The organism is Actinomadura geliboluensis (genome assembly GCF_043197915.1).
Taxonomy (GTDB): Bacteria; Actinomycetota; Actinomycetes; order Streptosporangiales; family Streptosporangiaceae; genus Spirillospora; species Spirillospora geliboluensis.
Window position 1 is genome coordinate 278332 of sequence record NZ_JBICUA010000011.1, and the last position, 111636, is coordinate 389967.

At 74.4% G+C, this 111636-nt stretch carries 108 protein-coding genes, 2 pseudogenes and 1 riboswitch (2 of these 111 cut by a window edge); of the genes and pseudogenes, 46 read left to right on the top strand and 64 right to left on the bottom strand.

Annotated elements, in window-relative coordinates:
- Positions 1-9, top strand: the 3' end of a protein-coding gene (locus ACGFI1_RS32695; protein ID WP_386865425.1) for a sulfotransferase family protein. It extends 948 nt beyond the left edge of the window; 9 of the gene's 957 nt are visible here — the last part of the coding sequence; its start codon lies off the left edge, out of view; its stop codon occupies positions 7-9.
- Positions 10-55: 46 nt separating this feature from the next.
- Here ACGFI1_RS32695 and ACGFI1_RS32700 read toward each other — a convergent pair whose 3' ends face one another.
- Positions 56-1981, bottom strand: coding sequence for an ABC transporter ATP-binding protein (locus ACGFI1_RS32700; RefSeq protein WP_392735275.1), 1926 nt, complete (start codon positions 1979-1981; stop codon positions 56-58).
- Between the two features lie 237 nt (positions 1982-2218).
- On the opposite strand from ACGFI1_RS32700, the gene ACGFI1_RS32705 reads away from it, so the two are divergent.
- Positions 2219-4135, top strand: a complete 1917-nt coding sequence (locus ACGFI1_RS32705; RefSeq protein ID WP_392790981.1) for a Xaa-Pro dipeptidyl-peptidase — start codon at positions 2219-2221, stop codon at positions 4133-4135.
- A 45-nt stretch (positions 4136-4180) separates the two neighbouring features.
- Here ACGFI1_RS32705 and ACGFI1_RS32710 read toward each other — a convergent pair whose 3' ends face one another.
- The 3 genes from ACGFI1_RS32710 to ACGFI1_RS32720 all read right to left on the bottom strand — a co-directional run bounded on the left by ACGFI1_RS32710 (position 4181) and on the right by ACGFI1_RS32720 (position 7092).
- Positions 4181-4990 carry an enoyl-CoA hydratase/isomerase family protein gene (locus tag ACGFI1_RS32710; RefSeq protein ID WP_392790983.1) on the bottom strand — a complete coding sequence of 270 codons (810 nt, stop codon included), beginning with the start codon at positions 4988-4990 and terminating at the stop codon, positions 4181-4183.
- 174 nt (positions 4991-5164) lie between these two features.
- A complete protein-coding gene (locus ACGFI1_RS32715) occupies positions 5165-5377 on the bottom strand; it encodes a helix-turn-helix domain-containing protein (protein ID WP_021596738.1) in 213 nt (70 codons plus the stop codon).
- Positions 5378-5493: 116 nt separating this feature from the next.
- A complete protein-coding gene (locus ACGFI1_RS32720) occupies positions 5494-7092 on the bottom strand; it encodes an ABC-F family ATP-binding cassette domain-containing protein (protein ID WP_387069960.1) in 1599 nt (532 codons plus the stop codon).
- 324 nt (positions 7093-7416) lie between these two features.
- Between ACGFI1_RS32720 and ACGFI1_RS32725 the strand changes: the two genes are divergently transcribed.
- Positions 7417-8211, top strand: a complete 795-nt coding sequence (locus ACGFI1_RS32725) for a VOC family protein (RefSeq protein ID WP_138638552.1) — start codon at positions 7417-7419, stop codon at positions 8209-8211.
- 47 nt (positions 8212-8258) lie between these two features.
- Here ACGFI1_RS32725 and ACGFI1_RS32730 read toward each other — a convergent pair whose 3' ends face one another.
- Genes ACGFI1_RS32730 through ACGFI1_RS32740 form a run of 3 tightly spaced genes read right to left on the bottom strand, consistent with a single transcriptional unit; the run spans position 8259 to position 10315 of the window.
- Positions 8259-9020: an AIM24 family protein gene (locus ACGFI1_RS32730; RefSeq protein WP_138638553.1), complete on the bottom strand. Its 762-nt coding sequence runs from the start codon at positions 9018-9020 to the stop codon at positions 8259-8261.
- 3 nt (positions 9021-9023) lie between these two features.
- On the bottom strand, positions 9024-9677 hold the full coding sequence (locus tag ACGFI1_RS32735; protein WP_301174976.1) for an AIM24 family protein: 654 nt from the start codon (positions 9675-9677) through the stop codon (positions 9024-9026).
- Complete coding sequence (locus ACGFI1_RS32740; RefSeq protein ID WP_240808050.1) at positions 9677-10315, bottom strand: AIM24 family protein; 639 nt, start codon at positions 10313-10315, stop codon at positions 9677-9679. The genes ACGFI1_RS32735 and ACGFI1_RS32740 overlap by 1 nt, the downstream gene beginning before the upstream one ends.
- Before the next feature lie 68 nt (positions 10316-10383).
- Between ACGFI1_RS32740 and ACGFI1_RS32745 the strand changes: the two genes are divergently transcribed.
- On the top strand, positions 10384-10779 hold the full coding sequence (locus tag ACGFI1_RS32745) for an ABC transporter permease (RefSeq protein ID WP_138638556.1): 396 nt from the start codon (positions 10384-10386) through the stop codon (positions 10777-10779).
- Positions 10780-10851: 72 nt separating this feature from the next.
- Positions 10852-11979 carry an EAL domain-containing protein gene (locus tag ACGFI1_RS32750; RefSeq protein WP_392790986.1) on the top strand — a complete coding sequence of 376 codons (1128 nt, stop codon included), beginning with the start codon at positions 10852-10854 and terminating at the stop codon, positions 11977-11979.
- Positions 11980-12007: 28 nt separating this feature from the next.
- Here the strand turns inward: ACGFI1_RS32750 and ACGFI1_RS32755 are convergent, their stop codons facing one another.
- From ACGFI1_RS32755 to ACGFI1_RS32825, 15 genes are all read right to left on the bottom strand, one after another.
- The gene (locus ACGFI1_RS32755) at positions 12008-12685 is read right to left on the bottom strand and encodes a response regulator (RefSeq protein ID WP_392790989.1); all 678 of its coding nucleotides are present in this window, start codon (positions 12683-12685) and stop codon (positions 12008-12010) included.
- Positions 12682-13890 (bottom strand): sensor histidine kinase, encoded by a 1209-nt coding sequence (locus ACGFI1_RS32760; RefSeq protein WP_392790992.1) that lies wholly within the window; start codon positions 13888-13890, stop codon positions 12682-12684. Before ACGFI1_RS32760 ends, ACGFI1_RS32755 begins: the two co-directional genes overlap by 4 nt.
- A gap of 743 nt (positions 13891-14633) precedes the next feature.
- Positions 14634-14969, bottom strand: coding sequence for a metal-sulfur cluster assembly factor (locus ACGFI1_RS32765; RefSeq protein ID WP_386865407.1), 336 nt, complete (start codon positions 14967-14969; stop codon positions 14634-14636).
- The gene (gene sufU / locus ACGFI1_RS32770; RefSeq protein ID WP_067638932.1) at positions 14966-15424 is read right to left on the bottom strand and encodes a Fe-S cluster assembly sulfur transfer protein SufU; all 459 of its coding nucleotides are present in this window, start codon (positions 15422-15424) and stop codon (positions 14966-14968) included. The genes ACGFI1_RS32765 and sufU overlap by 4 nt, the downstream gene beginning before the upstream one ends.
- 43 nt (positions 15425-15467) lie before the next feature.
- Positions 15468-16730, bottom strand: coding sequence for a cysteine desulfurase (locus tag ACGFI1_RS32775; RefSeq protein ID WP_386865405.1), 1263 nt, complete (start codon positions 16728-16730; stop codon positions 15468-15470).
- Entirely contained in the window at positions 16727-17491 is a 765-nt protein-coding gene (sufC, locus tag ACGFI1_RS32780) for a Fe-S cluster assembly ATPase SufC (protein WP_386865403.1), read from the bottom strand. Before sufC ends, ACGFI1_RS32775 begins: the two co-directional genes overlap by 4 nt.
- A 26-nt stretch (positions 17492-17517) precedes the next feature.
- Positions 17518-17832 carry a non-heme iron oxygenase ferredoxin subunit gene (locus tag ACGFI1_RS32785; RefSeq protein ID WP_392790995.1) on the bottom strand — a complete coding sequence of 105 codons (315 nt, stop codon included), beginning with the start codon at positions 17830-17832 and terminating at the stop codon, positions 17518-17520.
- Positions 17829-18968 (bottom strand): Fe-S cluster assembly protein SufD, encoded by a 1140-nt coding sequence (sufD, locus tag ACGFI1_RS32790; RefSeq protein ID WP_392790998.1) that lies wholly within the window; start codon positions 18966-18968, stop codon positions 17829-17831. Before sufD ends, ACGFI1_RS32785 begins: the two co-directional genes overlap by 4 nt.
- Positions 18968-20428: a Fe-S cluster assembly protein SufB gene (gene sufB, locus ACGFI1_RS32795; RefSeq protein WP_449202377.1), complete on the bottom strand. Its 1461-nt coding sequence runs from the start codon at positions 20426-20428 to the stop codon at positions 18968-18970. Before sufB ends, sufD begins: the two co-directional genes overlap by 1 nt.
- Positions 20409-21110, bottom strand: a complete 702-nt coding sequence (locus tag ACGFI1_RS32800; RefSeq protein WP_138638569.1) for a helix-turn-helix transcriptional regulator — start codon at positions 21108-21110, stop codon at positions 20409-20411. Before ACGFI1_RS32800 ends, sufB begins: the two co-directional genes overlap by 20 nt.
- Positions 21111-21241: 131 nt before the next feature.
- Complete coding sequence (locus ACGFI1_RS32805) at positions 21242-22189, bottom strand: universal stress protein (RefSeq protein ID WP_138638565.1); 948 nt, start codon at positions 22187-22189, stop codon at positions 21242-21244.
- A complete protein-coding gene (locus ACGFI1_RS32810; RefSeq protein ID WP_392791000.1) occupies positions 22189-23655 on the bottom strand; it encodes an amino acid permease in 1467 nt (488 codons plus the stop codon). The genes ACGFI1_RS32805 and ACGFI1_RS32810 overlap by 1 nt, the downstream gene beginning before the upstream one ends.
- Before the next feature lie 67 nt (positions 23656-23722).
- A complete protein-coding gene (gene arcC, locus ACGFI1_RS32815) occupies positions 23723-24658 on the bottom strand; it encodes a carbamate kinase (RefSeq protein ID WP_392791002.1) in 936 nt (311 codons plus the stop codon).
- 10 nt (positions 24659-24668) lie between these two features.
- Positions 24669-25682: an ornithine carbamoyltransferase gene (argF, locus tag ACGFI1_RS32820; RefSeq protein ID WP_392791005.1), complete on the bottom strand. Its 1014-nt coding sequence runs from the start codon at positions 25680-25682 to the stop codon at positions 24669-24671.
- Positions 25683-25732: 50 nt separating this feature from the next.
- A complete protein-coding gene (locus ACGFI1_RS32825; protein WP_386865391.1) occupies positions 25733-26971 on the bottom strand; it encodes an arginine deiminase in 1239 nt (412 codons plus the stop codon).
- 198 nt (positions 26972-27169) lie between these two features.
- Here ACGFI1_RS32825 and ACGFI1_RS32830 point away from each other — a divergent pair, with 198 nt between their 5' ends.
- The 5 genes from ACGFI1_RS32830 to polX are packed head-to-tail and all read left to right on the top strand — an operon-like array spanning position 27170 to position 32522.
- Positions 27170-28120: an ABC transporter ATP-binding protein gene (locus tag ACGFI1_RS32830; RefSeq protein ID WP_138638028.1), complete on the top strand. Its 951-nt coding sequence runs from the start codon at positions 27170-27172 to the stop codon at positions 28118-28120.
- Positions 28117-28887 (top strand): ABC transporter permease, encoded by a 771-nt coding sequence (locus ACGFI1_RS32835; RefSeq protein WP_138638027.1) that lies wholly within the window; start codon positions 28117-28119, stop codon positions 28885-28887. Before ACGFI1_RS32830 ends, ACGFI1_RS32835 begins: the two co-directional genes overlap by 4 nt.
- Positions 28888-28890: 3 nt before the next feature.
- Entirely contained in the window at positions 28891-29838 is a 948-nt protein-coding gene (locus ACGFI1_RS32840) for an EamA family transporter (RefSeq protein ID WP_138638026.1), read from the top strand.
- 57 nt (positions 29839-29895) lie between these two features.
- Entirely contained in the window at positions 29896-30750 is an 855-nt protein-coding gene (gene prcB / locus ACGFI1_RS32845) for a proteasome subunit beta (protein WP_392791008.1), read from the top strand.
- Between the two features lie 50 nt (positions 30751-30800).
- The gene (gene polX, locus ACGFI1_RS32850; protein ID WP_392791010.1) at positions 30801-32522 is read left to right on the top strand and encodes a DNA polymerase/3'-5' exonuclease PolX; all 1722 of its coding nucleotides are present in this window, start codon (positions 30801-30803) and stop codon (positions 32520-32522) included.
- A 12-nt stretch (positions 32523-32534) separates the two neighbouring features.
- Here polX and ACGFI1_RS32855 read toward each other — a convergent pair whose 3' ends face one another.
- The 3 genes from ACGFI1_RS32855 to ACGFI1_RS32865 all read right to left on the bottom strand — a co-directional run bounded on the left by ACGFI1_RS32855 (position 32535) and on the right by ACGFI1_RS32865 (position 35830).
- Positions 32535-33536 carry a COX15/CtaA family protein gene (locus tag ACGFI1_RS32855; RefSeq protein WP_240807901.1) on the bottom strand — a complete coding sequence of 334 codons (1002 nt, stop codon included), beginning with the start codon at positions 33534-33536 and terminating at the stop codon, positions 32535-32537.
- A gap of 48 nt (positions 33537-33584) precedes the next feature.
- Positions 33585-34811: a PrsW family intramembrane metalloprotease gene (locus tag ACGFI1_RS32860; RefSeq protein ID WP_138638022.1), complete on the bottom strand. Its 1227-nt coding sequence runs from the start codon at positions 34809-34811 to the stop codon at positions 33585-33587.
- A gap of 74 nt (positions 34812-34885) precedes the next feature.
- On the bottom strand, positions 34886-35830 hold the full coding sequence (locus ACGFI1_RS32865; RefSeq protein WP_138638031.1) for a heme o synthase: 945 nt from the start codon (positions 35828-35830) through the stop codon (positions 34886-34888).
- A gap of 663 nt (positions 35831-36493) precedes the next feature.
- Between ACGFI1_RS32865 and tkt the strand changes: the two genes are divergently transcribed.
- From tkt to ACGFI1_RS32915, 10 genes are all read left to right on the top strand, one after another.
- Complete coding sequence (gene tkt, locus ACGFI1_RS32870; RefSeq protein WP_138638021.1) at positions 36494-38620, top strand: transketolase; 2127 nt, start codon at positions 36494-36496, stop codon at positions 38618-38620.
- A gap of 10 nt (positions 38621-38630) precedes the next feature.
- On the top strand, positions 38631-39746 hold the full coding sequence (gene tal / locus ACGFI1_RS32875; protein WP_364553169.1) for a transaldolase: 1116 nt from the start codon (positions 38631-38633) through the stop codon (positions 39744-39746).
- On the top strand, positions 39743-41398 hold the full coding sequence (locus ACGFI1_RS32880) for a glucose-6-phosphate isomerase (RefSeq protein WP_392791013.1): 1656 nt from the start codon (positions 39743-39745) through the stop codon (positions 41396-41398). Before tal ends, ACGFI1_RS32880 begins: the two co-directional genes overlap by 4 nt.
- A gap of 133 nt (positions 41399-41531) precedes the next feature.
- Positions 41532-43235 carry a phosphoheptose isomerase gene (locus tag ACGFI1_RS32885; RefSeq protein WP_392791016.1) on the top strand — a complete coding sequence of 568 codons (1704 nt, stop codon included), beginning with the start codon at positions 41532-41534 and terminating at the stop codon, positions 43233-43235.
- The gene (locus ACGFI1_RS32890) at positions 43232-44824 is read left to right on the top strand and encodes a glucose-6-phosphate isomerase (RefSeq protein ID WP_392791018.1); all 1593 of its coding nucleotides are present in this window, start codon (positions 43232-43234) and stop codon (positions 44822-44824) included. The genes ACGFI1_RS32885 and ACGFI1_RS32890 overlap by 4 nt, the downstream gene beginning before the upstream one ends.
- Before the next feature lie 110 nt (positions 44825-44934).
- Positions 44935-46461: a glucose-6-phosphate dehydrogenase gene (zwf, locus tag ACGFI1_RS32895; RefSeq protein WP_138641403.1), complete on the top strand. Its 1527-nt coding sequence runs from the start codon at positions 44935-44937 to the stop codon at positions 46459-46461.
- Positions 46461-47489: a glucose-6-phosphate dehydrogenase assembly protein OpcA gene (locus ACGFI1_RS32900; protein WP_138641402.1), complete on the top strand. Its 1029-nt coding sequence runs from the start codon at positions 46461-46463 to the stop codon at positions 47487-47489. Before zwf ends, ACGFI1_RS32900 begins: the two co-directional genes overlap by 1 nt.
- The gene (gene pgl / locus ACGFI1_RS32905) at positions 47486-48241 is read left to right on the top strand and encodes a 6-phosphogluconolactonase (RefSeq protein WP_392791020.1); all 756 of its coding nucleotides are present in this window, start codon (positions 47486-47488) and stop codon (positions 48239-48241) included. Before ACGFI1_RS32900 ends, pgl begins: the two co-directional genes overlap by 4 nt.
- A 141-nt stretch (positions 48242-48382) precedes the next feature.
- Positions 48383-49588, top strand: a complete 1206-nt coding sequence (locus ACGFI1_RS32910; protein WP_392791023.1) for a L,D-transpeptidase — start codon at positions 48383-48385, stop codon at positions 49586-49588.
- 87 nt (positions 49589-49675) lie between these two features.
- Positions 49676-50008 carry a cupin domain-containing protein gene (locus tag ACGFI1_RS32915; RefSeq protein ID WP_386865361.1) on the top strand — a complete coding sequence of 111 codons (333 nt, stop codon included), beginning with the start codon at positions 49676-49678 and terminating at the stop codon, positions 50006-50008.
- 48 nt (positions 50009-50056) lie between these two features.
- Here the strand turns inward: ACGFI1_RS32915 and ACGFI1_RS32920 are convergent, their stop codons facing one another.
- Positions 50057-50689 (bottom strand): helix-turn-helix transcriptional regulator, encoded by a 633-nt coding sequence (locus tag ACGFI1_RS32920; RefSeq protein WP_392791024.1) that lies wholly within the window; start codon positions 50687-50689, stop codon positions 50057-50059.
- Between the two features lies 1 nt (position 50690).
- Complete coding sequence (gene fdxA / locus ACGFI1_RS32925; protein WP_138641397.1) at positions 50691-51014, bottom strand: ferredoxin; 324 nt, start codon at positions 51012-51014, stop codon at positions 50691-50693.
- 150 nt (positions 51015-51164) lie between these two features.
- Between fdxA and ACGFI1_RS32930 the strand changes: the two genes are divergently transcribed.
- The 3 genes from ACGFI1_RS32930 to ACGFI1_RS32940 are packed head-to-tail and all read left to right on the top strand — an operon-like array spanning position 51165 to position 53483.
- On the top strand, positions 51165-52388 hold the full coding sequence (locus tag ACGFI1_RS32930; protein WP_392791026.1) for a sensor histidine kinase: 1224 nt from the start codon (positions 51165-51167) through the stop codon (positions 52386-52388).
- Positions 52369-52797, top strand: a complete 429-nt coding sequence (locus tag ACGFI1_RS32935) for a pyridoxamine 5'-phosphate oxidase family protein (protein ID WP_386865354.1) — start codon at positions 52369-52371, stop codon at positions 52795-52797. Before ACGFI1_RS32930 ends, ACGFI1_RS32935 begins: the two co-directional genes overlap by 20 nt.
- Positions 52798-52817: 20 nt before the next feature.
- Positions 52818-53483: a response regulator transcription factor gene (locus tag ACGFI1_RS32940; protein ID WP_392791028.1), complete on the top strand. Its 666-nt coding sequence runs from the start codon at positions 52818-52820 to the stop codon at positions 53481-53483.
- A 16-nt stretch (positions 53484-53499) separates the two neighbouring features.
- On the opposite strand, the gene ACGFI1_RS32945 is transcribed toward ACGFI1_RS32940, so the two are convergent.
- The gene (locus ACGFI1_RS32945) at positions 53500-55014 is read right to left on the bottom strand and encodes an MDR family MFS transporter (protein ID WP_392791030.1); all 1515 of its coding nucleotides are present in this window, start codon (positions 55012-55014) and stop codon (positions 53500-53502) included.
- A gap of 83 nt (positions 55015-55097) precedes the next feature.
- Between ACGFI1_RS32945 and ACGFI1_RS32950 the strand changes: the two genes are divergently transcribed.
- A complete protein-coding gene (locus ACGFI1_RS32950; protein WP_392791032.1) occupies positions 55098-55553 on the top strand; it encodes a MarR family winged helix-turn-helix transcriptional regulator in 456 nt (151 codons plus the stop codon).
- 36 nt (positions 55554-55589) lie between these two features.
- Here ACGFI1_RS32950 and ACGFI1_RS32955 read toward each other — a convergent pair whose 3' ends face one another.
- Positions 55590-56033, bottom strand: a complete 444-nt coding sequence (locus tag ACGFI1_RS32955) for a DUF2269 family protein (RefSeq protein WP_392791034.1) — start codon at positions 56031-56033, stop codon at positions 55590-55592.
- 86 nt (positions 56034-56119) lie between these two features.
- On the opposite strand from ACGFI1_RS32955, the gene ACGFI1_RS32960 reads away from it, so the two are divergent.
- From ACGFI1_RS32960 to ACGFI1_RS32990, 7 genes are all read left to right on the top strand, one after another.
- Positions 56120-56443 (top strand): PadR family transcriptional regulator, encoded by a 324-nt coding sequence (locus ACGFI1_RS32960; RefSeq protein ID WP_386865345.1) that lies wholly within the window; start codon positions 56120-56122, stop codon positions 56441-56443.
- On the top strand, positions 56440-57102 hold the full coding sequence (locus ACGFI1_RS32965) for a permease prefix domain 1-containing protein (RefSeq protein WP_392791037.1): 663 nt from the start codon (positions 56440-56442) through the stop codon (positions 57100-57102). Before ACGFI1_RS32960 ends, ACGFI1_RS32965 begins: the two co-directional genes overlap by 4 nt.
- Before the next feature lie 118 nt (positions 57103-57220).
- Complete coding sequence (locus ACGFI1_RS32970) at positions 57221-58357, top strand: sensor histidine kinase (protein ID WP_386865341.1); 1137 nt, start codon at positions 57221-57223, stop codon at positions 58355-58357.
- The gene (locus ACGFI1_RS32975; protein ID WP_386865339.1) at positions 58354-59028 is read left to right on the top strand and encodes a response regulator; all 675 of its coding nucleotides are present in this window, start codon (positions 58354-58356) and stop codon (positions 59026-59028) included. The genes ACGFI1_RS32970 and ACGFI1_RS32975 overlap by 4 nt, the downstream gene beginning before the upstream one ends.
- Positions 59029-59118: 90 nt before the next feature.
- Entirely contained in the window at positions 59119-59331 is a 213-nt protein-coding gene (locus ACGFI1_RS32980) for a hypothetical protein (protein WP_138639373.1), read from the top strand.
- Between the two features lies 1 nt (position 59332).
- Positions 59333-61462: an MMPL family transporter gene (locus ACGFI1_RS32985; RefSeq protein ID WP_392791040.1), complete on the top strand. Its 2130-nt coding sequence runs from the start codon at positions 59333-59335 to the stop codon at positions 61460-61462.
- Positions 61459-62424 (top strand): PEP-utilizing enzyme, encoded by a 966-nt coding sequence (locus tag ACGFI1_RS32990; protein WP_392791043.1) that lies wholly within the window; start codon positions 61459-61461, stop codon positions 62422-62424. The genes ACGFI1_RS32985 and ACGFI1_RS32990 overlap by 4 nt, the downstream gene beginning before the upstream one ends.
- On the opposite strand, the gene ACGFI1_RS32995 is transcribed toward ACGFI1_RS32990, so the two are convergent.
- From ACGFI1_RS32995 to ACGFI1_RS33035, 9 genes are read right to left on the bottom strand one after another with little or no spacing between them, the layout of a single operon-like run.
- Positions 62405-62668, bottom strand: a complete 264-nt coding sequence (locus ACGFI1_RS32995) for an acyl carrier protein (protein ID WP_138639370.1) — start codon at positions 62666-62668, stop codon at positions 62405-62407. The two genes, ACGFI1_RS32990 and ACGFI1_RS32995, sit on opposite strands and share 20 nt — an antisense overlap.
- Entirely contained in the window at positions 62643-64151 is a 1509-nt protein-coding gene (locus ACGFI1_RS33000) for a PEP-utilizing enzyme (RefSeq protein WP_392791046.1), read from the bottom strand. The genes ACGFI1_RS32995 and ACGFI1_RS33000 overlap by 26 nt, the downstream gene beginning before the upstream one ends.
- The gene (locus tag ACGFI1_RS33005) at positions 64148-65107 is read right to left on the bottom strand and encodes an NAD-dependent epimerase/dehydratase family protein (protein ID WP_392791049.1); all 960 of its coding nucleotides are present in this window, start codon (positions 65105-65107) and stop codon (positions 64148-64150) included. The genes ACGFI1_RS33000 and ACGFI1_RS33005 overlap by 4 nt, the downstream gene beginning before the upstream one ends.
- Positions 65104-66222, bottom strand: a complete 1119-nt coding sequence (locus ACGFI1_RS33010; RefSeq protein WP_392791051.1) for an SDR family oxidoreductase — start codon at positions 66220-66222, stop codon at positions 65104-65106. Before ACGFI1_RS33010 ends, ACGFI1_RS33005 begins: the two co-directional genes overlap by 4 nt.
- A complete protein-coding gene (locus ACGFI1_RS33015; protein ID WP_392791054.1) occupies positions 66219-69065 on the bottom strand; it encodes an AMP-binding protein in 2847 nt (948 codons plus the stop codon). The genes ACGFI1_RS33010 and ACGFI1_RS33015 overlap by 4 nt, the downstream gene beginning before the upstream one ends.
- A complete protein-coding gene (locus ACGFI1_RS33020; RefSeq protein ID WP_392791056.1) occupies positions 69062-69619 on the bottom strand; it encodes a hypothetical protein in 558 nt (185 codons plus the stop codon). The genes ACGFI1_RS33015 and ACGFI1_RS33020 overlap by 4 nt, the downstream gene beginning before the upstream one ends.
- Positions 69619-71634, bottom strand: coding sequence for a lycopene cyclase family protein (locus ACGFI1_RS33025; RefSeq protein WP_392791058.1), 2016 nt, complete (start codon positions 71632-71634; stop codon positions 69619-69621). Before ACGFI1_RS33025 ends, ACGFI1_RS33020 begins: the two co-directional genes overlap by 1 nt.
- 26 nt (positions 71635-71660) lie before the next feature.
- Positions 71661-72380 carry a hypothetical protein gene (locus ACGFI1_RS33030; RefSeq protein ID WP_392791061.1) on the bottom strand — a complete coding sequence of 240 codons (720 nt, stop codon included), beginning with the start codon at positions 72378-72380 and terminating at the stop codon, positions 71661-71663.
- Between the two features lie 22 nt (positions 72381-72402).
- Positions 72403-73896 (bottom strand): PKD domain-containing protein, encoded by a 1494-nt coding sequence (locus ACGFI1_RS33035; protein WP_171069209.1) that lies wholly within the window; start codon positions 73894-73896, stop codon positions 72403-72405.
- A gap of 287 nt (positions 73897-74183) precedes the next feature.
- Here ACGFI1_RS33035 and ACGFI1_RS33040 point away from each other — a divergent pair, with 287 nt between their 5' ends.
- From ACGFI1_RS33040 to ACGFI1_RS33050, 3 genes are read left to right on the top strand one after another with little or no spacing between them, the layout of a single operon-like run.
- Positions 74184-74822, top strand: a complete 639-nt coding sequence (locus tag ACGFI1_RS33040) for a hypothetical protein (protein WP_138638886.1) — start codon at positions 74184-74186, stop codon at positions 74820-74822.
- A gap of 32 nt (positions 74823-74854) precedes the next feature.
- Positions 74855-76468 (top strand): hypothetical protein, encoded by a 1614-nt coding sequence (locus ACGFI1_RS33045; protein ID WP_392791063.1) that lies wholly within the window; start codon positions 74855-74857, stop codon positions 76466-76468.
- Entirely contained in the window at positions 76465-77421 is a 957-nt protein-coding gene (locus ACGFI1_RS33050; RefSeq protein WP_392791065.1) for a polyprenyl synthetase family protein, read from the top strand. Before ACGFI1_RS33045 ends, ACGFI1_RS33050 begins: the two co-directional genes overlap by 4 nt.
- A 3-nt stretch (positions 77422-77424) precedes the next feature.
- Here the strand turns inward: ACGFI1_RS33050 and ACGFI1_RS33055 are convergent, their stop codons facing one another.
- The 3 genes from ACGFI1_RS33055 to ACGFI1_RS33065 all read right to left on the bottom strand — a co-directional run bounded on the left by ACGFI1_RS33055 (position 77425) and on the right by ACGFI1_RS33065 (position 78924).
- Positions 77425-77988 (bottom strand): DUF4303 domain-containing protein, encoded by a 564-nt coding sequence (locus ACGFI1_RS33055; RefSeq protein ID WP_386865311.1) that lies wholly within the window; start codon positions 77986-77988, stop codon positions 77425-77427.
- A 7-nt stretch (positions 77989-77995) separates the two neighbouring features.
- The gene (locus tag ACGFI1_RS33060; RefSeq protein WP_138638883.1) at positions 77996-78367 is read right to left on the bottom strand and encodes a VOC family protein; all 372 of its coding nucleotides are present in this window, start codon (positions 78365-78367) and stop codon (positions 77996-77998) included.
- Positions 78368-78456: 89 nt separating this feature from the next.
- Positions 78457-78924: a nitroreductase family deazaflavin-dependent oxidoreductase gene (locus ACGFI1_RS33065; protein WP_392791068.1), complete on the bottom strand. Its 468-nt coding sequence runs from the start codon at positions 78922-78924 to the stop codon at positions 78457-78459.
- A 198-nt stretch (positions 78925-79122) separates the two neighbouring features.
- Here ACGFI1_RS33065 and ACGFI1_RS33070 point away from each other — a divergent pair, with 198 nt between their 5' ends.
- Together ACGFI1_RS33070 and ACGFI1_RS33075 are read left to right on the top strand one after the other, a co-directional pair.
- Complete coding sequence (locus tag ACGFI1_RS33070; protein ID WP_392791070.1) at positions 79123-79713, top strand: hypothetical protein; 591 nt, start codon at positions 79123-79125, stop codon at positions 79711-79713.
- A 274-nt stretch (positions 79714-79987) separates the two neighbouring features.
- Positions 79988-80281: a hypothetical protein gene (locus tag ACGFI1_RS33075; protein WP_392735166.1), complete on the top strand. Its 294-nt coding sequence runs from the start codon at positions 79988-79990 to the stop codon at positions 80279-80281.
- 57 nt (positions 80282-80338) lie between these two features.
- On the opposite strand, the gene pdxR is transcribed toward ACGFI1_RS33075, so the two are convergent.
- On the bottom strand, positions 80339-81724 hold the full coding sequence (gene pdxR / locus ACGFI1_RS33080) for a MocR-like pyridoxine biosynthesis transcription factor PdxR (protein WP_392791072.1): 1386 nt from the start codon (positions 81722-81724) through the stop codon (positions 80339-80341).
- 47 nt (positions 81725-81771) lie between these two features.
- On the opposite strand from pdxR, the gene ACGFI1_RS33085 reads away from it, so the two are divergent.
- A complete protein-coding gene (locus tag ACGFI1_RS33085; protein ID WP_392791074.1) occupies positions 81772-82500 on the top strand; it encodes a metallophosphoesterase in 729 nt (242 codons plus the stop codon).
- On the opposite strand, the gene ACGFI1_RS33090 is transcribed toward ACGFI1_RS33085, so the two are convergent.
- The 10 genes from ACGFI1_RS33090 to ACGFI1_RS33135 are packed head-to-tail and all read right to left on the bottom strand — an operon-like array spanning position 82497 to position 92924.
- Positions 82497-83276, bottom strand: a complete 780-nt coding sequence (locus ACGFI1_RS33090; protein ID WP_138640425.1) for an IclR family transcriptional regulator — start codon at positions 83274-83276, stop codon at positions 82497-82499. The genes ACGFI1_RS33085 and ACGFI1_RS33090 overlap by 4 nt on opposite strands.
- A 16-nt stretch (positions 83277-83292) precedes the next feature.
- The gene (locus tag ACGFI1_RS33095) at positions 83293-84762 is read right to left on the bottom strand and encodes a dihydroorotase (protein WP_392791075.1); all 1470 of its coding nucleotides are present in this window, start codon (positions 84760-84762) and stop codon (positions 83293-83295) included.
- Between the two features lie 10 nt (positions 84763-84772).
- Entirely contained in the window at positions 84773-86167 is a 1395-nt protein-coding gene (locus ACGFI1_RS33100; protein WP_392791078.1) for an FAD-dependent oxidoreductase, read from the bottom strand.
- Positions 86164-86820 (bottom strand): hypothetical protein, encoded by a 657-nt coding sequence (locus ACGFI1_RS33105; RefSeq protein WP_392791080.1) that lies wholly within the window; start codon positions 86818-86820, stop codon positions 86164-86166. Before ACGFI1_RS33105 ends, ACGFI1_RS33100 begins: the two co-directional genes overlap by 4 nt.
- Entirely contained in the window at positions 86817-88163 is a 1347-nt protein-coding gene (locus tag ACGFI1_RS33110; protein WP_392791083.1) for an MmgE/PrpD family protein, read from the bottom strand. Before ACGFI1_RS33110 ends, ACGFI1_RS33105 begins: the two co-directional genes overlap by 4 nt.
- Positions 88163-88864 (bottom strand): ABC transporter ATP-binding protein, encoded by a 702-nt coding sequence (locus tag ACGFI1_RS33115; RefSeq protein ID WP_138640420.1) that lies wholly within the window; start codon positions 88862-88864, stop codon positions 88163-88165. The genes ACGFI1_RS33110 and ACGFI1_RS33115 overlap by 1 nt, the downstream gene beginning before the upstream one ends.
- Complete coding sequence (locus tag ACGFI1_RS33120) at positions 88851-89585, bottom strand: ABC transporter ATP-binding protein (RefSeq protein ID WP_205719570.1); 735 nt, start codon at positions 89583-89585, stop codon at positions 88851-88853. Before ACGFI1_RS33120 ends, ACGFI1_RS33115 begins: the two co-directional genes overlap by 14 nt.
- A complete protein-coding gene (locus ACGFI1_RS33125) occupies positions 89582-90658 on the bottom strand; it encodes a branched-chain amino acid ABC transporter permease (RefSeq protein WP_205719568.1) in 1077 nt (358 codons plus the stop codon). The genes ACGFI1_RS33120 and ACGFI1_RS33125 overlap by 4 nt, the downstream gene beginning before the upstream one ends.
- Positions 90655-91677, bottom strand: a complete 1023-nt coding sequence (locus tag ACGFI1_RS33130) for a branched-chain amino acid ABC transporter permease (RefSeq protein WP_392791086.1) — start codon at positions 91675-91677, stop codon at positions 90655-90657. Before ACGFI1_RS33130 ends, ACGFI1_RS33125 begins: the two co-directional genes overlap by 4 nt.
- Positions 91674-92924, bottom strand: coding sequence for an ABC transporter substrate-binding protein (locus tag ACGFI1_RS33135; protein WP_386865277.1), 1251 nt, complete (start codon positions 92922-92924; stop codon positions 91674-91676). Before ACGFI1_RS33135 ends, ACGFI1_RS33130 begins: the two co-directional genes overlap by 4 nt.
- 230 nt (positions 92925-93154) lie before the next feature.
- Here ACGFI1_RS33135 and ACGFI1_RS33140 point away from each other — a divergent pair, with 230 nt between their 5' ends.
- From ACGFI1_RS33140 to ACGFI1_RS33165, 6 genes are read left to right on the top strand one after another with little or no spacing between them, the layout of a single operon-like run.
- Positions 93155-94342, top strand: coding sequence for a CaiB/BaiF CoA transferase family protein (locus tag ACGFI1_RS33140; RefSeq protein WP_387069878.1), 1188 nt, complete (start codon positions 93155-93157; stop codon positions 94340-94342).
- Entirely contained in the window at positions 94339-95190 is an 852-nt protein-coding gene (locus ACGFI1_RS33145) for an HpcH/HpaI aldolase/citrate lyase family protein (RefSeq protein ID WP_392791092.1), read from the top strand. The genes ACGFI1_RS33140 and ACGFI1_RS33145 overlap by 4 nt, the downstream gene beginning before the upstream one ends.
- Positions 95187-96005, top strand: coding sequence for a cyclase family protein (locus ACGFI1_RS33150; protein WP_392791095.1), 819 nt, complete (start codon positions 95187-95189; stop codon positions 96003-96005). The genes ACGFI1_RS33145 and ACGFI1_RS33150 overlap by 4 nt, the downstream gene beginning before the upstream one ends.
- The gene (locus tag ACGFI1_RS33155) at positions 96002-97405 is read left to right on the top strand and encodes an MmgE/PrpD family protein (protein ID WP_392791097.1); all 1404 of its coding nucleotides are present in this window, start codon (positions 96002-96004) and stop codon (positions 97403-97405) included. Before ACGFI1_RS33150 ends, ACGFI1_RS33155 begins: the two co-directional genes overlap by 4 nt.
- 22 nt (positions 97406-97427) lie before the next feature.
- A complete protein-coding gene (locus ACGFI1_RS33160; protein WP_392791099.1) occupies positions 97428-98159 on the top strand; it encodes an aspartate/glutamate racemase family protein in 732 nt (243 codons plus the stop codon).
- Between the two features lie 39 nt (positions 98160-98198).
- Positions 98199-98963 carry an isocitrate lyase/PEP mutase family protein gene (locus ACGFI1_RS33165; RefSeq protein WP_138640877.1) on the top strand — a complete coding sequence of 255 codons (765 nt, stop codon included), beginning with the start codon at positions 98199-98201 and terminating at the stop codon, positions 98961-98963.
- A 10-nt stretch (positions 98964-98973) separates the two neighbouring features.
- On the opposite strand, the gene ACGFI1_RS33170 is transcribed toward ACGFI1_RS33165, so the two are convergent.
- From ACGFI1_RS33170 to ACGFI1_RS33180, 3 genes and pseudogenes are all read right to left on the bottom strand, one after another.
- Positions 98974-100200 (bottom strand): NAD(P)/FAD-dependent oxidoreductase, encoded by a 1227-nt coding sequence (locus ACGFI1_RS33170; protein ID WP_392791101.1) that lies wholly within the window; start codon positions 100198-100200, stop codon positions 98974-98976.
- A gap of 116 nt (positions 100201-100316) precedes the next feature.
- Positions 100317-100757, bottom strand: a pseudogene (locus ACGFI1_RS33175) (GNAT family N-acetyltransferase); the annotation flags it as partial.
- The gene (locus tag ACGFI1_RS33180; RefSeq protein ID WP_138639943.1) at positions 100754-101446 is read right to left on the bottom strand and encodes a carboxymuconolactone decarboxylase family protein; all 693 of its coding nucleotides are present in this window, start codon (positions 101444-101446) and stop codon (positions 100754-100756) included. The gene ACGFI1_RS33180 and the pseudogene ACGFI1_RS33175, both read right to left, overlap by 4 nt.
- A gap of 145 nt (positions 101447-101591) precedes the next feature.
- Here ACGFI1_RS33180 and ACGFI1_RS33185 point away from each other — a divergent pair, with 145 nt between their 5' ends.
- Entirely contained in the window at positions 101592-102383 is a 792-nt protein-coding gene (locus ACGFI1_RS33185; protein WP_392791103.1) for a class I SAM-dependent methyltransferase, read from the top strand.
- On the opposite strand, the gene ACGFI1_RS33190 is transcribed toward ACGFI1_RS33185, so the two are convergent.
- The 4 genes and pseudogenes from ACGFI1_RS33190 to ACGFI1_RS33205 form a co-directional block, all read right to left on the bottom strand.
- On the bottom strand, positions 102380-103651 hold the full coding sequence (locus ACGFI1_RS33190; protein ID WP_387069865.1) for a serine hydroxymethyltransferase: 1272 nt from the start codon (positions 103649-103651) through the stop codon (positions 102380-102382). The two genes, ACGFI1_RS33185 and ACGFI1_RS33190, sit on opposite strands and share 4 nt — an antisense overlap.
- 52 nt (positions 103652-103703) lie before the next feature.
- A riboswitch (ZMP/ZTP riboswitch) is annotated at positions 103704-103790 on the bottom strand.
- A 92-nt stretch (positions 103791-103882) separates the two neighbouring features.
- A pseudogene (locus ACGFI1_RS33195) lies at positions 103883-104683 on the bottom strand (DMT family transporter); the annotation flags it as partial.
- 110 nt (positions 104684-104793) lie between these two features.
- Positions 104794-105285: an Lrp/AsnC family transcriptional regulator gene (locus ACGFI1_RS33200; protein ID WP_386865258.1), complete on the bottom strand. Its 492-nt coding sequence runs from the start codon at positions 105283-105285 to the stop codon at positions 104794-104796.
- A gap of 77 nt (positions 105286-105362) precedes the next feature.
- Positions 105363-106091 carry a TetR/AcrR family transcriptional regulator C-terminal domain-containing protein gene (locus ACGFI1_RS33205; RefSeq protein ID WP_392791109.1) on the bottom strand — a complete coding sequence of 243 codons (729 nt, stop codon included), beginning with the start codon at positions 106089-106091 and terminating at the stop codon, positions 105363-105365.
- Between the two features lie 98 nt (positions 106092-106189).
- Here ACGFI1_RS33205 and ACGFI1_RS33210 point away from each other — a divergent pair, with 98 nt between their 5' ends.
- Positions 106190-106984: an alpha/beta fold hydrolase gene (locus ACGFI1_RS33210; RefSeq protein WP_392791112.1), complete on the top strand. Its 795-nt coding sequence runs from the start codon at positions 106190-106192 to the stop codon at positions 106982-106984.
- A gap of 80 nt (positions 106985-107064) precedes the next feature.
- Here the strand turns inward: ACGFI1_RS33210 and ACGFI1_RS33215 are convergent, their stop codons facing one another.
- The 5 genes from ACGFI1_RS33215 to gap form a co-directional block, all read right to left on the bottom strand.
- Complete coding sequence (locus ACGFI1_RS33215; RefSeq protein ID WP_386865252.1) at positions 107065-107436, bottom strand: RNA polymerase-binding protein RbpA; 372 nt, start codon at positions 107434-107436, stop codon at positions 107065-107067.
- Positions 107437-107518: 82 nt separating this feature from the next.
- The gene (gene secG / locus ACGFI1_RS33220; protein WP_089325828.1) at positions 107519-107761 is read right to left on the bottom strand and encodes a preprotein translocase subunit SecG; all 243 of its coding nucleotides are present in this window, start codon (positions 107759-107761) and stop codon (positions 107519-107521) included.
- Between the two features lie 138 nt (positions 107762-107899).
- Positions 107900-108712 carry a triose-phosphate isomerase gene (gene tpiA, locus ACGFI1_RS33225; RefSeq protein ID WP_392791115.1) on the bottom strand — a complete coding sequence of 271 codons (813 nt, stop codon included), beginning with the start codon at positions 108710-108712 and terminating at the stop codon, positions 107900-107902.
- A 3-nt stretch (positions 108713-108715) separates the two neighbouring features.
- The gene (locus ACGFI1_RS33230) at positions 108716-109903 is read right to left on the bottom strand and encodes a phosphoglycerate kinase (protein WP_392791117.1); all 1188 of its coding nucleotides are present in this window, start codon (positions 109901-109903) and stop codon (positions 108716-108718) included.
- Positions 109904-109991: 88 nt separating this feature from the next.
- On the bottom strand, positions 109992-110999 hold the full coding sequence (gap, locus tag ACGFI1_RS33235; RefSeq protein WP_386865247.1) for a type I glyceraldehyde-3-phosphate dehydrogenase: 1008 nt from the start codon (positions 110997-110999) through the stop codon (positions 109992-109994).
- Between the two features lie 224 nt (positions 111000-111223).
- Between gap and ACGFI1_RS33240 the strand changes: the two genes are divergently transcribed.
- Positions 111224-111636 carry the 5' portion of a hypothetical protein gene (locus tag ACGFI1_RS33240; RefSeq protein ID WP_392791119.1) on the top strand. It continues 313 nt past the right edge of the window, so only the first 413 of its 726 coding nucleotides appear in the window; the start codon lies at positions 111224-111226; its stop codon lies beyond the right edge, outside the window.

The following is a 111636-nucleotide window of genomic DNA, read 5'->3' on the forward strand; positions in this document are numbered from 1 at the left end:
CAGAGCTGACCACGCCGGGCCGCAGAGCTGACCACGCCGCCGCGCTTGCGCGCGGCTAGTCGGCGCCCAGCGGCTCGATCTGCAGCTCCACGTCCCGCTGATGGGCGAACTGCGTGCGGTACAGCTCGGCGTACAGGCCGCCCTCCAGCAGCAGCTCCTCGTGCCGGCCGCGCTCGGCGACCCGGCCGCCGTCGATCACCAGGATCTGGTCGGCCTCCCGGATCGTGGACAGCCGGTGCGCGATCACCAGCGAGGTGCGGCCCGCGAGCGCGGTGCGCAGCGCCCGCTGCACGGCCGCCTCGGACTCGGAGTCCAGGTGCGCGGTCGCCTCGTCCAGCACCACCACCGACGGCGCCTTGAGCAGCAGCCGGGCGATCGCGAGGCGCTGCTTCTCGCCGCCCGACAGCCGGTAGCCGCGGTCGCCGACGACGGTGTCCAGGCCGTCGGCCATCTCGGCGACGAGGCCGCCGACGTGCGCGGCCTCCAGCGCGGCGAGGATCTCCTCGTCGGTCGCGTCCGGGCGGGCGTAGCGCATGTTCTCCCGGATCGTGTCGTGGAACAGGTGCGCGTCCTGGCTGACCACGCCGATCTCGGCGCGCAGCGACTCCAGGGTCACGTCGCGGACGTCGGCGCCGCCGATCCGGACCGCGCCGCCGGACACGTCGTACAGCCGCGACACCAGGTGGGTGATCGTCGACTTGCCCGCGCCGGACGGCCCGACCAGCGCGACGAGCTGCCCGGGCTCGGCCCGGAAGTCGACGTCGTGCAGCACCTCGCGGCTGGGCGAGGTGTCGGTGCGGGCGATCGACTCCAGGGACGCCAGCGACACCTCGTCCGCCGCCGGGTAGGCGAACCGGACGTGGTCGAACTCGATCGACGGCGCCTTGGCCGGGCTCGTGGCGGGCGGGCGGCTCTCGCCGAGGGCGCGGGCGTCCTCGCGGTCGCGGATCAGCGGCTTGAGGTCCAGGACCTCGAAGACCCGGTCGAAGCTGACGAGCGCGGTCATGACGTCCACGTGGACGTTGGACAGCGCGGTCAGCGGCCCGTACATGCGGGTCAGCAGCGTCGCGAGCGCGACGAGCGTGCCGAGCTGCAGGGTGTCGCCCACGACGAGGTAGCCGCCGACGCCGTAGACCATGGCGGTGGCGAGCGCCGCGACGAGCGTCAGCGCGGTGAAGAAGACCCGCCCGTACATGGCGGCGACGACGCCGATGTCGCGGACGCGGGCGGCGCGGCCGGAGAAGTTCTCCTCCTCCTCGGCGGGCCGCCCGTACAGCTTGGCGAGCATGGCGCCGGCCACGTTGAAGCGCTCGGTCATCAGCGAGCCCATCTCGGCGTCCAGCACCATCTGCTCGCGGCTGACGCGCTGCAGCCGCTTGCCGACCCACTTGGCCGGCAGGACGAAGATCGGGAGCAGCAGCAGCGCGATCAGCGTGACCTGCCACGACAGGAACAGCATCGTCGCCAGCACCAGGATCAGGCTGATCACGTTGGACACCACCGACGACAGCGTGGTGGTGAGGGCGCGCTGCGCGCCGATCACGTCGTTGTTGAGGCGGCTGACGAGCGAGCCCGTCTGCGCGCGCATGAAGAACGCGACCGGCTGCCGCTGGACGTGCGCGAACACCTGGCTGCGCAGGTCGTAGATGAGCCCCTCGCCGATGCGCGCGGAGTACCAGCGCTGGGCGAGGCCGAGCACCGCCTCCACCAGCGCGAGGCCCGCGACGGCGACGGCGAGCCAGACCACGATGTCCTGGCGGCCCGGCACGATGCCGCTGTCGATGATCGACTTCAGCAGCAGCGGGTTCGCGACGACGATCACCGCGGCCAGCGAGTTCAGCGCGAGGAAGATCACCAGCTCGCGCACATAGGGCCGGGCGTACCCCGCGATCCGCCCGACGGTGCCGGGCTTGAGCTTCTGCCGGGTGACGGAGCTGTCCTTGCGGAACGAGGCCATCACCTGCCAGCCGTTGCCCGGCATTCCCGGCATTCCCACATCTGCCTCCGGCGCGTCCGTGCCATCGATGCCAGCGGCATCGACGTAATCAAGTAAGCATCTCAGTATCCGGCGGGGACAACGCCGCCCCGCCCGCCGCGCTTCCCGGCTCCGCTCACGGCGTAACGGCTCTGGACGACGCGGTAACGGCTCTGGACAACGCGTCCCGCCGGTGTAACTGTGATCATCACCCCCAGGCTCACACCCCCCGGGAGCCCACAGATGAAACGACGCCTCCACGGCGGCGCCGGCGCGCTCACCCTCGCCGCCGCGCTGGCCGCCGCGACCGCCCTCCCGGCGGCGGCGGACGTCCCCACGAGGGACGGCGCCGCCCCGCGCCTGACGGTGGCGGGCGGCGAGACGCAGCCGGTGTTCTCCCGCGCGGACGCCGTCACCCAGACCGTCACCATCGAGACCACGGCCGACAGCGACCGCGACGGCGTGCGCGACCGGGTGCAGATGCGGATCATGCGCCCGAAGGAGACCGCCACCGCCGGCCTGAAGGTCCCGACGATCCTGGAGGCCAGCCCGTACTGGGCCGGGATCAACAACGTCCCCAACCACCCGGTCGACATCGGCGACGCGCGGGCCCGCTCGCTGACGACCACCCAGCGCGACCTCGCCGACGTCTTCCCCGGCTACTACGACAACTACTTCCTGCCGCGCGGGTACGCCGTCGCCAACCTCGACAGCATCGGGACGGGCGGCTCGACCGGCTGCCCGACGTCCGGCGACCGCAGCGAGCAGGCGGGCGCCAAGGCCGCCGTGGACTGGCTGAACGGCCGCGCCCGCGGCTGGGCCCCGGACGGCACCCCGGTGAAGGCGACCTGGTCCACCGGCAACGTCGGCATGATCGGCCAGTCCTACAACGGGACGCTGCCGAACATGGCCGCCGCCACCGGCGTCGAGGGCCTGAAGGCCATCGTCCCGATCGCCGGGATCTCCAGCTGGTACGACTACTACCGCGCGGGCGGCGGCGTCGTCGCGCCCGGCGGCTACCAGGGCGAGGACCTCGACGTCCTGGCCGAGGCCGTGCTGACCCGCGAGAACCCCGAGGTCTGCGCGAAGGTCATCGAGGAGATCGAGGCGACGCAGGACCGCGAGACCGGCGACTACTCCAAGGTGTGGGCCGCCCGCGACTACGTGGGGCAGGCGCGGAAGGTGCGCGCCGCCGTCATGGTCGTGCACGGGCTCAACGACTGGAACGTCAAGGTCAAGAACTCCGTGCAGTGGTGGAACGCGCTCAAGGAGGCGGGCGTCCCGCGGAAGCTGTGGCTGCACCAGGGCAACCACTCGACGCCGTTCCGCTGGCGGGTCGAGGAGTGGCTGCGGCAGACCCACCACTGGTTCGACCGCTACCTGTACGGGATCCGCAACGGGATCGAGAACGAGCCGCGCGTCGACGTCGAGCAGGCGGACGGGACGTGGGAGACGGCCAAGGACTGGCCCGTCCCCGGCACCCGCACCGTCCCGGTCAGCCTGAACGCCGGGCCGTCCGGGCAGCCGGGCACCCTCGGCCTGCGGCCCCGGCCAGGGGCGCCCCAGTCGTTCACCGACGCCGGCCGGACCCGCACCGCCGAGCAGCTCCTCGCCGATGAGGACCTGGCCGACCCGAACCGGCTCGCCTACCTGACGGGGCCGCTGCCGAGCGCCGTCCGGGTCGACGGCATCCCCTCGGTGTCGCTGCGGGCCTCCCTGGACGGCCGGTCGCCGTACCTGACGGCGCTGCTGGTCGACTACGGCACCGACACCCGCCCGACGGGCTCCCGCGTCACCACCGCCGAGCAGGTGTGCTTCGGTGAGAGCGTGCCGGGCGACCCCGGCTGCACCTACCGGCAGCAGCTGGCCACCCAGACCGCCCCTTACAAGATCATCACGCGGGGGTGGCTGGACGCCCGGAACCGGCACGGTTTCAGCCGCAGCGAGCCCGTCGAGGCCGGGAAGCCCTACACGTTCCGGTGGGACCTCGAACCCACCGACTACACCGTGAAGGCCGGCCACCGGCTCGGCGTGATCCTGCTGTCCACCGACTACGACTACACGCTGCGCCACCCGGCCGGGACCGAGGTCTCCGTGCGGCCCGGCGTCAGCCGCGTGCTGCTGCCGCTGGCGCGCGGCGGCCGCGAGGCGCTGAAGTAGCCGCGCCGGGGCGGGCCGGGCGTCCCCCAGCCCGCCCCGCTGCGGTCACTTGCCGAACATCTCCCGCAGCCGGCCGATCTGCTCGCGGCGCTCGGCGGCGCACTGCTGCTCGAGCGTGTTCTCGGCGGCCTCCCACAGCAGCCGCTTCGTCGCCACGGCCGCGCCGGGGTTCACCGCGAGCAGCGCCTCGGTCAGGTCGCGGACGGCGCCGTCCAGGCCCTCGCGCGGAACGACGATCTCGGCGAGGCCGAGCCGGGCCGCCTCGTCGGCGAGCACGGTCCGCGCCGTCAGGCACAGCTCCAGCGCCCGCCCGATGCCGACGATCTCCACCAGCGGCTTGGTGCCGGTCAGGTCGGGGACGAGCCCGAGCGCGGGCTCCTTCATGCAGAACTTGGCGTCGTCGGCGGCGACGCGGATGTCGCAGGCCAGCGCGAGCTGGAACCCGCCGCCGATGGCGTGGCCGTGCACGGCCGCGACCGTGACGATCTCCGGGCGCCGCAGCCAGGTGTAGCCCTCCTGCAGCTCGGCGATGAAGCGGTCGGTCGCCGCGGCGTCCGAGCCGTCGCTGAAGCCCTCGCCGTCACCGGAGAACATGCCGAGGTCGATCCCGGCGGAGAAGCAGGCGCCCTCGCCCCGCAGCACGACGACGCGCACGTCCGCGGGCAGCGAGCGGCCGATCGCGGCGAGCCCCCGCCATGTGTCGAACGTCATGGCGTTGCACCGCTCGGGCCGGTTCAGGGTGACGGTCGCGACGGCGCCGTCCACCTCGAACCGGAGCCCCGCCTTGGCCAGGTCGGTCCCGGCCGGGACCGCCGTGGCCGTTTCCGGCCGCCCGGCCGCTGTCGCGTCCCCCACTGGTCTTCCTTTCGATGAGCGTGCCCCCGCCCGATCAGGCGGGGGCAATGGCGGGCCCGCCCCGCCGTCCACGGGGCGGGACCCGCTCGCCCGTTCCGCCGCCGCGACCGAACCCTACTCGGTCGGCCGCGGCGCCGGATCAGGCGGTGCGCTCATCCGGGGGCCGGTGTCCGGTCAGGACTTCTTGCCCCGGGTCGCGCCGCCGCGACCGCGCAGGTTGACGCCGGACTCGGTCAGAATCCGGTGGATGAAACCGTAGGAGCGGCCGGTGGCGGCTGCCAGGGCGCGGATGCTCTCACCGGAGTCGTACCTCTTCTTCAGGTCCGCCGCCAGCTTGTCGCGCTCGGCACCGGTCACGCGGGTGCCCTTCTTAAGGGTCTCGGCCACGAGTACCTCCCGTAGTGATGTGGTGACCGCTGCGTTATCCCCCGCCATGATCAGTCATTCCCGGCTGTTCGGCTACCCACTCGGCCAGAAAAGATCTGCGGAAGTCACCGCGCAGGTCACGCGAGCGCCACCAGATCGGCAAACTCGTCACTCCAGATGTCTTCCACACCATCCGGCAGCAAAATCACTCTTTCCGGCGCGAGCGCGTCGACCGCGCCCTCGTCGTGGGTCACCAGGACGATGGCCCCGGCGAACGTCCGCAGGGCGCCGAGGATCTCCTCGCGGCTCGCCGGGTCGAGGTTGTTGGTGGGCTCGTCCAGCAGCAGCACGTTCGCGCTCGACACCACCAGCATCGCCAGCGCCAGCCTGGTCTTCTCGCCGCCGGACAGGACCCCCGCGGGCTTGTCGACGTCGTCGCCGGAGAACAGGAACGAGCCGAGGATCTTGCGGACCTCCACCGGCGCCATCCCGGGTGCGGCCGACTGCATGTTCTCCAGGACGGACCGCTCGACGTCGAGGGTCTCGTGCTCCTGCGCGTAGTAGCCGATCCGCAGCCCGTGGCCGGGCACCACCGAGCCGGTGTCGGGCTTGTCCACGCCCGCCAGCAGGCGCAGCAGCGTGGTCTTGCCGGCGCCGTTCAGGCCGAGGACGACGACGCGGCTGCCCCGGTCGACGGCCAGGTCCACGTCGGTGAAAATCTCCAAAGATCCGTACGATTTCGACAAACCCTCCGCGGTGAGGGGGGTCTTGCCGCACGGCGCGGGCTCCGGGAAGCGGATCTTGGCGACCTTGTCGGCCTGCCGCTCGCCCTCCACGCCCGCCAGCAGCTGCCGGGCGCGCCGGTCCATCTGCTGGGCCGCCTTCGCCTTGGTGGCCTTGGCGCGCATCTTGTCGGCCTGCGACAGCAGCGCCGACGCCTGCCGGTGCGCGTTGGCCGACTCGCGCTTGCGGCGCCGCTCGTCGGTCTCCCGCTGGTCGAGGTACTTCTTCCAGCCGACGTTGTAGATGTCGATCACGCTGCGGTTGGCGTCCAGGTGGAACACCCGGTTGACCACGGCGTCCAGCAGCTCCACGTCGTGGCTGATCACCACCAGGCCGCCCTGGTGGCCCTTGAGGAAGTCGCGGAGCCAGACGATGGAGTCGGCGTCCAGGTGGTTGGTCGGCTCGTCCAGCAGCAGGGTGTCGGCGCCGGAGAACAGGATGCGGGCCAGCTCGACGCGGCGCCGCTGCCCGCCCGACAGCGTCCCGAGCGGCTGGGTCAGCACCCGGTCGGGCAGGCCGAGGCTGGAGGCGATCGACGCCGCCTCCGCCTCCGCGCTGTAGCCGCCGAGCACGTGCAGCCGCTCCTCCAGCCGCCCGTACCGGCGGACGGCCTTGTCCCGGTCGGCGCCCGTCGCGGTCGCCATGGCGTCCTCGGCGGCGCGCAGCTTGCGGATCACCTCGTCCAGCCCGCGGGCGGACAGGATCCGGTCGCGGGCCAGCTCGCCGAGGTCGACGCCGCGCGGGTCCTGCGGCAGGTAGCCGATCGTGCCGGAGGACGTCACGGCGCCCTGCGCGGGCAGCGCCTCCCCCGCCAGCACCTTGGTGAGGGTGGTCTTGCCGGCGCCGTTGCGGCCGACGAAGCCCACCCGGTCGCCGGGGTTGACCCGGAACGAGGCGGCCTCGATCAGCAGCCGGGACCCGGCGCGCAGCTCGATGTCTTTCGCGATGATCACAGTGACAGGGCTCCCCTGACGGACGGCTCGGTGGACAGGCGCACGAAACGGCGCGCCGCGCGGTCCATCGACCGTGGGCGCGCCGGGCGCACTGTCAGTTCGGGAGCGGAACCATCCAACCAGTGTACGGGACCCGCCGAGCGGAGCTCGTCCGTCGATCGGCGGCGGGCGGGGGCCGGCGGGCGGGGGCCGGTCCCGGCCACGGGTCATCCGTCGGGAAAGCCATGTGTGAACGCCGCGTGCGGGGCCAGGATGAGGGTGGCGGCGTGCGGCGGGAACGGCACCGGGGCCCCGCCGGTCCCGGCACGAAGGAGTGTGAGTCGGATGACCCAGGTCACCGGAAACGCGCCGGTGGGGACGCCGAACTGGCTCGACATCGGCATCCCCGACCTCGAGCGCGCGAAGACGTTCTACGGGACGCTCTTCGGCTGGCAGTTCCTGGACGCGGGCCCCGACGCGGGGCACTACAACCTGTGCCAGGTGCGCGGGGAGTCCGTCGCCGGGATGATGCGCAACCCCGACGACCAGCCCGACGAGTACTGGTGGTGCGTCTACTTCGCCGCGGACGACTGCGACGGCCTCGTCAAGCGGGCCACCGACGCCGGCGGCGAGGTCGTCGTCCCCGCCATGGACGTGATGGACCTCGGCCGCATGGCCATCCTCAAGGACCCGCAGGGCGCCCAGTTCGGCCTGTGGCAGGGCCGCGCCCACCACGGCTCCGCGATCGTCAACGAGCCGGGGTCGTTCGTGTGGAACGAGCTGGTCACGCCCGACTCCGGCGCCGCCTGCGCGTTCTACCGGACGCTTTTCGGCTACGAGCTGGAGCCGATGCCGGGCGACATGGACTACACCGTCCTGAAGCGCCCGGACGGCCGCTACATCGGCGGCATCGCCGGCGGGTCCGGCGTCGTGGTCGGCGGCGGCGCCGGCGAGGTCCCGTCCTGGATGACCTACTTCGCGGTCGGCGACGCCGACGAGGCGGTCCGCCGGGTCCGCGCGGGCGGCGGCACGGTCGACGCCGAGCCGGCCGACAGCCCGTACGGCCGCTCGGCGCCCGTCCGCGACCCGTTCGGGGTGCCCTTCCACGTGATGAAGCCGGCGCCCGAGCCCGCGTCGTGACCGCTCTTCGGGGGCCCGGCCGCGCGGGCCCCCGGAGACCGGCGGGGTCAGCCCTGGCGCTCGGCGGCCAGCCGCTGCCCGATCGTCTGGTGCAGCCGCTGGAGCCCGGACGTGCCGACCAGCCCGATCTGGCCTTCCAGGTCGCGCAGCAGCACGTCCTCGTTCATCACGGCCTCCGAGGACTGCATGAGCACGGTGCCCTGGCCGGTGAAGTCGAACTGGTGCTCCTCGCCGGACTGGCCGCCGATGCCGAACACCATCCGGGCCGCGCCGAACGCCCCGCGCATGTAGGAGTGGTCGTAGTGGTGGCAGGGCGAGGGGCAGTCGGCCCAGCCGAGCAGCGCCTGCGGGTCGACGCGGATCGGCGGCTCGACGAAGTGGACGGGCCCGTTGGAGGCCGCCACGAACCGCCCCGTACCGATCAGCGTCAGGAACCCGGGGATAATCGACTGCTTCAGCTCCAGGCCCGGCTCGAACGCGAGCAGGTTCCCGGCCCGGACGGTGAGGTTGCCCTCCTCCAGGTCGAAGGAGTTGACGTCGAAGCCCCGGTCGGCGAGCAGCAGCTTGCCCTGCCCCTGCGCGACGATCCAGTCCTGGGCGTACAGCGGGGAGTTGAAGGTGTGCGCGACGAGGGAGTCCAGCGGCCCCGCCGACAGCGCCTCGAACTTGACCTGCCCGTAGTAGGCGATCATCTTGCCCTTCTGCGCGAACCACTGCCCGTTGAGGTCCACGCTGAAGGCGTACGGGTTGACGTTGTCGTTGGACGGGAGGCTGTGCGGGTTCCAGGTCTGCGTGCCGAACGTGCTCACGGGTCAGATCTTCCTCTCGCTGGCCTGGACGTAGACGACGCCGGAGCCGCTCAGCTCCAGCTGGAAGCCCTCGCCGGAGCCGCGCCCGATCAGGTCGCGCAGCCCCACCGCCGTGGTGAGCTTGTTCTGCACCTGGCCGCGGTGCGCCACGTACGCCTGCGGGTCGACGTGGACGGGCCGCTGCGGGGTGATCGGCAGCTCCATCACGCCGCCGTGCGACAGCAGCGCGCACGAGCCGTGCCCGGTCAGCGTGGTGGTGAACAGGCCCTGCCCGGTGACGGCGCCGCGCACGATGCCGCGCACGCCGCCCTGCTCGCCCATGAACATCGTCCCGACCTGGAGGGTCGTGTCGTGGACGAGGAGGCGGTCGGCCTCGGCGTACAGGGTGTCGGCGCCGTTCAGGTCGATGACGCTGACCTCCAGGCCGCCGTGCCCGAACAGGACGCTGCCCTGCCCGGTGACGTGCATCATCGCGCTGCGCTCGCCGGCGACGGCTCGCCCGATGGTGCCGCCGATGCCCTGCCCGGCCGTGGTGGACGGCGCGAACGACACGGGCCCGGTGTAGCCGAGCATGGCGCCGCGCTTGCTGTAGACCTCCTGCCCCGGCCCGATCGGCACCTGGAGCATCTTGGAGTTGATCGACTGGTAACCGGGCATCAGATCTCCAGAATCCCGCCGCGCTCGGCCGGCTGGACGTACACCAGCCCGTGCCCCTGGTACCGGAACTGCACGCTCTCCCCCGATCCCTGGCCGATCACCGTCCGCCAGTTGACGTCGGTGACCACGTCCTGCTGGAGCTGCCCGTGATGGCACACGTAGGCGTGCGGGTCGACGCACAGCGGTGTCTGCGGCGTGACCTCCAGCGCGATCGCCGGCCCCTCGGACAGGATCGCGACCGTGCCGTGCCCGTCCACCTTGGTGGTGGCGAGGCCCTGGCCGGTGCCCATGCCGCGCAGCCCCACGAACTGGACGCCGGTCTGCAGGGCGCCGTCGAGCGCCAGCAGGCTCTCCGACTCCACGAACAGGGTGTCGCCGGTGAGCTGGACGAGCGTGACCTCCGTCGCCTCGCTGGCCAGGTAGACCGTCCCCTGGCCGCTGATCTCCATGAGGGTCATGCCCTCGCCGGCGATCCGCCGCTTGAGGGCGCCGCGGAGCCCCTCGCCGCCGGTCATGCCCTGCCTCTTGAACGCCATCTGGCCCTCGTAGGCGACCATGGAGCCGTTCAGCGCCCTGATGGTCTCGCCGGCGAGGTCGACGGCGAGCATCTTCGAGCCGTTCAATCGAAATTGCGCCACGAAGCGAGAAGATACCGCCCGGCGCGTTGCCGGTCCCGCTCGTGCGCGCATCGGGAAGGATGGGCACCATGTGGATCGCTCCCGAACGCCGCAGTCTCAGCCGGTGGGCCGTGCCAGGGCTCGTCCTGGCCGCCGGCGTGGTGGTCGGGGCCGTGCTCGCCGCCGACGGGCGGTCCGGGACGGCCCTCGTCGCGCTGGCCGCGCTCGCGGGATACGCCGGCTACCTCGGCTACCGGCGCAACGAGCCGGCGCTGCCGGTCAGCGACGGGTTCGGGTCCGGCACCCGGGCCCGCGCGCACCTGCGCGCCGCCGCGATGACCGGCGACGTGCTGACCGTCGCGGTGGTCGGCGGCCTCGTCGTCCAGGCGCTGCGCGGCTCCGACATCACGGCCTACGCCTGGCTGTCGGCCGTCGCCGGCGTCACCTACCTGCTGTCGGCCCTGGCGGGCACCCGCAGCCTCTGAACTGGGCGAACTGTGGGTTAACTTCTCCCGACACGGGTGGTTCCGGGGCGTCGCGGGCGGCATGATGCGGCTGTGCCCGTCGACGCACTCGATGCCCTCCTCCCGGCCCGGGCGGTGTTCCAGCCCGTGGCCGATCTCGGCACGGGCGCCGTCGTCGCCGTCGAGGCGCACGCCGGGCCGTCCGAAGCCCCGGCGCGGTTCGACCCGGCGGCCGAGGACGTGCGGCGCGCCGTCGAGGCGGCCCGGGCGGCGCACGCCGCCGGCACGCGCCTGCCCCTGCAGATCTCCCTGCGCGCCGAGACGCTGGCGGGCGGCGACGACCTGCTCCACGAGCTCCACCACGGCCTCGGCGACGCCGGCCGGCGGCCACATGAGGTCATCCTGTGCGTCACCGGCGGGTTCCCGCCCGCCCAGCGGCCGCCGCTCGCCGCGGCGCTGGCGGCGCTGCGGCACGCCGGCTACCTCGTCGGCCTCGCCGGGCTCGGCTCCGCGCACGCCCCGCTGGACCTGCTGGTGGACGGCGCCCCCTACCTGCTGAAGCTCGATCCCGAGCTGGCGCGCGCGTCGCTCACCGAGCCGCGGCGGGCAGCGCTGGTCGCGAGCCTGGTGGACCTGGCGCACCGGCTGGAGACGCACGTCCAGGCGCCCGGCATGGCGAGCCGCGAGCAGGTGCTGCACATGCGGGAGGCCGGGGTGCGGCTCGTCCAGGGGCCGGCGCTCGCGCCGCGGGAGTGGCGCCCCGGCATGCCGGTGAGCATCCCGGTCGCGGCGGCGGCCCCGGAGCCCGCCCGGCCGGAGACCGGGCTCGGGCCGCGGGTGTCGGAGTTCACGATCCCCGCGGTCACGCTGCCGGACACCGCCACCGCCGACGAGGTGCTCACCGTGCTGAACGCCGAGACCGGCGTCACCAGCGTCGTCCTGGTCGACGACCGGCAGCGGCCCCGGTGCACGGTGGACCGGACGCGGTTCCTGCTCCAGCTGTCCGGCGCGTACGGGCACGCGCTGCACGCGCGGCGGCCCGCCGCCCGGCTGGCCGACCCGCCCCGGCCCGTGCCGCGGACCGTCCCGGCGATCGCGGCGCTGCGCGCGGCGGGCGCGGAGGACGACCGCGTCTACGACGACCTGGTCGTGGTGGACGAGGTGGGCCGCTGCCTCGGCATCGTGCGCGTCGCCGACCTGATCCGCGCCATGTCGGACTGAGAGGGGCACTGAGAGGCGCGCTGAGGGGTCAGCGCGGGCCGGGGGGCCCGTCGTGTGGATCACGCCCGGAAAGTCCACCGAGGACCGTTTCCTGGGCGAGGATGGCCGCCTGCACCCGGCTGGCCAGCCCGAGCTTGGCGAGGATGCGGCTCACATGCGTCTTGGTGGTCGTCTCCGCCATGTCGAGGCGGGCCGCGATCTGCCCGTTCGACAGGCCCTCCCCCAGGCACGCGAACACCTCGCGCTCCCGGGGCGTCAGCCCGTCCAGGCCGGGCGCGTGCGCCGGGGCCGCCGGCCGGGCCGCGAACGCGCCGATCAGCCGCCGGGTGACCCGCGGGGCGATGACGCCGTCGCCCGCCGCGACCGTCCGGACGGCGTCCACCAGCCGGTCGGCGTCCACGTCCTTGAGCAGGAACCCGGCGGCGCCCGCCCGCAGCGCGCCGAACACGTACTCGTCCATGTCGAACGTGGTCAGCACCAGCACGTCGGTGAACCCGGCGATCTCCCGGGTGGCGCTGATGCCGTCCAGGACGGGCATGCGCACGTCCATCAGCACCACGTCGGGGCGCAGCTCGCGGGCCAGCTCCACCGCCCGCGCCCCGTCCGCGGCCTCGCCGACGACCCGCACGTCCGGCGCGCCGCGCAGGATCAGCACGAGGCCCGCCCGCACCGCCGCCTGGTCGTCGGCGACCAGCACCTCGATCATGGCGTCCTCTCCGGTTCCACCGGCAGTTCGGCGTGCACCCGCCACAGGCCGCCGTCCGGCCCCGCGTCGAACTCCCCGGCCAGCATCACCGCGCGCTCGCGCATCCCGACCAGCCCGCTGCCGCTGCCCGGCAGCCGGGAGCCGTCCCGGCCGAGCGGGCTGAGCACGTCGATCACCAGCCGCCGGCCGTACCGCACCCGCACCTCGGCGCGGCCCGGCCCGCCGTGCTTGAGCGCGTTGGTCAGCGACTCCTGGACGATCCGGTAGGCGGCCAGCTCCACCGCCGCGGGCAGCTCCGCCGGCTCCCCCGCGACCTCCAGCGACGCCGCCAGGTCCGCCCGGCCGGTGTGCCGGACGAGCCGGTCCAGCTCGGCGAGCCGCGGCCGGGCGGCCGGGTCCTCGCCGCCGTCGCGCAGCAGCCCGATCATCCGCCGCATCTCGGCGAGGCCGCGCACGCTGTTCTCCCGGATGACCTCCATGGACCGCTCGATCTCGGACCGGTCCAGGTCCCGCACCCGCAGCACCGCCGAGGAGTGCAGCGCTACCGCGCTCAGATGGTTGGCGATCACGTCGTGCAGCTCGCGGGCCATCCGGGCCCGCTCGGCGTTCACCGCGGCGCGCCGGTCCAGCTCGGCCAGCCGCGCCACCTGCTCGGCGCGCTGCCGCTCCGCCTCCGCCCGCCGGTGCTCCGCCTCGGCCCGCCGCCGCTCGGCCTCCGCCCGGTACCGGTGCTCGCGGACCGCCATCGCGGTCAGCACCGGCGCCACCCAGACCAGCCCGGCGACCGCGCCCGCCACCACGCCGACCGCGACGCCGCGAAGGCCGATCCCGACCCCGGCGGCGACCAGTAGCGACGCGGCCGCGGTCGCGCCGAGCAGCCACTCCGCCGTCCGGCGCCGCCCGTACAGGCTCGCCGCGTACAGGGCGTCCCCGAAGATCATCGCGGTGGCGATGCTGGGGCCGAACGCCACGTCGGCGAAGTTGAACGGGGTGGCGAGCGCGAGCCCCGTGAGCGGCGCGGTGCGGCGCAGCAGCATGGCCGCGCACAGCCCGAGCAGCGGGACGAGGCGGACCCAGCGGGACGGGTCCCAGTCGGTCCCCCACGTCGAGTAGCCGTGCGCCGCGAGCATCAGCAGCCCGCCGGCGAGGGACGCGACGGCGATCAGGGCGTCCTGGCGCGTGGTCAGCCGTCGGATCCGGTGCACGGACCCATCTCAGCATCCCCGCGCCCGTGCCTCGTCCACCCGGATGAGGATGCCGCGTACATCCTTCGGACGACCCGCGAAACCCCACCGGCGACGACGATCCGGCCCCGCCGCCCCGGCAGGATGGAGCACGTGCTCATCGCCGTCATCGCCGGCTGCGAGATCGGCTTCTGGGTCGTCCTCGCCGCCGGGCTCCTCGCCCGCTACCCGCTGCGCCTGCGCCGCACCGGCGCGGCCCTGCTGCTGTGCGTCCCGCTGGTCGACCTGGTGCTGCTGGCGGCCACGGCCATCGACCTGCACGGCGGCGCCACCGCCGGCACCGGCCACGGCCTGGCCGCCGCCTACCTCGGCTACTCGGTCGCGTTCGGGCACAGCATGGTCCGCTGGGCGGACGAGCGCTTCGCGCACCGCTTCGCCGGCGGCCCGCCGCCCCGCGGCAAGCCCAAGTACGGGGCGGCGCGCGTCCGCTACGAGTGGCGCGAGTTCGGCAAGGCCGCCCTGGCGACCGCCATCGCCTGCGGCCTCCTCGGCGCGATGATCGTCCTGGTGGACGACCCCGACCGCACGCAGGCCCTGCTGGCCTGGCTCGCGCGCCTCGGCGGCGTCCTCGCGATCTGGTCGCTGTGGCCGATCACCCACACCCTCTGGCCCGCCAAGCCCAAGGACACCGGGGGCCGGGAACACGCAGTGAGGCCGCGCCCCCGCGGCCGGGGGCGCGGCCTCACGCGGGCGCCGGGCGTTCGTCAGACGTTGAAGCCGAGGGCGCGCAGCTGGTCGCGGCCGTCGTCGGTGATCTTGTCCGGGCCCCACGGCGGCAGCCAGACCCAGTTGATCTTGACGTCCTGGACCAGGCCCTCCAGCGCGCTGTGGGCCTGGTCCTCGATCACGTCGGTGAGCGGGCAGGCGGCGCTGGTGAGCGTCATGTCCAGGGTGGCGGTCCCGCCGTCGAGGTTCACGCCGTAGACCAGGCCGAGGTCGACGACGTTGATGCCGAGCTCGGGGTCGACGACGTCCTTGAGCGCCTCCAGGACCTCCTCCTCCTGCGGAGTGGTCTCGGTGGTCGCGGGGGTGTCGGTCATGATGCCTCTCCGAGTGCGCGTGCGGTCGCGTCCTTCCACGCCATCCAGGCGAGCAGGGCGCATTTGATCCTGGCGGGGTACTTGGAGACCCCGGCGAAGGCGATGGCGTCCTCCAGGACGTCCTCGTCCGGCTCGATGTCCCGGCCGCGGGACTGCATCAGCGCCAGGAACTCCTCGCCGACCGCCATCGCCTCCTTCACGGACTTTCCGATGATCAGGTCCGACATCACCGAGGCGCTGGCCTGGCTGATCGAGCAGCCCATGGCGTCATACGACACGTCGGCGACCGTGGCGTCCTGGCCCTCGCCGTCCAGGTGGACGCGCAGCGTCACCTCGTCACCGCAGGTCGGGTTGACGTGGTGGGCCTCGCCCTCGAACGGCTCCCGCAGCCCCTTGTGGTGGGGGTTGCGGTAGTGGTCCAGGATGACCTCCTGGTACATCGCCTCCAGCTGCATGTCGTCCCTTCCAAGCCTTTTCTCGCTACAACCGGCCCGCCGGTCAGTGTGTTCCGAAGAACTTCTGGGCGTGCCGTACCCCGTCGGCGAGCGCGTCCACGTCGGCGAGGGTGTTGTAGAGGTAGAACGTCGCGCGGGTGGTCGCCGGGATGCCGAAGCGCCGGCAGATCGGCCACGCGCAGTGGTGGCCGACGCGGACCTCGACGCCCAGGTCGTCCAGGACCTGGCCGACGTCGTGCGGGTGGATGTCCTCGACGGTGAACGACACGGCGCCGCCGCGCGCCTCGGTGGTGCCGGGGCCGATGATGCGGACGCCGGGGATCTCGCCCAGCCGCTCCAGCGAGTAGGCCACCAGGGCCTCCTCGTGGGCGTGGACGCGGTCCATGCCGATCTCGGCGAGGTAGTCGCAGGCGACGCCGAGCCCGATGGCCTGCGCCGTCATCGGCACCCCCGCCTCGAACCGCTGCGGCGGCGGCATGAACGTGGTCCCCTCCATGCGGACGACCTCGATCATGGACCCGCCGGTGATGAACGGCGGCATCGCCTCCAGCAGCTCGCTCCGCCCCCACAGCACGCCGATGCCCGTCGGGCCGAGCATCTTGTGCCCGGAGAACGCCAGGAAGTCGGCGCCGAGCTCGGCGACGTCGACCGGCTGGTGCGGCACCGACTGCGCGGCGTCCAGCAGGACGAGCGCGCCGACGGCGTGCGCGCGGGCGATGATCTGCCTCACCGGCGGGACGGTGCCGAGCACGTTCGACTGGTGCGTCAGCGCGACGATCTTGGTGCGCTCGTTGACCAGGTCGTCGAGGTTCTCCAGGTCCAGGCGGCCCTCGTCGGTGATGCCGAACCAGCGCAGCGTGGCGCCGGTCCGCCGGCAGAGCTCCTGCCACGGGACGAGGTTGGCGTGGTGCTCCATCTCCGACACCACGACCTCGTCGCCGGGCCCCACCGCGAACCGCTCGGCCTCCGGGCCGGCGGTCGCGGCGTTGCTCATCGCGTACGCGACGAGGTTGATGCCCTCGGTGGCGTTCTTGGTGAACACGATCTCGGCCGGCGTCGCGCCGATGAACCGGGCGATGGACGCGCGGGCGTTCTCGTACGCCTCCGTCGCCTCCTCGGCGAGCAGGTGCGCCCCGCGGTGCGGCGCCGCGTTGTGCCGCTCGTAGAACTCGCGCTCGGCGTCCAGCACCCGGACGGGCTTCTGCGACGTCGCACCGGAGTCGAGGTACACCAGAGGACGCCCGCCGCGGACCGTGCGGCGCAGCAGCGGGAAGTCCTTCTTCAGCTCCTCGGGCAGCAGCGTCATAGCGAAGCGCCCGCCTTCACGTACTTCTCGTACCCCTGCTCCTCCAGCTCGTCGGCCAGCTCCGGCCCGCCCTCGGCGACGACGCGGCCGGCGGCGAACACGTGCACGAAGTCGGGCTTCACGTACCGCAGGATGCGGGTGTAGTGGGTGATCAGCAGGATGCCGGTGTCGCCGGAGGCGAACCGGTTCACGCCCTCGGAGACGACCTTCAGCGCGTCGACGTCCAGGCCGGAGTCGGTCTCGTCCAGGACGGCGACCTTCGGCTTGAGCATCTCCAGCTGCAGGATCTCGTGCCGCTTCTTCTCACCGCCGGAGAAGCCCTCGTTCAGGCTGCGCTGCGCGAACGCCGGGTCGATGGACAGCGCGTCCATCGCCTGCTTCATCTCCTTGGAGAACTCGCGGAGCTTCGGGGCCTCGCCGCGGACGGCGGTCACGGCCGAGCGCAGGAAGTTCGACACCGACACGCCCGGCACCTCGACCGGGTACTGCATCGCGAGGAACAGCCCGGCGCGGGCGCGCTCGTCCACCGACATGGCGAGGACGTCCTCGCCGTCCAGCGTGACGGTGCCCGACGTCACCTCGTACTTGGGGTGCCCGGCGACGGCGTAGGCCAGGGTGGACTTGCCCGAGCCGTTCGGCCCCATGATCGCGTGGGTCTCGCCGGCCTTCACGGTCAGGTCGACCCCGCGCAGGATCTCCTTCGCCCCGTCGGAGCCGTCGCCGACGGAGACGTGGAGGTCGCGGATCTCTAGCGTGGCCATAGTGCGTACAGTCCTTCGTGGTGGGGTCAGTCGTCGGCGAGCGAGACGTAGACGTCCCCGCCCTCGACCTTGACCTTGTAGGTGGCGACCGGCTGCGTGGCCGGCGGGTTGGTGGGCTTGCCGCTGCGCAGGTCGAAGCAGGACCCGTGCAGCCAGCACTCGATGGTGCCGTCGTAGACCTCGCCCTCGGAGAGCGAGACCTCGGCGTGCGAGCAGATGTCGTTCAGCGCGTAGACGTCCTCGCCGCTGCGCACGATCGCGACCGGCGTGTCGTCGACCTCGACGCCGAGGGCCCCGTCGGCCGGGACCTCCTCCAGCGCGCACACCTTCACGAACGTCATCGCTCACCCGCCCTGACGTCCAGCTCCTCCTCGATGGCCTCGCGGACCTTGTCGCGGACCTCGGCGACCTCGATGCGGTCGACGAGCTGGCCGAGGAAGCCCCGCACGACCATGCGCCGCGCGTCGTCGAAGGTGATGCCGCGCGCCTGCAGGTAGAACAGGTGCTCGTCGTCCAGCCGGCCGGACGCCGAGGCGTGCCCCGCGCCCGCGACCTCGCCGGTGAGGATCTCCAGGTTCGGCACCGAGTCGACCCGCGTCCCGTCGGTGAGGACGAGGTTGCGGTTCAGCTCGTAGGTGTCGGTGCCCTCCGCCTCCGCGCGGATGATCACGTCGCCGATCCAGACGGCGTGCGCGTCCTGGTCCTGCAGGGCGCCGCGGTAGTCGACGCGGCTGCGGCAGTGCGGCACGGTGTGGTCGACGAGGAGGCGGTGCTCCAGGTGCTGGCCGCCGTCCACGAAGTAGACGCCGTACAGCTCGGCGTCGCCGCCGGGCCCGTCGTAGGCGACCGACGGCGAGATCCGCACGACGTCGCCGCCGAGCGAGATGTTGTGCGAGACGAACCGGGCGTCGCGGTCGAGCCGGGCGTGCTGGTGCGACACGTGCACCGCGCCGTCGGCCCAGTCCTGCAGGCTGATCACCGAGAGGCGGGCGCCGTCGCCGACGACGAACTCGACATTGTCGGCGTAGGTCGCCGGGCCGCGGTGGGTGAGGACCACGGTCGCCTCGGCGAACGGCTCCACGATCACGGTGGTGTGCCCGTAGGCGGCGCCGGAGCCGTCCTCGCCGCGCCGCCGCAGGACGGTCGGCGCCGAGGCGACGGCCTCCTTCGGGACGGTCACGACGGTGGCCTCGGTGAAGGAGTTCCACGCCTGGGCGCTGACCCGGTCGGCGGGCACGTAGGACTTGCCGACCCGCGGGTCGTCGCGGCCGACGGTCTCCACCGTGACCTCGGGGGCCGCCTCGGCCTCCGTCACGACCTTGCCGCCCTCCTCGGCGGTGCCCTTGTGCAGGCCGCGCAGGCGGCGCAGCGGGGTGAACCGCCACTCCTCCTCGCGGCCCGTCGGGACCTCGAAGTCGGCGACGTCGTAGGACGCCTTCTCGTGCAGCGTCGAGAGAGGCTTGGTGTCGAGCCCCATCAGCCGACGGCTCCTTCCATCTGCAGCTCGATGAGCCGGTTCAGCTCGAGGGCGTACTCCATCGGCAGCTCCCGCGCGATGGGCTCGACGAACCCGCGCACGATCATCGCCATCGCCTCGTCCTCGGTGAGACCGCGGCTCATCAGGTAGAACAGCTGCTGCTCCGACACCTTGGAGACGGTGGCCTCGTGGCCCATCTCCACGTCGTCCTCGCGGACGTCGACGTAGGGGTAGGTGTCGGACCGGCTGATCTGGTCGACCAGCAGCGCGTCGCACTTGACGGTGGACTTGCTGTGCTCGGCGCCCTCCTGGATCTGCACCAGCCCGCGGTAGGACGTGCGGCCCCCGCCGCGCGCCACCGACTTGGAGATGATGCTGCTGGAGGTGTTCGGCGCGGCGTGCACCATCTTGGCGCCGGCGTCCTGGTGCTGGTCCTCGCCGGCGAACGCGATCGACAGGGTCTCGCCCTTGGCGTGCTCGCCGAGCAGGTAGACGGCCGGGTACTTCATGGTGACCTTGGAGCCGATGTTGCCGTCGACCCACTCCATGGTGGCGCCCTCGTAGGCGACGGCGCGCTTGGTCACCAGGTTGTAGACGTTGTTGGACCAGTTCTGGATGGTCGTGTAGCGGACGCGGGCGTCCTTCTTCACGACGATCTCCACGACGGCCGAGTGCAGCGAGTCCGACTTGTAGATCGGGGCGGTGCAGCCCTCGACGTAGTGGACGTAGGAGCCCTCGTCGGCGATGATCAGCGTCCGCTCGAACTGGCCCATGTTCTCGGTGTTGATCCGGAAGTAGGCCTGCAGCGGGATCTCGACGTGCACGCCCGGCGGGACGTAGATGAACGAGCCGCCCGACCACACGGCGGTGTTCAGCGCGGCGAACTTGTTGTCGCCGACGGGGATCACCGAGCCGAAGTACTCCTGGAAGATCTCCGGGTGCTCGCGCAGGCCGGTGTCGGTGTCGACGAAGATGACGCCCTTCTCCTCAAGGTCCTCGCGGATCTTGTGGTAGACGACCTCCGACTCGTACTGCGCGGCGACGCCGGCGATGAGGCGCTGCTTCTCGGCCTCGGGGATGCCGAGCTTGTCGTAGGTGTTCTTGATGTCCTCGGGCAGTTCCTCCCAGGACGCGGCCTGCTGCTCGGTGGAGCGCACGAAGTACTTGATGTTGTCGAAGTCGATGTCCGACAGGTCCGAGCCCCAGGTGGGCATCGGCTTCTTGCTGAACAGCCGCAGCCCCTTGAGGCGGAGGTCGAGCATCCACTCGGGCTCGTCCTTCTTGCCCGAGATGTCGCGGACGACGTCCTCGTTCAGGCCGCGTCGCGCCGAGGCGCCGGCCTCGTCGGAGTCGGCCCAGCCGAACTTGTACCTGTCCAGCCCCTCGAGTTCGGGGTGGGCTGCCGTAGTCATAGAACAACTCCAAAGAGTGATTTGTTCGTCACGTCGCGCCGTCGTCATCCCGGGCCCGGTCGGCGCACAGGTCCACCGGGCTGACGTGGGTGGTGCAGATCCCGTCGCCGTGGGCGATCGTGGCCAGCCGCTGCACGGGGGTGCCGAGCAGCCGGCTGAACGCCTCGGTCTCGGCCTCGCACAGCTGCGGGAACTCCGCGGCGACGTGCGCGACCGGGCAGTGGTGCTGGCACAGCTGCTCGCCGCCGCCCGGCTGGGGCGCCTTCGCGGCGGCGGCCGCGTAGCCGTCGCCCGACAGCGCCTCGGCGAGCGTGCGGACCCGCTGCTGGGGCGGCGCGTCCTGCACGACGGGGCGGTAGCGCCGCTCCAGGTCGGCGATCTGCCGCCGGGCGAACTCGGCGACCGCGTGCTCGCCCGCCGTGTCGGCGATGAACCGCAGCGCGCTGGTCGCCAGGTCGTCGTAGGCGTGCACGAAGGCGCTGCGCCCGGCGTCGGTGATGGCGAACCACTTGGCGGGGCGGCCCCGCCCGCGCCGGGTCTGCGGCACCCGCGCCTTGCGGACCTCGATCATGCCCTCGGCCAGCAGCGCGTCCAGGTGCCGGCGGATCGCGGCCGGCGTGAGGCCGACGCGTTCGCCCAGCGTGGACGCCGTGACCGGGCCGTGCTCAAGGATCAACCGGGCCACCCGGGCGCGCGTGTCGCGCTCGGTGTGACCGGCGGACGACGGCACGCCGGAACGCCGCGCGGGGGCGGTCCGTGCGTTCGTCTGATCCTCGCTCACGTATTTCACAACATCAGTGTGCCGTAATTACTTCCCCCGAAACACCGGAACGCCGATGTCGTAGCTCACGCAGGTAAGCCTTACCTAACCTGCGGTTTCTCGTCGCGGCTCGGCGCGGCGGCCCCGCGCGGCAGCAGCAGCACCGGGCACGGCGCGGCCCGCAGGATCTTGCCGGAGCTCTCCCCGAGGAAGACCTTGCGCAGCGGCCCGTCATGGCCGGACAGGCAGGCGAGGACCTCGCCGTGCAGCATATCGACGGTGCCGAGCGTCTTGGCGATGTCGGTCCCGATGGCCGTGCGCCGCTCCACCGGCGTCCCGCCGCCGAACAGCCCGGCGGCGTAGCGCAGGTCCTCCTCGGCCTGGGCGAGCTGGCGGTCCAGGACGCCGCCGGGCACCTGGAACCGGGCCGCGAGACCGGGCGGCCGCAGCACGAGGGTCAGCAGCCGCAGCTCCACGTCCAGCCGCTCGGCGAACGCTGCGGCCGCCGACAGCGGCCCCTCGGCGTCCCGGCGCCGCCAGTAGGCGACCGTCATCCGCGAGAACCGCCGCGGCGGGTGCGCCGCGTAGCCGCGCGGCGCCAGCATGACCGGGACGGGCGAGCCGTGCAGCAGCTGGTCGGCGGTGCTGCCGACGGCGACCCGGCCGCGCCGTCCGCGCGGCGCCGAGCCCGCCACGATCAGGTCGGCGCCGACGTCCTTGGCGACCTCGATGAGGCCGCGGCCGCTGCCCCGGTGGGCCTGGACGCGCGGGGTGACGTCCCGCCGCGGGACGCCGAGCTCCGCCAGCCGCGCCAGGGCCGCTTCGAGGGCCTCGTCCGCCTGGCCCTTGAGGTAGGCGACCCATTCGGCGTCCACCGCGCCCGGCCCCGGCGTGGGCCACGGCGGCGGGTGCACGTGCACGGCCGTCAGCGGCGCCCTCATGGTCCGGACGAGCAGCGCCGCGAGCGCCAGCGCGTCGTCGCCGCGCTCGTCGGGCGCGTAGCCGACCAGCACCCGCATGCCGTCGGCGGCGTTCTCGGGAGCGTTCATCAGAGCCCCTTCCGGGCGGGGTCGCGAGGTGGTCCGGCCGCCAGGCGGGAATGGCGGCGCCCGTACAGGAAGTAGGCGGCCAGCCCGACGGCGCACCAGAGGGCGAACACCGTCCACGTCACCCCGCCGAGGCCCACCATCAGGTACACGCAGAACCCGACGCCGAGCAGCGGCGTCACCGGGAACAGCGGGGTCCGGAAGCTGCGCGGCAGGTCGGGCCGGGTGCGGCGCAGCACGATGACGCCGACGCTGACCAGCGCGAACGCGAACAGCGTCCCGATGCTGGTGGCGTCGACGAGCCGGCCGAGCGGGACCGCCGCCGCGAGGATCCCGATGAACAGCGCCACGATCACGGTGTTGGCGACGGGGACCCGGCGGCCGGGGCTGACCCTCTGGAAGACGTCCGGGACGAGCCCGTCCCGCGACATCGCGAACAGGATGCGGGTCTGCCCGTACATGACGGTGAGGACGACGCTGGCGATCGCGATCACCGCGCCGAGCGCGAGGATCATCGACGGCCAGGACCGCCCGGTCGCCACGTCCAGCACCTCGGCGAGGGACGCCTCGGCGCCGCTGATCGCGAACTTGTCCCAGTGCATCGCCGCGACGGCGGCGAGCCCGACCAGCACGTAGAGGACCGTGACGATCACCAGCGACAGGACGATCGCGAGCGGCAGGTCGCGGCGCGGGTTCTTGGCCTCCTCGCCGGCGGTGGAGGCGGCGTCGAAGCCGATGTAGGAGAAGAACACCTTGCCGCCGGCGGCGCTGATCCCGGCCCAGCCCATGGGCGCGAACGCGCTCAGGTTCCCCGCATTGAACGCGGTGAAGGCCACCGCGCAGAAGAACAGCAGCACGGCGATCTTGAGGAACACCATGACCGTGTTGGCGGTGGCGCTCTCGGAGGTGCCGCGCAGCAGCAGCAGCGTGGCGAGCAGCACCACGACGACGGCGGGGATGTTGACGAGACCGCCGTCCCCCGGCGGGTTGCTGATCTCGGCGGGGATCGTGAACCCGAACGCAGCGTCGAAGAACGCGTTGAGGTAGGAGCCCCAGCCGACCGCGACGGCCGACACCGACACCGCGTACTCCAGCAGCAGGCACCAGCCGCAGACCCACGCGACCAGCTCGCCGAGCGTGGCGTAGGAGTAGGAGTAGGACGAGCCGGACACCGGGATCGTCCCGGCCAGCTCCGCGTACGACAGGGCGGAGAACAGCGCGGTGACGGCGGCGAGCACGAACGACAGCACGACGGCCGGTCCGGCCAGCGGCACCGCCTCGCCGAGGACGACGAAGATGCCGGTGCCGAGGGTCGCGCCGACGCTGAAGAAGGTGAGCTGGAGCAGGCTCATCGTGCGCTTCAGCTCGCCGCCCTCGCCCTGCCCGCCCTCGGCCACGATCCGGTCGACGGGCTTGGTGCGCAGCAGGCTGCGGACGAACGAGGTCTCCGGCGCCGTCCCGGCCGTCACGGGCGCCCCCCGGTTACGGCGTGCTCGTCCGTCACGGCGTGCTCGTCCGTCACAGCGTGCTCGTCCGTCACAGGGTGCTCTCCAGGGGCCAGGTGGCGTTCGGCGTGACGATCGTGCCCGCGGTGCCCTCCAGGATCTCCACGCACTGGTCCAGCAGCCCGATCGCGGCCATGTCGCCGGTCCGCTCGACGAAGCTCACCGCCGCCGCCACCTTGGGGCCCATCGACCCGGCGGGGAAGTCCTCGGCGCGCAGCTCGTACGGGGTGGTGTGGGTGATCTCCTCCTGCTCCGGCGTGCCGTAGCCGCGCATCACCCGGGGCACGTCGGTCAGGATCAGCAGCGCGTCGGCGTCCATGCTCTCGGCGAGGACGGACGCCGTGAGGTCCTTGTCGATCACCGCCTCGACGCCCTCCAGCCGCCCCACGTCGTTGCGGAACACCGGCACGCCGCCGCCGCCCGCGCAGACCACCACCGTCCCGAGCCGCACCAGCTCCCTGATCAGCCGCGTCTCGATCACCCGCTGCGGACGCGGCGACGGCACCACGCGGCGCCAGCCGTCCCCGTCCTGGCGGACCGTCCAGCCGTACTCGGCGGCGAGCTTCTCGGCCTCGTCCCGGTCGTAGACCTGCCCGACGAACTTCGTCGGATCCGCGAACGCGGGGTCCACCGCCGACACCAGCGTCTGGTTGATCATCGCGACGACCTGCCGGCCCGGCAGCGCGTTCTGCAGCGCCTGCAGCATCCAGTAGCCGATCATCCCCTGGGTCTCGGCGCCGATCGTGTCCAGCGGGTACGGCCGGGTCAGGCTCGGGTCGTTGACGCTCTCCAGCGCCAGCACCCCGACCTGCGGCCCGTTCCCGTGCGTGACGATCAGCTCGTGCGTGCGGGCGAGCGGCGCCAGCGACCGCACCGCGCGGTCCACGTTGGCGCGCTGCGGCGCGGCGTCGGGCGTCTCCCCCCGCCGCACCAGCGCGTTCCCCCCGAGCGCGACGACCACGCGCATCCGCTCCCCCTCACCCGCCCGGCCCCCCGAGCGTCGCGACCATGACCGCCTTGATGGTGTGCATCCGGTTCTCGGCCTCGTCGAAGACGATGGAGGCGGCGGACTCGAACACCTCCTCGGTGACCTCCAGCGCCTCCAGGCCGGTCTTCCGGTAGATCTCCTCGCCCACCGCGGTCTCCCTGTTGTGGAAGGCGGGGAGGCAGTGCATGAACTTGGCACCGGGGTTGCCGGTGGCCCGCATGACCCCGGCGTTCACCTGGTAGGGCGTGAGCAGCGCGATGCGCTCGTCCCACACCTCCTTGGGCTCGCCCATCGACACCCACACGTCGGTGAGGACGAAGTCGGCGCCCCTGACGCCCTCGGCGACGTCCTCGGTGAGGATGATCTCCGCCCCCGTCCCGGCCGCCACCGCCATGGACGGCCGGACGACCGTCTCCTCGTCCGGCCACAGGGTGCGCGGCGCGACGATCCGCACGTTCATGCCGAGCAGGGCGCCCGCGGCCACGTAGCTGTGGCCCATGTTGTTGCGCGCGTCGCCCAGGTAGGCGTAGGTGACGTCCTGCAAGGGCTTGTCACTGTGCTCGCGCATGGTGAGCATGTCGGCGAGCATCTGCGTGGGGTGCCACTCGTCGGTCAGGCCGTTCCACACGGGCACGCCCGCGTACTCGGCGAGTTCTTCGACGAGCCTCTGGCTGGCCCCCCGGTACTCGATGCCGTCGTACATCCGCCCCAGGACGCGGGCGGTGTCCTTCATCGACTCCTTGTGGCCGATCTGGGAGCCGCTGGGGTCGAGGTAGGTGACGTGGGCGCCCTGGTCGTGCGCGGCGACCTCGAACGCGCAGCGCGTCCGGGTCGACGTCTTCTCGAAGATCAGCGCGATGTTCCGGCCGGTCAGCGCGGGGGTCTCGGTACCGGCGCGCTTGGCGGCCTTCAGCTCCGCGGCGAGGCCGAGCAGGGACCCGAACTCCGCCGGCGTGAGGTCGAGCTCCCTGATCAGGCTGCGGCCGCGCAGGTCGAGCGCCATGTCCGGTCTCCCGAGGGTCGTGCCGCGGGCGGTGCCGCGGAAGGTGGTCGTCAGGCGTCCCGGACGAGCGGGCAGGTCATGCAGCGCGGGCCGCCGCGGCCCCGGCCGAGCTCGCTGCCGCGGATCGTGATGACCCGGATCCCGTGGCGGCTCAGCTCGTTGTTGCTCGTCGCGTTGCGCTCGTAGGCGACGACGACGCCGGGCGCGACGGCGAGGACGTTGGCGCCGTCGTCCCACTGCTCGCGCTCGGCGGAGAACACGTCCTGCGTCGGGGTGATCACCTTGATGTCGTCCAGGCCGAGCGCGGCGGCGATCGCCCGGTACATGTCCTCCGCCGGGTGATCGGTGATCTTCAGTTCCTTCTCGGTGTCGCCGGGCTCGACGGTGTGCGACGGCAGCATGCCCATCCCCGCGTAGGCGGTGAACACGCCGTGGTCGACCATCGTCATGACGGTGTCCAGGTGCATGAACGCCCGCTTGTGCGGCATCCGCAGCGCGACGATCCGGGTGCAGGACCCGGCGGCGAACAGCGACTGCGCGAGCATCTCGACGGCCTGCGGCTGCGTCCGCTCGCTCATCCCGACCAGCACGGCGCCGTTCCCGATCACCAGGACGTCGCCGCCCTCCAGCGTCGCCGGGGCCATCGCCGTCCCGCTGCTCCACACGTGGAAGCCGCCCTCGGCGGGCCGGCCGTAGCCGGCGGCGAACAGCGGGTGCCAGCGGTAGACGGCCTCCATGTTCACCGTCTCGCGCATCCGCGCCTTCTTGCGCATGGTGTTGATCGAGACGCCGTCGTAGATCCAGCAGGAGGTGTCGCGGGTGAACAGGTGGTTCGGCAGCGGCGGCAGGATGAACCCGTCCATCGGGATGGAGTGGAACGCGATGGACGCGGGCTCGGGCATCCGCTCCAGCATCTCCCGCTTGGTGATGCCGCCGATGAGGTAGGAGCCCAGCTCGTGGACGTCCATCGCGTCGAAGCAGTTGCGGATCGCGTCGGTGGCGAGCGGGCCGAACCAGTGCGGGTCGACGACGGCGTCCAGGATGTGCTTGCGCGCCTCGGGGATCCCGATCGTCTCGCGCAGCAGGTCGATCAGCAGGTGCGTGCGGACGCCCTCCGCCCGCAGGACGTCCTCGAACTCCGCGTGCTCCTCCACCGCGCGCCGCACCCACAGCACGTCGTCGAACAGCAGCCCCGCCGCGTTGGACGGGGTGAGCCGCTTCAGCGACAGCTCGGGCCGGTGCAGCAGGACCTCCCGGAGCCGGCCGGCCTCCGAGTCAACGTGAAACATCCCCACCTCCGCCGAGCGCGGCCGCGTCGCCGCGCGCCCCCTGCCCGCCGGGGCCGGCCCGGCGGTACGACCGCAATTCCCGCGCTCGGGCCCGCGAAACTCGGCCGGCTCCGACCCGGAGGCTTTACCCGACCTTCACCCGGTCCGGCGCCGGGGCCCGGCGCGAAGCTGCCCGGCCGCAGACCTAGACTCGTCGGCATGACACCCCCCGGAGGCGGCGGCCGGCACAGCGCTGTCGAGCTGCGCTCGCTCGTGAAGCGCTACGGGACGGCCGGCCGGGAGCGGCGGGCCGTGGACGGGCTGTCGTTCAGCGCCGCGCGGGGCGCGGTGACCGCGCTGCTCGGCCCGAACGGCGCGGGCAAGACCACCACGATCGAGATCTGCGAGGGGTTCCGGCGGGCCGACGCGGGCACCGTCCGCGTCCTCGGGCTCGACCCGGCCGCCGACGCCCGGGCGCTGAAGCCGCGGGTCGGGGTGATGCCGCAGTCGGGCGGCGTGCCGGGCACGGCCCGCGCCGGGGAGTTCCTGGAGCTGGTCGCCTCGTTCCACGCGACGCCGCTCGCCCCCGCCGCGCTGCTGGAGCGGCTCGGCCTCACCGAGCACGCCCGCACCCCGTTCCGCCGCATGTCGGGCGGGCAGCAGCAGCGGCTGTCCCTGGCCGTCGCCATCGTCGGGCGCCCCGAGCTGGTCTTCCTGGACGAGCCGACCACCGGCCTCGACCCGCAGGCCAGGCACGCCACCTGGGAGCTGATCGGCGACCTGCGCGCCGCCGGGGTGTCGGTGGTCCTCACCACCCACAACATGGAGGAGGCCGAGCGCCTCTCCGACCACGTCGTCATCGTCGACCACGGCAAGGTCGTCGCCGAGGGCGCCCCCGAGGTGCTGACCGGCGCCGAGCGGCAGCTGCGGTTCCGCGCCCGGCCCGGCCTCGGCCTCGACGAGCTGCTCGCGGCGCTGCCCGCCGGGAGCGCCGCCAAGGAGTCGCCCGCCGGGCACTACCTGATCGAGGCGGACGTGCGGCCGGAGCTGCTCGCCACCGTCACCGCCTGGTGCGCCTCGCACGGCGTCCTCACCGAGGACCTGCGGATCGAGCGCCGCACCCTGGAGGACGTCTTCCTCGAACTGACCGGACGGGAGCTGCGCGCATGACCGCCCCGCTCGACCTCTCCCCCGCGCCGGGGGCCGTCCCGCTGCCGCGGATGGTCGTGTCCCAGGCCCGCTACGAGTTCCGCACCGTGCTGCGCAACGGCGAGCAGCTGCTGCTGACGCTGATCATCCCGGTGGTGCTGCTCGTGCTGTTCAGCGCCACCTCCCTGCTGGACCTCGGCGCCGGCCGCCGCGTCGACTTCCTCACCCCCGGCATCCTCGCGCTCGCGGTGATGTCCACGGCGTTCACCGGGCAGGCGATCGGGACCGGGTTCGAGCGGCGCTACGGCGTCCTCAAGCGGCTCGGCGCCACCCCGCTGCCGCGCGGCGGGCTCATCGCCGCCAAGACCGCCAGCGTGCTCGCCGTCGAGGCGGTGCAGGCCGCGGTGATCTGCGCGGTCGCGCTGGCGCTCGGCTGGCACCCGCACGGCGACCCCGGCTCGGTGGTCGTCCTGCTGCTGCTCGGCACCGCCGCGTTCTCCGGGTTCGGGCTGCTCATGGCCGGAACGCTGCGCGCCGAGGCCACCCTCGCCGCCGCGAACCTGGTGTACATCCTGCTGCTGGCCGTCGGCGGCGTGGTGTTCCCGCTCGAGAAGTTCCCCGGCCCGGTGCGCGACGCCCTGGAGCTGCTGCCGATCTCGGCGCTGGCGGGCGGGCTGCGCGACGTCCTGCGGGACGGCGCCGCGCTCCCCGCGCAACCCCTGCTCGTCCTCGCGGTGTGGGCCGTCGCCGGACTCGCCCTCGCCGCCCGCTTCTTCCGCTGGGAGTGATCGTTGGCACTCGCTGAGGCGCCCGGCTCGTTCGGCGGCGCGAGCCGCGCACCGGGCCGCATCCGCGCGCTGTCGCCGGCGTCGGTGCCGCCGCCCGCGCTGATCCTGCTCGGCATCGTGTCCGTGCAGGTCGGCGCGGGCCTGGCCAAGCACCTGTTCGACCGGCTGCCGCCGACGTCGGTGGTGGCGATCCGGCTGCTGGCCTCGGCGCTCGTGCTGGGGTTCCTGGCCCGCCGGGCGCTGCTGCCGGTGCTGCGCGAGCACTCGTGGCGGAGCCTCGCGGTCGTCGCCGGCTACGGCGCCTCCCTCGCCGGGATGAACTTCGCGTTCTACCAGTCGCTGTCGCGGATCCCGCTGGGCGTGGCGGTGACGATCGAGTTCCTCGGCCCGCTGTCGGTCGCGATCGCCGGCTCCCGCCGCCCCCGCGACCTGGTGTGGGTGGTGCTCGCCGCCGCGGGCGTGGTCATGCTCGCCCGGGGCGGCGGCGACCTGGACCTCGTCGGCATCGGGTTCGCGCTGCTCGCCGCCGTCGGCTGGGCCGCCTACATCCTGCTCACCGCCGCCACCGGGCGGCGCATCCCCGGCACCACCGGGCTGGCCCTGGCGAGCATCATCGGCACGCTGGTGATGCTGCCGGGCGGCATCGCGGCCGGGGTCGCCGCGGGCGGCGGCGCCCTGCTCGACCCGACGCTGCTGCTGATCGGGCTCGGCGTGGGGCTGCTGTCGTCGGTGATCCCGTACTCGCTGGAGCTGGAGGCGCTGCGCCGGGTGCCGGCGCGCGTCTTCGGGATCCTGATGAGCATGGAGCCCGCCGTCGCGGCGCTCGTCGGGCTGGTGGTGCTCGGCGAGGTCCTGTCCGGCCGGCAGTGGGTCGCGGTCGGCTGCGTCATCGCCGCCTGCGCCGGGGCCACCCGCGGCCAGAAGGATCCGCCGGAGGCTCCCGAAGCCTGAGCGGTGGCGGGCTCATGTGGCAGGGTGGAAAGATCAAGGCGTAACGGGTCGTCCAGCATGCGGAGAGGAGCCGCCGTGATCGGCCGGACCGAGGACCAGGGCATCCCGCCGGAGTTCTTCGAGGCGGGCTCGGCGTCGTTCGTCGACTTCCTGCGCGTCCACTCCCCCGAGCTGCTCCCGGTCAACCGGGTGCCGGAGGGCGACGCGCCGGAGCTGCCGCACGGCACCACCGTCCTCGCGCTGGAGTTCCCCGGCGGCGTCATGATGGCCGGCGACCGGCGCGCCACGCAGGGCCACCGCATCGCCTACCGGGAGCTGGACAAGGTCCAGCGCGCCGACGAGTACTCCGCCGTCGCGTTCGCCGGGACGGTCGGGCTGGCGCTGGAGATGGTCCGCCTGTTCCAGGTCGAGCTGGAGCACTACGAGAAGATGGAGACCGTCCCGCTGTCGCTGCCGGGCAAGGCCCGCCGGCTGGGCGCCGTCATCCAGGCCAACCTCGCGCAGGCGCTGCAGGGCCTCGCCGTCGTGCCGCTGTTCGCGGGCTACGACCCCGACACGGCCGAGAGCCGCATCTACACCTACGACATCACCGGCGCCCCGCAGGAGGCCCGCGACTTCCACGCGGACGGGTCCGGCTCCCCCTACGCGCTCGGCGCGCTGAAGAAGCTGTACCGGCGCGACCTGTCCCTGGAGGACGCCGCCACCGTGTGCGTCCAGGCCCTGTACGACGCGGCCGACGACGACACCGCCACCGGCGGGCCCGACCCGTCCCGGCGGATCTACCCGACGGTCGCGGTCGTCACCGAGGACGGCTACCGCCGCCTGCCCGAGGACGAGGTCTCCGCGATCGCCGACGAGGTCGTCCGCGGCCGGATGGACAGCCCCGGCGGGCCCACCGCGCCGCTGCGCTGACCACCGGCCGAGCACGGGAAACGTCGTACCCCCCGCCTAGACTCGGCCGTATGGCACGCGCTAACGACGAGGCCGCCGCGCTCATCCAGGAGCTGGCCGACCTGCTGTCCATCACCGGCGGTGACGCCTTCAAGATCAGGGCGTACGAGAAGGCGGCGCGGGCGATCGCCGGGTACCCCGACGACATCGCCGGCCTCGACCTGGCCGGGCTGCGCAAGATCCCGACCGTGGGCGAGGCGATCGCCAAGAAGGTCCTCGACTACACCACCACCGGCACGATCCGGCAGGTGGAGGAGCTGCGCGCCCAGATCCCGGCCGGGGTCCGCGCGCTCACCGCCATCCCCACGCTCGGCCCGAAGAAGGCCCTCGCCGTCTACGAGGAGCTCGGCATCTCCTCGGTGGACGAGCTCGCCGCCGCCATCGGCGAGGGGCGGCTGCGCGGCCTCAAGGGCTTCGGCGCCAAGACCGAGGAGAACATCCTGCGCGGCATCGAGCTGCTGCGCAGCTCCGGGGAGCGCGTCCTGGTCGACGCCGCCGCGGCCGTCGCCGACGAGATCACCGCCGCGCTGTCGGAACTGCCCCAGGTGGAGCGCTGCGCGCACGCCGGGTCGCTGCGCCGGATGCGCGAGACGATCGGCGACGTCGACGTGCTCGCCGCGTCCCGCGACCCGCGCCCGATCATGGCGGCGTTCACCGCGCTGCCGTTCGTGGCGGAGGTCATCGCGAGCGGCGACAAGAAGACCTCGATCCGCACCGCCAAGGGGCTGCAGGTCGACCTGCGCGTCGTCCCGCCCGAGTCGTGGGGCGCCGCGCTGCAGTACTTCACCGGTTCGCAGGCGCACAACATCCGCACCCGCGAGATCGCCGTGAAGGCGGGCCTCAAGCTGTCGGAGTACGGCCTGTTCGACGCGGAGACCGACGAGCTGATCGTGTCGGAGACCGAGGAGGAGGTCTACGAGCGCCTCGGCCTGCCGTGGGTGCACCCCGCCCTCCGCGAGGACACCGGCGAGATCGAGGCCGCCCTGAAGGACGAGCTGCCCCGCCTCGTCACCGCCGACGACCTGCGCGGCGACCTGCACAGCCACACCGACCTGACCGACGGCATCGCCTCCCTGGCCGACATGGTCGCCGCCGCGCACGCCCGCGGCCTGGAGTACTACGCGATCACCGACCACGCCCCGAACCTGGTGATGCAGCGCATGACGGACGAGAAGATGCTCGCCCAGCGCGCCGAGGTCGCCGAACTCCAGAAGCGCTACGGCGACCTGGTCCTGCTGCACGGCACCGAGCTCAACATCGACCCCGACGGCGGCGTCGACTGGGACGCCGACTTCCTGTCCGGCTTCGACGTGTGCGTCGCCTCGATCCACTCCCACTTCACCCAGGACCAGGCGGCCATGACCCGGCGGCTCGTCCGCGCCTGCGAGAACCCGCACGTGCACGTGATCGGCCACCCGACCGCGCGCAGCATCGGCCGCCGCCCGCCGGTGGACGCCGACTGGGACGAGGTGTTCCGGGCCGCCGCCCGCACCGGCACCGCCATGGAGATCGACTCGTTCCCCGACCGGCTCGACCTGCCCGCCGACCTGATCCGCCGCGCGAAGCGGTTCGGCGTGAAGTTCTCCGTCGACACCGACGCGCACTCCCTCGCGCACCACCGCAACATCCGCTACGGGATCGGCACCGCCCAGCGCGGCTGGCTGACCCCCGACGACGTCATCAACACCTGGCCGCTGGCCCGCCTCCGCGAGTTCCTCGCCAAGAAGCCGTAGGGGCGCGGGAGGTCAGGCGGGCTGCGGGGTCTCCGCGGGCCGGACGGCGGCCGGGGCGGGCGCCGCGGCGGGGACGGGGCCGCGGTCGCGGAGGGCGAAGAAGAGGCGGAACGCCGCGATCCACATCAGCACCGCGCCGAGCATGTGCAGGAGCACCAGCCCGGCGGGGACGCCGAGGAAGTACTGGGTGTAGCCGATCGCGCCCTGGACGACGATGAGGCCCGCGAGCTCCAGCGCCCGCAGGCGCGCGCTCCGCAGGCCGGGGCCGCCGGCGCGGTAGAGGGCGATGGCGACGGCCGCCGTCAGCGCGATGGTGAGCCAGGCCAGCTCGCCGTGGATGCGGGCGACGTCGGTGATGTCGAAGCCGTAGCGGCGGGACTCGGCGTCGCCCGCGTGGGGGCCGGTGCCGGTGACGACGGTGCCGGCGACGAGCACGGCGGCGCACGAGACCAGCAGCACGGCGGCGAGGCCGCGCGTCCACGGCCCGGTGAGCCGGCGCGGCGGCGCGTCGCCCTCGCCGGCGCGGATCCACAGCCCGACGCAGAACACCAGCAGGGCGGGCGAGACGAGGAAGTGCAGCGACACGGCCGCCGGGTGCAGCTCGGTGAGGACGACGATGCCGCCGATGACGGCCTGCGCGACCACGCTCATCGGCTGCGCGAGCGCCCACCACACCAGGTCCTTGCGGCGCGGCACGAGCCGCAGCGCCGCGACGAACACCAGGATGCCGACGCCGAGCACCACGAAGGTGATCAGCCGGTTGCCGAACTCGATCGACATGTTCAGCCAGTGGTGCTCGGGGTTGTGCGTGGGGACGAGGCTGTCGCCGCTGCAGCGCGGCCACTCGGGGCAGCCGAGCCCGGACTCGGTGACCCGCACGGCCCCGCCGCTGACGACGATCAGCACGTTGCCGAGGATGCCGAGCAGCGCGAGCAGCCGCAGCGATCCGGGGGTCGGACGCCAGACGGCGTTCCAGGTCCGGTTCAGGAGGTTGGACGACGGTCGCTCTGCCACGGCCCCCATCGTATGGCCGGGTCCCGGCGGTCTTGACCCGCCCCCCGGTTACGTGCCGTAGGGGCCGGGCGGGCGCGGCGGCAGGAACCCCGACGGCCCCTGCGCCGCCCACGGCGGGCCCGCGGGCCAGTTCGCCCCGGCGCGCGGCGGGGTGCGCAGGAACGCCTGCCTGGCCAGCGACATCAGCTCCAGCAGCGCGTCGCGGCGGGTGACGAACCAGCGCTCGTCGGCAACCCCCCGGTCGGCGCGCTTGTGCAGCAGCGCCAGCTCGGTCGCGGCGAGCTGGTAGTCGGTCATGGCGCGGCCGGCGGGCGGGCCGCCGACGGACCGGGCCCACCGGCGGGCGGCCCGGCGGGACGGGATGGAGCGCAGCATCCGCACGTCCTGCGGTGTCACGAGGCCCGTCCCGGCGTACCGCGGCAGGTAGGTCTCGATGCGGCGGACGGTGCCGCGCCGCTCGACGAAGACGATGACGATCAGCGTCACCAGGACGCCGAAGTCCAGCAGGTAGACGATGCCGAGCCCGGCGAGGCCGAACGCGCCGGCGGCGCCGTTCCACAGGCCGTGCAGGACCATCGCGCCGAGCAGCCCGAGCAGCGGCGCGGCGAGCTGGCCGCGCCGGTGGGTGGCGGCGTAGGCGACGCCGAGGCCGGTCATGGAGGTGAACAGCGGGTGGCTGAGCGGCGCGATGAGGCCGCGCAGGACGAACACCGCCTGGAGCTGCTGGGCGCCGCCGTCCTCGAACGCCCGCATGTAGTAGGTGATGTTCTCCATCATGGCGAAGCCGAGGCCGACCATGGCGGCGTAGATGATGCCGTCGGCGAACCCGTCGATCTCGTTGCGGCGGAACCAGAGCAGCCCGAACAGGACGGCGCCCTTCAGCGTCTCCTCGATGATCGGCGCGCCGAAGGTGGCGCTGACGAAGTGGCCCTCGGTCTCGCCGAAGATGGGCACGGTGACGTACAGCAGCCCGGCGGTGTTGAGGACGAGCGCGCCGAGCACCGCGATCCCGGCGCCCCACATGAACGAGAACACGAGCGCGCGCGGGGGCTCGGGCTCCAGCCGGTCGAGGGTGAGCGCGAGGGCGACCAGCACCGGGATCGGCAGGATGGCGAGCAGCACGCCGACCCAGAAGCCCGCCCCGCCGAACGCGGCGTCGGCGCCGAACGCGACCAGGATGCAGAGCCCGGACACGGTCAGGCCGACGATGAGGCCGACCGGGGGACGGCCGGGCACCCGGCCGTCGAGCACCGCCTTCGGGTCCATGCGCGCCATGTCGTGAGGGTAACGGCAGGTGGGGGCGAAGCGCTAAGCCGGGACGGCCACGCGGTGTGACCGCCCCGGGAGCGTCAGTGCAGCAGCGGGTCGACCGCGACGGCGGTGAACAGCAGCGCCAGGTACACGTTCGACAGGTGGAAGAAGCGCATCGGCCGCAGGTGGACGCCGGTGACGCCGGCGCGCACCGCCTTCAGCAGCCGGTGGCCCTCGGCGAGGAACACCAGGCCGAGCACGACGGCGACGGCCCCGTACACCGGGCTCATCGCGGCGACCGGCCACAGCGCCAGCGAGGCCGCGACGGTGGCGTAGGTGTAGGCGAGGCTCTCGGTGACGACGCGGCGCTCGGACGCGACGACCGGCAGCATCGGGACCTTGGCGACGGCGTAGTCCTCGCGGTAGCGCATCGCGAGCGTCCACGTGTGCGGCGGCGTCCACAGGAACACCACCATGAACAGCACGAACGGCGTCCAGGCGACGGACCCGGTGATCGCGGCCCAGCCGATGAGGACGGGCATGCACCCGGCGATGCCGCCCCACACGACGTTCTGCGAGGTGCGCCGCTTGAGCAGCAGCGAGTACACGAAGACGTAGAACAGGATCGCGAACAGCGATCCGGCCGCGGCGACCGGGTTGACCGTCAGCAGGAACCCGGCCGTGGACAGCACGGCCAGCGTCACCCCGAAGATCAGAGCGCGCGCCGGGGTGACCTGGTGGCGGGCCAGCGGGCGGCGCCGGGTGCGGCGCATCTTGGCGTCGATGTCGCGGTCGATGTAGCAGTTGATCGCGTTGGCGGACCCGGCGGACATCGTTCCGAACGCCAGCGTGAGCAGCACGGTGGACAGCGGCGGGACGCCGCCGGCCGCGAGGAACATCACCGGGATCGTGGTGATCAACAGCAGTTCGATGACGCGTGGCTTCGTGAGCGCCACGTAGGCGCGCACGCTCGCCCCCACCGTGCGGCGGGCGGCGCTTTCGGCGGGGTCCGGCACGAGGGCCGGCGCGAGCGCCCCCGGCACCCGCTCGTCGAGCTCGACCCCGCGCTTGCTACTGAGCACCGTCACAATCGGGTCCACGTCCAACTAGGGATGAGAAATCGGTCCACCTCGGCGGTGCCCCCGCGTTCCGGGCCGGCCTCCGGTTGATGCGACTTCGGCTGGTCTTGTTGCGGCGGCCGCTTTCCGTCGGCCGCGCCATCACTGTAGTCCGACCCCTCCGGGGGTCGTGCACCGGGTCGCCGGACGCGCCGGGCCATGATCGTCCGGCCCTGGCGGCGAGCCCGCGGACGTGCCCGCGGACGGGCCGCCGGACGTGTCGGCGGAGGGCCGCGCACGCCCGTCCGGAAGCGTCCGGGATCACCCTCGGGATCCCCCGTGCGGGGGGTTAGTCCCAGGGGCGTCCGGGCAAGGGTGCATGAAGGCGCCGCGCGGTCCGGGACCCGGACGCGCGCGCCCCCCGGCGCGTCCCGTCCCCGCCTGCGGCGGCCCTCCCGCGCGATAGGCTCGCCTGGGGCGCGGCATGATCTTCGCCCGCCGCGGACCGGCGGCGGAACGGGGCAGGGGGAAGCGCGCCGGGTCGCCGGGCGTTACGGCCACCGGAGGCCGCGGCCGGGCGGCACGGGGCTGTGGCGCACAACATTACAGAGTCATCTTGACACCGGTTCGAGAGGAGCCTGGCGTTCCGTGAGCAGGGACAACAGCACGTTTGAGTGGTCCGACAAGGACCGGCGCGCGGTGGACGTGATCCGCGCCCTCGCCATGGACGCGGTCGAGGAGGCGGGCTCGGGCCACCCCGGGACGGCGATGAGCCTCGCGCCCGCCGCCTACCTTCTTTTCCAGCGCTTCCTCCGGCACGACCCGACGGACCCGCACTGGGCCGGCCGCGACAGGTTCGTGCTCTCCTGCGGCCACTCCAGCCTTACTCTCTACATCCAGCTGTACCTGTCGGGCTACCCGATGACGCTGGACGACCTGAAGGCGCTGCGCAAGTGGGGCAGCCTCACCCCCGGGCACCCGGAGCACGGGCACACCGCCGGGGTGGAGACCACCACGGGGCCGCTCGGGCAGGGCATCGCGAACGCGGTCGGCATGGCGATGGCGGCGCGCCGCGAGCGCGGCCTGTTCGACCCGGACGCCCCCGAGGGCACCTCCCCGTTCGACCACACCATCTGGGCGTTCGCGTCGGACGGCGACATCGAGGAGGGCATCAGCCACGAGGCGTCCGCCCTCGCGGGCCACCAGCGCCTCGGCAACCTCGTGCTGCTCTACGACGACAACAAGATCTCCATCGAGGACGACACCGCGATCGCGCTGTCGGAGGACGTGCAGGCCCGGTACGCGGCCTACGGCTGGGACGTCCACCGCGTCGACTGGACCGAGAACGGCGACTACGAGGAGAACGTGGCCGCGCTCGCGGCGGCGTTCGCCGCGGCGAAGGCGGAGACGGCCCGCCCGTCGTTCATCGCGCTGCGCACGATCATCGGCTGGCCGGCGCCCAACAAGAAGAACACCGGCAAGATCCACGGTTCGGCGCTCGGCGCCGACGAGGTCGCCGCGACCAAGCGGATCCTCGGCCTGGACCCGGCGGAGACCTTCCAGGTCCCCGAGGACGTGCTGGCGCACGCCCGGCAGGTGTGCGAGCGGGGCCGCGCCGACCACGCCGCCTGGAACGAGGCCTTCGGCGCGTGGCGGTCGGCGAACCCCGCCCGCGCCGCCGAGTTCGACCGGATCTCCTCGCGCACGCTGCCGCCCGGCTGGGAGGAGGCGCTGCCGGCGTTCGAGGCGGGCAAGGACATCGCGACCCGCGCCGCGTCCGGCGAGATCCTGGCGTCGCTGGCGCCGGTGCTGCCGGAGCTGTGGGGCGGCTCGGCCGACCTCGCCGAGAGCAACAACACCACGATGAAGGGCGAGCCGTCCTTCATCCCCGAGGAGTTCCAGACCAAGGAGTTCCCCGGCCACCGCTACGGCCGCACGCTGCACTTCGGCGTCCGCGAGCACGCGATGGGCGCGATCTGCAACGGCATCGCGCTGCACGGCGGCACCCGCCCCTACGGCGGCACGTTCCTGATCTTCAGCGACTACATGCGCCCGGCCGTCCGGCTGGCGGCGCTGATGAAGCTGCCGGTCACCTACGTGTGGACGCACGACTCGATCGGCCTCGGCGAGGACGGCCCGACGCACCAGCCGGTCGAGCACCTGTGGGCGCTGCGGGCCATCCCCGGCCTGGACGTGGTCCGGCCCGCCGACGCCAACGAGACCGCGGTCGCGTGGCGGACGATCCTCCAGCACACCGACCGCCCGGCGGGCCTGGCGCTGACCCGGCAGAAGCTGCCGACGCTGGAGCGCGGCGGCGAGCTGGCGTCCGCGGAGGGTGCGGCCAAGGGCGGCTACGTGCTGGCCGACGCCGACGGCGGGCAGCCCGAGGTCGTCATCATCGCGACCGGCAGCGAGGTGCAGCTCGCCCTGGAGGCGCGCACGGCGCTGCAGGCCGAGGGCACCCCGACCCGCGTGGTGTCGATGCCGTGCGTGGAGTGGTTCGAGCAGCAGACCGACGCCTACCGGCAGGAGGTCCTCCCGCCCGGGGTGAAGGCGCGCGTGTCCGTCGAGGCGGGCGTCGCGCTCGGCTGGCGCGGCTACGTCGGCGACGCGGGCGAGTCGGTGAGCCTGGAGCACTTCGGCGCGTCCGCCGACTACAAGACGCTGTTCCTGCAGTTCGGCATCACCGCCGAGCGGGTCGTCGCGGCGGCCAAGGCGAGCCTGATCAAGGCCGGCGTGCACGGCGCCGGGCGCGGCGAGACCACCGGCAACTAGGAGGAGAGCGATGAGCGACATCCTGAAGGAGCTCTCGGACGAGGGCGTGTCGATCTGGCTGGACGACATCAGCCGGGACCGGCTGCGGACGGGCAACCTGGCCGAGCTGGTCAAGGACAGCCACGTCGTGGGCGTCACCTCCAACCCGACGATCTTCGCCAAGGCGCTGAGCAAGGGCACCGCCTACGACGACCAGGTCCGCGACCTCGCGGCGCTGGGCGTGGACGTCGAGGAGGCGTCCCGCGCGATCACCACCTACGACATCCGCTGGGGCTGCGACGTGCTGCGCCCGGTCTACGACCGGACCGACGGCGTCGACGGCCGCGTGTCGATCGAGGTCGACCCGCGGCTGGCCCGCGAGACGGCCAAGACGGTCGCCGAGGCGCGGATGCTGTGGTGGCTGGTGGACCGGCCCAACCTGTTCATCAAGATCCCCGCGACGCGGGAGGGCCTGGCCGCGATCACCGAGACGCTGGCGCAGGGCATCAGCGTGAACGTGACGCTGATCTTCTCGCTGGAGCGCTACGGCGAGGTCATCGACGCGTTCTTCGCCGGCCTGGAGCGGGCCCGCGACAACGGCCACGACCTGTCGAAGCTGGCGTCGGTGGCGTCGTTCTTCGTCAGCCGGGTGGACACCGAGATCGACAAGCGGCTCGACAAGATCGGCTCGGACGAGGCGAAGGGGCTGCGCTCCAAGGCGGGGCTCGCCAACGCCCGGCTCGCGTACGCGCTGTACGAGGAGAAGTTCGCCACCGACCGGTGGAAGGCGCTGAAGGACGCGGGGGCCCGTCCCCAGCGGCCGCTGTGGGCCTCCACCGGCGTGAAGGACCCGAACCTCAACGACACGCTGTACGTCGACGAGCTGGTCGCGCCCGGCACCGTCAACACGATGCCGGAGGCGACGCTCGTGGCCGAGGCCGACCACGGCCAGGTCCGCGGCGACACCGTCCGCGGCACCTACGACGACGCCCGCGCGCACATGGCGGCGCTGAAGGCGGTCGGCGTGGACTACGACGACGTCGTGCGGGTCCTGGAGGACGAGGGCGTGGAGAAGTTCGCGGCCTCGTGGAAGGGCATGCTCGACTCCATCACCGGCGAGCTGGAGTCCAAGAGGGCCGGCGCGTGACCTCGGTGGTGACCGCCGGGGGGATCTCGGTCACCATCCGCGGCGCCGTCGTCGACGAGGGCGAGACGGTCCTGGACCGTCTCGTCTCCGACGGCGTGCCGGGCTCGCTCGCGTCCCGGAGCGCCAAGCTGTGGGGGCCGGACGCGGCCCCGCTCGCCGCCCGCCGGCTCGGCTGGCTGGACCTGCCGGAGACCTCGCGGTCGGCGGCGGACCGGCTGGCCGAGCCGGCGGGCGACGCCCGCGCCGCCGGGCTCGACCGGATCGTGCTGGCCGCCGCCGGGGGGACGGCGCTGGCCGCCGAGGCGATGTGCCGCACGGCCGGCGTCGAGCTGACCGTCCTCGACACCACCGACCCGCACGAGGTGGGGGGCGTGCTGGCGGCCGGCCTGGACCGGACGCTCGTCGTCGTGGTCGGCGAGAGCGTCGAGGCCGAGTCGCTGCGGCGCGTGTTCGGGCGGGCGTTCGCCGAGGCCGGGCTGAAGGGCGCGGAGCTGGCGCGCCGGTTCGTGGTCGTGGCCGAGGGGGGCTCCGCCCTCGCGCGCGCGGCCGCGGACGTCGGCCACCACCTCGTCCCGGCCGAACCCGATGTCGACGACCGGTTCGGGGCGCTCGGCGCCCGCTCGCTGGTCCCGGCGGTGCTCGCGGGCGCGGACGCCGACGCCCTGCTGGAGGAGGCGTCCGGGCTCGCCGCCACGCTGCGGCAGCCCTACGACAATCCGGCGCTGGCGCTCGGCGCGGCGCTCGGCTCGTCGGCGCTGGGCGTCCGCGACAAGCTGGTGATCGCCGACCACGGCTCCGGCCTGGACGGCCTCGCCGGGTGGGCGGAGCAGCTGGTCGGCGGCGCGCTCGGCAAGGACGGCAAGGGGCTGCTGCCGGTCGTGGTGGAGGGCGTCGACGCGCCCGGCTTCGCGCTGGCCGGCGACCTGCGGCGGGTCATCCTGGGCCGCCGCCCGGACGAGCCGGGCCCCGGCCGCGAGGCGGGGGTGAGCGTCGCGGGCCCGCTCGGCGCGCAGTTCCTGCTGTGGGAGTACGCGGTCGCGGTCGCGGCGCGGGTGATCGGGGTGGACCCGTTCGGCGAGCCGGACGTGGCCCAGTCGCGGGAGAGCACGGCCGCGCTGCTGCGGTCGGAGGAGGGCACCGCGCCGACGGTGGTGCGGCGGCCGCCGGAGCTGGTCGAGGGCGCGGTCGAGGTGCACGCCCCCGAGGACGCGCTGCGCGGCGCCAAGACGCTCACCGAGGCGCTGGAGACCGTCCTCGCGGACGTCCCGGGCGGCGGCTACCTCGCGGTCCTGGCCTACCTGGACCGCCGCGGCGACGCGGTGGCGGCCGCGCTGCGGCCGCTGCTGGCCGCGCGGGGCGCCGAGGTCCGCCGGTCCCCCGCGCCGGTCACGTTCGGCTGGGGGCCGCGCTACCTGCACACGGCCGGCCAGTACCACAAGGGCGGGCCGCTGAACGGGGCGTTCCTGCAGATCACCGGGGCGGTCACGACCGACGTGCCGGTGCCGGGCAAGCCGTACACGCTGGGCGAGCTGCAGCTCGCGCAGGCGTTCGGCGACCTGCGGGTGCTGCGCGCGCTCGGCCGCCCGGCCGTCCGGCTGCACCTGCGGGACCGGGCCGAGGGCCTCGCGCAGCTCGCCGCCGCGCTCGGCTGACGGCCCGGCGCCCGCGCCGCACGCCCGCCGGGACGCAGGGCGACGACGCGAATCCGGGACGCGACAAAGAAGATCGATGGAGATGGTCGCGAATGCCCGTTCTCTCCTGAAACGATGGGGGCGGGAGGGAACGGTGTCCGGATTCGACGTACTGACGCGCGGCGACGTGCTGGACTCGGCGCTGCAGGCACGGGACTACCTCGTGAGCTGCGGCGTCCCCGGGGCGCTGGCCGCCAAGGACCCGCGGCTGTGGGGGCGGCGCGCGGTGGACCACAGCCGGCTCGGCTGGCTCGACCTGCCGTTCGCCTCCCGCGGGCTGCTGAACCAGGTCGGCGGGCTCGTGTCGGAGGCGCGCTACTCGGGCCTCGACCACATCGTGCTGATCGGCGTCGGTGCGGAGAGCCTCGCCGCGCAGGCGATCATGGAGGCGCACGCGCCGGCGCTGGCCGGCGCGGGCGGCCCCGCCGCCGCGCCCCCGGCCGGCGCCGAGCGGACGACCGGCGAGCTGACCGTGCTGGACGGCGGCGACACCGCCGCGCTGGCGTTCGCGATGGAGCGGCTCGACCGGACGCTGGTCGTCCTGGCGAGCAAGGCGGGCGTGTCGCTGGAGGGCGACGCCTACCGGCGGATCTTCGCCGCGGCGTTCCGCGAGCGGGGCATGTCGGAGCGGGAGATCGCGGGCCGGTTCCTGGTCATCACCGACCACGGCAGCCCCCTGCACGACTTCGCCCGGCAGTGCGGCTACCGGATCGGGCTGACCGACCCCTACCTGCCGGGGCACTACGGCGCCCTGTCGGCGTACGGGCTGGTCCCGGCGGTGCTGGCGGGCGCGGACGCCGACCGGCTGCTGGACGAGGCGGCGTCGCTGGTGCCGTCGCTGTCCAAGGACGAGGACAACCCGGGCCTGCTGCTCGGCGCCGTCATCGGCGGCTGCGCGCAGCAGGCGGAGGGCGGGCTCGCCCGCGACAAGGTGCTGCTGCGCGAGCCCGGCGGTCCGGGCGCGCTGAGCGCGTGGATCTCCCAGCTGCTCGCCGTCGGCACCGGCAAGCGGGGCCGCGGCGTGCTGGCGTTCGAGCCGCCCGGCGGGCGCGGCGAGTTCCCCGACGTGCACGGCGTGTCGATCAACCCGAGGTCGGCGGCGCAGGACGACTCCGACACCTCGGTGTGGGCGCCGCTCGGCGCGCAGTTCCTGCTGTGGGAGTACGCGACGGCCGTCGCCGGGTGGCTGCTCGGCGTGAACCCGTTCGAGGCCGGCAGCACGGTCGTGCAGGAGGCGGAGGACGACGCGGCGATGCTGCTGCGCGGCGCGGCGGCGGGGTCGCTGACGGCGGAGCGGCCGGTGTACGTCGAGGACGGCATCGAGGTGCACGCCGACTTCCCGTGGCCGCCCGGCGCTGAGCTGCGGACCGTCCTCGGCGGGCTGGTCGCCTCGGTGCCCTCCGACGGCTACCTGTCGGTGATGACGTACCTGTCGGGCGACTTCTCCGGGCGGTACCTGGCGCCGTCGCTGGCGCGCGCGTCCGGGCGCCCCGTCGCCTACGGGCCGGGCCCCGGCTACCCGCACGCGACCGGCCCGGTGCACAAGGACGGCCCCGGCAACGGCGCGTTCCTCATCATCACCGGCGACCCGGCGCCGGGCGACGCGCTCGCCGCGCACCCGGTGCCCGGCCGCCCCTACAGCCTGGCGCAGCTGCGGCTGGCGCGGGCCCTCGGCGAGCTGCGCGCGCTGCGGCAGCACCGGCTGCCGGTGATCCGGCTGCACCTGCGCGACCCGGTCGACGGCGCCGGCCGGCTGACCGAGGCGGTCCGCGCGGTGGCGGGGGCGCGCAGGCCGTGAGCTTCACCGCCGTCGTCTCGGGGGAGACGGCCATCACCGCGCGCGGTCCGCTCAAGGAGGCCGCGGAGCGGGTCCTCGGCCGGTTGTGGATCGACCAGGTGCCGGTCCGGCTCGCGTCCGAGGACGCGTCGCTGTGGCCGTCCGCCGCGACCGCCGGGGTGGCGGGCCGGCCGCTGTGCTGGCCCGGCCAGCCCGGTCCGGGCCGCGCCGCGCTGGACCGCGCCGAGGAGCTGCGCGCCGGGGCCCGCGCCGAGGGGCTGACGGAGGTCGTGCTGCTCGGCGGCGGCGCGCCCGCCCGCGCCGCCGAGCTGATCGCCGCGAGCGGCGGGGCGCCGCTGACCGTCCTGGACGGCCTGGAGCCCGGCCCGCTGCTGCGGCTGCGCGACGACGGGGAGCGGCTCGGCCGGACCCTGGTCGCCGTGACCGGCGACGACCCGGGCGCCGAGACGCTGCGGTCGGTGCTCGCCGGGATGCTGGCGGACACCGGCCTGTCCCCCGCCGAGACCGCGCGGCGGTTCGTCACGGTCGCCGAGCCGCGCACCGCCGCGGCCAAGCACGCCGCCGAGGCGGGGCATCCGCTGGTGGAGGCGCCGGCCGCGACCGCGTTCGGGGCGCTGTCGCCGTACGCGCTGGTGCCCGCCGCGCTCGCCGGCGCCGACGTCCGGGTCCTGCTGGAGGAGGCCACCGCGGTGCTGCCCGCGCTGACCCGGCCGGAGAACAACCCGGGGCTCGTCCTCGGCGCGATCCTCGGCGGGGCGGCCCGCGCGGGCCGCCGGACGGCGGTGCTCGGCGGCTACGCGGCCGACCGGCCCGGCCTCGCGCGCTGGGCGGCGGACCTGCTGGACGAGGCGACCGGCGGGCGGCTGGTCCCGGTCGTCCAGGAGGGCGGCCTGCCGCTGGCGCCCGCCGACGACCTGTTCCTGGTCACCTTCGGGGGCCGCCCGCACCAGGACGACGCCACCGTCGCGGGCCCGCTCGCCGCGCAGCTCGTGGTGTGGGAGTACGCCGCGGCCGTCGCGGCCTACCTGCTGGAGGCCGACCCGCTCGCGCCGCCCCCGCCGCCCGCCGCGATGACGGTGGACGACGGGACCGGCGACCCGCTGTTCGCCGACGGCGACCCCGGCCGCGCGGTGGAGGCGCACACCACGGTGCCCGCGCTGGCCGGCGCGTCCGGCCTCCCCGCGCTGCTGGACGCGGTGGCCGCCGCGGTCGGCCCGGCCGGGCACCTGGACCTCGCCGCCCACCTCGATCCCGACGAGGCGCGCGGGCAGGGCGCGCAGGTGCGCCGGCTGGCCGCGCTCCTCGCCGCGCGCTGCGGCCGGCCGGTGCGGACCGGCTGGGGCGGGCGGCCCCGCGCGGCCGGGAATGATCAATCCGGCGGAGGCGTATACCTGTTGGTGACCGGGAACGTCGTCCGCGACGTACCGGTCCCGGGCCGGCACCACCGGCTGGCCATGCTGCAGCTCGCGCGGGCGCTCGGGGACGCCCGCGACGCGCGCGCGGCGGGGCGCGCGGTGGTGCGGCTGCACCTGCAGAACCGCTGGGCGGGACTCGCCCGGCTGCTCGACGCCGCCGGCGCGGGGCGATGAGGCCCCGCGCGGAGGGCGCCCGTTCCAGGAAGTGGGGCCCGTGACACGAGTTGGGGCAGGATGCTTGCAGCAGTGAGACGAGAAGGCGCAGTCCGATCAGAGGGGGCCACGTGACCAACCCAGCCAATCCGCTCCGCGACCCGCGGGACAAGCGCCTGCCGCGGGTGGCCGGGCCGTGCGTGCTCGTGCTTTTCGGGGTCACCGGGGACCTGTCCCGCAAGAAGCTGCTCCCGGCGATCTACGACCTGGCGAACAGGGGGCTGCTGCCGCCGGGCTTCTCGCTGGTCGGCTTCGCGCGCCGGGACTGGGAGAACGAGGACTTCCGGCAGATCGCCTACGAGTCGGTCAAGGCGCACGCGCGGACCCCGTTCCGCGAGGACGTGTGGACGCATCTGTCGGAGGGCATGCACTTCGTCCCCGGCGAGTTCTCCGACCCGGGCGCGTTCGACGCGCTGTCGATGGCGGTCAAGGAGCTGGACGAGAGCCGCGGCACCGGCGGCAACTACGCCTTCTACCTGTCGATCCCGCCGAAGTTCTTCCCGCAGGTCGTCGAGCAGCTGCAGCGCAGCGGACTCGCCGACCGCAAGGAGGGCGCCTGGCGCCGGGTGGTGATCGAGAAGCCGTTCGGCCGGGACCTGAAGACCGCGGTGGAGCTGAACGACACCGTGCACCGCGTCTTCCCCGAGGAGTCGATCTTCCGGATCGACCACTACCTCGGCAAGGAGACGGTGCAGAACATCCTGGCGCTGCGGTTCGCCAACACGATGTTCGAGCCGATCTGGAACCGGTCGTTCGTCGACCACGTGCAGATCACGATGGCCGAGGACATCGGCATCGGCGGCCGGGCCGGCTACTACGACGGCATAGGAGCCGCCCGCGACGTCATCCAGAACCACCTGCTGCAGCTGCTGGCGCTGACGGCGATGGAAGAGCCCACCTCGTTCCGCGCCGAGGCGGTCCGCGCCGAGAAGGCCAAGATCCTGTCCTCGGTGCGGGTGCCCGGCGACCTCGCCGAGGCGACCGCGCGCGGGCAGTACGCGGCGGGCTGGCAGGGCGGCGTGAACGTCCGCGGGTACCTGGAGGAGGACGGCATCCCCGCCGACTCCCGCACCGAGACCTACGCGGCGGTCAAGCTGGAGATCGAGAACCGGCGCTGGGCGGGCGTCCCGTTCTACCTGCGCACCGGCAAGCGGCTCAGCCGCCGCGTGACCGAGGTCGCGATGGTGTTCCAGAAGGCGCCGCACCTGCCGTTCTCGCAGACCGACACCGAGGAGCTCGGGCAGAACGCCCTGGTGATGCGGGTGCAGCCGGACGAGGGCATCACGGTCCGGTTCGGCTCGAAGGTGCCCGGCACCTCGATGGAGATCCGCGACGTCAACATGGACTTCGCCTACGGCGAGTCGTTCACCGAGACCTCCCCCGAGGCCTACGAGCGGCTGCTGCTGGACGTGCTGATCGGCGACCCGCCGCTGTTCCCCCGGCAGGAGGAGGTCGAGCTGTCCTGGCAGATCCTCGACCCGATCACCGAGTTCTGGGCGAGCCGCGGCGGACTCGACCAGTACAAGTCCGGCGGCTACGGGCCCGACAGCGCCGACGAGCTGATGGCGCGGGACGGGCGCACCTGGAGGCGGCTCTAATGAACATCGATCTCACCGGAACCACCACCCGCAAGATCCAGGACGCGCTGACGCAGTCCCGGCACCTGATGGGCGGCCCGGCGGTCGGCATGGTGCTGACCCTGATCATCGTGACCGACGAGTCGGCGCAGTACGACGCGGTCCGCGCCGCGACGGAGGCGGCGCGCGAGCACCCCTGCCGGGTGCTGACCGTGATCTCCCGCGACCCGCGCGGCGGCTCGTCGCGGCTGGACGCCGAGATCCGGATGGGCGAGACCGGTCCGGGCGAGACGGTGCTGCTGCGCATGTACGGGCCGCTCGCCGAGCACGCCGACTCGGTGGTCGTCCCGCTGCTCATGCCGGACACCCCGGTCGTGACGTGGTGGCCGGGCGGCAAGGTGCCGAAGGTCCCGGCGAAGGACCCGCTCGGCGCGCTGGCGCAGCGCCGGGTGACCGACTCCTACGCGGCCCGCGACCGGCTCGGCACGCTCGCGCAGCTCGCGCAGGGCTACCGGCCGGGCGACACCGACTTCACCTGGACGCGGCTGACGTCGTGGCGGTCGCTGCTGGCCGCCGCGCTCGACCAGGACCACGACGACATCGTGTCCGGCGAGGTGACCGCCGAGCCGGACAGCCCGAGCGCGGAGCTGCTGGCGGCGTGGCTGTCGGTCCGGCTCGGCGTGCCGCTGGAGCGGTCCGTGTCCGAGGGGCCCGGGATCACCGGGGTCCGGCTCACCACCACCAGCGGCGACATCGTCATCCACCGCCCGGACGGGCGGGTCGCGACGCTGTGCCGGCCGGGGCAGCCCGACCGGCAGGTGTCGCTGCTGCGCCGCCCGATGCCCGACCTGCTGGCCGAGGAGCTGCGCCGGCTCGACCCCGACGAGGTGTACCGCGAGGCCGCGGCCCGGTTCGCCAAGGACCTCGCGCACGGCACGGCGCGGCCCGGCGTGGCCGACGATCCGGTGTCGGCGACGGACGCGGCGGCGAAGACCGGCCCGGCCAAGCGGCACGCCAAGGCGCGGCACGAGGCCGAGGGGCAGGCGTGAGCGCCCCGGCCGTCCTGGTCCACCGCGACCAGGAGCTGCTCGCCGCGGCCGCCGCGGCGCGGCTGCTGACCCGGATCGCCGACGCCCAGGCGGCGCGCGGCGCGGCGTCGGTCGTGCTGACCGGCGGCGGGGTCGGCACCGCGGTGCTGGCGGCGGTCGCCGCGTCCGGCGCGCGCGACGCGGTCGACTGGTCCCGCGTGGACGTGTGGTGGGGCGACGAGCGGTTCCGCCCCACCGGCGACCCCGAGCGCAACGAGACCGGGGCGCGGGCGGCGCTGCTCGACCACGTCCCGGTCGACCCGGCGCGGGTGCACGTGATGGCCGGCCCGGACGGCCCGGACGGCGACGACCCGGACGCGGCGGCGGAGCGGTACGCGGCCGAGCTGCGCGCCGCCGCCGGGCCGGGCGGCGGCCCGGTCCCGGAGTTCGACGTGCTGATGCTCGGCGTGGGCCCGGACGCGCACGTCGCGTCGCTGTTCCCCGGCATGCCGGGGCTGCGCGACGAGCGTCCGGTGGTCGCGGTGCGGGACTCCCCAAAACCGCCGCCGACCCGGATCTCGCTGACGTTCCCGTCGCTGCGCGTCGCGCGCGAGGTGTGGGTGCTGGCGGCGGGCGCGTCGAAGGCGGAGGCCGTCCGGCTCGCCCTGGCGGCGGGCACGGACGTCGCCCGCGCCCCGGCCGCCGGCGCGCGCGGGCGTGACCGGACCCTGTTCCTCCTGGACAGTGCCGCCGCGGCGGAATTGCCCGACTGAGAGAACACCGAAGAGTGGCCGTGGTGTCGCATGGGTCGCGCTGAACCGTGCATAACCTGAGCACGTGCATACCTTGTGCGGGCCTTGAACGCGGGATGACCCGCGCGACGGGCACGGCAGGCGAGCGTGAGGAGTTCTCAGGTGCGCAAGGGTCGGTCCGGGACGGCGATCGCGGCGGTCGCCGGGGCGGTGCTCGTCGCCGTCGCCGGCTGCTCGTCCGGCGGCGGCGGTGGCAAGGGCGGAGACGGCGGCGGCAAGGACGCGGACGCGGTGAAGCTGGCGATCACGCCTGCCACCGGGACGCGGCAGGCGGCGCCCGACCAGCCCGTCACCGTCACCGCAGACAACGGCAAGCTCACCAACGTCACCCTCACCTACGGCCAGAAGAACGCCAAGGCCGAGGGCAGGCTCGCCGCGGACGGCAAGTCGTGGAAGTCGTCGTGGACGCTGCGGCCGTCCACGACGTACACGGTCACCGCGACGGGCACCGGTGAGGGCGGCAAGCCGGTCACCGCGACGTCGACGTTCACGACGCTGACGCCGCAGAAGAAGCTGACGTCGGGCATGTCGCCGCTGGACGGCGAGACCGTCGGCGTCGGCATGCCCGTGCAGCTGCTGCTGTCCCGGCCGGTGAGCACCAAGGCGGGGAAGGTCGCGGTCGAGAAGGCGCTCGAGGTCCGGATGTCCAAGCCGGTCGAGGGCGCCTGGTACTGGGTCAGCGACAAGGAGGTCGACTTCCGGCCCCGCGACTACTGGCCGTCCGGGCAGAAGGTGAAGGTCATCGCGCACCTGGCGGGGCTCAAGGTCGGCGAGGGCGTCTACGGGACGAAGGACCGCAGCGCCAGCTTCACGGTGGGCGCGCGGCACATCACCACGATCGACGCCAAGAAGCACCGGGCGACGGTGACCGACGGCGGCCGGACCGTCCGGACGATGAAGGTCAGCCTCGGCAAGCCGGGCCACGACAGCTACAGCGGGACGATGATCGCGCAGGAGAAGGCCGCCGACATCGTCATGGACTCCGCGACCACCGGCGACCCCGGCGAGTACCGGATCCCGACGAAGTGGAACGTCCGCCTCACCTACAGCGGGACGTTCGTCCACTCGGCGCCCTGGTCGACCGACGCCCAGGGCAACGACAACGTCAGCCACGGATGCGTGAACGCAGCCCCGTCCGACGCCAAATGGTTCTACGACTTCACGAACCGGGGCGACATCGTGAAGGTGACGGGCACGTCCCGGCAGCTGCAGTTCGGCAACGGCCCGACGCCGTGGGCGAAGGACTGGGACGGCTGGCTGGCGGGCAGCGCGACCGGCAAGCCGGTGACGGGCCTCCCGCTCACCTGACCCCGCGTGCCCTGCGTCTCGTGTGCGCGGTGTCTCGTGTGCCCGGTGTCTCGTGTGCGCGCGCGATCACGGGGCAGACTTGGGGCCATGCAGAAGCTCTCGTTGGACGCACAGGTACGTGACCATCTGAAGCGGGCCGCGGCCGGCTCGACCGGGCGCAGCGCGGACACCGTCTACGGCGGTCATGAGCACGTCCTGCGCCAGACGCTGGTGGCCCTGACGGCGGGCACCACCCTGTCGGAGCACGAGAACCCCGGCGAGGCGACCATCCACGTGCTGCACGGGCGGGTCCGGCTGCTGGCCGGGGAGCACTCGTGGGACGGGATGTCCGGCGACCTGCTGATCGTCCCGGACGCGCGGCACAGCCTGGAGGCGCTGGAGGACGCGGCCGTCCTGCTCACCGTCGCCAAGGTGGGCTGAGCACCCCCCCGACCTGCCGGGGGCCCCGCCTGGGGTCCCCGGAGGAGGTCATTCGCGGCGCAGGTGCGCGAGGCAGGCGCCGGGTTCGGCGAAGGGCTCCAGCCGGTCGGCCTCGACCGGCGCGTCCAGCTCCTTCAGCGCGCCCTGCATGAGCCCGAGGTGGACGTCGCAGACCAGCGGACCGTACTCCTCGGCGAGCTCCAGGAACGGGCAGTGCCGCAGCCGGATGAAGTCGCCGCCCGGGCGGGGGGCGAAGTCCAGGTCGTCCAGCAGGGCGGTGAGCCGGTCGGTCGCCTCCGCGGCGCTCAGCCGCTGGAACGGCGGCGGCCGGTCGACGAGGTAGCGGCCCCACTCGCGGCCCGCCCGCGCGGCGCTCTCGCGGGCGGTGGGCCCCTCCGCGGCGAGCCGGCTGAGCAGGATCTGGGCGAGCAGGCGGTAGCCGCGGGCGCCGCCGCGGTCCATGCCGGGGCGGGGGGCGTAGACGGTGCGGGGCCGGCCGGGGCCGGAGGGCTGCTCGGCGGTGCGCTCGACGGTCCCCTCGGCGGTCAGGGCGTCCAGGTGGAAGCGCGCGGTGTTGGCGTGGACGCCGAGCCGCTCGGCGACCTCGGCGACGCCGAGCGCGGCGCCGGCGTCGCGCAGGATGTCCAGGACCTCCTGGCGGCGGGAGCGTTCGGCGGTCATCTCAGCCCTCCTCCGCCGGCGGCAGCGCGGCGATCAGCGGGTGGTCGCGGTCCAGGGCGCCGAGCTTGGTCGCGCCGCCGGGCGAGCCGAGGTCGTCGAAGAACTCGGCGTTGGCCCGCGTGTAGTCCGTCCAGCGGTCCGGGAGGTCGTCCTCGTAGTAGATGGCCTCGACCGGGCACACCGGCTCGCACGCGCCGCAGTCGACGCATTCGTCCGGGTGGATGTAGAGGGCCCGCGCCCCCTCGTAGATGCAGTCGACCGGGCACTCGTCGACGCACGCCCGGTCCTTGACGTCGACGCACGGTTCGGCGATCACATAGGTCACGGCGCGCTCCTCGTCTCCACATCGCCCCCGGCATCTATTTGTGACAATCCTACATGTAAATAATAAGCGAACGGCGGGGCGACCAAAGTCGGTTCCGCCGTCGACCTGCGGCCGCATTCCCACCGGGGCGGCGTGGCTACCGTTGGACGCGTGGACCTTGGACGACCGTGGCGGGACTGGCTCGGTGACATCGGCGCGGCCGGCGGCGCCCTGCTGCTCGGCTGGGTGCTGCTCCAGGGGACGGTCGACGACCTGCCCGCCGGCGAGACGATCTCGGTCCCCCGGGACCTGCTGATCGGCGCGGCCACCTGCGTGTTCCTCCTGCTGTTCCGGCGCCGCCACCCGGTGGCCGTCGCGGTGACGATGGTCTTCGCGCAGTGGACGGCGACGGCGGCGCTCGGCACCGCCGCGGTCGCGATGTGCTCCCTGGCGATGCTGCGGCCCTGGCGGATCGCGCTGCCCGTCGCCGGCGCGAGCCTGGCCCTGATCCTCGCGCTGTTCTGGGCACTCTCGCCCGCGCCGGAAGCGCGCGAGGGCAGCGTGGTCTTCGGGCTGCTCTACGCGGTGCTGGTCACGACGGGGATGCTCGTCCGGTCGCAGCGGCAGCTCATCGCGTCGCTGAAGGAGCGGGCCCGCGCCGCCGAGACCGAGCAGCGGCTGCGGGTCGAGGAGGCCCGGCTGCTGGAGCGGGAGCGGATCGCCCGGGAGATGCACGACGTCCTCGCGCACCGCATCTCGCTGCTGGCCGTGCACGCGGGGGCGCTGGAGTACCGCCCGGACGCGCCCCCCGACCAGCGCGAGGCCGCCGGGGTCATCCGCCGGAGCGCCTACGAGGCGATGGAGGACCTGCGGGAGGTGATCGGCGTGCTGCGCGACGACGCGGCCGGCGCCGAGCCCGACCGGCCGCAGCCGACGCTCGCCGACGTGCCGGGGCTCGTCCGGGAGTCGCGGCGGGCCGGCGCCCGCGTCGTGCTGGAGGACGGCGTCCTCGACCCGGGCTCGGTCCCCGACCGGGTGGGGCGGCACGCCTACCGGATCGTCCAGGAGGGGCTGACCAACGCGCGCAAGCACGCGCCGGGCGCGGACGTCCGGGTCGTCCTCGACGCGGGCGGCGATCTGGACATCGAGATCGTCAACGGGCTGCCGCCGGGGCCGCCCGCGGCCGCGCTGCCGGGCGTACTGCCGGGCGTACTGCCGGGCGCGGGGGCGGGGCTCGTCGGCCTCGCCGAGCGGGTGGCGCTGCTCGGCGGGACGCTGGAGCACGGCCGCACCGGCGACGGGCGGTTCCGGCTGCGCGCCCGGCTGCCGCTCACCGGCGCGCATGCCGGCGAGGCCGGGGGGAAGGGTGAGGTGCATGGCAGCCAACTCCTCTGACCGGCCCGTGCTGGAAGAACTCGACCGCGCCGAGTGCCTGCGGCTCATCGAGGGCGGCACCATCGGCCGGGTCGCGTTCGACGACGGCGAGGGCCCCACGGTGATCCCGGTGAACTACGCCGTGGACGGCGACGCCGTGATCTTCCGGACGTCGTCGTCCGGCCGGATGAACCGCAGCCTGCTGACCTCGGTGGTGGGCGGCGAGGTCCGGGCGGCGTTCCAGGTCGACCGGTTCGACGAGACCGACCACCTCGGGTGGAGCGTGCTGCTGCGCGGCGGCACCCACCACCTGACCGAGCAGGAGCGGGCGGAGGCGGCCCAGGTGCGGCCGTGGCCGGGCGGCGACCGCGACGAGTGGTTCCGGCTGGCGGCGCACGAGGTCAGCGGCCGCCGCCTGCGCCGGCCCTGACCGGCCCGTAGGGTGATCGGATGGACTCCCCTCCCGTCCGGGTGCTGATCGTCGACGACGACGCGCTCGTCCGCGCCGGCCTGTCGATGATGCTGGCGAACGCCGTCGGCGTCGAGGTGGTCGGGGACGTCGCCGACGGCGCCGAGGTCGTCTCCGCCGTCAACGAGCACCGGCCCGACGTCGTCCTGATGGACGTCCGGATGCCGCGGGTGGACGGGCTCGCCGCGACCGCGCTGCTGCGCTCGCGGCGCGAGCCGCCCGAGATCATCATCCTGACGACGTTCGACACCGACGACCACATCCTGCGGGCGATGCGGGCGGGCGCGAGCGGCTTCCTGCTGAAGCACACCCCGCCGCCGGAGATCGTCCGGGCGATCCGGCAGGTCGCGGCGGGCGAGCCGATGATGTCGCCGGCGGTGCTGCGCAGGATGATGTCGTACATGGCCGAGCGCGGCGGCGACCCGCGCCGGGACCGCGCCCGCGAGCTGCTGGCCCGGCTCACCGACGGCGAGCGGGCGGTGGCGGCGCTCGTCGGGCGGGGCCGGACCAACGGCGAGATCGGCGGTGAGCTGTCGCTCAGCGTCGCCACCGTGAAGGCGTACGTGTCGCGGCTGCTGACCAAGCTCGACCTGAACAACCGGGTGCAGATCGCGCTGCTCGTCCACGACGCCGACCTCGACGACTAGCAACGGGGCGCTGCCGTCAGCGACCCGGGCCGCGCGGCGCCAGCGGGACGTGCCGCAGCAGCAGCGCCGCCGCCAGCCCCACCGCGACGACGGGCAGCGCGGTGACGAACAGGGTGGAGAACGCGTCCGCGAACGCGGCGGCGACGCCGTCCCGCACGGGCTCGGGGAGGGTGGCCAGGACCTCGGGCCGCACGGCGTCGGCGAACGCGGGGACCCGCCCGTCCGGGACGCGCCGGACGACCTCCTCGGCGAACCGGTTCGCCACGATCGCGCCGAAGACGGCCATCCCGGCGGCGGTGCCGAGCATCCGGGTCGCGAACACCCCGGAGCTGGCCGCGCCGAGGTCGCGGGGCGGTGCCGCGTTCTGCGCGATCAGCATCACGACCTGCTGCGACAGCCCGGCCCCGAAGCCGAGGAGGGCCATGTAGCACCCGGCGGCGACCAGTCCGGTCCCGGCGTCCATCGTGGCCAGCAGCGCGATGCCCGCCCCGCTGACCGCCATGCTCGCCGCCGGGAGGCGGTGGTAGCGGCCGGTCCGGTGGATGTGGCGGCCGGCGCCCATGGAGGCGGCCAGCAGCGCGGCCATCATCGGCAGGAGCAGCAGCCCCGATCGGGTGGCGTCCACTCCCCCGACGACCTGGAAGAACATCGGCAGGTAGGTGGCGAGCCCGAAGCCGGTGGCGCCGCCGACGGCGGCGACGGCGCAGGCGACGCCGAACGACCGGTCGCGGAACAGCCGCGGCGGGATGATCGGCTCGGCGGCCCGCCGCTCGGCGAGCACCCACGCGGCGAACAGCGCGGCGGATCCCGCCGCCAGCCCGAGGACGGCGGGCGAGCCCCACGCGTACCGCGTCCCGGCCCAGCTGGTGAACAGGGTGAAGCAGGTGACGGCCGCGCCGAGCAGCACGATCCCGGGGTAGTCGACGCGCGGCCTGCCCGCGGGCCGGGGCAGCCGCAGGAACAGCACGGTGGTGGCCGTGGCGGCGATGCCGAGGGGCAGGTTGACGTAGAACACCCACCGCCACGAGGCGTGGTCGGTGAGGAACCCGCCGAGCAGCGGCCCCGCGATGCTCGACACCGCGAAGATCACCGCCGAGTAGCCCTGGTACTTGGCGCGCTCGCGCGGCTCGAACAGGTCGCCGGTGAGCGCGAACATCGAGCTCATCAGGCAGCCGGCGGCGGCGCCCTGCACCACCCGGAACACGATCAGCCAGGTCATGCTCGGCGCCGCCCCGCAGGCCGCCGACCCGGCAAGGAAGCCGAGGAGCCCGGTGAGCAGGATCGTCCGGCGCCCGAACAGGTCGCCGAGGCGCCCCGACAGCGGGACGGTGACGCTGGTGGCCAGCACGTACGCCGTGGACACCCAGGCGATCCGGTCGAGCCCGCCGAGGTCCCCGACGATCGCCGGCAGCGCGGTGCCGAGCACCGTCGCGTCCAGCGAGGACATCAGCCCGGCGAGCAGCAGCCCGCCGAACACCGCCAGCCGGTGCCGGCGGGGCATCGGCACCGCCGGCGCGGTCGTCGCAACCATGTGCACCTCTCATTCCTATGCTTTGAGCAATTGAATGCTAAGAGCACATGGTTGAGCTGCGCAAGCCAACTAGACTGGCGGGCATGGGCGAGGAGGCACTCGACTCGGTCGAGCGGAGCATGGTCAGGCTGCGCCGGGGGATGTCGCGGCAGCGGCTCGGCAAGGCCGCGGTCCGCGAGCACAACCTCCCCGTGGACGTGCAGGTCCTGCACGTCGTGGACGTGATCGACGAGGGCCCCGACGACCCCGGCCAGGAGATGAGCGTCGGCCTGGTCGCCGCCCGCCTCGGCGTGGACGCCTCGCGCGGCAGCCGCATCGTCGCCGAGGCGGTGAAGTCCGGCTACGTGCGGCGCGTCGCGTCCCAGGAGGACGGCCGCCGCATCCACCTCGAACTCACCGCCGCCGGCCGGCGCGTCGTCGAGGCCACCCGGCGGACCCGCCAGGAGCACTTCGCCAAGGCCATGGGCGACTGGACGGACGCCGAGCGCGCCGAGTTCGCCCGCCTCCTGGCCCGCTTCGTCCACGGCTACGACGGCTGACGCGCCCCGCGGAAGCCCAGTGGCCGAGGCACGCGCTCAGCCCCCGGCGCCCGAGCCCGGCCGGACGACCATCAGCACGACGACGACCGCCCACAGCACGTTGAACACGCCGGTGAACGCGGTGAGCCGGGCCGCCGCCGCGTCCCGCCCGGCCGCGTCCGCGGGCAGGTCGAGCAGCCTCCGCTGGCCGGGCAGGATCACCAGCGCGAGGACGCCCGCGGCGACCGCCGTGAGGGCGACCGACGCGATCAGCCACGCGTCGGTGAGCACCCCGAGCTGCGCGCCCGTGGCGAACCCGAAGACCGGGACGGCGAGGCCCACGAGCCCGTAGCCCCGGCAGACGCGGTGCAGGAACGCGGCCGTCCCGCCGCCCTGGTCCGCGGTCCGGACCTGGCGGGGGAACACCGACGCGGCGACGGTGATCGGCCCGATCGCCAGGATCGCCGCGAGAACGTGCACGGACAGCAGCAGCTCGGTCATGCGCCGGCCTCCAATGTGTTGGCACCCAATATGTTGGCTGCCAATACGTACCATGCCTACACGTCACTTGTGTAGGCTGCCTACTCATGAAGGCGGACGCGGTACGCGGGCATCTGGACGGGCTGCTGCTGGCCGTGCTGGAACCGGGCCCCCTGCACGGGTACGCGATCATCACCGCGGTGCAGCGGCGCAGCGGCGGCCGGCTGGAGCTGCGCACGGGCACGATCTACCCGACGCTCCAGCGGATGGAGCGGCTCGGGCTGCTGCGCAGCGGCTGGGACGCCGACGGCGGCCGGCGGCGCCGCCGCTACGAGCTGACCGACGCGGGCCGCCGCGCCCTCGCCGACGAGCGGACGGCCTGGCGGGAGTTCACGGCCGCCATCGGCTCCGTCCTGAACCCGGCGACATGAGCGTCCGGGACGCCGGGACCGACCCGGTCGAGGAGTACGCCGCCGCGCTGGCCGGCAGGCTGCGGGGCCCGGCGCGCGCGAAGGCGCGGCTGGTCGCGGAGATCCGCGACGGGTTCGCCGACACCGTCACCGCCCACGCCGCCGAAGGCGTCCCCTACGGGCACGCAGTCCGCCGGGCCGTGCGCGAGTTCGGCACCGCGGCCGAACTCGCCCCCGGCTGCCAGCGGGAGCTGACGATCGCCCAGGTGCGGCGCACCGCGCGGGCCGCCGCGCTGGCCGTGCCGTCCCTCGCCGGCTGCTGGCTGCTGATCTGGGCCTCCGGCCCCGGCGGCGGCTGGCCGCTGCGCCTGCTGGCCGTCCATCTGGGCTGCGTCGCCGCCGTCGCCGGGCTGCTCGCCGCCGCGGCGCTCGCGGCCACCGGCCCGGTCGCCCGCCGGCTCCCGCCGCCTCCCCGGCTGCCGCTGGCGGTGGCCTGGACGGGCACGGCCGCCGCCGTGGCGATGGCCGTCGCCGCGCTCGCCCTGGTCGCCGCCGCCGTGCTCGCCTCGGACTGGCCGCTGATGCTGCTGTCCGGCGCCTTCGCGGCGGCCTCGCACGCCGTGGTCGCGGCCTCGTCCCGCGCCTGCCGCGAATGCGCCCGCCTGCTCCCGTCCGGCTAGCTCATCCCCCGGTCGCATACCGGCGGGCGGCGGCTACACCCCAGGTTGCGGGTCCGGCCGGGCGTCTTGGGCCGCGGGTCGGACGGGGCCGGGCCGGGGGCCCGGTTAAGGTGCTCGCATGGGTGGTCGGCGCAGTCCTCGTCCGCCGCGCGGCCGGCTCCGCGACGCCGCCCTCGCCGGCGGCGTGCTGGCGGTGGTGTCGGTCAGCAGCCTGAACTCGGTGATCGGCGACGCCTGGCGGGAGCCGTGGGCGCGCACGGCGGCCGGCTGGGCGCTGATCCTGCTGACCTGCGGGGCGCTGTACTTCGCCCGCCGGTTCCCGGTGACCGTCGCCGCCTTCGTCCTCGTCGCGACCGGCGTGTACTACGTCACCAGCGTCCACGACGGCGGCCTGATGATCGCGGTGATCGTGGCGCTGTACCTGGTCGCGGCGCAGGGCCGGACCGAGGCGGCCGTGGTGCTGGCCGCGCTCACCGTGATCACCACCGGCACCGGGACGCTGCTCGGCAACGAGGACGTCAACGGCGTCGCCGTGTTCATGCTGACCGGATGGGTGGTGGCGATGGTCGCGCTGGGCTGGGTGCGGCACAGCCGCGCCGCGTTCCTGCGGGAGGCCGAGCGGCAGGCCGCGAACGAGGAGCGGCTGCGCATCGCCCGCGAGGTGCACGACGTCGTCGGGCACCACCTGTCGCTCATCAACGTCCAGGCCGGGACGTCGCTGCACCGCTTCCACCGCGACCCCGCGCAGGGCGAGGCCGCCCTCGCCGCCATCAAGCAGTCGAGCCGGGAGGCCCTGCGCGACCTGCGCGCCACGCTCGGCGTCCTGCGGCAGGCCGACGAGGAGGCGCCGACCGCGCCCGCACCCGGCCTGGACCGCATCGGCGACCTGGTCGAGTCCGCGCGGACCGCGGGGCTCACCGTGCGCAGCAGCGTCTCCGGCACGGCCGACCCGCCCACGGAGGTCGGGCTCGCCGCCTACCGGATCGTCCAGGAGTCCCTCACCAACGCCTCGCGGCACGCCCCCGGCGCGGAGGTCGCCGTCAGCGTCGAGCGCGGGCCGGGCGAGCTGCGCGTCGAGGTCGCCGACGACGGCCCGGGCCGGGCGGCGCCCGGCGGTGCGCCGGGCAGCGGGGTGGACGGCATGCGGGAGCGGGCCCGCGCCCTCGGCGGCGAGCTGACCGCGGGCCCCGGGCCGGACGGCGGCTTCGTCGTGCGGGCCCGCCTGCCCTATGGGAACGGAGCGTCCACCCGATGATCGAAGTGCTGCTCGCCGACGACCAGGGCCTGGTGCGGGCCGGGTTCCGCTCCATCCTCGACGACGAGGACGACATCACGGTGACCGGCGAGGCCGCCGACGGCGAGCAGGCCGTCGCCGCCTGCCGCGCGCTGCGCCCCGACGTGGCGCTGCTGGACGTGCGGATGCCCCGGATGGACGGCCTGGAGGCCGCCCGGAAGATCACCGCCGATCCGCGGCTCGACGGCGTCCACGTCGTCATCCTCACCACGTTCGACCTGGACGAGTACGTGTACGGCGCGCTGCGCGCGGGCGCCACCGGCTTCCTGCTGAAGGACACCGAGCCCGCCGAGATGATCCACGCGGTGCGGGTCGCGGCGCGCGGCGACGCGCTGATCACCCCGTCGGTGACCCGGCGGCTGATCGGCGAGTTCGCCGGGCGGGTCGACGCCCCCGAGCCCGGTCCCCGGCTGCGCTCCCTCACCGACCGGGAGCGCGAGGTCATGCTGCTCGTCGCCGCCGGGCAGAGCAACGACGAGATCGCCGACCGGCTCGTCCTCAGCACCGCCACCGTCAAGTCGCACGTCAGCCGCATCATGGCGAAGGCCGGGGCGCGCGACCGCGCGCAGCTGGTCGTCATGGCCTACGAGTCGGGCATGGTCAACCCCCGCTGGATGCGACCCGGGACGTAGCCGGGCCGCCGGGCCCGCAACTTGCGGGGTGCCCCGGGTGCGCCCTCGCGGCCGATGCCGGGCGGGGTACCGGTTCCCGACCCTGGAGGCATGAGCATTCCGGGCGCCTTCATCGGGCTGGTCTGCGGCGGGGCCGCGGGCTTCCTGCTGACCGAGACCGTGGGCGCGTTCTTCACCTTCGTCCTGGACCGCACGCTCGACGTGGACGGCACGCCCGTCCTGCTGGCCGCCTTCGTCGTCGTGCCGATCCTGTCCGCCATCGCCGGCGCCGTCGTCGGCGCCCGCCGCATGAACCGAGGTTGACGTGTCCGTCCCCCTTCCCACCGGCCGCTTCGGCCGGCTGGCCGCGTGGTCGCAGCGGCACCGCTGGGCCGCCCTCCTGCTGTGGGTGGCCGTGGTCGCGGCGATCACCGCGGGCTCGCAGACCGCCGGCAGCGCCTACCACAACGACTTCTCCCTGCCCGGCACCGATTCGCAGGCCGCCGCCGACCTGATGGCCGAGCACGGCTCCCAGCAGGCCGGGGCGACCGTCCAGATCGTCGCGCGGAACGGCGGCGGGCTGGCCGCCGACCGCCCCGAGATCGGGCGGATGCTCGACCAGGTCCGGGGCCTGCCCTCCGTGGTGGGCGTCGGGGACCTGACGCTGTCGAAGACCGGCACCATCGGCTACGCCACCGTCACCCTCGACGCGTCCGCGCAGGACGTCCCCAAGGACCACGTCACGAAGATCATCGAAACGGCGCAGGCCGCGTCCGGGGACGGGCTGCGCGTCGAGCTCGGCGGCGATCCCGTGCGCGGCGCCGAGGAGGGCGGGGGCGGCGGCGCCGAGGGCGCCGGGATGCTGGCCGCCCTGGTGATCCTGGTGCTGCTGTTCGGCTCCCTCGTGGCCGCCGCGCTCCCCCTGGTCACCGCCCTGTTCGCGGTGGGCGGCGCGGTCGGGCTGATCGCACTGGCCTCGCACGCGTTCACCGTCGCCGACTTCACCCCGCCGATCATGATGCTGATCGGCCTCGGCGTCGGCGTCGACTACGCGCTGCTGATCTTCTACCGGTACCGGCAGGAGCTGCGCGGCGGCGCCGACCCGGCCACCGCGACCCGCCGGGCCCTGGACGCCGCCGGCCGCACCGTGTTCTTCGCCGGCTGCACCGTGATCATCGCGCTGCTCGGGCTCATCGCGCTCGGGCTCGGCTCCCTGCAGGGCGTGGCGCTCGCCGTGGCGCTGACCGTGCTGGTCACCATGGCGGCGTCGCTGACGCTGCTGCCCGCGCTGCTCGGCGTCTTCGGCGGCCGCATCGAGCGGCACGTCCGCAAGCGGGCCGCGAAGGCCCGGCCCGGCACGGACCGCTGGCACCGGCTCGCCGCGGCCGTCCAGCGCCGGCCCGTCCCGGCGCTGCTGATCGCCGTGCTGGCGCTGGTCGCCCTGTCGGCCCCGGCCCTCGGCATGCGCCTCGGCTTCGCCGACTCGGGCAACGACGCCCCGTCCACCACGAGCCGCCAGGCGTACGACCTGCTGGCCGAGGGCTTCGGGCCCGGCTTCAACGGCCCGCTCATCGTGGTCGCCAAGGGCGACGCGGGGCCGCTGCGCACGGCGCTGACCCAGACCGAGGGCATCGCCGCCGCGACCCCGCCGATCCCGTCCCGCGACGGCGCGGTGTCCGCCGTCATCGCCTACCCGACCACGGCGCCGCAGGACGCGGCGACCACCGAACTCGTCCACGACCTGCGCGACGACGTGCTCCCGGGCCTGTCGGCCAAGACCGGCGCCGAGTACCTGGTCGGCGGCCCGACCGCCGCGGCCAAGGACTTCTCGGACGCCGTCTCCGCGCGGATGCCGCTGTTCGTGGCGATCGTCGTCGGCATGTCGGCGCTGCTGCTGATGGTGGTGTTCCGCTCGGTCCTGATCCCGATCAAGGCGGCGCTGCTGAACCTGCTGTCCATCTCCGCCGCGCTCGGCGCGATCACCCTGGTGTTCCAGGACGGCCGGTTCGGCGCGCAGAGCGGCCCCATCGAGGCGTTCATCCCCGTGATGATCTTCGCGATCGTGTTCGGCCTCTCCATGGACTACGAGGTCTTCCTGGTCTCCCGGATCCACGAGGAGTGGGAGCGCACGCGGGACCCGTCGCGCGCCGTCCGGGAGGGCCTCGCCGCCACCGGCGGGGTCATCACGGCCGCCGCCGCCATCATGATCGTCGTGTTCGCGGCGTTCATCCTGAGCCCGGACCGCATGCTCCAGCAGTTCGGCCTCGGCCTCGCGGTCGCCGTCCTGCTGGACGCGGTGATCATCCGCTGCCTGATCGTCCCGGCCGTCATGCAGCTCCTCGGCCGGCACGCCTGGTGGCTCCCGGCTCAGCTGGCCAGGCGCCTCCCCAAGGTCGCCCTGGAGCGGCCGGAGCAGGATCTCGGGCGGCGCGAGGGCGTATCGTCCGCCTCGTGAAGCCGATCATGCTCTGCGACGTGGACCCCGAGGACGCGCGGGCGCCGGTGGGCGGCAAGGCGCGCGGGCTCGCCGTGCTGCGGCGCCACGGGTTCCGCGTCCCCGCGACCTGGGTGCTCCCCGCCGGACCGGCCGCGGCCGGTCCGGCGGACCTGAGCGGGCTCGCCGGGCCGGGCCTGTGGGCCGTCCGCAGCTCCGCCTCCGTCGAGGACGACCCGGTCCACTCCTTCGCCGGGCTGTTCCGCACCGAGCTGGGCGTCGGCTTCGGCGGCCTCCCGGCGGCCGTCGCCCGGGTCGCGCGGTCGGGCGGCGGCGAGCGCGTCCGGGCCTACCAGGCGCGGGCGGGCCTGGCCGTCCGGGACGTCGAGGTCGCGGTCGTGCTCCAGCGGTACGAGCCGCCGCGGGAGTCCGGGGTGTGGATCGGGCGGGGCCTGGAGTCCGGCCGGCTGGAGTGGGCGTCCGGCGCCGCCGAGGAGTGCTCCGCCGGAGGCGGCGCCGGCCCGGCCGGGCGGGCCTGCCTCGGCGTGCAGCGCGCGCTGGACACCGTGGCCGACCTGGAGTTCGCCGTGCTGGACTCGGGCCTGGCGTGGGTGCAGTACCGGCCGGTCACCCGGCCGGTGCCGGCCCCGGCCGCCGGTGGCGGGCCGCTCACCGGCGTCCCGGCGGCGCCGGGCGTGGCGGAGGGGACGGTGGTGTGCGCGTCCGGTCCGGCCGATCCGTCGTGGCGGCCCGGATCGGTGCTGGTGATCGCCGGCACCGACCCGGAGTGGGTGCCGCTCATGGCGGAGGCGGCCGCCGTGGTCACCACCGCCGGCGGGAGCCTGTGCCATGCCGCCATCGTCGCCCGCGAGCTCGGGGTGCCGTGCGTCACCGGCGTCGCGGACGCCCTCGACCGGCTGCGCACCGGGATGCGCGTCGAGGTCGACGGCGCCCGCGGCGCGGTCAGGGTGACGGGCCGGTGAGCAGGACGAGCAGGTCGTACAGGTCGCCGACGGTCTCCACGCCGGCGATGGCGGGCGCGTCGATCAGCGCCGCGCCGTAGGTCTGCTCCAGGACGAGGAGCAGCTCCATCGCGTCGAGGGAGTCGATCCCGAGGCCCCGCGCGATGTCGTCCTCCATGCGGATGCTGCGCCGGATCCGCTTGGCGGCCTCGTAGGCGTCCTCCAGGACGGTGAGGAACTCATCCGGTGAAGGCCGGTTCGGCATGGACCTCTCCCGTCGTGCCGTCGATGGTGACCAGGTCGCCGGGGCGCAGCGCGGCGGCGCCGGGGTGGCCGACCACGGCCGGGATCCGGTGCTCCCTGGCCAGGATGGCGATGTGGGACATCGCGCTGCCGCGCCCGGTGACGACCCCGGCGACCAGGCCGAGCAGCGGGGCGACGTCGGCGTCCGCCGACTCGCACACCAGGACGGCCGGGCGGTCGTCCGGAATCGCGTCGGCGGGCGGGCGAACCACCACGCCCGTCACGCGGCCGGGCGACACCCCGGTGCCCGCCACCGGGGCCGCGGCCCGGCCCCGTCGCCCGCCGGCGCCGTCGCCGGAGAAGTCGAGGCGCTCGGGCATGGGAGCGTCCACGGCCGCGGCGCAGGCCGCCGCCCGTTCGGCCGCGCGGCCGGCGAGACCGGGCGCGCGGTGCAGGCGGCGAAGCTCCTCGATCGTGAGGTAGGGCCAGTCCGCGTCGTCGAGCGGCCAGTGCCGGGCCAGCTCCGGCAGGACCCTGCGGTGGACGTGCAGCACTCGCATGACCAGCGACTTCGACTGCTCCCTCGATGCCATCGTCTCCGCCATGACCCGCGCGAGGGCGCCGGCCACGCGGCGTCGGCGCGGCCCCAGCATGCCGAGCGCGGCCTCGGCCGGGTCGACGACCGGATCGGCGTCCGGACGGCCTGCTGAGGGCTCGGCCCGGTGCCGGGCGCTGAAGCGGGACCACGGTTCCCGGTCCTCGGCCACCTCGTAGAAGGACGTGCCGAGGAACTCGCCCGGCGCGAGGTCGCCGGTGAAGGCGTGCAGCCGGTCCCACACCAGTTCCTCGGGACGGTTCAGCCACGGCGTGACGGCCTCCGCGTGCGGGACGATCAGCCTGTTGACCCGCCGCTGCACGACGCCCAGCGGCACGAGCCCGGTGGTGGCGACGATGTGGGCGTCCCATGCGTCGTCCAGAACAGGTGCCGCGCGCGTCAAGACCTCGACCAGGGCCGCCTCGCCGCCCAGCGACACGGCGGTGCGGGCGAGCAGCTCCAGGTCGGCGACCTCCTCTTCCAGCCGCTGCAGCGCGGGGCCGAGCCGGGTCAGCTCCCGGATCAGCCGGGGCAGCGCGGCCGCCTGGCGGAGCGCGCCCTCCCGCGCCCGGCCGAGGCGCGGCGGGCGGGTGCCCTCGAAGTAGGCGGCGGTGACGTCCTCGGCGGTGACCAGGGGCAGCCGGCTCGCCAGCCGCGTGTAGGCGGACAGGTTGTGGTACGGCTTGCACGCGAAGTAGCCGAGGAACACGTAGTGGCCGCCCCGCGCCCAGGGGCGCTCGCCGAAGCAGCGCGCGGCGAGGCGCCGGGTGGCGCGCTCCATGGGCGTGCCGACCAGCGACCACGACACCGGCGAGATCCGGTCCGGTGCGACCTCGCCGAAGTTCCCGGCGCTGTAGACGGGGAACGCCGGGTGCGGGTCGGTGTCGATCGGCGGGAAGTGAGCGGTCACGCGAAGACCTCCCGGCCCGTCGCCTCCAGGTATCCGGCCGGGCAGCGCGGCGGGCCGCCGGGGACGGAGTCCAGGACGGCCGGGTCCAGGTCGAACCACGGCTCGCAGTAGCCGAGCAGTGCCGGCGGCACCCCGGCGCGGGACGCGAGCGCGCGCTGCAGGCGGCCCATGGCGGTGCTGTCGACGATGCGCGGGACGCGCCCGAGGGGGCGGCACACCGCCCGCAGCACGTCCGCCAGCGTCGGGCCGTCCGGGTCGAACCAGGTCCAGGTCGCTCCCGTGGCGGGCGCCTCGACCGCGCGGGCGACGACCTCCGCCGCGCCCGCCACATCGCCCGGGTAGCACGGGAACTCCCCTCCCCCGCGCAGGTGGACGGGGTACCCCTGGAGCAGCGGGCGCACGGCGGCGAGCAGCCCGTGCCGCGCCGACAGGGCGCCCGGCGACGCGGGGACGCCCAGCAGCGGGCCGAACCGCACGCTCGTGGACGGCACGTCGCGCGCCGCCCGCACGAGGCCCTCGGCGACGTACTTCCCGTACTCGTACCAGTTGCGGAAGGTCTGGCCGACGTACAGCTCGCGGTTCCCCACCCGGCCGGAGGCCCGTCCGAGCGCGAGGAGGGACGAGACGTGGACGAGGCCGGTGAACCGCTCGCAGCCGCGCGCCAGCGCGAGGACGTTGCGGACGCCGGCGGCGTGCAGGTCCAGGGCCTCGGCCGGTCCGGCGTCCCAGTCGACGCTGCCGAAGGCGGTGACGATGTGGGTCACCTCGGCCCGGACCTCGTCGAGCGCGTCGCCCGGCAGCGCGAGGGACGGCCGGGTCGCGTCGCCGCGCAGGGCGCGCCGCGCGGGCCCGCCGCCGGAGCGGCTGAGGCCGATCACCTCGTGCCCGGCCCGCTCCAGCCGGGCGCACACCGCGCCGCCCAGGTAGCCGGAGGCGCCGACGACCAGGATCTTCATCCGGGGAACCTCGCCATCGAGCCGCCCGCGACGGGGGTGTCGAGGCCGCGGCGCGGCGCGCCGAACAGCAGCCCCGCGAGCAGGCCGAGGTCGGCGGCGGGCAGGTCCCCGCCGAGCAGCGCCGCCAGCCGGGGGCGGGCGAAGACGCGGTCCAGGCCGACGTAGCGCAGCCCGATCAGCGCGTTGCGCGCCGCCGGCGCCAGCGGCAGGAAGCGGTGCGCGTTCTGGCTGGTCCAGACGAGCTGCCGGGCCGTCACGGAGACGACGCGCGGGGGGCGGCGGAACCGCTCGGGGTCGGCGGTGAACGCCGCGTCGAGCAGGCCCCGCACGCTGGGGGCCGCTTCGCCGAGGCCGAGGTGGCAGATCAGCGGCCCGGCGTCCGGTGCGCCGGCGAGGCGGCTGACCGCGCGCAGCAGCGCCCGCGCGGCCACGTCCCGGGGCAGCGCGTCCACCCGGGCGGCGGGCATGGCGGGCAGGACGCCGCCGGGCAGGTCGTCCCACCGGTCCGCGAGCATGTAGAGGGAGTTGCGGCGCAGCGTCCGCCCCGTCGCGGAGCTGCCGACCAGCGCGCACAGGCGGAGGACCAGCAGCGGCGCGTCGTCGGCGGCGAGTTCCGCGAGCCGCCGCTCCGCGAGCCACTTGGCCTGCTCGTAGACGGTCCGGTCGGCGCGCCGCTGGTAAGGCACTTCGGCGATCTCCCCGACGGCGCCGCCCGCCGCGTAGGCCGACCCGGCGTACAGGTAGGGGACGCGGCGGCCGGACAGCGCGGCGAGCTCGCGCGCCAGCAGGTAGCCGTGCTCGGCGCCCAGCACGTGGGTGGTGTGGAGGTCGGCGGCGCGGCCCGCCCAGTCGGTCTCGCCGGCCAGGTTGACGACGGCGTCGGCCCCGGCGGCGAGCCGCCGCACCGCCGCGTCGTCCAGGCCCCAGCGGGGCGACCGGACGTCGCCGTGCACGGGCTCGCCCACCACCGCCGGGTCGGGCGCCTGGAGCCGTCCCGCCCGGCGGCCCCGCGCCGGGACGCGCAGGAGCGGGACCACGGTGCAGCCCGCCTCCGCCGCCGTCTCCAGCAGCCCGGCGCCGAGCTGGCCGGTGGCGCCCGCCACCAGCAGACTCACGCGCCGTCCCCGACGGTGGCGTCGTAGGCGGCGAAGTCGGGCACGAGCCCGGCCGCCACCATCTCCCACATCATCTCGTCGGTCCCGCCGCCGACCCGGCCGATCCTGACGTCGCGCCACATCCGCGCCATGGGGGTCTCGTCCTCCAGGTATCCCATCCCGCCGAACAGGTGCATGCACTCGGTGACCGTCCGCTCGGCGAGCCGGACGGCGGTGACCTTCAGCGCGGCCGCCTCCCGCGCCCCGGCGCCGCCCGGCTGGAACGCGGTCGCCGCCGCGCCGTGCACGCCGGACCGCAGCACGACCAGCTCGGCCTGGAGCTGCGCCAGCCGCAGCCGGAGCGCCTGGTGCTCGATCAGCGGGCGGCCGAACTGGCGGCGCCGGTGCAGGTGGGCGCAGGCCAACCCGATCGCCAGCTCGCAGACGCCGACGGCGTGCGCCGCGACGGCCATCCGCTCGTGGCTCAGCGCCCAGGTCGCCGCGGTCAGGCCGAGCCCGGGGCGGCCCAGCACCGCCTCGTCGGGCACCCACGCGTCGATCGCCGTCCACGTGGTCTCCAGCGACGCGGCGCCCAGCTTGGCAAGCCGCCTGACCTCGCACAGGCCCTCGGCGGGGACCCGGACCAGGCTGAGCGCGGCGAGCCCCGAGCCGCCCGTCCGGCACAGGACGAGCGCGAAGTCGGCGGCGCGGCCGAGCGACAGGTACTTCTTCTCGCCGCGCACGCGCCAGCCCGCGCCGTCCCGGACGGCCGTGGTGCCGATGCCGTTGATGTCGGAGCCGCCGGCGGGCTCTGAGGCGCCGAAGCAGCCGACGAGGTCGCCGGCGAGGACGCCCTCCAGCGTGCCGGCGAGCAGGTCGGACCGGCCGTAGCGGGCGAGGGCCGCGGCCACGGTCTCCACGACGACGCCCACGCCGATGCCGACCCCGCCCGCCCGCGCCAGTTCCTCCGCGAGGATCGCGGCGCGGCCGGGATCGCCGCCCGGCAGCGGCGTCCACCGCTCCCGGATGAGCCCAGCCCGGCCCAGCGCGGACAGCGCCGCGCGGGGGAACTCGCCGGCCTCCTCCGCCGCCGGGGTCAGCGGCATGATCTCGTCCCGGACGGCGGCGCGGACGCGGTCCCGGAAGGCGTCCACGTGCGGGCCCGTGAGGCCGGCCGCGTAGAGCGGCCCGGTCACCGCCCGGCCCCCCGCGGGCTCGGACGAGGACAGCAGCGGGCCGTCGATCTCCCCCGCGAGCAGCTTCCGCCACATCGAGCGGCGGCGCGGCTTGCCGCTGGAGGTCAGCTCGATCGCGGCGGCCCTCACCCGCACGACCCGCACGGACACGTCCGGGCCCACGAGCGGGGCGAGGCACGCGGCGACGCCCTCCGCGGACGGCGCGGCGGTGAGCACGCACACCACGGGATCGTCGTCCAGGTACCCGGCGAGGACCGCGGTCCGCCGCCGGGCCAGCAGGCCCTGCTCGGCGAGGGCCGCCTCCAGCTCCTCCACGTACACGTTGCGGCCCCGCACCTGGAGGCTGTCGCCGATGCGGCCCACGACGTAGAGCTCCCCGCCGGTCATGAAGCCCGCGTCGCCGGTCCGCAGCACGCCGTCCTCGAACCGGGTGGCGGGGTCCTCCTGCGCGCTGGTGTGGCCCAGCGCCACCGACGGGCCGGACACGGTGATCTCGCCGAGGCTCCCGTCCGGGACGGGGCGGCCGGCGTCGTCGACGATCCGCACGGTGAGCCCGTCGAGGGGCGTCCCGCAGCCGACGTGCCAGACGCCGGGGCCGGCGGGCGCGCGCCGGGAGACCTCCGCCGAGCCGAGCAGCGGCAGCGGCTCCCCCATCCGGAGGGGTCCGGGGGCGACCGCGACGGCCGGTGCGACGCGGCCCAGCGGCGCGCAGGTGACGCCGAGCGTCGCCTCGGCCAGCCCGTAGGCGGGGCGCAGCGCCGACGGCCGCAGGCCGCAGGGGGCCAGCAGGTCCAGGAACGCGGCGGCGGTGTCGAGGCGCACCCGCTCGGCGCCGGTGACGACCGCCTCGACCCCGGACAGGTCGAGCCCGGCGAGCCGCTCGGGCCGGACGCGCCGCACGACGTACTCCAGGCCGAAGTTCGGCATCAGCATGACCATGCCGGGCCGGGCGTGGTGCTCGCGGAGCCAGCGCAGCGGGTTCTGGACGAACTGCTCGGGCCGCATCAGCGCGACCGGCTCGCCCCGCACGACCGGGGTGAGCAGCCCGAAGACCAGCCCGAGGTCGTGGTGGAGCGGCAGCCAGGGCACGCCGGTTCCGGCGGACCGGCCGGCCCAGCGCCGCCCGATCATCGCGATGTTGGCCTCCAGGTTGCCCCGGCTCACGCGGACGCCGCGGACCTTGCCGCGCGATCCGGAGGTGAACTGCAGCAGGGCCGTCTCGGCGGGCGGCCATGAGCCGGGCGGGGCGTCGGCCGCGGTCGAGGGCGCCAGGACGGCGCGTCCCGGCCCGGCGACGGCGGTCGCGGTCTCGACCAGGTCCGGGTCCGCGAGCACCAGGGCCGCGCCGGACTCGGCGATCACGTGGGCGGCGTGCTCGCGCCACCGGCGGGCGCCGCCGAGGGCGGCGGGCGGCGCGAGCGGCGCGGGGGTGCCGCCCGCGGCGAGGGTCCCGAAGAACGCGGCGGCGAACCCGGGCCCGGTCCGGCGCAGGATCACCACGGCCTGCCCCGTGGTGAGCCCGCGGTCGCGCAGGTCGCGGGCGGTGGCGCGGACGTGCCCGGCCAGTGCCGCGTAGGAGACGGTCTCCCACGTCCCGTCCTCGGCGAGGAAGCGCAGGCCGGTGGACTCCGACGGCGCGTCGAGCCAGTCCAGGAGCCCGGCGGTCACGGCAGGTCCAGGGTGAGCCGCAGGTCGCGGTGCAGTTCCATCCAGACCTCGTGGTACGAGTCGCAAAGGACGCCCGTGAGCGCCCTGGCGTCCCCGCCCTCGAAGCGGTCGCGGGCGGCGGTGAGGCGGCTCGCGTACCCGGCGTAGCGGCCTCGGACGCCGGCCATGTCCGCCGCCACCGCGAGCAGCTCCCGGTGCAGGTCAGCCAATTCCGTTCGGACGTCCGCCTCGGCGGCCTCCTTTCGCTGCCAGCGGGTGCACAGCTCCTTGACGCGGAGGTCGAGCGGGACGAACCGGTCGTGGCAGGCGCGCAGCGCCCCGGCGGCGTCCGGGGCGAGGTCGGCGCGCACCTCCGCGGCGTGCCGCGACCGGCCCGGTTCGGTGACCCGCCACAGCTCGCGGGCGGTGACGAAGACCGCGGCGCCCGCGGCGGCGAGGTCCCGCACCGCGGGCAGGACGGCGGACTCCGGCCTCCCGGTCATCAGGCTGAGATGCGCCGTCCCGGCCATGCCCTTCACGCACAGCGCGTGCAGCACCTCGAACGCGTCCGTCATCAGCGCGCCCCGGCCGAGGCGGGGACGTCCAGGGCGGGCGCGGCCATCGCCTCGGCGAAGCTCCGCAGGATGCGCGCGGGCATCTCCTCCGCCACCTCGGCCGCGGCCTTCCGCGCGAGTTCCAGTTCCTCCCGGCAGGCGGCGACCGCGACGGCGAGGGCCTCGTCGCGCAGCCGCGGGTCGGCGGCGACCTGGCCGGCGGTGAGGCCGGGCGCGCCGAGCAGGTCGGGCAGGGCCGAGACCCGGCCGTCGAGCAGCGCCCCCAGCGAGGTGTCCAGGCGGGTGCGCAGGCCGCGCACGGCCAGGACGTCCTCGGCATGCACGAAGACGCGGCCGCAGTGCCGCCCGAACTCGCGGAGCGGGGCGACGGTCGCGGAGGGGGCGTCCGCCAGCAGCGCGCCGGCCCGCAGCGGGTACTCGAACATCGCCGCGAACACATCGGTGGCCGAGGTGCCCGGGGCCCCGTCCAGGTACCGGGCCCGCAGCACCGTCAGCTCCGCGAGCCAGTCGGAGAACGACCACGACAGCTCGGGCGCGTGCTCGGCGACCAGCGTGCACGCCTGGGCGAGGAGGAAGTCCCCGGCGAGGACGGTGGTGGCCGACGCCCAGTCGACGCCGCGCCCGCCGGGCGGCGCGGGCGCCGCCGGGCCGAGGAAGGCCAGCCCGCCGAGCGAGGCCAGCTCGATCGCCGAACCGGTCGGGGCGTGCCCGATGTCGGGGAACCCGCCGGTGCTCATGAGGCCGGCGCACAGCAGCGCCGCCGGGCGCAGGCGACGGTGGGTGGGGCCGGCCCCGGTGATGAGCATCCGCGCGATGAACGGCCACTCGCCCCGGACCGCCGCGACCGACACCTCGTCGCAGCCCGCGAGGAACGGCCGCAGCACCAGCGACTCGCGCGGGCCCGGGTCGAGGGGCTCGGCGGCGGTCACGCCCGCGATGCCCTCGGGCAGCAGCACGGCGCGGCGGCCCTTGCCGAAGAACGGGTGGTCGCTCTCGGCGGTCGCGGCGAGCACCCGCCAGGCGAGGTGGTACCGCCGGGCCGCGTGCCGGGCCGTCTCGAAGTAGCCGACGAACGCGCGGGTGAGCGCCGCGCGGTAGGAGCCCGCGGCCTTCCCGGGGTCGCCGGGGTGCCGGGCGATGGACTCGGCGGCGAGCAGGCCGCTCTGCACCGCGTAGCTGAGCCCCTCGCCGGTGAACGGGTTGACGAGGCCGGCGGCGTCGCCGACCGCCAGCCGGCCGTCCTCGGCCGCGCGCTCGGGGGCGAAGCCGCTGTCGACCGGGCCCCGCGCCAGCGGGCCGTCCGGGCGGATTCCGGCGAACCGGGGGTCGGCCTCGGCGAGCCCGGCGAGCGCCCCGGCCATCAGGGACCCGGCGTCCGGGCCGCCGCCGGTGACGCCGATGGTGAACCCGCCGCCGGAGCCGGGCAGCACCCAGACGCAGGACGGCTGGGCCTTGGGGTCGTTGCCCGCGGGCGTGACCAGCTGGAGGACGATCCGCCCGCCGGGTGCGGCACCGGTGAAGCGCTGCGCGCACTGCAGCCGCGCCCCTTCCCCGCCGGACGCGTCGTTCGGCGCCGGGCCGGTGGCGAGGACGGCGTGGCGGGCGGTGACCACCGTCCCGTCGGCGAGGACCGCGCGGTGCCCGTCCGCGGTGCGGCGCAGGTCCGCCACCCGTCCGGCCAGCGGCACCGCGCCCGCCTCGGTCGCGGCGCGGCGCAGCGCCGCCAGCAGCCGGTCGCGGTCGCACACGGCCATCCCGGCGTCGTCGATCACGCGCCGGGTGCGGGCGCCGAACCACAGGTCGAGCTCCCCGGCCGGGCGTGGGAACGCCTCGTCCCAGCCGCCGAGCGCCGTCAGCGCGTGGCGGGCCGGGCCGCTGACGAGCACGTCGTGGACCGTTCCCCCGGACGGGGCGTCCACCAGCAGCGTCCGCAGGCCCCGGCGGGCGAGGGCGGCGGCGGCAGCGGCTCCGGCGGGGCCGCCGCCGGCGACCAGCACATCGACCGGCTCGGTCACAGGCATCTCCAGTGTGTCGGCGACCGTCATCGGTCGGTGAACAGGACGTGGACGGACGCGCCCAAGGCCGGCGGCCCGGCGACGGCGTACAGCAGCCAGGGCGCCAGGGTCTGCGTGTCGACGACGGTGACGAGCGCCGCCAGCACGAACGGCGCGGTGAGCGCCGCGCCGGCCTTGTGGCCGGCGAACAGCAGCAGCACCGGCGCCGCCGCCAGGGCCACGCCCGCCAAGCCCGCCACCAGGCGCGCGGTCGCCTGCCGGTGCGCCTCCTCCTCGCTGAACGAGCTCATGAAGGGCACGGCGTCCGACACGGCGGCCAGCAGGATGCTCCCCGCGACGGCGACCACGGCGAACACCAGCACCGCGAGGAGCGTGACCGGCGTTCTCGGCACCAGGACCGTGCGCAGCGCCATCGCCACGCCCACCGGCACCATGATCAGGCACGGCAGGAAGGCGGCGGTGTCACGGGCGACGCCCGGCGCGAGCAGCAGCGCGGGGACGAGCGCGGTGGCCAGCACGGCGAGGGCGGGGCCGCGCTCTCCGGCGAGGAGGAACAGCAGGGCGCCGGCGGCGGTCCCGGCGGCGGCCAGGTAGACGACCACCCGGTCGTGCTGGAGCGGCCGCTCCGCGACGCGGGCGGGCTGGCCGGACCAGTCGTAGGCGCCCTTGAGCACCAGCAGCCCCGCGACGGCCACCAGCACGCAGGCGGGCACCGTCAGCGCCGCCGTCCTGGCCTGCACGTCCACGCCCGGCCTCCGCGACCGCAGGTCATTCGCCGATCGTGACGGGCGCGGCCGCGTCGAACCCCAGCTGGCCGTCGTCGCCGGTGACCGCGAGGCTGGCGACGTAGGTGCCCGGCGCGGTGTAGGTGTGGGTGACCTTCGCGCCCGTGGCGAACGTCCCGTCGGCGAACTCCCACAGGTAGCGCTTCACCTCGCCGCCGGCCGAGCCGGACGACCCGGAGGCGTCCAGGACGACCGTGCGAGGGCCGGTCCGCGTCACGGTCGCCTTCGCCACCGGCGGGCTCTTGGGCTTGGCCAGCTCGGTCGTCGTCACGCGGACCTTCGCCGGGCGGTCACCGCCGGTCAGCTCGACCTTCCAGCCGCCGGCCGCGGCGCCGGGCACGTACACGCTGTCGTAGACCGCCCGCTTGGTGCTGTTGCGGCGGTGCCGGGCACGGGGCGCCTGCGCGCCGTCCGGCGCCAGCACCCGCACCTTGACGTCCCCCTCCGCCCAGGTCGCACCGAACCCGGCGCCGAGCCCGCCGCCCCGCAGCGTCACCGGGACCTGGACCTTCTGCCCCGGCTGGACGGTGACGTCGGACGCCTGCCGGGTCACGCCCGCGTCGCCCGCCACCCGCGGCGCGGCGGTCGGCCGCAGGAACGCCTCCTTGATGATGCAGGCGGTGTTGGCGTAGCCGGCCCGGGTGGGGTGGAACGAGTCGTTGATGCTCCTGGGCACGATCCCGTTGAGGAAGCGCTCCTGGCCCTTGGGCGGGCAGATCTCGTGGCCGTCCGTCGAGTGGTAGAGGTCGACGGGCACGGCCCCGGCGACGGTGGCCGAGGTGACGAGGTAGTTGTCGAGGCGCTGCACCCACTGGTTCATCCACAGCTGGTCGGTGAGCCGGATCATCTGGCAGCGCTTCACCGGGAGCGGGACGGTCGAGGTGCCGTCGGACCCGCCCTCGTCGGGGAAGAACTTCGGGTAGGTCGGCACGAAGATCTTCGCCTGGGGGGAGCGCTCCCGGACCTGCTTGAAGACCGCCTGCAGCAGGTTGGCGTTCTGCGCGGTGCCCTCGTCGAGCTTGGCGAACGCTGCCTGGAGCCCGGGGTCCTGGGACGCCTCGCAGGTCCTGATCGCCGAGACCTTGATGCACGCCTGGACGGTGTCGGCGAATCCCATGTCGTTGCCGGAGACCCCGAGCGTCACGTGCGAGACGTCGTCGCCGAGCGTGGCGAGCTGGGACGCCTCCCCCGACTTGCCGTTGCGGACGTCGGCGATGGTCGCGCCGCTGCACGCGACGAACGAGAGGTTGCCGCCGAGCACGCCGTCCTTCGCGAGCAGCGGGGCGTACGCCCACGGCGACCGGCTGCAGTCGCCGCTCGCGGAAAGGTAGTCGCCGGCGCCGACGCCGGCCTGGTAGGAGTCGCCCATCGCCACCCAGCGGCCGGGCGCCGCGGCGGGCGCCGCCGGCGCCACCGCCGACGATGCCGCGAAGGCGACGACGCAGGTTCCCGCGATGAAAAGGCCGCGCTGCCGCATGCACATCCCCCAGCCAGGAGAAGAGCCCTCGCATCGGATGTGTGCGAACGCCCCGGACGCAATCGCCATGATCGGAACATTTGACGATCTTGGTGTCAACGGCCGGGCGCGCGCTTGACATTTACTGCCGACCCCCCGGACTTTCCTTGGCGAATTTCGCCAAGCCGGCCCCCATTCGGGGCACATACGGCCGAATTCGGCCAACATTCCCATGTTTAGCGATCTCCGGGTTAGCGTGCGCCTGATGATCGACTCGGGCGCCCGCCCGGCTACGGAACGGTGGTCAGATGGACTCCGCCGCACACACCGCACCGCCTGATCGCGACAGGCCGCCCGCCCCCGTCACCCGCCGCCGGTTCCTCGGCCGGACGGCGATCGCCGGCTCGGTCGCGGTCGCCGCCGGGTCGACCCTGGCCGGGTCCGGGTCCGTCCCGTCCGGGCACGCGGCCGCCGCGAGCACGCCGGGCGCCGGCGCCGCGCCCGCGCCGCCCGCGGCACCGCTCGACCGGCAGCGGGAGATGCTGCTGCAGGCCGCGCGGGCCGGCGCCGTCTACCCGATCGAGTTCCGCGGCTTCGGCGAGTCCGCCCGCGGGACGGCCCGCGTCACCGCGGCCCGCCTGCTGGCCGCCGAGCGGCGGCTCGACCCCGCGCGCCTCGCACGAGCGCGGGCCGGCGCGGACGCGCTGATCGCGCAGGGCCTGTTCGGCGCGCCGCAGGGGCGCCTGCTGGCGGGCATCGGACGGCACGCGGCGCAGGCCGGCGACGCGGCCCAGAAGGACCTCCGGGCGTTCGTGGCGCTCGGCGTCGCGACACTGTCGCCCCACTTCGACCCGGCCGACGACGCCATGGCGGAGATCTGGCTCGGGGGGCTCGGCCGGGAGCACCGGCTCGGCCGGCAGCCGCAGCCCATCGCGCACCGGAACTGACCGGCGCGACCAGGAACCGACGACGGAGGACCATGGAACTCTGCGCCGACGACCACGGCAGGCTGGAACGCGCCAGGCAGCAGATCTACGACGCCCACGGCGACGACCCGAACGTCACCGGGGTCGGCATCGGCTTCCGCCGCCGCGCCGGCGAGTGGACCGGCCGGCCCGCGGTCGTCGTGCTGGTCGGCAAGAAGCGCCGCGAGGCCCTGGTGTCGCGCCGCCGCCTGCTGCCGCGCACCGTCGAGGTCGACGGCACGACCTACGAGGTCGACGTGGAGCAGGCCGGGCCGTTCTCCGCCGGGGCGCAGACGGCCCTCGCGCCGGCGCGGGCGCCGCTCGCGCCGGCGGGGGTGTCGGACCCGATCACGGGCCGGATGCGGCCGCCGCGGCAGGGCGCCAGCATCTCCAACCCCGTCGACGGGACGACGGCCGGCACGCTCGGCCTGTTCGTCATCGACAACACCGACGACACCGTCTGCCTGCTGACCTGCAACCACGTGATCGCGCGCATGGGGCGCGGCAAGGTCGGCGAGCCGATCGTCCAGCCCGGCACCTACGACGGCGGCACGTCGGCGGACGCCATCGCGAAGCTGAAGCGCTGGGCGCCCATCAGCCCGGCGGGCACGCGGGTCGACGGCGCGATCGCGCAGCTGACCGACCAGAGCGCCTACACCCTGGAGGTCGCGAAGGACCTCATGGCGCCCATCTCCGCCACCCATCCGGTCGTCGGCATGGCCGCCGCCGGCGACTCCTTCGGCGGCAACCTGCTGACCCGGATGGACGCCACGCTGGAGGCCCTCAACGTGCGCCTTCCGCTCGGCCAGCGGGCGGCGGTGTCGGAGGCCGGCCTGCCCTGCGCGGGGCCGGTGCTGGGGCTCGCCGACCCCCAGCCGGGGATGAAGATCGAGAAGGTCGGGCGGACGACCGGCTACAGCTCCAGCGAGATCGTCGCGATCGGCGTGCAGGCGGTCGTCAGCACGCCGATCGGGGACATCCCCTACCAGGACATGATCTACACCGAGTTCCTCATCGCGGCCGGCGACTCCGGGTCGATCGTGTTCGCGGGCGGCAACGGCGACACGCACGTGATGCCCGAATCCCAGGTGGAATGCAAGATACTGCCGGTGCTGAGCGATTACTACCGGCTGCCGCTGGTCGAGGACAATCCGATCGCCGACAAGGTGCGCGACGACTTCTTCATGCAGACCATGACCGGAAGGCTGCTGGTCGAACTCACCTACGTGAACTCCGAGGCGCTCATAAACCGGTTGAAGGACCGGCAGGCGCAATCGTCCGAAGTGGTGTACGCGAAACAGTATTACGACAAATATCACGACTTCATGGAGGGCGTGCTCAACGACCCGGATTCCGCGGAGGTCGTCACCCAGGAGCACCTCGACGACGCCGAGGTCGTCATCGGCGGCCTCGCGCAGAGCGGTGTCCTGAAACCGCCCGAGGTGCAGCTCGCCGTCCAGCTGTACCGGCAGTCGCTCGAACCCACGCTCGGGATGACCAGGCGCGAGGTCGTGGCGTACATGAGCAATCCCGCCGTCTACAGCCAGGTCTACGAGGCCGTCGAGGCGACCGACGGCATCGAGTTGAACGCGCCCTTCAAGCAGATGCCGCCGGAGCCGACCTCGTGACCGCCGTCCAGAGCCCGGCCCCCGGCACGGAGGCGGACTACCCCACCCGGGTCCTGGCGCGCGTCGACGAGCTGGCCGCGGGGCTCGGCCCGTCGCTGCGCGGCCCGGTGGCGGCGCTGGCGGCCAACCCGGGCAAGAGCCTGCGCTCGGGCCTGCTCGCGGCCTGCGTGGGCGACGCGCCCGTGGACCCGGTCCGGATGGTCAGGCTGGGCGCGCTGGTGGAGCTCGTCCATCTGGCGTCGCTGATCCACGACGACGTGGTCGACCGGGCGGCGCTGCGGCGCGGGCAGCCGACCGCGCACACGCTCGTCGGCCCCGAACGGGCGTCCCTCGCGGGGCTGGCCGCCTTCGCACTGGCCGGGACCGAGTCGGCCGAGCTCGGCGCCGGGGTAGACATGCTGGTCAGCCGCACGCTGCGCGAGCTCGCCCACGGCCAGCTGCTGGACATCGAGCGGACCTTCGACACCGCCTATCCGCTCCAGGACTACCTGGAGCTCACCGAGCGCAAGACCGGTGTCCTGTTCCAGATGACCTGCCTGCTGGGCGCCGCCGAGGCCGCCCGCGCCGAATCCGAGGTCGCGGCGCTCGCGCTGTTCGGCCGCGAGTTCGGGATCGCCTTCCAGATGCTGGACGACTGCCTCGACCTCACCCCCGGCGAGCTCGACAAGTCCGTCGGCACCGACCACATGCTGGGCCTCTTCGGCGCGCCCACGCTGGCCGCGCTCGCCGCCGACGGCTCCGGCGCCCTGGCAGCGCTCCTGCTGTCGCCGGACTTCACCGCCGGCGACCTGCCGGCCGTGCGCGCGCTCGTCCAGTCGTCCGGCGGCCTCGACCAGGCGATGGCGCTCGCGCACGAGCACCTCGACTGTGCGCGCGCCGCCCTGGACGGCGTCGGCGAGGACGCCCGGACGGCGATCCTCGCCATCCTGGCGAAGGTCGAGGCCCGGCTGTGACGGTCAGGCGCCCAGGTCCCGCTCCAGCCGCGCGAAGGCCGCGGCCGGGTTGAGCCGCCGCGCGTTCCCCAGGACGTCCTCGTCGGTCTGGTCGCCCTGGAGGATGTTCACGACCACCCGCTCGCGCTCGGCACCCCGCCCGAACAGCCCCTCCTCGTCCAGCCGGCCGAGCGCGCGGAAGCACGCCTCGAACCGCCCGTCGACCTCCGCGTCGAAGGCGTCCCGGTCCTGGTCGTCAAGGCGCTGCCAGGGGTCGCCGCGCTCGTTCAGCAGTTCCAGGACGCCCTCGAAGTGCTCCTCGCCCAGCATGTGGTACGGCGAGTCGGCCGGGCTCCACCGCAGCCCGGCGGCCTGCTCCTCCACCGTCCCGCCGAACTCCGCGACATAGCGCTCCGCGACCCGCAGCAGCCCCTCCTCGGTGCCGCACGTCGGCAGGATGTAGGCCGCGAACACATCGGAGTACAGCGCGAAGCCGTAGAAAGTCTCCCCGCGGTTCCGCTCCCGCGCCTCCAGGAACGCGGCGCGCCCCGCCGTCACCAGCCGGTCCGCCAGCTCGTCGAAGGACATCCTGAGATCATCCGAGCCGGGCGCGCAGGAGGCAGAACTCGTTGCCCTCCGGGTCCTGGAGGACGACCCAGCTCTCCTCCCCGGTCTGCCCGACGTCCGCGTGCCGTGCCCCCGCGGCCAGGAGCCGCTCCAGCTCGGCGTCCTGGTCCCGGTCCGTCGCGTTCACGTCGATGTGCAGCCGCAGCTTCCCGGGGGTCGGTGCCTCGCTGCGGCTGAGGACGAGCGTCGGCTGGAGGCCGCCGAACCCCTCCCGCGGACCGATCTCGACGTCGCCGTCCTCCCGGTGGAGCACCACGTACCCGAGGACCTCGCACCAGAACGCGGCGAGCGCCTCGGGGTCCCGGCAGTCGAGCACCAGCTCGCTGATTCGACAGGCCATGCCCACTCCCCTTCATCACGGATTCGTCCATGAAACAGGAGAATGATCAACACCGCACGCTCGGCCCGACGGCGGCTCCCGTCCGGCGGTCACCGCCCGGTCAGGCGGATGACCGGGTACTCGCGCTCGGACTTGCTCTGGTACTTGGCGATGCGCGGCTGCGCCTCGGCGATGCGCCGCCATGCGCGCTCCCGGTCGGCGCCGTCGAGGCGCTGCGGCATCACCGGGACGGGCTCCCGGCCGGGCAGCTCGATCGTCGCCCGGTCGGGGTTCGCCATCAGGTTGTCGAACCAGTCCGGGTTCCGGCCGCCGCCGCCGGACGCGACGATCAGCCGGGCGTCGCCCTCGTCCGGGAACCACGCCACGGGCGTCTCGCGCGGCTGCCCGCTCCGGCAGCCGATCGTGTTCAGGATCAGTACGTCCATGCCCATGAACGTGCCGCGCCCCTTGCGGACCTTGCGGGCCATGCGCGCGTTCGCGCGGTGCTGCATCCACCGCGACAGCGCCCCCGGCGTCCCGGGCCGGCGCCCGCCGGCCGCCTGACTGCTCTCTGCCATCGGACTACCTCCAGCCCCTCCCTGCCCGGAGAGAGGTCGAGTAAGTGGTGATCTCTATGCCGGTTCACGCTAGGCGCGGCCCGACGGCCGGCGCTTCTCGATTCCTGACCACTCCTGGAGGTGCGGGGCTTGCCCGTGATCTCGGGGTGGGTCACTCTCCTGATATGAGCGTCGATCTCGCGTGAAGGCGGGCGATCCATGGCCAGAGGCGGCTCGCGGCGGTCCGATGAGCAGTCCGGGTACTCGCTGAACTACCAGTGCTCCCCGCCCGAAGGGATCTCCCTCCTCGTGCTGGTCCTGGTGGTGGGGGCGCTGTGCGCGCTCGTCACGCCGGCCATGGACGCGGGCCTGCCGACTTTCTGGCTGACCTTCGCCAGTGCCCTCGCCGGTGCCTTCATCTGGTCCGGGCCGGCGCGCCGCGTCGTGCTGACGGACGGCGGCCACCTGCTCGTCACCGGGTTCGGGCAGCATGTCGACGTCGAGGCCCGCAGCATCACCTCGGTCAGCGTCTCCAGACGGGCGCGCCTCGGGTTCGGGTCCGCGGTCGTCCACTGGACCGGCGGGGAGTTCCGGATCTGGCGGAGCATGAGGTTCACACCTGAACCGCGGCACTCCCCATGGTCCTTGAAGCACGTCACCGGGCGCGGGGGCAAGGACTTCGGCGACCTGGTGTACCGCCTCCGGCTGTGCAATCCGGCGCTGGCCATCGAGGGCGTGCGGCCGCCGGCCTGGGCCCTGCCCCCACCGGTGCCCCTGCCCCCGCCGACGCCCCGGCCCCCGCAGGGGTGATCGTCGCGGCGGTGGGAACGCTCGGTGCCATGCGCATCGATCTCACCGGACGCCCGCCTGCACGGCGTCGCCGCTGACGTCGCCACCGCCGAGGGCGCGCGCGGGCGGTCACCGAGGCGAACCCCGGCCGCCGGACGGTCCATGAGTCCGCGGAGTCTCACGAAAACGCATCCTGGGTCGCCTCTGTACCTACGACATGTAGTCGAGTGATTACAGTACGGGTACGGGCGGCTACGCAACACGGGCCTGCCGCCCCGACCTCACAGGAGGATGTATGAAGATCCGGACTCCGCTGCGCTCCGCGGCGTTGACCGCCGCCGGCCTGGTGATGGCCTCGGGCCTGGCCGCGTTCGCGCCCGCCGCCACGGCGAGCGCGGCGCAGCCCGCCGCGGCCGAGGCGACGGCTTCCCACTGGTGCCCGCGCGGCACCTACTGGAACGCCTACCTTCACCGGTGCGTTCGCCGCCACCACGGCCACCACCACGGGCACCACCACGGGCACCACCACGGGCACCACGGCCATCACGGCCATCACGGGCACCACCACGGGCAGCACCCCGGCCGGTAAGGCGCACCGCGGAATCCGCCGCCCCGGCGACACGGCGGGGCGGCGGATTCCCGCTTTCTAGGCGAGGACGGCGCACAGGGCGTCCAGGGCGGGCTTGTAGGCGGAGGCGAGGGGCGTGCTGTAGCCGATGATGAAACCCTGCGGGCGGTCGGCCGGGTCGTGCCAGTGGGCGCGGAGGGGCATGAGGGCGAGGTCGCGGGACGCGGCGCGGTCCATGATCTCGTCTTCGTCCGGGCCGCCCGGCGGGAGCAGGACCAGGGCGTGCAGGCCGGCGGCGACGCCCTGGACGCGGACGTGCGGCGCGCGGGCGCGCAGCGTCTCCACCAGCAGGTCGCGGCGGCGCCGGTAGCGGAGCCGGGACGCGCGGACGTGCCGGTCGTAGGCGTGGCCGCCGATGAGGTCGGCGAGGACGAGCTGGGCGAGCGACTGCGTGTGCGCGTCGGCGAGGAGCTTCGCCTCGGCGAAGGGCTCGACGAGGTGCGCGGGCAGCACGAGCCAGGCGAGGCGCAGTGCCGGGGCGAGGGTCTTGGACGCGGTGCCGCCGTAGGCGACATGGTCCGGGGCCATGCCCTGGAGGGCGCCGACGGGCTGCCGGTCGTAGCGGAACTCGCCGTCGTAGTCGTCCTCGACGATGAGCGCGCCGGTGTCGCGGGCCCAGGCGGCGAAGGCGCGGCGGCGGTCCGGGCGGAGGGTCGCGCCGGACGGGTACTGGTGCGCCGGGGTGAGGACGGCCGCGCCGGCCCGGTCGAGGCCCTCGGGGCGGGCGCCCTCGCCGTCCACGGGGAGCGGGACGACGCCGAGCCCGGCGCGGCCGACGATGGCCCGGTGGAAGAAGTGGCCCGGTTCCTCCATCGCGATCGCCGAGGTGCCCGCGTCGCGCAGGACGGCGGCGACGAGGCCGAGGGCCTGCGCGTACCCGGAGGTGATCACGATCCGGGCGGGGTCGGCCCGGACGCCCCGCGCCCGGCCGAGGTAGCCGGCGAGGGCCGCGCGCAGTTCGGGGCGGCCGCGCGGGTCGCCGAGCGCGTGCGCGCCGGGCGGCGCGGACGCCAGGACGCGGCGGGTCGAGCGCAGCCACGCGGCGGTCGGGAACGCGCTCAGGTCGGGGCGGCCCGGCCGCAGGTCGTGCGCGGGTTCGCCGGGCGCGTCCGGGAGGGCGGGCGCGGACGCGGGCGCGGCGGCGGTGGCGGCGACCCGGGTCCCCGAGCCGGGGACGGTGACGAGGTGGCCCTCGGCGGTCAGCTGGTCGTAGGCGGCGGTCACGGTGCCGCGCGAATAGCCGAGCTCGGCGGCGAGGGCGCGGGTGGAGGGCAGCGCGCCGCCCGGAGCGAGGCGGCCCGCCGCGATCGCGGCGCGCAGGGCCCGCTCCAGGCCCGCGCGGCGGCCGCCCGCCGCGTCGACGGCGAGATGGAGATCGACCGAACTGGACCAGTCTTCCGGCATGGGACCGGATCTTAATCCTGGTCCGGTCGGCGCCTAGATTCGCGGGCATGATCCTTTTCGCCCAGCTCAGCGACGTCCATCTCGATCTCGGCGACCGCGCGACCGCGCGCGCGGCGCGGGTCATGGAGCACCTGGACGGCCTCCCGCTGGACGCCGTCCTCGTCACCGGCGACATCGCCGACCACGGGGAGCCCGCCGAGTACGAGCAGGCCCGCAAGGTGCTGGCGTCCCGGCACCCGGTGCTGGCCTGCCCCGGCAACCACGACGCGCGCGGCCCCTTCCGGAAGGTCCTGCTGGACGAGCCGCCCGGCGACGGCCCCGTCAACCGCGTGCACGAGGTCGCGGGCGCCGTGTTCCTGATGTGCGACTCGACCGTGCCCGGTGAGGCCCACGGCTTCCTGGACGACGAGACGCTCGCCTGGCTCGATGAGAACCTCGCCGGGAGCGGCGACGCGCCGGCGTTCGTCTGCTTCCACCACCCGCCCGTCCCGCTCGGCGCCCCGTACGTGGACGAGATCCGCCAGTTCGGCGCGGAGCGCCTGGCCCGGGTCGTCGAGCGCCACCCGCGGGTCGCGGCCGTGCTGTGCGGGCACGCCCACACGGCGGCGGCCACGACCTTCGCGGGGCGGCCCCTGCTCGTCGCGCCCGGGGCGGTGTCGACGCTCGTCGTCCCGCCGCGCGGCGGCGAGGTCGTGGACCTCGCCGCTCCCCCGGGCCTGGCGATCCACCTCCTGGACGACGAGGGGCGCCTGACCACGCACTACCGCACCGTCTAGCGGTGCGTCGTCCAGGTGCGGGTGATCTCCTCGGCGGCGTCGACGACGAGGGTCCGGTAGCGGTCGATGGCCTCCGGGGTGAAGCGGTGCCGGGGCCCGCACACGCTGATGGAGCCGTGCACCTCCCCGTCCGGGCCGAACAGCGGCGCGGCGACCGAGCCGGCGTCGGCCTGCCGCTCGCCGAGGGAGACGGCGACGCCCTCCCGGACCGTCTCGGCGAGCTCGGCGCGCAGCCGGTCCTCGTCGGTGACGGTCCGGTGGGTCATCGCCGCCAGCGGCCGGCCGAGGATCAGCTCCCGGCGCTCCGCGGGCAGGAACGCGAGGATCACCCGGCCCGAGGAGCCGGCGTGCAGCGGGAACCGGCGGCCGACCTCGACCGTCATCTTGACCTCGTGCGGGCTCTCGAACTGGTCGAGGTAGACCCGCTCGTCCCCGACGAGACCGGACAGCGTGGTGGTCTCGCCGGTCGCGTCCCGCAGCCGCCGCAGCACGGGCGCGGCGGCGTTGCGGACGTTGAACCGGCGCAGCGCGCTCACGCCGAGCGCGACGGCGGCGGGGCCGAGGCGGTAGCCCGCCGTGCCCGCCTCCAGCATCTCGCGGGACACCAGCGACTGCAGGATGCGGTACACGACGGCCTTGGAGATGCCCAGCTCGCGGCTGATGGCGGTGACGCCGAGGTACTCGGGGCCGCCGGCGAACAGCAGCAGCACGTCGGCGACCCGCCCGGCGACCTCGGTTCCCCCCGGCGGCGGCGCGGTGGCGGTCTGGTTGGTCACGCCAAGATCCTAGGCTTCAGCGGCCGCGGCGCAGGTAGCGTCCGACGGGGTCGCCGGTCACCGCGCCGTCCTTGTACACGTGGTTGCCGCGCACGAAGGTGTCGGTGACCCGCGCGGTCATCGCGAAGCCCTCGAACGGCGTGTACTCCTGCGTCGACTCGGAGTCGGCGGCGCGGACCGTCCAGTTCGCGTCGGGGTCGACCAGGGCGATGTCGGCGTCGTAGCCCTCGGCGATGGTGCCCTTGTTGACCAGCCCGTAGCGGCGGGCCGGGTTCCAGGACGTGAGCCGGGCGACCTGCTGGAGCGGGAGGCCGCGCTTGAGGCCCTCGGCGACCAGGCCGGGCAGCAGGTACTCGGCGCCGCCGAACCCGGACTTGGCGAGGAAGATGTCGTCGCGGTCGGCGCCGAACTTCATCTCGTCGCGGCAGCAGGCGTGGTCGCTGACGACCCAGTCGACCTCGCCGGCGAGGACGTGCCGCCACAGCGCCTCGACGTCGGCGCGGTCGCGCAGCGGCGGGTTGACCTTGCCGCCGAGGCCGTGCGCGGTGTCGACGTCGGCGAGCAGGTGCCCGATGGTGACCTCGCGGCGGAAGTCGATGTGCGGGAACGCGCCCGCCATGGTGAGGGCGGCCGACAGCGCCTTGTCCGACGACAGGTGCAGCAGGTTGATGTTGGGCAGGCCCGTCTCGTGCGCGAGGTAGGACGCGATGGTGACGGCGAGGCCCTCCGAGTGCGGCGGGCGGGACGCGCTGTAGGCGCGCAGGCCGGTCAGCTTCCCCTCCTGCTCGACCATCTTGGTGTAGGCCGTCATGATCTCGGCGGTCTCGCAGTGCAGCGACAGCGAGATGTGCGGGGCGTAGTCGGCGAGCTGCTCGCGGGCCCGCTGGACGCCGCGCATGACGAACTCGAAGTGCGCGATGTCGTAGCGCTCGTCCGGCGGGGTCATCAGGAAGTCGCTCTGGCTGGACGAGCGGCCGTGCAGCCCGTGGCTCCCGTAGAACATGAAGATCTTGAACGAGGTGACGCCGTGCTCCTCGACGAGGTAGGGGATCTCGTCGATGTGCTCGGCCATCATCGGCGCCAGGTGGAAGGCGTAGTCGACGTAGGCGTTGCCCTGCGCGGTGCTCAGCACCTCGGGGAAGAACTCCCGGTACGGCCCGCCCTTGTTCAGGTAGTACTGGCCGGTGCGCATGTAGGTGAGCGCCGTGGTGACGCCGCCCTGGGCGCTGGCGCGGCTCTCGGTGCGGGTGTCGGTGCCCAGCTCGTTGTAGATGCCCCAGTGCTGGTGGGCGTCCACGACGCCGGGGAACGCCAGGCGCCCGCCCCCGTCGACGACGGTGGCCGCGTCGTCGTCGGGCAGCCCCGGGGCGACCTGGACGATCGTGCCGTCGTTGACGGCGATGTCCGCGCGCTCCGGCTCGGTGCCGTCGGCGGCGTCGGGGCGGACCACCCGCACGTTCTTCAGCAGCAGTTCGGTCGTGGCCATCGTGTACTCCTCAATTCTCGCGGGTGGTCGTGCGGCGGGCGGTCCGGTCGCGGGCGACGGCGCCGGCCGCCAGGTAGGCGAGCCCGAAGGCGGGCAGCAGGCCGTTGCCGGGCAGGTAGCCGTCGGCGCCGTGGCCGGAGATCCCGGCGGCGGCGCCGCCCGCCGCGTACAGGCCGGGGATCGGCCGGTCGTCGGGGTCGACGACGGCGGCGTCCTCGTTGACGATCAGGCCGCCCTGGGTGTGGAACAGGGCGGGGACGACGCGGACGGCGGCGTAGGGCGCGGCGAGGGGCCGCTCCCAGTGGGTGCGGCCGTGCTCGTCGGGGCGCTCGCCGCGGGCCGCGGCGGCGCTGGCGGCCAGCTCCTCGGCGAGGGCGTCCGGCGGCAGGCCGGTCGCCTTGGCGAGGGCCTCGGCGTCGGCGGCCCGGACGAGGACGCCCGATTCGACGGTGTCGCGGTAGTCCTTGAACCCCTGGCACTGCTCGTGGACCGTCTCGTCCAGCACGATCCAGCCGGTGGCGCCGGGCCGGGCGGCGAGCTCGGCGGCGTACTCGGAGTAGCCGCGGGTCTCGTCGCCGAAGCGGCGGCCGCCGAGGTCCACCATGACCGCGCCGTGGATGATCGTGGCCCAGCCGACGAGGGTGCCGGCGCCGGCGGCGATGGCGCCGTGCCCCTGGTAGGCGTCCAGGAAGCCGGTGGCGGCGCCGAGGCCGCCGCCGATGCGCAGCGCGTCGCCGAGCGACTGGTCGCTGCCCTGGTAGAGCGCGCCGGCGATCTCGGGGAGGTGCCGTTCGACGAGGCCGCGGTCGGCGCCGAAGCCGTTGGTGGCGAGCAGCACCGCGCCGGTGGGGATCTCCTCGGTCGTGCCGTCCGGGTACTGGACGACGGCGGCGCGGACCGCCCCGTCCGGGCCGGTCGCCACGCCGGCGAGCTTGGCCGGGACGAGCAGGTCGATGTCCGGGTGCTCGCGGACGCGGCGGGCGAGGTGGTCGATCACGCTGGACCCGTGCCGCCCCGGGACGGAGTGGCAGCGCGTCACCGAGTGCCCGGGGTAGTTGAAGTCGGTGACCAGGGCCAGCGGCAGCTCCACCGAGTCGGCGAGCCACTCCACGAGCGGGCCGCTGACCTCGGCCAGGGTGCGGGCGAGCCGGGCGTCGGCGCCGCCCTTGGTCTTGGCCATGATGTCGGCGACGAACCGGTCCGGGGAGTCGTGGACGCCCTCGGCCGCCTGCCAGCGGGAGCCGGCGCCGGGGAACATCGCGGTCGACATCGAGGTGTTGTTGCCGCGCCGGAAGTGCTCGCTCGCCTCCACGACGACCACGCTGAGGCCGAGTTCGGCGGCGCGCAGCGCGCCGGCGAGGCCGCCGCCGGCGCCCGCGATGACGAGGTCGGGTCCGTCGGTCATGCGGCTCCCCCCGCGGTCATGAGCGTCAGGGCGAGGGCCGTGGGGTCGACGACGCGGGCCGCGAACCGGTCCTCGTCGACGTCGACGGCCGAGCAGCCGTTGAGCACCGCGGCGGCGCCGGCGGCGGCGAGCGCGTCCACGGCCTCGCCGAGGGCGGCGTTCCAGGCGGCGGCGTCGGCGACGGCGTCGAAGGGCAGCTCCAGGACCGCGATCCCGGCGACGTACTCGTCCAGGCCGTAGCCCTTGAGGCGGCGGCCCAGCTCCGCGCCGATCGCCTCGTTCCGCACCACCGCACCAAACCGAACATTCATCGCAGAAAGGTGCATACTACTCAGCTTCAGCAGGCCGATCGGCCGTATGCCCCGGTCAGGGCCGGCACCCGGGCCGGACGGGCCGTCCGGGACGGCCGGGTCGAGCACGCAGTCGGGGAAGGCGAGGTCCCAGCCGTCCCCGGCCCGCGCCAGCGCGGCGGCGACCTCCCGCTCGGAGGCGCGGATCGCCGCCTCGTCGTCCAGCGCGCCGGGCGCGGCCGGGCCGACGTCGCGCAGCTCGACGGTCAGGCCCGGCGGGGCCAGCCGGTCGTAGCGGGCCTGCCGCCGCCGGATCTCCTCCGGCGGCAGATGGATCGGCGTCACGGCCAGGGCGCGCGTCACTTCGGCTCCTTCGTCTCGTCGCCGGCGAGGCCGCGCAGGCGCTCCCCGGCATGGTCCAGGCCCGGCAGCTCGCGGGAGAGCGCCGCCGCCCGGTCGATCAGTTCCTCGCGTCCCGGCAGCCACCGGCGCAGCATGGCCAGGACGTCCCCCTCGTCCAGGGGGCGGTGGTCGGCGTCGCCGACCGGGTTCGGGACCTCGCGGGTCCGGACGGTCCCGTCGTCCAGCTCGACGGTGACGCGGGCGGCGCGCTCGTCCGGCAGCCGCGCGGTCAGGTCGCCCGCCTCGGCCAGCCGGACCCGGCGCGCCAGCGCCCGCAGCTCCGGATCGTCGAGGTCGGCGCCGGGCGCGACCTCGCCGTGCAGCAGCGCGGCGGCGACGGCGAACGGCGTGGAGAACATCGCCGACAGCCGGTTGTCCCACTCCGGCGACGCCAGCCCGGCGCCGAGCGCGTGCGTCTCGACCAGCACGCCGCCGATCCGGGACGGGTCGAGCCCGCCGCGCAGGCCGAGGACCGCGTCGGCGGCCGGGTGGGTGAACGAGCAGGACGCGTGCCGCTTGAAGTAGCCGCGCGTGATGTCCCAGCGCTCGCCGAGCCCGCCGGTCAGCTCGGCCGCGTCGAACTCCCCGAGCAGGGTGCCGAGCGACAGCGCGGCGGTGCCGGTGTTGCGGGCGATCCCGGCCGCCGCCATCCGCGCCGCGGCCAGCCCCGACATGTTGGACGCGCCCATCCAGGCGTCCCGCACCGGGTTCCCGTCCGTCGCCGAGGCGAAGTGCCCGGCGACCGGCAGGCCCGCCCCGGTGTCGATCGCCGCCGCGACGGCGTCCGGGCCGAGGCCGAGCAGCCGCGCGCAGCCGGCGGCGGCGCCCGCGACGCCCCAGCTCCCGTGCGGGTGCGCGCCCGGCCGCAGCCGGGCCGCACGCCCGAACCGGGACGCCGTCTCGTAGGCGGCGAGCAGCGCCGCCGCCGTGTCAGGGCCGGAGGCGTCCCGCTCGGCCGCCAGCGCCAGCACGGCCGGGAAGCCGTGCGCCGCCGGGTGCCCCTTGGCGTACTTGTTGCCCTCGTCCAGCTCCAGGCAGACCAGCGCCACGGCGTTCAGCCAGGCGGCGGCGTCCACCGAGGCGCACCGCCCCGCGCCGATCAGCGGCGCGGGCCCGCCGGGGGCGCCCCACGCCGCCCGCAGCGCCCGCGTCTCCGCCAGCCCGGCGCCGAGCGCGGTCACGCCGATCGCGTCGAGCAGGACCAGGGAGAGCCGGTCGAGCACCGGCACCGGCACGTCCGCGACGTCCAGTCCGGCGACCCACTCCCCCAGCCGGGCCGTCGCGGCCCCCGTGTTCACGTCCATCAAAGCCCCAGGTACGCCTTCCTGACCTCGGCCGACCCGGCCAGCTCCTCGCCCGTCCCGTGCAGCACGGTCGAGCCGCTCTCCAGCACGTAGGCGCGGTCGGCGATGCCGAGGGCCTGCTTGGCGTTCTGCTCCACCAGCAGCACCGCGACGCCGGTGTCGCGGATCCGCTTGACCGCGTCGAGCATCGCCCACGTCAGTTTGGGCGACAGGCCGGTGGACGGCTCGTCCAGCATGAGCAGCTTGGGGCGGGCCATCAGCGCGCGGCCGATCGCGAGCATCTGCTGCTGCCCGCCGCTGAAGGTCTGCGCGACCTGCGTGCGGCGCTCGGCGAGGACGGGGAACAGCTCGAACACCTCGCGCATGGCCGCGTCGACCTCGCCGTGCGGGCGGGTCCAGGCGCCCATCCGCAGGTTCTCCTCGACGGTGAGGGTGCCGAACAGGGCGCGGTCCTCGGGGACGTGCACGAGCCCGTCGCGGACGAGCTGGTCGGGGCGGCGCCCGGCGGTGGGCTCGCCCGCGAACGTGATCGTCCCGGACGTCGGCCGCAGCTGCCCGCACACCGCGCGCAGCGTCGTGGTCTTCCCGGCGCCGTTCGCGCCGACGAGCGCGACGATCTCGCCCTCGCCGAGCGTCAGGTCGATGTCGTGCAGGATCTGCATGCGCCCGTAGCCGGCGCAGAGCCGGTCAAGCCTCAGCATCGCCGGGCTCCTCTCCGAGGTAGGCCTCGATCACGCGGGGGTCGGAGGTGACCTCCTCCGCCGAGCCGGTCGCCAGCACCCGGCCCTGGTCCATGACGAGGACCCGGTCCGACAGCCGCATCACGGCCGCCATGATGTGCTCGATGAACAGCAGCGTCGTGCCGTCCTCCGCGCGCAGCGCGGACAGCAGGTCCAGGACCGGCTCGCGCTCCGACGGGACGAGCCCGGCGAGGACCTCGTCCAGCAGCAGGACCTTCGGCCGCATCGCGAGCGCGCGGGCGAGTTCGAGCCGCTTCAGCCCGGCCGTCGGCAGCTCGGTGGCGTTGCGGTGCGCCCACTGGCCGAGGCCGACGCGCTCCACCACGTCCAGCGACCGCTTCCGCAGCCGGTGCGGCGACGCCCGCCGGTGCTGGGCGGCCAGGCTCACGTTCTCCAGCACGGTCATGCTCCCGAACGGGCGCATGAGCTGGAAGGTGCGGACCATGCCGGCGCGGGCGATGCGGTCCGGCGAGGAGCCGGTGACGTCCCGGTCGCCGAACACGACCTGCCCGGTGTCGGGGGCGAGCGCGCCGCAGATGACGTTGAACAGCGTCGTCTTCCCGGCGCCGTTCGGGCCGATGATGCCGAGGATCTCCCCCTGCTCGACCTGGAACTCCACGTCCGACAGGGCGCGCAGGCCGCGGAAGTCCTTGCCCACTCCGGTCACGTTCAGGATGCTCATCGGCGCCACCTCGCGGCGATCGTGCCGACGATGCCCTTGGGCAGCAGCCGGACGATGAGGATCAGCAGGACCGCGTAGACCGCGACGTCGAGGCCGCTGCGGCCCTGCAGGAAGCTCAGGAAGTCGGGCGGGGTGCGCAGCAGCGTCGCGGTGACGTCCGACAGCGCCCCGAGGATGACCGCGCCGACGATCGGGCCCCAGATGGTGCCGATGCCGCCGATGACCACGGTCGCGATCGCCTGGACCGACACCGACGACCCGAACGCCAGGTCGGGGTTCACGAACAGGTAGTACTGCGTGTAGAAGGCGCCGGCCACCGAGGTGATCGCCGCCGACAGCGCGACCGTGACCAGCTTGTACCGCAGCACGGGCGTGCCGAGGGACGCCGCCGCCAGCTCGTCGTCGCGGATCGCGGTGACGTAGCGGCCCGTCCGCGAGTGCAGGAACACGATGCTGACCGCGGCGGCGATCCCGGCGAGGCCGAGCGCGATCCAGAAGTAGGCGGGCGAGTCCGCGGCGAACTGGATCTTCCAGAACGAGGAGCCCTGGATCAGCGGGACGGTGAACCCGACCGCCTTGTTGGTGAACTCGCTGGTCGTGACGATCAGCCGCAGCATCTCGGCGAACGCGAACGTCGCCAGCGCGAAGTAGGCGCCCTGCAGCTTGTAGCGGAACGCGAAGTACCCGATGACGACGGCGACCGCGGCGGCGACCGCCATCCCGGCGAGCATCCCGATCCACGGCGACACGCCGTGCTCGACGAGCAGGTAGGCGCTGGTGTAGGCGCCGAGGCCGAAGAACGCGGCGTGCCCGAAGCTGAACATCCCGCCGAACCCGCTCATCACGTTCCAGCCGATGGCCATCAGCGCGAAGATCAGGATGCGGACGGCGACGGCGCCCTGCGCGGGCGGCAGCACCAGCGGCAGCGGGATCGCGACCAGCAGCAGCACCCCGAGCACGGCGAGCTGCCGGTGGTGCGGGCGCAGCGGCGGCGCCTTCGCCGGCCGGGCGCCGTCCCCGTCCGGGCGGCGGGTGAGGGTGATGCCCGTGTCCGTCATGCCCGTGCCCGTCATGCCCGCCTCCCGAAGAGCCCCTGCGGGCGGAGGAACAGCACGATCACGAAGACGGCGAACACGCCGAGCAGCGAGCTCTGCCCGTCCATGTAGATCGTGGTGAGCTGCTCGACCAGCCCGATCAGCAGCCCGCCGACGAGCGCGCCGGCGACGTTGCCCATGCCGCCGAGCACCACGACGACGAACGCGGTGATGTTGAACTGCTCGCCGAGCGTCGGCGTGACCGTGACCAGCGGCGCGGCGAGCACCGCCGCGGCGCCGGCGCACGCCGTCCCGATCGCGAACGTCAGGGTGTGGACGCGCCGGACGTTCACGCCGACCAGCTCGGCGCCCTGCCCGTTGGCGGCGACCGCGCGGATCGCCGTGCCGAACCGGGTGTGGCGCAGCAGCCAGAACAGCACCGCGCCGATCAGGATCGCGCCGAGGAAGGCGTACAGCCGGGCGCCCGACACGACCGTGCCGAACAGCGAGAACTGGAAGTCGCCGGGCAGCGCCACGGTCTTCGGCTCGGCGCCGAAGAACATCAGCAGGCCGTTCTCCAGCAGCAGCGACAGGCCGAGCGTGATGAGGAGCTGGTTCTCCAGCGACGCGCCGCCCGTCCCGCCGAGCAGGCCGCGGTGCACGGCGGCGCCGAGCAGGAACAGCGCGGGCACCGCCACGAGCAGCGTCAGGTACGGGTGGACGCCGGTGCCCTGCACGACGCCGAACGCGATGAACATCGCGATGGCCAGCAGCGCGCCGTGCGCGAAGTTGACGATGTCCAGCACGCCGAAGATCAGCGTGAGGCCCATCGCGATGAGCCCGTAGAGCCCGCCCATCAGCAGGCCGGTCACCACCGACTGCCAGACGACCAGGCCGCTGCCGGACTTGATCAGGGCGACCGCGATCGCGACCGCCACCACGCCGCCGGTGACGGCGGCGCGCTTGAGGACGGCCCCCGTCCCGTCGCCGCCCAGCAGCGGGCGGCGCCGGGCGGCGGGGGCGGGAGGGGACTGCGCCTTGGTTCCGATGTTGCTCATGACCGCCACGTCACCGAGTAGTTGGGCTTGGATTCGGCCTTCTCCACGGGATAGACCTGCTTGACCTGGCCGCCCTGGACCTGCATGAGGACGGGCAGCGCGGTCTTGTTGTCGCCGTTGGGAGCGAAGGAGATCGGGCCGGTGCCGACCGTGAGGGGCTCGACGGCGGAGGACGCGATCGCGTCGCGCACCTTCTCCGCGTCGGTGGAGCCGGCGCGCTCCACCGCCTGCGCGATCACCTGGACCGCGTCGTAGGCGAGGACGGCGCCGGTGCGCATGGGGGCGCCGTAGCGGCGCTGGTACTCCTCCCGCAGCTTCGCGGTCTGCGGGTTCTTGGCGTCGAAGTGGTAGTTGGTGCTGAAGATCCGCTCGGCGACGGCTCCGGCGTCGGAGACGAACTTCGGCTGGTCGTAGGCGCCGTTGGAGACGCCCCAGACCGCGTTCAGGTCCGGTTTCACCGCGGCGACCGCCTTGGCGGCGAGCAGGCTGTCGCGGTAGTAGCCGGCGACGGCGAGGACGTCCGCGCCGGACGCCTTGACCTGCGTGACCTGCGCGGTGAGGTCGGAGACCGTGAGCGCGTCGTAGCTGATGTTCGGGCCGACCTGGATGCCGAGCTTCTTCGCCGCCGCGGTGAACGCCTCGGCGGCGCCGCTGCCGAAGTCGGTCTGCTCGTGCAGGAAGGCGACCTTCCTGACCGGCTTGCCCGCCTGGTCGGAGACCTCCTTGAGGTAGCGGGCGGCGGCGCCGGCGATGGCCGCGCTGCCGGGCTGCACCCGGAAGGAGTACCGGTAGCCGCTGGCGAAGATCGCGTCGGAGGCGGTGACGTCCATCACGAACGGCACCCGGTTGCGCTCGGCGACGACGGCCGCGTTCGTGCTGACGGCGCTCTGGTAGGTGCCGACGAAGCCGACCGCGCCCTCGGAGATCAGCCGCTGGGCCTCGCTCTGCCCGACCTCCGCCTTGCCCTGGGTGTCGCCGGTGGCGAGTTCGACCTTGCGGCCGCCGAGGGACTTGATGCCGCCTGCGGCGTTGATCGCCTCGACCGCCAGCTGCGCGCCGCGGCGCATCTGCTGGCCGTCGACCGCGTTGGCGCCGCTGACCGGATGCAGCGCGCCGATCTTGACCGGGCCCCGGTCGCGCCCGGCGGCCACTCCGGCCGCGCCGGACGGCGCCGAGCCGCCGCAACCGGCCGCGGCGGCCAGAACCGCGCAGGCGCCGAGTCCGGCGGCGAGCTTACGAGCCCACATTCACCTCTCCCGCCCTCTCTGCCCGGTGATCGTTCCGCTAGGAGGAACACCAGGTCGCTGATGCGTCATCGTGGCACCCGTCACGCCATCCGGTCAATATCTGGGTGAAACTTGACGTAACTCACCGTGCAGTGCCAACTTGTGAAGTCCGGGGCGCCCGCGCGAACCGGCCGAGCCATCCATCTTCGTTTCTCTAAGCGGAACGATCGTCCGTGAAGGCGGTACCGTTCATGACCGACGCGCTGTCCGGAGTCCGGGTCCTCGACACGGCCACGCTGTTCGCCGGCCCGCTCGCCGCGACACTGCTCGGCGACTTCGGGGCCGAGGTCATCAAGATCGAGCACCCGAAGGGCGACCCGGTGCGCAGCCACGGCGCGCAGCGCGACGGCGTCGGGCTCTGGTGGAAGATGCTCGGCCGCAACAAGAAGGCGATGACGCTCTACCTCGGCGCGCCCGAGGGCCAGGAGCTGTTCCGCCGGCTGGTCGCCGACGCCGACGTGGTGATCGAGAACTTCCGGCCGGGGACACTGGAGCGCTGGGGTCTAGGGTACGACGAGCTGAAGCGCATCAATCCAGGTCTCGTGCTGGCCCGCGTCACCGGGTTCGGGCAGACGGGCCCCTACTCCAGGCGCCCCGGGTTCGGCACGCTCGCCGAGGCGATGAGCGGGTTCGCCGCGATCACCGGTGAGCCGGACGGCCCGCCGACCCTGCCGCCGTTCGGCCTCGCCGACGGGATCGCCGCGCTCACCACCGCGTTCGCGGTCATGACGGCGCTGCGGGCGCGGGAGGCGACCGGCGAGGGCCAGGTCGTCGACCTCGCCATCATCGAGCCGATCCTGACCCTGCTCGGCCCGCAGATCATCACCTACGACCAGCTCGGCGAGCTGCAGGCCCGCACCGGCAACCGGTCGCACAACAACGCGCCGCGCAACACCTACCGCACCCGCGACGGCAGCTGGGTCGCGATCTCCACCAGCGCCCAGTCGATCGCCGAGCGGGTGATGCGGCTGGTCGGCCGGCCCGAGCTGATCGACGAGCCCTGGTTCGCGACCGGCGCCGAGCGCGCCGAGCACGCCGATGTGCTGGACGAGGCCGTCGGGTCGTGGATCGCCGAGCGCGACCGCGACGAGGTCGTCAAGGCGTTCGAGGACGCCCAGGCCGCCGTCGCCCCCATCTACAACGCCGCCGACGTCATGGCCGACCCGCAGTTCCAGGCGCTCGGCACCATCGCGACCGTCCCCGACGACGAGCTCGGCCCGGTGAAGATGCAGAACGTCCTGTTCCGGCTGTCGCGGACGCCGGGCCGGATCGAGTCGGCCGGGCCGCCGCTCGGCGCGCACACCGCCGAGATCCTCGCCCGCTACGGGGTGGACGAGGCCGCGCTGGCCGAGCTGCGCGGCAAGGGCGTGGTCAAGTGACGCCGCGGTCCTGGCTGTACGTGCCCGGCGACCGGCCGGACCGGATCGGCAAGGCCCTCGCGGCCGGCGCCGACGCGGTGATCCTCGACCTGGAGGACGCGGTCGCGCCGGCCGCCAAGCAGGACGCGCGCCGCAACGTGCTCGACGCCCTCGCCGCCGGGAACACCGCCTACGTGCGGATCAACGCGCCCGGCACGCCCGACGGCGCCGACGACATCGCCCTGCTCGCGACCGCGCCCGCCGCGCTCGCCGGGGTCCGCGTGCCCAAGTGCGAGGACCCCGGCGAGCTGCGCCGCGTCGCCGACGCGCTCGGCGTGCCGGTGTTCCCGATCCTGGAGTCGGCGCTCGGCGTGGAGAACGCCCTGCTGCTCGCGACCGCGCACCCGCTGGTCGCCGGGATCTCGCTCGGCGAGGCCGACCTCGCCGCCGACCTGCGCGCGGGCGGCGAGGCCCTCGCCTGGCCGCGCTCGCGGGTCGTGGTCGCCGCCCGCGCGGCCGGGCTGCCGTCCCCGGCGCAGAGCGTGTGGACCGCCGTCCGCGACCTGGACGGGCTGCGCGCCGACACCCTCGCGGGCCGCCGGGCCGGGTTCTTCGGCCGGTCGGTGATCCACCCCGCGCAGCTCCCCGTCGTCCACGAGGCGTGCGTCCCCGACCCGGACGACGTCGCGTGGGCGCGCGACCTCATGAGCCAGCTCACCGAACGCGCCGCGACAGGCGGCGGCGCCGCATGGATCGACTCCGCCGGCCGGTTCGTGGACAAGGCCGTCGTCGAGCGCGCCGCCTGGCTGCTCGACGCCGCCGCGTCCACCGAGTCCGCCGCCCGGCCCGTCAAGGAAGGCCAGAAATGACCACGCAGGACCCGCTGCTCGCGGCCGTCGCCGGGGGCGTCCGGCTGATCGAGCTTGGCCAGCCGTTCTTCACCGGCATGCCCTGCTCCCCCAACCACCCCGGGTTCCGGATGACGCTGATCCGGCGGCACGGCGACATGGAGCGCCCGGACGGCGGCTCCGCCGCCAACGAGATCATCGTGACCGGCGGCCACGTCGGCACGCACATCGACGCGCTCTCCCACGTCAGCCACGACGGCGAGCTGCACGGCGGGATCTCCGCCGCCGACGCCCAGCGCGGCGGCGCCTTCACCAGCCACGGGGCGGAGAACCTGCCCGGCCTGCTGCGCCGCGGCGTCCTGCTGGACGTCGCCGCCGTGCACGACGTGCCGACGCTGCCGCCCGGCTACGGCATCACCGTCGAGGACCTGGAGCTGGCCGCCAAGCGCGCCGGCGCCGAGCCCGGCGAGGGCGACGTGGCGCTGATCCGCACCGGCTGGGCCCGCAACTTCGGCGACACGACCGCCTACCTCGGCAAGGAGACCGGCGTCCCCGGCGCGACCCCGGCCGCCGCGCAGTGGCTGGCGGAGCGGCGGATCGCCGCGACCGGCGCCGACACGACCGCCTACGAGCAGATCCCGGAGGGCGCGGGGCACGCGGTGCTGCCGGTCCACCGGATCCTGCTGGTCGAGTCGGGGATCTTCATCCTGGAGCACCTGAACCTGGAGGCGCTCGCCGAGGCCGGGCTGCACGAGTTCGTGTTCGTGCTCGCCCCGCTGCGGATCAAGGGCGGCACCGGCTCCCCCGTCCGCCCGCTCGCGGCGGTGTCGGCATGACCGCCGAGACCCCCGTCCAGCGGCTCGCCGGGCTCGCCGCCGCCACCGCCGCGGGCGGCCTGCCGCCGGAGCTGCGCGACGACGCCGCCCGCCGCGTCCTGGACGTCCTCGGCAACAGCCTCGCCGCCACCGCGGAGCAGCCCGCGCGGGCCGTCGGGGAACTCGTCGGCGAATGGGGCGGCGCGGGCCGCGCCACCGCGATCGGCACCGGGACGCGGCTGCCCGAGCCGAGCGCCGCGCTGCTGAACGGCACGCTCGCCCACTCCCTGGACTTCGACGACACGCACCTGCCGTCCGTCCTGCACCCGTCGGCGTCGGTGGTGCCCGCCGCGCTCGCGGTGGCCGAGGCCCGGGGCGCGTCCGGCGCCGCGCTGCTGGACGCGGTCGGCGTCGGCGTGGAGATCACGGTGCGGCTCGGCATGGCCGGGTACGACCGCGACCTCGGCAACTCGGTGTTCTTCGAGCGCGGGCAGCACGCCACCGCGATCTGCGGGGCGGTCGGCGCCGCCGCGTCCGCGGCGACGCTGTCCGGGCTGGACGCCGCGGGCATCGCGCACGCGATGGGCATCGCCGCGAGCATGGGCTCGGGGATCCTGGAGGCCAACCGCACCGGCGGCACCGTCAAGCGGATCCACTGCGGCTGGGCCGCGCACGCCGCCGTCACCGCCGCCGGACTGGCCCGCACCGGAATCACCGGCCCGCCGACCGTCCTCGAAGGGCGGTTCGGGTTCCTCCAGGCGTTCTGCGGCGACCAGGTCGACCTGGACGCCCTGACCTCCGGCCTGGGCGAGCACTGGGAGCTGCCCGGGATCTTCTTCAAGCCCTACCCCTGCAACCACTTCACCCACGCGGGCATCGACGCCGCGCTGCGGCTGCGCGAGCGGGGCCTGGACCCGGCCGCCGTCGAGTCGATCGAGCTGGGCGCGCCGACGCCGGTGCTCCGCACGATCGGCGAGCCGCACGAGGACAAGATCCGCCCGAAGTCGGGGTACCACGCCGCGTTCTCCGGCCCCTACACCGTCGCGGCGGCGCTGCTCGGCGGCGGCGGGCTCGGCGTCTTCCACGAGGACTTCACCGACGCGGCCGCCGCCGACCCGGACCGGCTCGCGCTGGCGGCGAAGGTCCGCTGCGTCCCCGACGCCCGCTGCGACGAGATCTTCCCGCACCAGTTCCCGGCCGTGCTGCGGGTCCGCACCCGCGCCGGGGACCTGCTGGAGGAGCGGGTGGACGTCAACCGGGGCGGCCCCGGCAACCCGCTGTCGGCGGAGGAGCTGGCGACGAAGTTCCGGCTGAACGCCTCCCGGCGCGTCACCGGAGAGCGGGCCGAGCAGATCACGTCCCTCACCTACGGCCTCGCCGGGGTCGAGGACCTGAGCGGCCTCACGTCACTGCTGGGGTAGCCCGCGCCATAGGGTCGGGGCCATGAGACATCTCGGCATCCTGGCCCACAGCGCGGAGGGTGCGGCGCTGTGCTTCCGCACCTTCTGCCACGAGGGGTTCCGCGAGCTCGGCCCCGACGACCACCCCGACGTGACGCTCGACCTGATCGCGCTGGCCCGCAGCATGCCCGGCTGGGACGCCGGCGACCACGACGCGGTCAGGAAGGTGCTGGCCGAGAGCGCCCGCCGCCTCGCGGCGGCGGGCGCCGACTTCTTCGTCTGCCCCGACAACACCGCGCACATGGCGCTGGAGCGCCCCGGCGACGAGCTGGCGCTGCCCGGCCTGCACATCGCCGGGGTCGTCGCGGACCGGGCCGCCGCCGACGGCCGCGCCCGCGTCGGCGTGCTCGGCACCCGCTACACGATGGACGGCCCCGTCTACCCGCGCGAGCTGGCCGCGCGCGGCATCGCCGCCGAGGTCCCCGAGCCCGCCGACCGGGAGACCGTCCACCGGATCATCTTCGACGAGCTGGTCAACGGAGTGATCACCGAGGAGTCGCGCGACGCGTACGTGCGGATCATCGGCCGGCTGGCCGAGCGCGGCTGCGACGCGGTCGCGCTGGTGTGCACCGAGATCCCGCTGCTGGTCACCCCGGACGTCTCGCCGCTGCCCACGCTCGACTCCACCCGCCTGCTCGCCCGCGCCGCCTTCGAGACGGCCGTCGGCCGCCGCCCCCTGCCCACCTGGCGCGGCGGACGCTTCGACGAGCGCTGAAACGTGGCGGACCTAGGCTGAGCGTGGAGAGGGGGCCACATGGACTTCAGGGAACTGCACCACGGCGACCGCCCGCTGGTGCTGCCGAACGCCTGGGACTTCGCGAGCGGCGCCGCGCTGGTCGAGGCGGGCTTCCCCGCGGTCGGGACGACGAGCCTCGGCGTCGCCGCGGCGGCCGGGAAGCCCGACGCCGCCGGGGACACGCGCGCCGAGACGCTGGCGCTCGCCCGCGTCCTGTCCCGGCTGCCGGTGCCGGTCACCGTCGACATCGAGGGCGGGTTCTCGGGCCGCGCCGCGGACGTGGCCGAGCTGGTCACCGAGCTGGCCTCGTTCGGGATCGCCGGGATCAACCTGGAGGACGGCCGCCCCGACGGGACGCTCGTGCCGCTCGACCACCAGACGACGGTGATCTCCGCCGTGAAGCGGGCCGCGCCGCAGGTGTTCCTCAACGCCCGCACCGACACGTTCTGGCTCGGCGACCCCGACCGCGACGAGACCCTGCGGCGGGCGCGCGCGTACGCGGAGGCGGGCGCGGACGGGATCTTCGTCCCGGGGATCGTGGACGACGCCGACATCTCCGCCGTGCTGGAGACGGTGGAGCTGCCCCTCAACGTCCTGTACCTGCCGGGCAAGACCGAGTACGAGCGGCTCGCGCGGCTGGGCGTGCACCGCGTCAGCACCGGGTCGCTGCCGTTCCGGAAGGCGCTCCAGGCCGCGGTGACCGCGGCCCTCGGCGTCACCGGGGCGGACGCGGCGGGCCACCCGCCCTCGTACGGGGACGTCCAGCGCCTGGTCGGCGGGTGATGACCCGGGGTCAGTGGCCGGTGATCCGGTCGGCGAGGCGCGCGAGCGCGGACGTGCCCGCCGCGCCCGACGCCGACTCGCGGGCGTCCGCCGCCCGGTAGAGGGCGTACATCGCGTGGACGCCCAGCCAGCGCAGGGGCTCGGGCTCCCAGCGGCGGACGCGCCGGTCCACCCATGGCAGCGCGGTCAGCGCCGTGTCTTCGCGCAGCAGCAGGTCGCGGAGGGTGCGGCCGGCCAGGTTGGCCGTGGCGACACCGTGCCCGGTGTAGCCGCCCGCATGGCCGAGGCCCGTCGTGTGGTCGAGGACGGCCGTCGCGCACCAGTCGCGGGGGACGCCGAGGACGCCCGACCACGCGTGGTCGACCCGCGCCTCGCCGGCGACGGCGGGGAACATCGCGGTCAGCATCCGCCAGAGGGCGTCGACCGTGGCGGGAGCGGTGCGCCCGCCGTCGTCCACGCGGGACCCGTAGCGGTAGGGGCGGCCCCGGCCGCCGAAGGCGATCCGGTCGTCGGCGGTGCGCTGCGCGTACATGCAGTAGTGCGCCATGTCGCCGAGCAGTTCCCGGCGCTCCCAGCCGATCGCCTCCCACACCGCGGCCGGCAGCGGCGTCGTGACGATCATGGAGCTGTTCATCGGGAGCCAGTCGCGGCGGTGGCCGGGCAGCCCCGCGGTGAAGCCCTCGGTTGCGCGCAGCACGTACTCGGCGGCGACCGTGCCGTACGGGGTGACGGCCGAGGCGGCGCCGCCGCGCCGCGGCGCGATCCGGACGACCGGCGTCCCCTCGTAGACCTCCACGCCGAGGCGGCGGACCGCCGCCGCGAGGCCGCGCGCGAGGGCGGCGGGCTGGACGCGGGCGCCGTGCGGGCTCCACGCCGCCCCGGTCGCGCCCGCGACGCGGAGCCGGTCGTCGCGCTCGGCGGCGGGCAGCGGGACGAGGTCGCCGTCCGTCCAGCCCCAGGCGCGGGCCTCGTCGACCATGGCGGCGAGCCGGGCGCGCTGGGCGGCGCCGCGGGCGACGTGCAGCACCCCGCCCTTCACCAGCCCGGCGTCGACGCCCTCCGCCGCGGCGACCCCGACGACCTCGTCCACCGCCTCGAACATGGCGCGCTGGAGCGCGATCGCGGCGGGGCGGCCGTGCCGGGCGGCGTAGCGCTCCCGGGACCCGGCGATCTCGCCCAGCACCCAGCCGCCGTTGCGGCCGGACGCGCCGAACCCGGCGAACTCGCGCTCCAGCACGACGATCCGCAGCCCCGGACGAGCGCGCTTGAGGTAGTAGGCGGTCCAGAGGCCGGCATCCCGAGCTGGAACGCGATCTCCGCGGACGCCGGGTTGGCCGGGTCGATCTCGGCGGTGACCCGGTGCACGCCGACCACCCCGAACGCGTAGTCGAGCACCGCGCGGGACGCCTCGGCCGCCAGGCCCCGGCCCCAGTGGTCCGGTTCCAGGCTGTAGAGGATCTCGACGTCCACGCCGTGGCCGAGCGGCCCCTCATGGTGGCTGAGCCCCGCCACGCCGATCAGCGGATCGCCGGGAGCGGCGGCGGGCAGCGTCTCCGGCAGGGCGTCCGGCCCGGACGCGGCGGCCGGGCGCAGCGCCCACAGCCCGTACCCCTCGGTCGCGAAGTCCCGCTCGCTCGCCTCGATGATCTCGCTGACCTGGACGGGGGTGACCGTCCGGTCGTCGAAGAGGTGGCGCCGGACGCGCGGCCCCGTCCAGTGCGTCAGCAGCGCGCGGTGGTCGCGCATCGACACCGGATGCAGCGCCAGCCGCACCGTGCGCAGCACCTCGCTCATGCCCCGGCACCGCCCGGGCCCGGCCCCGCCGGGTCGCCGGCCGGCCACGCGGGCGGCTCCTCGCCGTCCGGGACGCCCACCCGGAACGCGCGGAGCTGCAGGGCGAGCGCCTGGTAGTAGCCGACGAGGGCGACCAGTTCGACGACGGCGGCGCGGCCGAGCGTCGCGACCGCCTCGGTGTAGACGGCGTCGGCGAGGTCGCCCTCGGCGGCGAGCTGCCGGGCCGCCTCGTGCACGACGCGCTCGCGGACGTCGCCGAGCATCGGCGCGCGGCCCTCGCGCAGCGCGTCCAGCTCCGCGTCGGTGAGCCCGTGCCGGCGACCGATCCGCTCGTGCGCGTACCACTCGTAGTCGGACCGGGCGTGCGCGGCGACGACCAGCGTGGCGATCTCCCGCTCGCGCTTGGTGAACGCCGTCCGGAACCGCAGCGCGGCGCCGAGGTCCTGGAGGGGCAGCCCCACGGACGGGCTGTAGAGCATCGCGTTGAAGGGGCCGTGCAGCCGCCCGATGTCGTCGGCCAGGCCGAACGGCGGGGTGCGGCCGGCGGCGCGGGGACCGCCCGTCACCGCCTCGTACACGGCCCGCTGCTCGTCGCTGAGGGAACCGGGGAGCAGCAGCGGCAGCCTGGTCGCGGACGGGCCGCGCCGCGGTCGATCGTTGACGTCCTCACCGCTCACGGGGTCGATCACTTACCGCACGCTAGGCGGTCGGGGCGGGCGGCTCAACCCCTGGTCCGCAATGTGGAACCCCGGGCACACCGTGACGTGGCGGTCGCGTGACACGCGCCCGCACGCCCCGGGCGCAGGCACGCCCCGGCGCTGGGAGGATGGCCGGGTGAGCGGCATCTACGACGACCCCTGGGCCTACGAGCTGGCGTGCTCGTTCCGCGACGTGGCGGCCGAGGCGGACGTCCTGCTCGGCTGGTGCGCCGGGCTCGGCGCGCGCCCCGCGACCGTGCTGGAGCTGGCCGCCGGGCCCGCCGAGCACGCCCGCGAGTTCGCACGCCGCGGGCTGGCCGCGACGGCGCTCGACCTGAACCCGGCGATGTGCGCCTACGCCGCCCGCGAGGCCGAGCGGGCCGGGGTGGAGCTGGAGGTCGTCCAGGACGACATGACCCGCTTCGACCTCGGCCGCGGCTTCGACCTCGTGGTCACCATGCTGGACTCCACGTCCCACCTGATGACGCTGGACGCGTTCGTCGCGCACCTGCGCCGCGCCGCCGCGCACCTGCCCCCCGGCGGCCTGTACATCGTGGAGATGTCGCACCCCCGCGACCGGCTGGGCGACGAGCCGAGCGTCAGCACCGGCTGGACGGTCGAGCGCGGCGGCGTGCGCGCGAGCGTCCGCTGGGGCGAGCCCGGCGACCGGCTCGACCCGGTCACCCAGATCGCCGACGACCACGTCACGATGACGATCACGGACGCGGACGGCACGCGGGTGATCCGCGACGTCGTCCCGTACCGGTTCTGGACGGCGACCGAGCTGGACGCCGCGATCCGCCTCGCGGGCGGGCTCGACACCGTCGCGCGGTACGGCGACTTCGGGGCCGGCGAGGACGCGGTGGCCCTCACCGACCCCGAGGCGTGGCGCATGATCACGATCCTGCGCCGCGCGCCCGGCGCCTAGGGCGCGGGGGCCCAGCCCGGCATCGGGTAGGACGCGAGCAGCTCCCGGACCTGCCCGGCGACCCGCTCGGCGACGGTCTCGTCCTGCTTGGCGACGCCCTGCACGACCTCGTCGATCCACGCGGCGACCAGCGGCATCTGCTCGGCGCCGAGCCCGCGCGTGGTGATCGCGGCCGTGCCGATCCGCAGCCCGGACGGGTCGAACGGCTTGCGCGGGTCGAACGGCACGGCGTTGTAGTTCAGCTCGATCCCGGCGCGGTCGAGGGCCTGCGCGGCGGGCTTGCCCGCGACGCCCTTGTTCGTGAGGTCGATCAGGATCAGATGGTTGTCGGTGCCGCCGGAGACCAGGTCGTAGCCGCGGTCGGCCAGCGCCGCCGCCAGCACCTGCGCGTTCGCGACGATCTGCCGCGCGTACGGGGCAAAGTCCGGCTGCGCCGCCTCCTTCAGCGCGACGGCGATCGCCGCGGTCGTGTGGTCGTGCGGGCCGCCCTGCAGCCCCGGGAACACCGCCTTGTCGACCGCCTTCGCGTGCTCGGCGGTCGACAGGATCATGGCGCCGCGCGGGCCGCGCAGCGTCTTGTGCGTGGTCGTGGTGACGACGTCCGCGTGCCCGATCGGGGACGGGTGGGCGCCGCCCGCGATCAGCCCGGCGATGTGCGCCACGTCCGCGGCGAGCACCGCGCCGGCCTCGCGGGCGATCTCCGCGAACGCCGGGAAGTCGATCGTCCGCGGGATCGCGGTGCCGCCGCACCAGATCAGCTTCGGCCGCTCCTTGAGCGCGAGGTCGCGGACCTGGTCCATGTCGACCCGCCCGGTGTCGGCGCGCACCTCGTACCGGACGGGGCGGAACCACTTGCCGGTGGCCGACACCGACCAGCCGTGCGTGAGGTGCCCGCCCATCGGCAGGGACAACCCCATCACCGGGTCGCCGGGCTCCAGGAACGCCATGTAGACGGCGAGGTTGGCGGGCGAGCCCGAGTACGGCTGGACGTTGGCGTGCTCGGCGCCGAACAGTTCCTTCGCCCGCCGGATCGCCAGCAGCTCGATCGGGTCGACGTTCTGCTGGCCCTCGTAGTACCGCTTGCCGGCGTAGCCCTCGGAGTACTTGTTCGTCAGGACGGACCCGGTGGCCTCCAGCACCGCCGGCGACACGTAGTTCTCGGACGCGATCAGCCGGAGCTTCTCGTACTGGCGGCGGGCCTCGGCCTCCACCAGCCCGGCGATCTCCGGGTCCTCGGCGGACAGGTGGGATACGGACGGTACGTGCATCGTGAGCCTCCGCGCTGCTCGCGCCGGGACCTCGGGCGCCCGGCGAACGGGACCCGTACACCCAGGCGCGCGGTGTGCGGACTAGTTTCGCTCCCCGGTGGTCGTCTCCACCTTCACTGCGCCAGTCACGTGCACGCCATCATATCGGGCCGCCCGCGGCCGGGCCGGGACGGAGACGACGAACAGCCCGCCGAGCAGGAGCAGCGACCCGGCGGCGACCGGCGCCGACAGGCGCTCCCCCAGCACGGCGACGGCGAGGACGGCGGCCACGAGCGGCTCGGCGAGGCTCAGCGTCCCGGCGGTCGCGGCGGCCACCCGGCCGAGGCCGGTGACGAAGAACATGTACGCGGCCGCCGTCGCGGCGATCCCGAGCCAGCCGACCAGCACCGCCGAGCGGGGCGCGGCGAGGGCCGGCAGCTCCGCCAGGGTCCAGGGCAGCAGCGCCGCTCCCCCGGCGAGCAGGGTCACCGACACGGCGGCGGCCATCCCCGCGTCCCGTCCGGTGAGGACCTTGGCCGACACCGTGTAGACGCCGAAGCACGTCCCGGCGGCGAGGCTCAGCAGCACCCCGACCGGGTCGACGTGGACGGCAGGCCCGGGGACCATCAGCAGCGCGACGCCGCCGACCGCGCACCCCGTCCCCGCCCACCACCGGCGGCTCAGCCGCGTCCGCAGCACGAGCCTCTCGCACAATCCGGTGGAGACCGGCGCCAGCCCGAACACCACGGCGGTCGCGACGGCGGCGCCGGTGCGGTCGACAGCGCTGAAGAACGCCGCCTGGAACGTCCCGGTGGCGGCGGAGGCCGCCGCGAGCGGCGCCCACGTCCGCCGGGTCAGCGTCCGGAACGCGCGCCGGTCCAGCGCGAGCACCAGCAGGGCCAGGACCAGCCCACCGGACATGATCCGCGCCCCACCGACGGCGACCGGGGCCGCGTCCGGCGCGGCCAGTACCTGCGCGGGCCCGACCGTCCCCCAGAGCACCCCGGCGGCCAGTACCAGCAGCGGCCCGGACACATCGTTTCGTCGGTCCATGAGACCGAAACTAGAAGGACATACGAGGGCGAAGGCTGCACAGCATTCACATGTTCGGACTAGCTGCCCTCACCCGTTGATAATTCGCCTCGCGGTGAGGAACGCATCGCTCAGGTGTAGGACGTTCGGCTCTCGCGTGTGCCCGCCGCCGGAAGTTCGGACTGCTCCACCGGCTGGACGTAGTCGTAGACCACCGTGGTGCGGACGTCCACGAACTCCTTGCGGCGCGCCAGCCGGTCCAGCACGAAGTCGCGCAGGTAGGCGGTGCTCGGCACCGCCACATGGACCAGCAGGTCCTCGTTGCCGGTCACGACGAAGACCCCGACGGCCTCGGGCATCGCGGCCATGCCGTCGCGCGCCGACTCGATCGCCTCCCGCGACTGCGGCCGGATCCGGATCGAGATCAGCGCCTGCACTCCGCGGCCGAGCCGCTCGAAGTCGACGGCGGCGTGGAACCCGGTGAGGACGCCCCGCGCCCGCAGCGCCCGCGTTCGCTCCAGCGCCGTGGACGGCGCGATCCCCACCGCCTCGGCCAGTTCCCGGTTGGTCTGCCGCCCGTCCCGCTGCAACCGCCGCAGGATCGCCTGATCGACCGCGTCCACCGGTGCCCCTCCCGATTCCTCCGCCGATGCCGAACTCCCGCGCGTGAACCACGCCCGCAGGCCCTGTCCTCCGAAGATTATTCGACGGAGAGCCGCGCCTCCAGACCGTCCAGCAGGCAGTCGAGCGCGAAGCCGAACCGGCGCTCGGACTCGCGTCCGGCGTCGACCTCCCCGGCGGCGGACATCCGGGCGCCCAGCAGCGGATGCTCGTCCGCGACCCGGCTCAGGTACTCCGCGGCCCGCTCGCGCCACCGCGCGGCGCCGCCGGCCGGCTCCAGCGCGGCCCGCCAGGACGTCTCCGCCACCACGGCGCCGATGACGTGGTCGGTGACGGCGGACAGCGCGGCGTCCAGGTCGGGCCCGGCGAACCCGGCACCGGCCAGGATCGAGAGCCCGGCCTCGCTGAGCGCCAGCGCGTTCGGGCCGAGGGAGGGCCGGCCGGACAGTCCGGACAGCACCCAGGGATGGCGCAGCAGCATCGCGCGCTGCCGCCGGGCCAGGGCGCCCAGCGCGCTGCGCCAGTCCCCGGACGGCTCGGCGCCGCCGCCCGCGCGGACCTCCGCGAGCGTCTCCCCGAGGACCTCGTCCAGGGCCAGCTCCAGCAGCTCGTCCTTGGTGTCGACGTACCAGTACAGGGAGCCCGCCGTCACGCCCAGCTCGGACGCCACCCGCCGCATGGAGAGCCCGCGCACGCCGTCCGCGTCGAGGATGCCGACCGCCTGGGCGACGATCCGCGCGCGGCTGAGCCGCCGGTCGCGCGACGGACGCTCGGGGCGCAGCCAGACGGAGGGCGAGTCGGCGGGCATGCCCCCACCCTAGCCCCGGGCTGCACGTCGTTCAGCTTCCCTTATACGGTGTTCAGTAACTCTGAACACCGTTCAATGGAGCGCTGATGGTGGCGGACGTGCACGCGACAGTGTGGGACGAGACGGGCGGGACGGGGCCGCGCGCGCTGCTCGTCCACGGCTCCACGGCCTGGGGCGACGACCCCCTCCTCGGTTTCGCGGCGCAGCGGCCCCTGGCCGGGCACGGCTTCCGCGTCCTCGCGGTGGACCGCCGCGGCCACGGCCGCAGCGCCGGCACGGGCTCGGCGGAGTACGCGAGCGACTACCGGGCCGACGCCGCCGACATCGCCGAGCTGATGGGCGACGGCGCCCATCTCGTCGGGCACTCCTACGGCGCCGTCGGCGTCATGCTGGCCGCCGCACGCCGCCCGGAGGCGGTGCTGTCGCTGGCGCTGATCGAGCCCGGCTCGTACCAGGCGGCGGCGGACGACCCGGTCGTGGCCGCCGCGCTGCGCGCCAACCGGGAGGCCATCGCGAACGTCCCCGCGGACGTGACCGCCGGCGACTACCTGAGGGCCGCCGCCGACTCGGCCGGGATGCCGCCGCTGGAGCCGACCCCGGAACGGCTGCGGGCGGCCGGCGCGGCGCTCCGCGAACGGCTGTGCTGGGAGGCTCCGATCCCGGTCGCCGAACTCGCGGCGGCGCCGTGGCCGAAGCTCGTGCTGTCGGGGACCTGGGAGAGCGCGCCCGCCCTCTACCGTGAGCGGGGCGGCGCACCGCTGATGGCGTGCGCCCGCGTCACGGCCGAGCGGATCGGGGCGCGGCTCGTGCGGGTCCCGGGCGCGGCGCACTACCCGCATGTGGAGCGGCCTGACGCGGTGAACGCGGCGCTCCGCGCCCTGTGGACGTCCTAGGGCGGCGCGGGGACGCGAACGGCCCGGCCCCTTCGGGGGAGCCGGGCCGGATGACGCCAGTGCGGACGACGCCGGTGCGGCTAGCGGGCCGCGGCCTCCATGGCCTGCCTCACGGCGGCGCGCTTCTCGCGGAGCTTGGCGAGCGCCTCCTCCAGGATGGCCTCGCCGTCCTCGTCGCTCCGGCGCTCCTTCACGTACGCCAGGTGCGTCTTGTAGGGCTCGGTCTTCGGCGGCGCCGGGGGGTTCTCCGCGTCCTGGCCGGCGGGGAACCCGCAGCGCGGGCAGTCCCACGTCTCGGGGACCGCGACGTCCGTCGCGAAGCTGGGGCGGGTCTCGTGCCGGTTGGCGCAGTAGAAGGTCACCCAGACACGGGGGGCGGCGTCGCCGCGCTCCGCCTCTCCCATCGGACCGGCCCCGACGCGGCTGCCCCGAATCGCGTTGCCACTACCCACGGAATACTCCTCGCTCGGTGTTCCGCCGCCGTCCGTGACCTCCTGGGACGGCGGCGGCGATCGCAAATGTCAGACGGGTGGCTCAGCCGACGCCCTTGTGCTTGAACAGCAGCCCCAGCACGACGATCGAGGCGAACCACAGCACCCCGACGCCGACCGTCAGCCGGTCGAGGTTGCGCTCGACCACGGACGACCCGCCCAGGGACGACGACACTCCGCCGCCGAACATGTCCGACAGCCCGCCGCCCTTGCCCTTGTGCATCAGGACGAGGACCACCATCAGCAGGCTCGTGACGATGAGCACGATGGACGTTGCGATGATCACGATTCTTCAGCGCCTTTGTCTGTAGGTCGGGGACGGAGGGTCGAGCCGGGCGGTTTACCCGTCAGCTACGAAGGGTACGACGAACTACCCGCTGGTTCGGCAAGAACCCCCAGTTCACGCAGAATTGATCAGTTTTGATCAGACGGGGAGATCCCGGTACCGGCAGATCTTGACGAATTCTCCCGGGTCCAGGCTGGCACCACCGACCAAGGCGCCGTCCACGTCGTCCTGCGCCATGAGCTTGGCCACGTTGCCGCTCTTGACCGAACCGCCGTACAGGATACGCACCTCGTCGGCCAATCCGCCGTCGTACAGCTCGGCGAGCCGCGTTCTGATCGCGGCGCAGACCTCCTGCGCGTCCTGCGGGGTGGCGACCTCGCCGGTGCCGATCGCCCAGACCGGCTCGTAGGCGATCACGGTGCGCCGCACCTGGTCGGCGGGGATCTTCTCCAGCCCGCCGTCCAGCTGGGTCAGGCAGTGGCGGACGTGCTCGCCGGCCTTGCGGACCTCCAGGCCCTCCCCGATGCACAGGATCGGGGTGATGTCGGCGGCGAGCGCGGCCTTGGCCTTGGCGTTGACGACCGCGTCGTCCTCGGCGTGGAACTGGCGGCGCTCGGAGTGCCCGACGACGGCGTAGTCGCAGCCGAGCTTGGCGAGCATCGACGCGGCGATCTCGCCGGTGTAGGCGCCGGAGGCGTGCTGGGAGACGTCCTGGGCGCCGTACTGGATGGCGAGCCGGTCGGCGTCCACGAGCGTCTGCACCGACCGGATCGCCGTGAACGGCGGGATCACGGCGATGTCGACGGCGTCGTAGTCGGTGTCCTTGAGCGCGAACGCCATCTTCTGGACGAGCGCGATCGCCTCGAGGTGGTTGTTGTTCATCTTCCAGTTGCCCGCCATGAGCGGCTTGCGGCCGCTCTGCTTGCCGGAAGAAGAGGTCGCGGGGGCCATCGGTCAGTCCTCCAGGGCCTGCAGGCCGGGCAGCGTCTTGCCCTCGAGGTATTCGAGGCTGGCGCCGCCGCCGGTCGAGATGTGGGAGAAGGCGGCCTCGTCGAAGCCGAGTTGCCGGACGGCCGCGGCCGAGTCGCCGCCGCCGACCACGGTGAACGCGCCGGAGTCGATGAGGCCCTGCGCGACGGCGCGGGTGCCGTGCGAGTACGGCTCCATCTCGAACACGCCCATGGGGCCGTTCCAGAACACCGTCCGGGCGTCGGCGAGGCGCGCGGCGAACAGCTTGCCGGACTCGGGGCCGATGTCGAGGCCGAGCCGGTCGGCGGGGATCGCGTCGGCGGCGACCACGGCGTGGTCGGCGTCGGCGGCGAACGCGGTGGCCGCGACGATGTCGACGGGCAGCACGAACTCGACGCCCGCCTCCTCGGCCCGCCGCAGGTACGCGCGCACCGTGTCGAGCTGGTCCTCTTCGAGGAGGCTCTTGCCGACCTCGTGGCCCTGGGCCTTGAGGAAGGTGAACACCATGCCGCCGCCGATCAGGATGCGGTCGGCCTTGCCGAGCAGGTTGTCGATCACGCCGAGCTTGTCGGACACCTTGGAGCCGCCGAGCGCGACCGCGTAGGGGCGGGCGACGTCCTCGGTGAGCTTCCTGAGCACCTCGACCTCGGCGGCGATCAGCCCGCCGGCGGCGTGCGGGAGCCGCCGCGGCACGTCGTACACCGACGCGTGCCTGCGGTGCACCGCGCCGAACCCGTCGCCGACGTAGATCTCCGCGAGGGCGGCCAGCCGGTCGGCGAAGGCGCCGCGCTCGGCGTCGTCCTTGCTGGTCTCGCCCGGCTCGAAGCGCAGGTTCTCCAGCAGCGCGACGCCGCCGTCCGCGAGGCCCCCGGCCGCGTCGCGGGCGGAGTCGCCGACGACGTCGGACGCGAACGCCACGTCCGCGCCGAGCAGCTCGCCCAGCCGCGCCGCGACGGGCGCGAGCGAGAACTCGGGCTTGACCTCGCCCTTGGGCCGGCCGAGGTGGGCGCAGACGATGACCTTGGCGCCCCGGGCCCGCAGCGCCTCGATCGTCGGCAGGCTGGCCCGGATCCGCCCGTCGTCGGTGATGGCGCCGTCCTTCAGCGGGACGTTGAGGTCCGCGCGGACGAGCACCTTCCTCCCGGCGACGTCGAGATCGTCAATGGTGCGCATCGGGATGCGATGTCCTTCCGTACACGGCCGCGCCGTGGCCGCGCGCCCCCTCCCGGGCGCGCCGCGGCCACGGCGGCGACGGCTTCGGTTACAGCTGCGAGCCGACGAGCTTGACGAGGTCGACGAGGCGGTTGGAGTAGCCCCACTCGTTGTCGTACCAGCCGACGACCTTCACCTGGTCGCCGATGACCTTGGTCAGCCCGGAGTCGAAGATGCAGGACGCCGGGTCGGTGACGATGTCGCTGGAGACGATCGGGTCCTCGGTGTAGGTGAGGTAGCCCTTCAGCGCGCCCTCGGTGGCGGCCTTCTTGAACGCCTCGTTGACCTCCTCGACCGTGACGTCGCGGGACACGGTGACGGTCAGGTCGGTGGCGGAGCCGGTCGGCACCGGGACGCGCAGGGCGTAGCCGTCCAGCTTGCCCTTCAGCTCGGGCAGCACGAGGCCGATGGCCTTGGCGGCGCCGGTGGAGGTCGGCACGACGTTCAGCGCGGCGGCGCGGGCGCGGCGCAGGTCCTTGTGCGGCGCGTCCTGCAGGTTCTGGTCCTGCGTGTAGGCGTGCACCGTCGTCATCAGGCCCTTCTCGATGACGAAGTTGTCGTGCAGCACCTTGGCCAGCGGGGCCAGGCAGTTGGTGGTGCAGGACGCGTTGGAGATCACAGTGTGCTGCGCCGGGTCGTACTCGTCATCGTTCACGCCCAGCACGACCGTGACGTCCTCGTTCTTGGCCGGGGCGGAGATGATCACCTTCTTCGCGCCGTTGTCGGCGTGCACCTTGGCCTTGGTGGCGTCGGTGAAGAAACCGGTCGACTCCACGACGATGTCGGCGCCGACATCGCTCCACTTCAGGTTGGCGGGGTCGCGCTCGGCGAACGCCTTGATCGCCTTGCCGCCCACGACGATCTCGTCGGCGGTGGCGCGCACGTCCTCGGGGAAACGGCCGAGAATGCTGTCGTACTTGAGCAACTGGGCGAGCGTGGCGTTGTCGGTCAGGTCGTTGACCGCCACGATCTCGATGTCGGCCCCGCTCGCCTTGACAGCGCGGTAGAAGTTGCGGCCGATCCGGCCGAACCCGTTGATGCCTACTCGGATGGTCACGGAACGGCTCTCCCTCACGTCGTATCGCCCGGCATGAACCCGGACTGTCAACTACGGTGATTCCGGGGTTCTCCCCCGCCCTCGACCCTATCCAATGACTCGCGGGTAGCCCGACACCGGTGGTGTGGGTTTTCACGGGTGAGGCCGGCGTCCCCCGGCCGGGGGATTTCTCCGCCCGCACCCCAGCTCACGGCATTCGTCGATCATCACTACACTCGCCCACCATGTGGCGCGCGTGCTCTGCTCTGGTGATCGGCCTGCTGCTCGCGTGCGCGCCGGCGCCCGCGGCGGCGGCCCCGCTGGAGCGTGCCAAGCCGGTGAGCCGCGTCGACCACCTCGCCGCCGAGCTGCGCCGCGACCCGGTGTACGTGACCGACCACGCGCCGCGGGCGCTGCCGCCGGACGCCGCCCAGCGGATCAAGAAGGCGGTCGCCCGCCTCGGCGTGCCCGTCTACACCGCGGTGACCCCGGCCTACCTCGTCGACCGCTACTCGACCGACGACCTGGTCCCGCTCCTGCACGACAGCCTCGGCGAACCGGGCGTCTACATCGTCGCCGACCCGGCCCAGACGTCGCTTTCGGCCGTCCAGTACGGCGGAGCGACGCTCCCGGTGAAGGACGCGATGCGCGCCGCGAT

What these genes read in the sequence shown, in the direction of transcription:
- ACGFI1_RS33040 (WP_138638886.1), top strand. Translation starts at nt 74,184, where the DNA reads ATGGACTCCGCCGCACACACCGCACCGCCTGATCGCGACAGGCCGCCC.
- sufU (WP_067638932.1), bottom strand. Translation starts at nt 15,424, where the DNA reads ATGCAGCTGGAGGCGATGTACCAGGAGGTCATCCTGGACCACTACCGC.
- ACGFI1_RS33230 (WP_392791117.1), bottom strand. Translation starts at nt 109,903, where the DNA reads ATGCGCACCATTGACGATCTCGACGTCGCCGGGAGGAAGGTGCTCGTC.
- ACGFI1_RS33085 (WP_392791074.1), top strand. Translation starts at nt 81,772, where the DNA reads ATGATCCTTTTCGCCCAGCTCAGCGACGTCCATCTCGATCTCGGCGAC.
- ACGFI1_RS32935 (WP_386865354.1), top strand. Translation starts at nt 52,369, where the DNA reads ATGGCAGCCAACTCCTCTGACCGGCCCGTGCTGGAAGAACTCGACCGC.
- tal (WP_364553169.1), top strand. Translation starts at nt 38,631, where the DNA reads ATGAGCGACATCCTGAAGGAGCTCTCGGACGAGGGCGTGTCGATCTGG.
- ACGFI1_RS32970 (WP_386865341.1), top strand. Translation starts at nt 57,221, where the DNA reads ATGGGTGGTCGGCGCAGTCCTCGTCCGCCGCGCGGCCGGCTCCGCGAC.
- ACGFI1_RS33045 (WP_392791063.1), top strand. Translation starts at nt 74,855, where the DNA reads ATGGAACTCTGCGCCGACGACCACGGCAGGCTGGAACGCGCCAGGCAG.
- ACGFI1_RS32995 (WP_138639370.1), bottom strand. Translation starts at nt 62,668, where the DNA reads ATGCCGAACCGGCCTTCACCGGATGAGTTCCTCACCGTCCTGGAGGAC.
- ACGFI1_RS33140 (WP_387069878.1), top strand. Translation starts at nt 93,155, where the DNA reads ATGACCGACGCGCTGTCCGGAGTCCGGGTCCTCGACACGGCCACGCTG.
- ACGFI1_RS33135 (WP_386865277.1), bottom strand. Translation starts at nt 92,924, where the DNA reads ATGTGGGCTCGTAAGCTCGCCGCCGGACTCGGCGCCTGCGCGGTTCTG.
- ACGFI1_RS33075 (WP_392735166.1), top strand. Translation starts at nt 79,988, where the DNA reads ATGAAGATCCGGACTCCGCTGCGCTCCGCGGCGTTGACCGCCGCCGGC.
- ACGFI1_RS33065 (WP_392791068.1), bottom strand. Translation starts at nt 78,924, where the DNA reads ATGGCAGAGAGCAGTCAGGCGGCCGGCGGGCGCCGGCCCGGGACGCCG.
- ACGFI1_RS33115 (WP_138640420.1), bottom strand. Translation starts at nt 88,864, where the DNA reads ATGCTGAGGCTTGACCGGCTCTGCGCCGGCTACGGGCGCATGCAGATC.
- sufC (WP_386865403.1), bottom strand. Translation starts at nt 17,491, where the DNA reads ATGGCCACGCTAGAGATCCGCGACCTCCACGTCTCCGTCGGCGACGGC.
- ACGFI1_RS32915 (WP_386865361.1), top strand. Translation starts at nt 49,676, where the DNA reads ATGCAGAAGCTCTCGTTGGACGCACAGGTACGTGACCATCTGAAGCGG.
- ACGFI1_RS33160 (WP_392791099.1), top strand. Translation starts at nt 97,428, where the DNA reads ATGAGACATCTCGGCATCCTGGCCCACAGCGCGGAGGGTGCGGCGCTG.
- arcC (WP_392791002.1), bottom strand. Translation starts at nt 24,658, where the DNA reads ATGCGCGTGGTCGTCGCGCTCGGGGGGAACGCGCTGGTGCGGCGGGGG.
- ACGFI1_RS33055 (WP_386865311.1), bottom strand. Translation starts at nt 77,988, where the DNA reads ATGTCCTTCGACGAGCTGGCGGACCGGCTGGTGACGGCGGGGCGCGCC.
- ACGFI1_RS32805 (WP_138638565.1), bottom strand. Translation starts at nt 22,189, where the DNA reads ATGAACGCTCCCGAGAACGCCGCCGACGGCATGCGGGTGCTGGTCGGC.
- ACGFI1_RS32830 (WP_138638028.1), top strand. Translation starts at nt 27,170, where the DNA reads ATGACACCCCCCGGAGGCGGCGGCCGGCACAGCGCTGTCGAGCTGCGC.
- ACGFI1_RS33070 (WP_392791070.1), top strand. Translation starts at nt 79,123, where the DNA reads ATGGCCAGAGGCGGCTCGCGGCGGTCCGATGAGCAGTCCGGGTACTCG.
- ACGFI1_RS32700 (WP_392735275.1), bottom strand. Translation starts at nt 1,981, where the DNA reads ATGCCGGGCAACGGCTGGCAGGTGATGGCCTCGTTCCGCAAGGACAGC.
- ACGFI1_RS32705 (WP_392790981.1), top strand. Translation starts at nt 2,219, where the DNA reads ATGAAACGACGCCTCCACGGCGGCGCCGGCGCGCTCACCCTCGCCGCC.
- ACGFI1_RS33130 (WP_392791086.1), bottom strand. Translation starts at nt 91,677, where the DNA reads ATGAGCAACATCGGAACCAAGGCGCAGTCCCCTCCCGCCCCCGCCGCC.
- prcB (WP_392791008.1), top strand. Translation starts at nt 29,896, where the DNA reads ATGCGGAGAGGAGCCGCCGTGATCGGCCGGACCGAGGACCAGGGCATC.
- ACGFI1_RS32735 (WP_301174976.1), bottom strand. Translation starts at nt 9,677, where the DNA reads ATGCCCGGTTACCAGTCGATCAACTCCAAGATGCTCCAGGTGCCGATC.
- ACGFI1_RS32980 (WP_138639373.1), top strand. Translation starts at nt 59,119, where the DNA reads ATGAGCATTCCGGGCGCCTTCATCGGGCTGGTCTGCGGCGGGGCCGCG.
- ACGFI1_RS32835 (WP_138638027.1), top strand. Translation starts at nt 28,117, where the DNA reads ATGACCGCCCCGCTCGACCTCTCCCCCGCGCCGGGGGCCGTCCCGCTG.
- ACGFI1_RS33165 (WP_138640877.1), top strand. Translation starts at nt 98,199, where the DNA reads ATGGACTTCAGGGAACTGCACCACGGCGACCGCCCGCTGGTGCTGCCG.
- ACGFI1_RS32945 (WP_392791030.1), bottom strand. Translation starts at nt 55,014, where the DNA reads ATGGTTGCGACGACCGCGCCGGCGGTGCCGATGCCCCGCCGGCACCGG.
- ACGFI1_RS32975 (WP_386865339.1), top strand. Translation starts at nt 58,354, where the DNA reads ATGATCGAAGTGCTGCTCGCCGACGACCAGGGCCTGGTGCGGGCCGGG.
- ACGFI1_RS32745 (WP_138638556.1), top strand. Translation starts at nt 10,384, where the DNA reads ATGTGGATCGCTCCCGAACGCCGCAGTCTCAGCCGGTGGGCCGTGCCA.
- tpiA (WP_392791115.1), bottom strand. Translation starts at nt 108,712, where the DNA reads ATGGCCCCCGCGACCTCTTCTTCCGGCAAGCAGAGCGGCCGCAAGCCG.
- ACGFI1_RS33125 (WP_205719568.1), bottom strand. Translation starts at nt 90,658, where the DNA reads ATGACGGGCACGGGCATGACGGACACGGGCATCACCCTCACCCGCCGC.
- ACGFI1_RS33205 (WP_392791109.1), bottom strand. Translation starts at nt 106,091, where the DNA reads ATGCCCGCCGACTCGCCCTCCGTCTGGCTGCGCCCCGAGCGTCCGTCG.
- argF (WP_392791005.1), bottom strand. Translation starts at nt 25,682, where the DNA reads ATGGCGCTCGACCTGCGCGGCCGCAGCCTGATCAGGGAGCTCGACCTC.
- ACGFI1_RS32825 (WP_386865391.1), bottom strand. Translation starts at nt 26,971, where the DNA reads ATGTTTCACGTTGACTCGGAGGCCGGCCGGCTCCGGGAGGTCCTGCTG.
- ACGFI1_RS32765 (WP_386865407.1), bottom strand. Translation starts at nt 14,969, where the DNA reads ATGACCGACACCCCCGCGACCACCGAGACCACTCCGCAGGAGGAGGAG.
- ACGFI1_RS32950 (WP_392791032.1), top strand. Translation starts at nt 55,098, where the DNA reads ATGGGCGAGGAGGCACTCGACTCGGTCGAGCGGAGCATGGTCAGGCTG.
- ACGFI1_RS33120 (WP_205719570.1), bottom strand. Translation starts at nt 89,585, where the DNA reads ATGAGCATCCTGAACGTGACCGGAGTGGGCAAGGACTTCCGCGGCCTG.
- ACGFI1_RS33035 (WP_171069209.1), bottom strand. Translation starts at nt 73,896, where the DNA reads ATGCGGCAGCGCGGCCTTTTCATCGCGGGAACCTGCGTCGTCGCCTTC.
- ACGFI1_RS32725 (WP_138638552.1), top strand. Translation starts at nt 7,417, where the DNA reads ATGACCCAGGTCACCGGAAACGCGCCGGTGGGGACGCCGAACTGGCTC.
- ACGFI1_RS33100 (WP_392791078.1), bottom strand. Translation starts at nt 86,167, where the DNA reads ATGACCGACGGACCCGACCTCGTCATCGCGGGCGCCGGCGGCGGCCTC.
- ACGFI1_RS32775 (WP_386865405.1), bottom strand. Translation starts at nt 16,730, where the DNA reads ATGACGCTGCTGCCCGAGGAGCTGAAGAAGGACTTCCCGCTGCTGCGC.
- ACGFI1_RS32955 (WP_392791034.1), bottom strand. Translation starts at nt 56,033, where the DNA reads ATGACCGAGCTGCTGCTGTCCGTGCACGTTCTCGCGGCGATCCTGGCG.
- ACGFI1_RS33190 (WP_387069865.1), bottom strand. Translation starts at nt 103,651, where the DNA reads ATGCACGTACCGTCCGTATCCCACCTGTCCGCCGAGGACCCGGAGATC.
- sufB (WP_449202377.1), bottom strand. Translation starts at nt 20,428, where the DNA reads ATGACGACGGCGCGACGTGACGAACAAATCACTCTTTGGAGTTGTTCT.
- pdxR (WP_392791072.1), bottom strand. Translation starts at nt 81,724, where the DNA reads ATGCCGGAAGACTGGTCCAGTTCGGTCGATCTCCATCTCGCCGTCGAC.
- ACGFI1_RS33060 (WP_138638883.1), bottom strand. Translation starts at nt 78,367, where the DNA reads ATGGCCTGTCGAATCAGCGAGCTGGTGCTCGACTGCCGGGACCCCGAG.
- ACGFI1_RS33005 (WP_392791049.1), bottom strand. Translation starts at nt 65,107, where the DNA reads ATGAAGATCCTGGTCGTCGGCGCCTCCGGCTACCTGGGCGGCGCGGTG.
- ACGFI1_RS32860 (WP_138638022.1), bottom strand. Translation starts at nt 34,811, where the DNA reads ATGGCGCGCATGGACCCGAAGGCGGTGCTCGACGGCCGGGTGCCCGGC.
- ACGFI1_RS32755 (WP_392790989.1), bottom strand. Translation starts at nt 12,685, where the DNA reads ATGATCGAGGTGCTGGTCGCCGACGACCAGGCGGCGGTGCGGGCGGGC.
- ACGFI1_RS33155 (WP_392791097.1), top strand. Translation starts at nt 96,002, where the DNA reads ATGACCGCCGAGACCCCCGTCCAGCGGCTCGCCGGGCTCGCCGCCGCC.
- polX (WP_392791010.1), top strand. Translation starts at nt 30,801, where the DNA reads ATGGCACGCGCTAACGACGAGGCCGCCGCGCTCATCCAGGAGCTGGCC.
- ACGFI1_RS32900 (WP_138641402.1), top strand. Translation starts at nt 46,461, where the DNA reads ATGAACATCGATCTCACCGGAACCACCACCCGCAAGATCCAGGACGCG.
- ACGFI1_RS32785 (WP_392790995.1), bottom strand. Translation starts at nt 17,832, where the DNA reads ATGACGTTCGTGAAGGTGTGCGCGCTGGAGGAGGTCCCGGCCGACGGG.
- ACGFI1_RS33095 (WP_392791075.1), bottom strand. Translation starts at nt 84,762, where the DNA reads ATGGCCACGACCGAACTGCTGCTGAAGAACGTGCGGGTGGTCCGCCCC.
- ACGFI1_RS33020 (WP_392791056.1), bottom strand. Translation starts at nt 69,619, where the DNA reads ATGACGGACGCGTTCGAGGTGCTGCACGCGCTGTGCGTGAAGGGCATG.
- sufD (WP_392790998.1), bottom strand. Translation starts at nt 18,968, where the DNA reads ATGGGGCTCGACACCAAGCCTCTCTCGACGCTGCACGAGAAGGCGTCC.
- ACGFI1_RS32960 (WP_386865345.1), top strand. Translation starts at nt 56,120, where the DNA reads ATGAAGGCGGACGCGGTACGCGGGCATCTGGACGGGCTGCTGCTGGCC.
- ACGFI1_RS32920 (WP_392791024.1), bottom strand. Translation starts at nt 50,689, where the DNA reads ATGACCGCCGAACGCTCCCGCCGCCAGGAGGTCCTGGACATCCTGCGC.
- ACGFI1_RS33110 (WP_392791083.1), bottom strand. Translation starts at nt 88,163, where the DNA reads ATGGACGTGAACACGGGGGCCGCGACGGCCCGGCTGGGGGAGTGGGTC.
- ACGFI1_RS33150 (WP_392791095.1), top strand. Translation starts at nt 95,187, where the DNA reads ATGACCACGCAGGACCCGCTGCTCGCGGCCGTCGCCGGGGGCGTCCGG.
- ACGFI1_RS32965 (WP_392791037.1), top strand. Translation starts at nt 56,440, where the DNA reads ATGAGCGTCCGGGACGCCGGGACCGACCCGGTCGAGGAGTACGCCGCC.
- ACGFI1_RS32940 (WP_392791028.1), top strand. Translation starts at nt 52,818, where the DNA reads ATGGACTCCCCTCCCGTCCGGGTGCTGATCGTCGACGACGACGCGCTC.